Here is a 115,343-nt window from a genome sequence, read left to right on the forward strand (position 1 = left end):
GGTGGAGTAATATTTGGTCTAGTGAAAGTGGTGAGCTACCTCTTGACGAAGACGAATATAGAATTAAAGTGTTAGATATTGGAAATAAAACATCCATTACGTTTATGGATGAAGAAAGCCAACCATTTGCTGTAAACAAACTGACAGATCTGTTTCAACCTTTCTCTGAAAACATGTCTGATGATAATTTAGATATTTAAAATATCGCCAACCTAATACTTAATTTTTAGGTGTTGGGTTGGCAACTATCAACTAGTGCTCTCTAGTTGCTTCTTTTGTTTTTGACCTTGTGGAGTTGACCTTAAATGTCGATTGCAGACTCAATTTTATCAGTAAACGATGACCTACCAATACGTACTCATTTGCCCGTTCATAGCGGAAAAGTTCGCTCGGTTTATTGGTTAACCGAACAAGACAGCTGCCGTTTAATAAAAGAACATAACTATCCTGTTCCAAGTGATACACCACTGGCAATTATGGTTATCAGTGACCGTATTTCTGCGTTCGATTGTATTTGGCATGGTGAACAAGGAATGCAAGGTGTGCCTGGCAAAGGAGCAGCCTTGAATGCTATCTCAAATCATTGGTTTAGGTTATTTAAAGAGCAAGGTTTAGCAGATAGTCATATATTAGATATTCCCCATCCTTTTGTGTGGATAGTACAAAAAGCTAAACCTGTGATGATAGAAGCAATATGTCGCCAGTATATAACGGGTTCTATGTGGCGTGCTTATGAAAAGGGCGAAAGAGATTTTTGTGGTATTAAATTAGAAGAAGGCTTAACCCAAGATAGTAAGCTATCAAAGTTATTAATGACCCCTTCTACAAAAGGAGTATTAAAAGGGGTTGATGGAGTACCAGAAGCCGATGATGTGAATATCACTCGTCAGAATATTCAAGATAATTACGCTGCCTTCCACTTTGTACAAGAGCAAGACATTACATTATATGAGAAGCTGCTAACCGAAGGTTTTAATGTAATTAGTGATGCTTTAGAGAATATTGGTCAAATATTTGTCGATACTAAATTTGAATTTGGATATGTAAAAGACTTAGAAGGTAACGACAAGCTGATTTATATGGATGAAGTAGGGACTCCCGACTCATCACGTATTTGGGATGCAGATAAGTATCAACAAGGAAAAGTAGAGGAGAACTCTAAAGAAGGCTTTAGACAGTTACTACTTAACTATTTCCCAGATCCTGATATTTTGTTAAACAAAAATAGAATGCCTGAACGTGAAGCTTTAGCTCGTGATAACGCGCTTCCTGTAGAAGTACTCATGCAAGTATCAAACACCTATATGGATATTGCTGAAAAGATTACTGGAGAAACTTTAGCATTAAGTTCAGACCCTCGAGCAGAAATTATTAAGATATTAAAAGAGCAATATCAACTGATTTAATTAAACGGTATTGTATTTGTATAAAGTAACTAGCGCACTAGCAGCGTAAATTTACGCAGCTAGTATATGACTTCTTAGATGTTCTGTATTTTCTGTTGTCGATGAGTGACTGAGGCTACTGATTACAAATCATAACTGCGATTAATTAGTGTTTTTTTTGAATTAAATTTTATTCACCAAAGACCAATTGTTCCTAATTCTGTTTAACTATTTTACGTTTAGAGTTTAATAAGTTTTTAAGTTTTAAACCGAATATATTTGTTAAAAGCCCCAGCAGTACTAACGTTATCCCAAGCCATTGAGGAGTGGTTATTTCTTCGCTAAGGAGTACAGAAGCAGCTGTTAAGCCAACGAGTGGCACACCAAGTGTGAGAGGGGCAATTTGTGCTGCTGGATAACGCCCTAACAAATACCCCCAAAGCCCATATCCCATAATGGTTGCAACAGCGGCCAAATAAACTAATGCCCACCAAGATTGCATACTAAAATTAGTTAATGTTTGATAAATAACTTCTGGACCTTCAAAAAAGTAACTAAAAATAAAGAAAGGAATAGGGGGGATCCACGCGCTCCAGATAACCAAGTTTACATTTGATGTGTAACCTTTTTGGCTAATTTTTCTGGCACTAATATTACCTAAAGCCCAACCTGCAGCACCTGCTAAGGTGAGAGCAAAACCTATGGCTGTCATGTTTTGGTTATCTTGGCTAATGGCGATCAATGATAAGCCTAAAGCCGCAATAATCAGTGCTAGGATTTGATGTGATTTAATGTTTTCGTGTAATAGAAAACTGGCAAAAATTAAGGTAAATAATGCTTGAGATTGAAGTACTAAAGACGCTAAGCCTGCTGGCATGCCAAAAGCAAGCGCTGAAAATAAAAATGCAAACTGTAAAAAGCTGATGGGGATAGCATAAGCAAACCACCAACGAATAGGTGTGTTAGGGCGTTTGAAAAATAATGAGCCAACAGCAGCCACAAGTAAAAAACGTAACCCCCCCATTAATAGTGGTGGCATGCCTTCTAGTCCCCAAGCGATGACAACAAAGTTTACGCCCCAAACTACTATTATAAAGACGGCAAGAAGTAAGTCTTTAGGTGTCATTGTGTGTCCTTAAATATTAGGCTTGCGACATTATGTATGTCTTGTAAGCCGCTACTGTGAATTTTAGGACTTAGTCGATTTCAATTTCAATTGAGCTTAAAGGAAAACAACAGCAGGGTAGAATTTCGTTGTCATCAATAAAAGCTAGCGGATCTGTTTTATATTCAACTTCACCTTTAAGTAATTTAGTTCTACAAGCCCCACAGTACCCTTCACGACAATGATATTGAATCTCAATGTTATGCACTTCTATGGTTTCTAACAAGCTCTTGTTTGGCTGATGTTGAACGGTTTTATGGTGTTTAATATCCACCATAAAACTGCTTGTATTTTTACTCATTTATAAATCAAAATCACCAAAATCATCTGCACTTACTTCAGAGTCAATTTGACCCACTAAGTAAGAGCTGATCTCAGATTCTTGTGGAGCAACTTGTACATTATCTGAACTTAAGTAATTGTTCATCCAAGGTAACGGGTTACTTTTTACATCAAATGGTTGCCCTAGGCCTATAGCCGACATTCTATGGTTGGCAATAAACTCAACGTATTGACATAAAATTTCTTTGTTCAAGCCAATCATAGAGCCATGTTGAAACAAAAATGCAGCCCATTCTTTTTCTTGCTCAACAGCGTTAAGGAATATTTCCGTGGCTTCTTCTTTACACTCTTCTGCTATTTCAGCCATTTCTGGATCATCTTTGCCTTTTGCCCATAAATTTATAACGTGCTGGGTAGAGGTAAGGTGTAAGTTTTCATCTCTTGCAATTAAGCGAATGATTTTAGAGTTGCCTTCCATTAGCTCTCTTTCTGCAAACGCAAAAGTACAAGCAAAAGAAACATAAAAGCGAATAGCTTCTAGGGCATTAACTGAGTTCATGCACAGGTATAACTTTTTCTTTAATTCACGCATGGTAATCGTATGCGTAACACCTTTGACTGTATGAACTCCTTCACCTAGAGTTTGCCAAAGCTGGGTAGCAAAAATTAGGTCGTCATAATACTTTGAAATATCTGCAGCCCGCTTTTTAATCTCTTCGTTCTCGACTATATCGTTGAATATACTACTTGGGTCACCAAAAAGGTTACGCAAAATATGAGTATAAGAACGTGAGTGAATCGTTTCAAAAAACGACCAGGTTTCTACCCAAGTTTCTAATTCAGGGATAGAAATAATCGGTAAAAAGGCAATGTTTGGGCTTCTACCTTGTATGGAATCAAGTAGCGTTTGATATTTTAAATTAGAAATAAAAATGTGCTTTTCTGAGTCACTTAACTTTTGGAAATCAACTCTATCTTTACTCACGTCAACTTCTTCAGGGCGCCAAAAGAAGCTTATTTGCTTTTCTATCAACTTTTCAAAAATTTGATGTTTTTGTTGATCATAACGGGCCACGTTGACTGGGTTACCGAAAAACATTGGCTCTGTTAGTGGATTATTATTAATTTGATTAAAAGTTGTATATTTCATTAAGTCTTGTTGCCATTTATTATTCAAACTACTCAGAAAAAAGCTGCCGAGGCAGCTAATCGAATTTAGATCTTACATGCGCCGCCAGCACAGTCGTCATCTTCTTCTACCACAACCTCTTGAGGTACAAACTTTTGACCAGCCAGTTCTTGCTGTGTTGCATCATCTGCACCGTCACGGGTGTTGTGATAATAAAGGGTTTTAACGCCTAGCTTGTAGCTGGTTAATAAGTCTTTAAGCAGTAATTTCATAGGAACTTTGCCGCCTTCATACTTATTAGGGTCGTAGCTAGTGTTAGCAGAAATCGTCTGATCAACAAACTTTTGCATAATACCAGTTAGTTCTAAGTAACCGTCGTTTGATGGCAAATCCCATAACAGCTCGTATTTATCTTTAAGTCTTTCATATTCAGGTACAACCTGCTTTAGTACACCGTCTTTACTCGATTTAACACTAATGTGGCCTCGTGGTGGTTCAATTCCGTTAGTGGCGTTAGATATCTGTGAAGAGGTTTCTGAAGGCATCAAGGCAGAAAGCGTACTATTTCGCAGGCCATACTTTTTGATGTCTGCTCTTAGGGCATCCCAATCACAATGTAATGGCTCGTCACAAATCTTATCTAAATCTTTCTTATAGGTATCCGTTGGCATTAACCCTTGGAAGTAAGTCGTTTCGTCAAACTTAGGACATGCACCTTTTTCTTTGGCCAGATTACATGAGGCTTTCATCAGGTTATATTGCATCGCTTCAAAGGTTTTATGTACTAAACCATTAGCGCTGCCGTCTGAATATTTAACGCCATTCTTCGCCAGGTAATAAGCAAAGTTAATCACGCCTATTCCTAATGTACGTCTACCCATAGTTGCGTTATAGGCTGCTGGTACAGGGTAGTCTTGGTAATCTAATAAATTATCTAGTGCACGTACTGCTAAGTCAGACAGTTCTGCAAACTCATCTAAGCTTTCAATTGCACCTAAGTTGAATGCTGATAATGTACATAGTGCAATTTCGCCATTTTCATCATTTACATGCTGTAAAGGCTTAGTGGGTAAAGCAATTTCTAAACATAAGTTACTTTGACGTACAGGCGCTAACTTAGGGTTAAATGGGCTATGGGTATTACAGTGATCTACATTTTGTAGATAAATACGCCCAGTACTGGCTCGCTCTTGCATAAATAAGCTGAATAATTCAATGGCTTTGACTTGCTCTTTACGAATGCTATCGTCTTGTTCGTATTGCACGTATAGCCGTTCAAATTCATCTTGGTCAGCAAAGAACGCATCATATAAGCCTGGAGTATCAGAGGGGCTAAACAAGGTAATGTGCTGATCTTTAATCAAACGTGTATACATTAACTTATTGAACTGCACGCCGTAATCTAAATGGCGTACGCGGTTTTCTTCTACACCTCTGTTATTTTTTAATACCAGTAGTGATTCAATTTCTAAATGCCATAAGGGGTAAAACAAGGTAGCGGCGCCACCACGAACTCCACCTTGAGAACAGCTTTTAACAGCCGTTTGAAAGTGTTTGTAAAAAGGAATACAGCCGGTGTGAAAGGCTTCGCCGCCTCTAATTGGGCTACCTAGTGCACGGATACGACCGGCGTTCACACCAATACCCGCACGCTGACTCACGTATTTAACAATAGCACTTGAGGTCGCGTTAATTGAATCAAGGCTGTCACCCGCTTCAATTAATACGCAAGAACTAAATTGCCGTGTAGGGGTTCTTACACCTGCCATAATAGGCGTGGGTAACGAGATCTTGAACTTAGACGTGGCATCATAAAAACGTTTGATGTAGTCCATGCGAGTGTCTTTTTCGTAGTTAGCGAATAAACATGCGGCTACTAATATATATAAGAACTGAGCACTTTCGTATATCTCACCGGTTACCCGGTTTTGAACTAAGTATTTACCTTCAAGCTGTTTTACTGCCGCATAACTGAAGTTCATATCTCGCCAATGGTCGAGGTATTCATTCATCTCTGAAAATTCAGCTTCGCTGTAATCTTCTAATAAATGTTCATCATATTTGCCTTTAGCAACCATAGTCTTTATATGGTCGTACAATTTAGGTGGCTCAAAACAGCCGTAGGCTTTTTTACGTAAATGAAATATGGCTAACCGTGCGGCAAGGTATTGGTAATCAGGGCAATCTGTCGAAATAAGATCGGCGGCTGAACGAATTAAGGTTTCATGAATATCGGCGGTTTTAATTCCGTCGTAAAATTGAATATGCGCTTTTATTTCAACTTGTGAGACAGAGACATTATTTAATCCTTTGGCTGCCCATTCAATCACTTTATGGATTTTTTCCAAGTCAATGATTTCACGTTCGCCAGTACGCTTAGTGACGTATAAATTGTTATTCATATTTATGTTTAGCCGTAACTTATAATTGTAAGTAGTAGAGATGACAGTGTCTTGCCCGAGGTAACAGCTTTTTGTGCTAACTCGTATGTTTATTCTCTATGTTTTGATGTGTTCATACTTTGTAAAGTAAATGAGTCAATACCGTAAATTTCATACATAGGTATTGAGTAATGAACAGACCACAAGATAGTGAGGTTTTATGATGATTGCAACCCAATATATGGTGGTTTTATGGTCACTGATGGTGCATTAAAAAAAAGGTTAGTAGTGACTCACCTAAAACCACCTTTTGAGTTGCGTGTAAAAGGAATGCAAGGAATAATTTGGTAATATTTTTTTATTAAAACTTTTTTGATTTAAAAAACACGATTTTATTATTTATCGATATATAGGGGGTGCTTGCAACATCCACCACTATATGTCGTGTTTTGTAAAGTTAGACTAAGGTCGTGTTTTTATAAAAAAGCAAGTAAATCCAATGGTTGACGAATATGAATATCAGCTGACCAGTTGTGGCTTTCTTGAATGCTTGGCAGGTAACCATATTCTGCGACGACACTAGTCATGTTAGCAGCATTTGCGGCTTCAATATCACGTTGCGCATCTCCGATATACCAAGTGTTTGGAGATTGAATTTCTAATTGTTCTTGAGCATAAAGTAAAGGTTTTGGATGCGGCTTTCTTTCAGGCAAACTATCGCCACTTATTACTACTTTGCACGCTTGCAATAATGGAAAAGACTGGATTAATTTTTGAGTTAAAAATTCAGGTTTGTTGGTGACTATACCCCAAGGAATAGATTGTTGATTAAGTTCATTAAGTAAGGTTTCTATACCTTCAAAAAATATTGTATCGACACAGATGTTATTTTCGTAATGGGTTAAAAATTGTTGACGTAAATCTTCAAAGTCTAAAAATTCTAACTCTTCACCAAACCCCAGTTCTAACATGCCTTTTGCGCCGTCGGATGCAATATTTCTATATTGCTCGTATGTGACTAAAGGACGTTCCTTTGTTAGTAAAACATGGTTTAGGGCATTACCTAGGTCTTTGGCAGTTTCTAACAAGGTACCGTCTAAATCAAATAACATGGCATTGGGTTTTGTCTGCATTTAGCTAGGCTCGTTTTGGCAATGAATGATGTAGTTGACGTCAACATTCTGTTGAGACAGGTAATATTCTTGAGTGAAAGGGTTAATATGCAAACCAATCATTCGTTGTACTTGTAGTTGGGTGTCATCAATCCATGACATTAATTCAGAGGGTTTTATGAATTTATCATGCTGATGAGTGCCCTTAGGCACAAGCCCTAAAATATATTCGGCTCCAACAATGGCCATAAGGTAAGATTTTAGATTTCTATTTAAAGTAGAAAAAAATACATGGCCGCCAGGCTTGACCATTTTATAACAGGCTTTTACTACAGAGCAGGGGTCGGGTACGTGTTCTAACATTTCCATACAGGTCACTACGTCAAAGCTTGAAGCGTACTTATCTGCAAACTCTTCTGCTGTGATTTGTTGATAATCAACATTTAACCCTGACTCTAAACCATGTAGCCTGGCAACTTCTAAAGGGGCTTCTCCCATATCAATACCAGTGACGTGGGCACCATGCTTAGCCATGCTCTCAGCTAAAATACCGCCACCACATCCTACATCTACTACCTTTTTTTCCTTTAAACCTAAACTGTGTTGATTGATGTAATCAGTTCTTAAAGGGTTAATTTGATGTAAGGGTTTGAACTCTCCAGAGAGGTCCCACCATCTCGATGCTAAATCTGAGAATTTTTGGATTTCAACTGGGTCAACATTTTGCTTTTGGGTCATGTATGGCGTTTGTGTTTATTATTTGGTGTTTAGCTTATACCAGTATCTTATCAAATAAAATCGTCTATATGAGGTTTTGAGGTCCAATTGCACACTATATGAACTACATCTGGCTATTTATTTTCATCTGTAGGTGGTAGGATAACTTGTTCAATATGAAAAACGATTCAGTGTTAAAAAGCATGGTAAAGGTAGTAACAATGTTAAGTCCTAGCCTAACAAAAGTTATCAGAAATATGCTTCTTACACATTCTAATAATAACGACTAGGGACAAGGCTGTATATGACTGATCACGCCCAAGAAATTCTTCCTATTAATATTGAAGAAGAACTTAAAAACTCTTATCTCGATTATGCGATGAGCGTTATTGTTGGCAGGGCGCTGCCTGATGTTCGAGATGGCTTAAAACCGGTACATCGCCGGGTTTTATTTGCTATGAACGAATTAAAAAATGATTTCAATAAACCTTATAAAAAGTCTGCTCGTGTAGTAGGGGATGTAATTGGTAAGTATCACCCACACGGTGATTCTGCGGTATATGACACTATAGTTCGTATGGCGCAGCCTTTTTCTCTTAGATATATGTTGGTCGACGGTCAAGGTAACTTTGGTTCTGTTGATGGTGATTCTGCGGCAGCAATGCGTTATACAGAAATTCGTATGGCAAAAATTGCTCATGAATTACTAGCCGATCTCGAAAAAGAGACCGTTGATTTTGTTGCTAACTACGACGGTACAGAATTTATCCCAGAAGTGCTACCAACCAGAGTACCTAATTTATTAGTAAATGGTTCTTCAGGTATTGCTGTGGGCATGGCGACAAATATACCCCCTCACAACTTAACCGAAGTGGTAAATGGTTGTATTGCTTTAATAGACAATCCTCAGCTTACTATTGAAGAGCTAATAGAGTATATACCTGGCCCTGATTTCCCAACTGCTGCATTTATAAGTGGTAGAAAAGGTATAGAAGAAGCTTATCGTACTGGTCGTGGCAAAATATATATGCGTGCCCGTGCAGAAATAGAAACAGAAGATAATGGTAAAGAAACCATTATTGTTCATGAAATACCTTATCAAGTTAACAAAGCTCGCTTAATTGAAAAAATTGCGGATTTAGTTAAAGAGAAAAAAATTGAAGGTATTTCTGCTTTACGTGACGAGTCTGATAAAGATGGTATGCGTATTGTGGTTGAAGTTAAGCGTAACGAATCTGCTGAAGTGCTGTTGAATCACCTTTATTCTCAAACTCAAATGCAAACTGTGTTTGGTATCAATATGGTGGCGCTGGATAAAACTCAGCCAAGAATTTTCAATCTATTAGATATCCTAAAAGCATTTGTTTTACATAGACGTGAAGTTGTTACCAGACGTACGGTATTTGAACTTAAAAAGGCCCGTGAGCGCGCTCATATTCTTGAAGGTTTAGCGATTGCATTGGTCAACATTGATCCAATTATTGCGTTAATCAAGGCATCTAAAAGCCCTGCAGATGCAAAAGTTTCGTTAACTGCCCAAGGTTGGTCGTTAGGTGATGTAGCAGAAATGCTAGAGCGTGCCGGAAATGACGCCGCTAGACCTGATTGGTTAGAACCTCAGTATGGTATTCGTGACGGACAATATTATTTAACCGAGCAACAAGCTCAAGCAATATTAGATTTGCGCCTGAACAAATTAACTGGTTTAGAGCACGACAAGATATTGTCAGAATACAAAGAGTTGCTAGAGATTATTGCTGAGTTATTACACATTTTGAGTAGCCCTGAGCGATTAATGGAAGTTATTCGTGAAGAACTAGAGAAAGTGCGTGATGAATATGGCGATGCTCGCCGTACAGAAATTACAGCTGCGTCTCATGATATAGACATCGAAGATTTAATTGAACGTGAAGAAGTGGTCGTTACTTTGTCTCGTGAAGGTTATGTTAAGTACCAAAAACTAAATGACTATGAATCTCAACGTCGTGGTGGCCGTGGTAAATCAGCCACTAAGATGAAAGATGAAGATTTCATTGAAAAGTTATTAGTGGCTAATACCCATGATCATATTTTGTGCTTCTCTACCCGTGGTCGCTTATATTGGTTAAAAGTGTATCAACTACCTTTAGCTAGCCGAAATGCCCGTGGTCGTCCTATTGTCAATATCTTACCTCTTGAAGAAGGTGAGCGTATTACTGCTATTTTACCTATTCAAGAATTTGAAGAAGGTAAATATGTATTGATGGCAACCGCTAACGGAACCGTCAAGAAAACTGCATTGACCTCCTACTCACGTCCAAGAGCTAACGGTATTATTGCTGTTAACCTAAATGATGGAGATGAATTGATTGGGGTTGATATTACCCATGGTGAAGACGACATCATGTTGTTCTCTGACGCGGGTAAAGTGGTTCGCTTTAACGAGAAACAACGTGACTCAGAAACCGGTGCAGTGAAGCTTGACCCAGAGTCTGGCGAAGAGTTACTTGCATTACGTCCAATGGGTAGAACGGCCACAGGTGTTCGTGGTATTCGTTTACAAGAAGGTCAGAAAGTTGTGTCCTTGATTGTACCAAAGGGTGATGGTGCAATTTTAACTGCAACTGAAAACGGCTTCGGTAAACGTACCCCTGTTGCAGATTACCCTGCTAAAAGTCGTGCGACTCAAGGCGTGGTTTCAATAAAAGTCTCTGAGCGAAACGGTAAAGTAGTGGGGGCTGTACAGGTTAATGAATCTGATGAAATTATGCTGATTAGTGACCAAGGCACTCTAGTTCGAACTCGTGTTGAAGAAGTTTCAACAGTTGGTCGTAACACTCAAGGTGTCAGATTAATTCGTACTATTGAAGGTGAACACGTTGTTGGCTTACAGCGTATTGACGAAATCGAAGAGCTAGAAGTTGAATTAGTTGAAGGTGCCGACGCAGAAGTCACCGAAGCTAGTCCAACAGATGCTGTTGATGATTCATCAGCACCTAACGAAGACGAATAATAGAGTCTAATTTTTTATATTGAAAAATATGGAAAATTACTAATTAATGAGTATTAATACCCATTAATTGAAAACACAAAACGAGTGGCCAATGCCGCTCGTTTTTTTTGACTCCCTTTATATTGGAAGGTTATGACGATTTATAATTTTTGTGCTGGCCCCGCAATGTTGCCAGTAGACGTAATGCAACAAGCTCAGAATGAGCTATTAGATTGGCAAGGCTTAGGTCGCTCTGTGATGGAGATCAGTCACAGAAGTAAAGAATATATAGCCCTAGCAGAACAAGCAGAACAAGACTTACGAGATTTGCTCGCTATACCAGACAACTATAAAGTGTTGTTTGCACATGGTGGCGGGCGTGGGCAATTTGCTGCTGTTCCAATGAACTTGCAAGGTAGGGGCAAAACAGCTGACTTTTTAACCACAGGATCATGGTCCCAAGACGCATTTGATGAAGCGAATAAGTATTTATCTAGCAATCTAGTAGCAAAAACAGAACATAAAGACGGTTTGTCTGTTGTTCCTAGTATTACGGCTGAAATGATTAACAAATACGCTGCTTATTTCCATTACTGCTCTAATGAAACTGTTGATGGCATAGAAGTTAATACCATTCCTGAAACAGGAGATGTCCCCATAGTCGTTGATATGTCTTCAAATATATTATCTAAGCCACTAGATGTATCGAAATTCGGTGTCATCTATGCAGGCGCACAGAAAAATATAGGACCATCGGGGTTGGCTGTCGTAATTGTTCGAGATGATTTACTTGATAGTGCTATGGCCGAAACTCCTTCGTTTATGAAGTATCAAACCATAGCTAAATTTAATTCCATGTATAACACGCCACCTACATACTCATGGTATTTAGCAGGGTTAGTCTTTAAGTGGTTAAAAGCCCAAGGTGGATTAGAAAAAATAGCTGCTGTTAATAGCCAAAAAGCTGAGCTTTTATATCAATGTATTGATGAAAGTGATTTTTATATCAATAAGGTTCACCCTGACTTTCGCTCTAAGATGAATGTGACTTTTCATTTACCTAGTACTGACTTAGATAGTGTTTTTCTAGAACAAGCTGAGGCAATGGGTTTAGTGGCGTTGAAAGGGCACCGTAAAGTTGGGGGGATGCGCGCTAGTATTTATAATGCTATGCCTTTAGAAGGCGTGATAACCTTAACTAATTTTATGCAAGAGTTTGCTAGGAGACATAAATAATGCAGCAATTGTTGTTACCCCCAATTAAAAAAGTACAAGGTACAGTGAATGTACCTGGCTCTAAAAGTTTATCTAACCGTGCTTTACTACTTGCGGCCCTTGCTCAAGGTGAAACTCATTTAACGAATTTATTAGACAGTGAAGATATTCATCATATGTTGAATGCCTTAACTAAGTTAGGTGTTCATTATCGTTTATCAGACTGTAAGACTGAATGTTGGGTGGCAGGTAATCAAGGTGCATTTAAAGTAGATAACCCTATCACTTTGTTCTTAGGAAACGCTGGTACGGCTATGCGACCCCTATGTGCAGCATTGGCTGCAAGTCAGGGCGAGTTCGAACTCACTGGTGAGCCAAGAATGGAAGAAAGGCCAATAGGGGCTTTAGTGGACTCTCTCCGTCAGGCCGGTGCTGATATCAGTTATCAGAAAAATCCTGACTACCCGCCATTATTGATAAAAGGAAAAACCTTGAATGGTGGTGATGTTACTGTAGATGGCAGTGTCTCTAGTCAATTTTTAACTGCCTTGTTAATGAGTGCACCTTTATTTGAAAACGACACAACTATCAGCATTAGTGGTGAGCTAGTTTCTAAGCCTTACATTGATATTACCTTAGACACTATGGCTAAGTTTGGAATTGAAGTAGAGAATCAAGACTACCAAGCTTTTGTAGTAAAAGGCTCACAACAGTATCAGTCTCCTGGCAAGTTTATGGTGGAAGGTGATGCCTCTTCGGCGTCGTACTTTTTAGCAGCTGGCGCAATCAAAGGCGGCACAGTTCGTGTGACAGGTATAGGTAAAAACAGTATTCAAGGCGATATTAAGTTTGCAGAAGTTTTAGAGAAAATGGGTGCGAAAGTTAATTGGCAAGAAGAATATTTAGAAGTCACGGGTGCACCTCTAAATGGTGTGGATTTAGATATGAATCATATACCAGATGCAGCAATGACAATTGCAACCACAGCCTTATTTGCGAAGGGTGATACCAGCATTCGTAATATTTATAACTGGAGAGTGAAAGAGACTGATCGCTTAGCAGCCATGAGCACTGAGCTTCGTAAGGTTGGAGCAACGGTCATCGAAGGTGAAGACTTCATAACGATTACGCCTCCATCACAACTGGTCCATGCAGACATAGATACCTACAATGATCACCGTGTAGCTATGTGTTTCTCACTGGTTGCATTAAGTGATACTCCCGTAACGATCAATGATCCAAAATGTACAGCTAAAACCTTCCCTGATTATTTCCAGCGCTTTTCTACTATTTGTCAATAGCAAAAGCCGTTAGGGGCCATGTGCCCCTGCTATTGTCTGAAGCCTGTAAACTAGTTTTAAATTAATTGTCACTTTAGTGTCATTGCTTATCTGTTGACTATCCGTATAATTGCGCCCGATTTTATTGGCTCAGGAGAGCACATGTACATAGAACCGGTCATCACAATTGATGGGCCAAGTGGTGCAGGCAAAGGAACCGCAAGTACTTTGTTGGCAAAGAAACTAGGTTGGCACTTTCTTGATAGTGGAGCAATTTATCGGGTTTTAGCGGTTGCTTCCATTCATCATAAAATTCCTAGCGAAGATGAAGCAGGGTTATTACCTCTCGCGTCAAGTTTGGACGTGCAGTTTGATGCCACAGAAAGTGTAGTAAAGGTAATGCTAGAGGGGGAAGATGTTAGTGACACCATACGCACCGAAGAAGTAGGGGCTGTAGCATCTCAAGTGGCATCATTACCATCAATACGTGAAGCATTATTAAGAAGACAAAGGGCATTTAAACAATCTCCGGGTTTAGTAGCCGACGGCAGAGATATGGGAACGGTAGTGTTTCCAGAGGCTGAAGTTAAAGTGTTTTTAACTGCTAGCGCTGAAGAACGTGCAGATAGACGTTATAAGCAGTTGAAAGCAAAGGGGCATGATGTTAGCATACTGCGCCTTTTAGCCGACATACGTGCCCGTGACGACCGCGATATAAATCGCAGTGTTGCTCCGTTAGTTCCGGCTGAAGATGCACTTGTTTTAGATTCAACTGAGTTGAGTGTAGAGCAAGTGATTGAAAAGATTGAATTATTTGCTAAGCAGAAGTTAACAAACGAAAAGCTATCTACTAGTAAATAAAGTACAAGCCAGCCAAGTTAAGGAGCGATTTGGTTATGAATAACAACCCCACGCCCACTGGATTGATCGTGGATGTCTAAAAAAGAAACGAATTAAACCTATATGGAAAATTTTGCTGATCTATTTGAAGAAAGTTTAAAAGAACTTGAAACCCGCCCTGGCTCTATTGTTAAAGGTACTATCGTATCAATCGATAAAGATATCGTACTTGTAGATGCTGGATTAAAATCTGAAAGTGCAATCCCAGTTGAACAGTTTAGAAATGCAGATGGTGGACTTGATGTTGCTGTTGGTGATTCTATCGATGTTGCTTTGGATGCAGTTGAAGATGGCTTCGGTGAAACTATCCTGTCTCGCGAAAAAGCGAAACGTCACGAAGCTTGGGTAGAATTAGAAAAAGCGTACACTGAAAAAGAAACGATCATTGGTGTAATTAACGGTAAAGTTAAAGGTGGCTTTACAGTTGAAGTTAACACTGTTCGTGCTTTCTTACCTGGTTCATTGGTTGACGTACGTCCAGTTAGAGACACTGCGCACCTTGAAGGTAAAGAATTAGAATTTAAAGTTATCAAGCTAGATGCTAAACGCAACAACGTTGTTGTTTCTCGTCGTGCTGTTATCGAAGCAGAAAGCAGTGCTGAGCGTGATACGCTTCTTGCTAACCTTGAAGAAGGTCATGAAGTTAAAGGTATCGTTAAGAACCTTACTGACTACGGTGCTTTCGTAGACTTAGGTGGCGTAGATGGTCTTCTACACATCACAGATATGGCTTGGAAGCGTGTTAAGCACCCAAGTGAAATCGTTAATGTTGGTGACGAAATCAATGTTAAAGTACTTAAGTTTGATAAAGAGAAGTCACGTGTATCTCTAGGTATGAAGCAAATGGGCAACGATCCATGGCAAGAAATTGCTAACCGTTACCCTGAAGGCGCTAAATTAAGCGGTGCGGTAACTAACCTTACTGACTACGGTTGTTTCGTTGAAATCGAAGACGGTGTTGAAGGTCTAGTTCACGTTTCAGAAATGGATTGGACTAACAAAAACATTCACCCATCTAAAGTTGTTAACTTAGGTGATGTTGTTGAAGTTATGGTTCTTGAAATTGACGAAGAGCGTCGTCGTATTTCTCTTGGTCTTAAGCAATGTATCCCTAACCCTTGGGAAGAGTTCGCTAAAGCACAGAGTAAAGGTGACAAAGTTTCTGGTAAGATCAAATCTATCACTGACTTCGGTATCTTCATTGGTCTTGATGGCGGCATAGATGGACTAGTTCACTTATCTGATATCTCTTGGAACAAAACTGGCGAAGAAGCCGTTCGTGACTTTAAGAAAGGCGACGAAATCTCAGCTGTTGTTTTACAAGTTGATCCAGAGCGTGAGCGTATTTCTCTTGGCGTTAAGCAAATTGAAGAAGACCCGTTCAATCAGTACATCACTGATACTAAGAAAGGCACAATCGTTACTGGTACCGTTACAGCAGTTGATGCTAAAGGCGTAACAGTTAAGTTGGCTGAAGAAGTTGAAGGCTATGTACGTGCCGGCGACTTGTCTCGTGACCGTGTTGAAGATGCATCTGAAGTAGTTAGCGTTGATTCTGAAATCGAAGCTAAGTTCATGGGTGTTGATCGTAAGAACCGTATCGTTAACTTGTCTGTTAAAGCAAAAGACCAAGCTGACGAGAAAGAAGCACTAGATAAAGTAAATCAACAAGAAGAAGTTGGTTTCTCTAATGCATTCGCTGACGCGTTCAAAGCGGCTAAAAACGACTAGAAAGGTCAGCGCGTAGTTTATTTTTAGTCATTAATGTTTTGACAAAAATGCTTACGCGCTTATTATCGGTACTGAAAGTTTTTTTGATTGAGGGAAAGTTTAACAATGACAAAGTCAGAACTTATCGAAAGACTAGCCGATAAAGTCAGCCATGTCCCAGCTAAAGATGTTGAGACGTCGATAAAAGAAATGCTTGAGCAAATGGCGCAAACCTTACAAAAAGGTGAGCGTATCGAAATCAGAGGTTTCGGAAGTTTCTCATTACATTATCGTGCTCCACGTGTTGGCCGTAATCCTAAAACCGGTGAAACAGTAGAATTGGAAGGCAAATATGTCCCCCATTTTAAACCTGGTAAAGAATTACGAGAAAGGGTTAACGAAAGCTTAGCTAACTGATACTTTAGTATTTTTTTAAAAACGGCACTCCAATTAGGGTGCCGTTTTTGTTAGAGTAAGCTACAAATTTTGATATCTGGCCAAAGCTCACCTATTGCACTGTTCAGTTATTCATCTTGTATACGCCAAATTCAACTTCTTCTAGTTAAAATCTCGGAGGCATCAAATGAAAATTAAAGGTTTAGTACTACTCATTTTTATATTGATGATGCTAGTTATTGCTGGGTTTATAGGTACTCAAAATGGTCATATTGTTTTGGTTAACTATTTATTGGCTGAGACACAAGTAAAAATGTCTACAGTATTAGTGTCTGCCTTTTTACTGGGGTTTGGTGCGTGTTTTACTGGGGGGATTTATTTCTATTTTCGTATGAAATGGAAAATAACTGCACTAACTCGTAAAAATAAGAAGCTCAGCCAACAGGTAATTGATAAGTAATGTTAGAGCTTCTATTCCTTCTATTACCTGTTGCAGCTGGTTATGGTTGGATGATGGGCCGCAATAGCGCTAGGCAATCCCAGCGTCGTCAATCAAGTATTCTTGCAAAACATTATTACAAAGGCTTAAACTTTTTACTGTCAGATGAACCTGATAAAGCCGTCGATACCCTAATTAAAATGATAGATTTAGACAGTGATACTGTTGAAACGCATATCGCCATGGGGAAGTTCTTCCGTCACAGAGGGGAGCTTGATAGAGCAATTCGAGTTCACCAAAACTTAGTTAGTAAAGAAGAAATATCTCCCTCTCAAAGAGAGTCTGCTCTATATGAGTTAGGCAGAGATTATATTCTTGCCGGTTTTTTAGAACGTGCCGAAAATGCATTTTTACAATTACTGAATAGCGAACGCCATTTCATTAATGCTCAAACTCAACTGTTTAATATTTATCAAACAACAAAAGAGTGGCAACGTGCCATAGAGCTTGCAGAAAGGATGATAGGAGCGGGTGGTGATAGTAATGAGCTTTATACTAGAGTGGCTCATTTTTATTGTGAACAGGCTAATATAGATTGGAAAAATACTCAGATAGAGGCAGCGTTAGATAGTCTACATAAAGCCAGTTCAGCGGATGAAAACGCAGTTCGACCTTGGTTGATGTTAGGCGAAATAGCCATGGAAGAAAACCAATACGAAAGAGCCTTAGATTACCTATCAGAAGTACCTGTACGTGATATTAATTGGTTAAGTGAAGCGGTACCTCTTATTGAAGAGTGCGCTGAAAAGTTAAATGACGATCAGAAACTAAATCAAGTTTTAGATGAGTATTGGCAACAATGTGCTACTGCTTATCTGGCTAAAGTTAAATTGATGGCAAAAGACGGTGATGTAGACAAAGCCGCAGAGGTGTTGTTAGACCAGCTTAGAAGGCACCCCACAATGAAAGGCTTTAAAACCTTGATGGGGTTATATATAGATTTACAGCACAATGATCAATCAACCAATAGCTTGAGCTTGTTAAAAGATTTAGTAGAAGAACAAATTAAACAAAGACCCAAATTCAGGTGCCACAGCTGTGGATTTTCAGGAAGCCAACTTCATTGGTTATGCCCTTCCTGTAAAAAATGGGGTGTGGTTAGACCGATTAAAGGCTTAGACGGGGAATAGCGTGAAAGATCCAAAAGTAGTGATTGCATTAGATTTTGCAGAATTGAAACAAGCCGAAGCATTTGTTGATAAATTAAACCCAGAGTTATGCCGCCTAAAAGTAGGTAAAGAGATGTTCACTCACTTTGGGCCAGAGTTTGTCAAAACCTTGGTTAATAGAAAGTTTGATGTGTTTCTGGATTTAAAATTTCATGATATTCCTAATACTGTTTCTAAAGCCTGTCAGGCGGCAGCTGATTTAGGTGTATGGATGGTTAACGTCCATGCCTCCGGCGGTCCAAAGATGATGGAGCAAGCACGGTTAGGGCTAGAGAGTTACGGTGCCAAAAAGCCACTCTTGATAGCAGTGACTGTACTTACCAGTATGGATCAAGAGCAACTGAATGCAATTGGTATTAGTTTATCTCCCCAGCAACAAGTGTTGAACCTAGCAAAGCTTACCCACAAGTGTGGTTTAGATGGTGTGGTATGTTCAGCGCAGGAGTCTAGTTTGCTGAAAACTGAAGTGGCGCAAGATTTTACCTTAGTTACTCCAGGTATCAGGCCCGTTGGTGCTGATAAAGGTGATCAAATAAGAATTATGACACCGAAAAATGCTATTGATGCTGGATCTGATTATCTCGTAATAGGCCGGCCAATTACCCAAGCAGCCGACCCATTACAAGCATTGATTGATATAAACCAATCAATTTACTAAATCACTTAAAGTGTTTCTAACGCAGTTTTAGGCTCTACGTATTCAAGGTTGAGCTCTTCACCTAATGCGTCTACTACAGCTTTATATGTTACTTTACCTTGGTGAACATTTAGTCCATTCAATAAATGTGCGTCATCTAACATCGCTTGTTTTGCCCCCTTATTTGCTAGGGCCAAACCATAATGTAAAGTGGCGTTGTTTAATGCCATAGTAGAAGTACGGGCCACACCACCAGGCATGTTTGCTACACAATAATGTACAACATCATCGATGACATAAACTGGATCTTGATGAGTCGTCGCTTTAGAGGTTTCAAAGCAGCCACCTTGGTCAATGGCAACATCTACAACCACAGAGCCTGTTTTCATATTCTTGATATGTTCACGATTGAGTAATTTAGGCGCTGCAGCGCCAGGTACTAATACTGCACCCACAACAAGATCTGCTCTTGATGAGTAGTACTCAATTGCTTCAGCGGTTGAGTATACAGTCGCCAAGCGACCTTCAAAAATATCATCTAATTCACGCAAGCGGTTTAAGGATCTGTCTAGAATTGTGACGTTTGCGCCTAGACCCATTGCCATTTTCGCAGCGTTAAGACCTACAACACCACCGCCTATAACTAAAACTTTACCAGGGGCTACACCAGGAACGCCACCTAATAGGGTGCCACTGCCGCCTTGGGCTTTTTCTAAATAATGTGCGCCAGCTTGTACAGCCATTCTACCGGCAACTTCACTCATAGGTGCAAGTAGTGGTAGGGCTCCTTTGGCATCTGTAACTGTTTCATATGCGATACAAGTTGCGCCTGACTCTACTAACAATTTGGTTTGAGTAGGATCGGGTGCAAGGTGTAAATAAGTATATAAAATCTGACCTGGACGCAACATTTTACATTCATTAGGCTGAGGCTCTTTAACCTTGACAATCATTTCAGCTTTAGCAAATATTTCTTCAGCCGCTGCGATAATTTCAGCGCCAGCCGTTATATACTGCTCGTCAGTAAAGCCTATGCCGGTACCGGCATCTTTCTCTACCCACACTTGATGGTTATTATTTACAAACTCTTTAACAGCGGCAGGAGTGAGTCCTACACGATATTCGTGATTTTTTATTTCTTTTGGTACACCAATCAGCATTTTATTACTCCCATATGGTTAAAGGTTTTAGTTGTTAGTCGCTGGGATTAGTATAAAGGAACTTGTTCAGTAAGAAGTTTTGAATAAAATTTAGTTAAAGTATAAAATTCTGTAAAACTATTAAATAGCAAAATTAAATATGTTGATCAAAACCCCAAAACACTTAGACAGAATAGATAGAAACATACTAATAGAGCTACAACAAAATGGCAGAATCACCAATTCTGAACTTGCAAATAAAGTAGGGTTAAGCGCAAGTCCTTGTTTAGAAAGAGTTAAGCGGTTAGAAGGGGAGGGCTACATTACTGGTTACCACGCTAGGGTTAACCCAGATAAGCTAGGCGCAGCTATGTTGGTTTTTGTCGAAATTACTTTAGTGAAAACATCTGTCGATATATTTGAAGAATTTTCTACTGCGGTTAAGGCCCATGACGACATTCAAGAGTGTCACCTTGTATCAGGCAACTTTGATTATTTACTCAAAGCAAGAGTGGCTGATATGTCTAGTTACCGAAAATTGTTAGGGGATACTCTATTACGTCTACCGGGCGTGAGTGAATCACGAACCTACGTTGTGATGGAAGAGGTTAAAGAGTCTACTCAAGTAAAAATTAGCCTACGTTAATTTTTATCGTTTAATTACTAAGCGAAGAAACCTTCTAAACTAGGATTTTTACAACGACACTGGTATCTTATACAGCATTAATTTCTTCATAAAAGTAACGAAATAAAACCTATGGCAAGACTGAGTGGCATTCAAAGAGTTATGGAAGTGGGCATGATTGTAAGCTGTGTCTTTGCATTTTTTCTATTACTAGCCATGGCCTCGTTTCATCCTGCTGATCCCAGTTGGAGTCAGGCGGGTTTACAAAACGACGTTAACAATTGGGTTGGGCCTATAGGCGCTTGGTTTGCTGATATCTTGTTTTTTACTTTAGGCTCTTTTGCTTATTGTCTACCTTTTTGTTGTGCATTTTTAGGTTGGTTTTTGTTTCAGCAAACTAAAACTCTATTTGAAATAGATTATCTCACCATCGCATTGCGATTAATCGGTGCCATTTTATTGGTTTTAGGTGTAACTGGCCTGCTTAGTATGAATGCAGCAGACATTCATACCTATACCTCTGGTGGCATGGTGGGAGATATTCTTAGCTCGTCTTTAATCCCGTACTTCAGTGTAGTGGGTACAACTCTTTTACTTCTATGTTTTTTTTGCACAGGCTTTACTTTGTTGAGCGGTATTTCATGGTTGTTTATCGTAGATAAATTGGGTGAGATAACGCTTTTTATTAGCCGCTATATTTATCGCACTCCTGCTAAATTGAAGCAATCTTCTATACCATTATTGACCTTTAAGCGCCCTGAGAAAAAACATCCTGCTTTAGAAAATACAGAAAACGATTTTTGGGGAGAAGAGCCTTCAACTGCACACGAAAATCCTTTTGCTACAGTTTCTGAAGATCCAAGCCCTGAGCCAGAAGTTCCGCAAAGTATTTTGGAAGAGCCAGAAGAGAAATCTAAGTCACCTGTATCTTTTAGTGAGTTAAAGAAAAAAATCACTAAATCTCGCAGTGAACCCAAAGCGCTTAAAGAACCAAAATTCGAACCCGCAGCGGGTTCTGGTGGCATAGTAACAGCCACGGCTGTTCATGTACCTGAGCCTGATGAAAATGGTGAAGCCCAAGGGCCTATGCCGTCTTTTGACCTGCTTGAACGGGCAGATAAAGTTAAAAATCCTATTACACCAGAAGAGCTTGAAATCGTTTCTCGCCTATTAGAAAGCAAGTTAGCTGATTTCAATATCGAAGCTCGAGTAGTCGGAGTTTACCCCGGCCCTGTCATTACCCGCTTCGAAATGGAGCTCGCACCCGGCGTGAAAGTCAGTAAAATTACCACTTTATCTAAAGATTTAGCCCGCTCTATGTCGGCTATATCAGTGCGAGTTGTTGAGGTTATCCCCGGTAAGTCAGTAATTGGCCTAGAACTCCCCAATAAAAAGCGTGATATGGTGCGCTTAAGTGAAGTGATTACCGATGATGTATTCCAGTCGTCAGAATCAGCCTTAACTATGGTGTTAGGTGCCGATATTTCTGGCAAACCTGTATTTGTTGATTTGGCTAAAATGCCGCACTTGTTAGTAGCAGGTACCACGGGCTCTGGTAAGTCTGTGGGCGTAAACGTGATGATCTTAAGTTTGCTGTATAAGTCGACGCCAGAAGATGTACGCTTAATTATGATTGATCCTAAGATGCTTGAGTTATCAGTGTATGAAGGGATTCCACACCTGTTAGCTGAAGTAGTTACCGACATGAAAGAAGCGGCTAATGCGCTGCGTTGGTGTGTGGGTGAGATGGAACGCAGATACAAGTTGATGTCTGCTTTAGGGGTCAGAAACCTAAAAGGTTGTAACGCTAAAATACTCAAAGCTATCGAAGACGGTGAGCCTATTCGCGACCCACTTTGGAAATCAGAAGAAAGCATGGAAACCGAAGCTCCATTCTTAGAGAAGCTACCAGCGATTGTGGTGGTAGTTGACGAATTTGCCGATATGATGATGATAGTCGGCAAAAAAGTTGAAGAGCTAATTGCACGAATAGCACAAAAGGCAAGGGCTGCTGGCATACACTTGATACTTGCCACACAAAGGCCTTCGGTAGACGTGATTACAGGTTTGATTAAAGCCAACATACCTACTCGTATAGCGTTTCAGGTATCTTCAAAAATTGACTCCAGAACAATATTAGATCAACAAGGTGCCGAAGCCTTATTAGGTGCTGGTGATATGTTGTATTTGCCCCCAGGAACAGGGGTTCCTACCCGTGTCCATGGTGCATTTGTTGATGACCATGAAGTACATGCTGTAGTGGCTGATTGGAAAAGACGTGGCGCCCCCCAATATATTGATGAAATCCTCAATGGAGACGCTAGCGCTGAAATACTCCTGCCTGGAGAACAACCAGAGGGTGAAGACCAAGAGTTTGATGCGTTTTATGACGAAGCCGTGGCGTTTATAACAGAAACCCGCAGAGCTTCAGTGTCTAGTGTGCAGCGCAAATTCAGAATTGGTTACAATCGCGCAGCGCGTTTAGTTGAACAAATGGAACAAAGTGGCGTCGTATCTGCACCCGGTCATAACGGTAATAGGGAAGTGTTAGCTTCACCTGCTCCAAGAGATTAAGAGCTACTTTTAGATATTCGAGAAATATAACTATGAAAAAATCTATAATTTTTACTGGATTATTTATCACCAGTTTATGCTTGGCTAGCCATGTATTTGCTCAAGATAGTGCTAGTAATGTGAAACAACAGTTAAAAGACAAACTGTATAATTTGCGGACTTATCAAGCCAAGTTTACCCAAACAGTTACAGACTCCGAAGGCACGGTACTACAGGAAGCCCAAGGTAAAATTGTGATGAGCCAACCAAATAAGCTTTATTGGGAATTACTAGAGCCTAATGAAAGTATATTGTTAGCAGATGGTGATACTTTGTGGAATATTGACTCTTTTATGGAGCAAGTGGTTGCTTATGACCAAAATTTGGCAATCGAAAATAACCCCCTTATTTTATTAACAGACCCTTATAGCAAAAAGTGGCAAGACTACAATGTAGCAATCGCTGCTGAGGAATTTATTATTGAACCTATTTCTGCAAATGGCAGCATTGAAGTATTACGTTTGTTTTTTAAAGGAGAGAAATTATTAGGGCTAGAAACCCGAGATACTCAGCAACAAACTAGTCGTTTGACTTTTTCAGATATTCAACAAAATAAAGATATTTTGCAATCCATGTTTTCTTTTAGCTTGCCTATAGGATACGAATTAGATGACCAACGTAATCCATGACAGGTGAGTTCGATTTTTCAGACAGCCAAGCAGATACTGAGAACTTTGCCCCCTTAGCTGCCCGTATGCGCCCAAGTTCAATTGAAGAATACTTCGGGCAACAGCATATCATTGGGCCAGACAAACCTTTACGTGCAGCGCTCCTCCGCGGCCAGTGTCATTCCATGATCCTATGGGGGCCTCCAGGCACAGGTAAAACGACATTGGCTGAATTAGTCGCGTCCCACTGTAACGCCCATATTGAGCGTTTATCGGCAGTAAGTAGTGGTGTTAAAGACATACGTCAAGCTATCGAAAACGCTAAGCTGTTCGCTTTACAACACAAACAAAGAACCATTTTATTTGTAGATGAAGTGCATCGTTTTAATAAAAGCCAACAAGATGCTTTTTTACCTTTTATTGAGGATGGTACCGTTACCTTTGTTGGTGCGACTACCGAAAATCCATCATTTGAATTGAACAATGCTTTGCTTTCTAGGGCTAGGGTATATGTTTTAAAAAGCCTTAACGAAACAGACCTAGAAGAAGTATTAAATCGGGCATTAACAGATACAGACTGTGGCTTAGGTAAGTTAGGTATTAAAGTTGAACATAACGCCAAATCTGTATTAATTGATTTATCTGGCGGTGATGCCCGCAGGTTATTAAATTACCTTGAACTAACAGCTGATTTTTTACCGGCCAACAGTCATGAATTAACGGTAGAAATGGTAAAGCTGGCAGTAGGCGAGCGAGTCGCCCAATATGACAAAAATGGTGACCAGTTTTACGACTTAATCTCCGCTTTTCATAAATCAGTACGAGGTTCAGCACCAGATGCGGCTTTGTACTGGTATGCTCGAATGTTAACAGCAGGATGCGACCCTTTGTATGTTGCAAGGCGACTATTAGCTATAGCCACAGAAGATATAGGCAATGCAGACCCAAGAGCCATGCAAATATGCTTAAATGCTTGGGATATTTTTCATCGAGTGGGGCCAGCCGAAGGCGAAAGGGCGATAGCTCAAGCCACTATTTATTGTGCCAGTGCTGCTAAAAGCAATGCAGTTTACGTGGCTTTTAAAGCTGCAGTTCGAGATGCCAAAGAGGCCCCTGATTATCCAGTACCAGAGCACCTTAGAAATGCACCAACATCACTCATGAAAGATTTAGGGTATGGTCAAGAGTACCGGTATGCCCACGATGAGCCCAATGGTTATGCTGCAGGAGAGAATTACTTCCCAGAAGAAAAACAACATACCCAATACTATCAGCCAACGAATCGTGGCTTAGAGAAAAAACTACAAGAAAAACTAGCATTCTTGAAACAATTAGACGCTTCAAGCTCTCAACATAGGTACAAATAATATGCAATCTACCACCATTTACATTTTTATTGCCCTAGGTGGCGCCACAGGTGCGTGTTTACGTTATTTTCTATCGCAACTTATGCTTCAATGGTTTGGTAAAGGCTTTCCTTTTGGTACACTTCTGGTCAATGTTGTAGGCTCTTTTCTACTCGGTTTTTTATATTCATTATTTGAACATGGTCACTTAGAAACCACGCTGTTACGAACAACAATAGGAATAGGTTTTTTGGGAGCGTTAACCACGTTTTCAACTTTTTCCGTAGACACACTGGTACTTTTTCAACAGGGCTTATGGTTGAAAGCTGTACTCAACATAATATTAAATATTCTGTGCTGTTTATTTGCAGCATGGGTAGGTACTCAAATAGTTAAAGGTTAAATAAAACAAGATGTTAGATCCCAAATATTTACGTGGTGATATTCAATTTGCAGCAGCAAAATTACAAAGAAGAGGGTACACATTAGATACTGCTACCTTTACAGCTTTAGAAGAGAAACGTAAGTCGTTACAGATTAAAACCCAAGAGTTGCAAAATGAGCGTAATGTACGTTCAAAATCAATTGGTAAAGCCAAAGCATCTGGTGAAGACATTCAGCCGTTATTAGCTGAAGTAGGTAAATTGGGTGCCGAGCTAGACTCTGCAAAAGTAGAGCTAGCTGAGTTACTAGAAGAAATTCAAACCTTAGCGGCTGGTATTCCAAATATGCCAGATGATTCTGTACCAGAAGGTAAAGACGAAGACGATAACGTTGAAATCAGCAAATGGGGTACGCCCCGTGAATTCGACTTTGAAATTAAAGATCATGTTGATGTAGGTGCAGGGTTAAGTAAAGGCGTTGATTTTGACGCTGGCTCTAAACTCGCAGGATCACGTTTTGTGGTAATGCGCGGCCAAGTAGCTCGCCTAAACCGAGCCATAGCGCAATTTATGCTAGACCTTCACACCCAAGAGCACGGCTACGAAGAAACCAATGTCCCTCTTTTGGTTAATGCAGAAAGCATGACAGGCACAGGCCAGTTCCCTAAATTTATGGGCGATGCATTTCACACCAAGCCAGCTACAGAAGAAGGGCAGGGCTTATCTCTGATACCGACCTCTGAAGTGCCGCTGGCAAATATCGCTCGTGATGAAATATACACGGCAAAAGAATTACCTATAAAAATGACAGCGTTCACGCCTTGTTTTCGAAGCGAGGCAGGGTCTTACGGTCGAGACACCCGTGGTTTAATTCGTTTACATCAATTTGAAAAAGTTGAGCTAGTACAATTGGTAGAGCCTTCGACTTCATTTGATGCCTTAGAAGAGCTAACAAGCCAAGCTGAAAAAGTACTGCAATTACTTGAATTGCCTTATCGTAAAGTGCTGTTATGTACCGGAGATATGGGGTTCGGTGCATGTAAAACTTACGATTTAGAAGTATGGTTACCCGCGCAAGACACCTACCGTGAAATTTCATCATGTTCTAACATGCTTGATTTCCAAGCTCGCAGAATGCAAGCAAGATTCCGCGGAGCACAAGGCAACAAACCTGAGCTATTACATACATTAAATGGTTCTGGCTTAGCAGTAGGCCGTACTTTAGTGGCTATTTTAGAGAATTACCAACAAGCTGATGGTTCGGTAACTGTGCCTAAAGTATTGCAACCTTATATGGGCGGTTTGCAAAAAATAGGGTAATAAGTATTTTAGGTTTAACCTAATGATAAAGGCGAGCTTAGGCTCGCCTTTTGTTTTTATTCACATTGTTTACTCATTCGCTGCGTTTACATTTATTTACTTGGTACACTGAGAAAATCTCTTTTGCATAAACTTCCCTAGAAATAATCAGCATATTTGTGCACTAGTAGTGTCGGTCCCATGTATATGCAATATCTTGTGTAATCGCCGTATTTCTAAATCACTAAATCTCAGATTTAGAAAAACTGATTTCGTTGTAATAACTTAGAGCATATGTCTAAAATGGCCTTAAGGATATATACGGCAACCTCCCGTGTTTAAATACGGGGGGCTATTAATATTGTTGGTCTTAATCAAGGATAGAGAAAAGTATGAAACTTATAGTTCCTCCAGTTTCAATTTCAACTAATGATGGATTCAAACCAGATATTGACATCTTTAGAAGAAAGCCTTTTGGCGAGAACCTATTAAATTTAATTCAAAATACAGATGACGAACTTGTGTTGGCACTTGACGCCCCTTGGGGTGAAGGAAAAAGCACATTTATAAGAATGTGGCGCGGCCTTTTAAATCAAAATAATATTCCAAATGTATATTTTGATGCTTTTGAAAGTGACTACCAATCGGACCCATTTTTGGCAATTTCTAGCCACATCTACCAGTTAATTGATAAGGGTGATGAGAAGACCCATAAAGAATTCAAGGAAAAAGCCACATCTGCTCTCAAGGTTGTTGGTAAAGCAAGCTTAAGAATCGGTATCAAAGCAATAACAGCGGGAGTTCTAGATGAAACGATTCTAGATAATACCGGAAATGTCAAAGATGCTTCGAAAGAGGCGTCAGATTTAGTTGATGGATTTATTTCCAATCAATTAGATAAAGCCGAAGATGATCGAAAAAATCTAGCCACCTTCAAAGAGTACCTTGCTGAACTTGGAGAAAAGCTCAGCTCCGAAAAGAAGGTAATATTCATTATCGACGAGCTTGACAGATGTAAACCAAAATTTGCACTCGATTTAATCGAAAGTATTAAGCACTTGTTCTCGGTACCAAATATTACTTTTGTTCTAGTTATGAATAGGACTCAACTTGAGGAGGCTGTCCGCAGTGAATATGGCTCTGGAGTAGATGCCGCCAGATACCTTCAAAAATTCGTGTCAATTTGGAGCTCGCTTCCAAAGCCGAGAGAGAACTACCAGTCAGTCCCAAAGATATATCTAAAAAACTGTTTGTCTCGCATGGGGTACCAAGTCCAAAACAGGAACCAACAATCAGCTGTAGAGGTCTTTGAGGAAATCATAACCTATTATGATCTATCATTGCGTGAAATCGAACAATGTCTAACTAACTTTGCAATAATTCAAAATGCTACCGACAGTAACCTTAATACTGAATATTCTTGGATTTCAGTATTTGTTTCTGTCATAAAAGTTACGAAACCAGCTATATATAGAAAACTGTCCAAAAACAGTATTAGCTACGAAGAATTGGTTGCAGAGGCATCACTGGAAAAATTAAGTGTAGGTTCATGGGGACACATCCCAGAAGGACACCCGCTTAAGTGGTATCTTAAATATTTCATGAGTAGCGAAGAGGAGGCAAGTAAAATGGCATCTGAAACTAAAATGCTATCTGGCTTTCTAGAATCACGTGACGCCGTACAATCAGTTTGCGCGTGGCTCGAAGCCTTTCAGCGTGACTAACAGACATAGACCTAACAAGAAAAATAACAACATAACAACATAACAACAAAGACAGCCATTTTAGAACAACAAAGACACTCACTTTTAAAAAAGTAAAAAACACCCTTTTTCATTAATTCATTTCCTTGGTTGTTTTCGGATTTTGGTGGGTGTTTTGATGTTTTAAAGGTTGGCTTTTCGATATTGAAGAGTTTTCTTTGTCATTGAGTGTGAAAACTCAAATTTCAGGCGAGTTTTAACTCTCCAGCTTATGCTGAGTGTTGTGTTTAGTGTTTAGAGACTTTAGGCGCTTTTAAGTAAGGCTCTGGCCTTTGCCATGCCTCGTATTCTTTGGTGGTGTGAAAAAAACAAAGTGAAAAAACAAAGACACCCACTTTTAAAAAGTAAAAAACAGCGTTTTACATTAAGTTATTTTTCTGATTGTTTTTAGGATTTTGAGTGGGTGTTTTGATGTTTTAAAGATTGGTTTTTCGTTATTGAAGAGTTTTCTTTGTCATTGGGTGAAAAAACTCAAATTTCAGGCGAGTTTTAACTCTCCAGCTTATGCTGAGTGTTGTGTATAGGACTAATAACTAAGACACCCACTTTTAAAAAGACTAATAACTAAGACACCCACTTTTAAAAAAGTAAAAAACAGCGTTTCTCATTAAGTTATTCTCCTGATTGTTTGTCGGTATTTGGGTGGGTGTTTTGATGTTTTAAAGGTTGGTTTTCGATATTGAAGAGTTTACTTTGTTATTGGGTGTGAAAACTAAAATTTCAGGCGAGTTTTAACTCTCCAGCTTATGCTGAGTGTTGTGTTTAGTGCTTAGAGACTTTAGGCGATTTTAAATAAGGTTTTAGCCTTTGCCATCCCTCGTATTCTTTGGTGGTGGGTGTGGTGTTTAAACTGTTGCATCATCTGCTCGCTGCCAACTGCGGTAGCAAAGTGTTGTTCAAACTCTGTAGTGAGGGTGAGCCATTGTTCACTGTCTAACCCCAATCTTTTTAGAATAGGATTTTGATGGTTATCTATGTGGCCTGCTTTATCTTCTCTGATACATCTGCCTGTTGTGTCTACTAGTTCACAGTAATCTATTAAGCTGTAAGCAATGCCTTTAGGCATGTCTTGCCTGTGGTTACCGACAAAGGGCATAAGTGCTTTAGCTTGCTCACCTTTAATAAGTGATTGAATTCTATTACGAATACTTGTGTGTTTGGATGTTTCAGGTGTTTTTTCCATCTTGGCTCGAATGGGGTTTAAGTCAACATAAGCCATGCAAGCTAATACGGCAGATTCATCTAATAGGGCTTGTGATTTAAATCTGCCTTCCCAGAAGCGTCCAGTACATCCATCTTCTTTGTTGGCCTCACGGGCAATGTATTCATTGAGATTACGCATTAGCCAGCTAATGTCGTATAAGCGTTTTCTATAAACGGTTACTGTGTCTTCAAAGCTTAAACGCTCGCTTGTAGATAACGCCTCTCCTTTTACATACTTTGCCGTTAAGAGTGTGCCTTTATAGAGCTTATGCCAACGGTCAATCACCTCATCCAAAGACCAGCTATCTGCTAAGTCTTTATCAACACACAGCACCACATGGGTATGGTTACTCATCACAGCATAGGCGCAAACATCAATGGCAAACACAGCGCCTAAAAACAATAACCTATCTTCTACCCAGCCACGCCTATGTTCGTAACTTTGGCCACTTACGCTATCAACCCCACATAAAAACGAACGGCGAACACAACGAGACACACAATGATAATAAGGGGTATCAATTAAACTGATTTGAGACTTACGAGGTTGAGGCATAACAGACCATCCTTGGTTGTAATAAGTCCTTAAAGTTTAGAAGAAAGTGAGTGTTTTGCCATTTTTTAGAATGGGTGTCATGATTAGCTATGGCCATTTTTTAGAATGGGTGTCATGATTAGCTATTATGGTGCACAAGGTAATAAGCCTGAATTATTACATACTTTAAATGGTTCTGGCTTAGCGGTAGGGCGTACCTTAGTGGCTATTTTAGAAAACTATCAACAAGCTGATGGCTCGGTGACTGTGCCTACAGTATTGCAACCTTATATGGGTGGATTGCAAAGAATAGGATAAGAGCCTAATAGTTCGTATAAAATAAAAGGACGAATAAATGCCTAACCCTAAATGGTATAAAAAACCCGAAATGATAGTGGCGTTTTCAGCACTATTTATTAGTTTGGTGACTACTGTTGTAGGCATTTATTCGGCCTATATTGATAGGGAATATGCCCGCGCTTCGGTTTGGCCTAGGTTGGTTATGTATAGTAGTTCTTTTCCAACACCCAGTTTCCATGTTTCTAATAGAGGTACTGGCCCAGCATTGATCAAGTACGCTAAAATCAATGACGGGGAAAAGTATGTTAAATATTGGATAGATATCCGCAACTTTCCAACTACAACGGTTCAGTCACATGTAGGTGGTATGACACTGCCCAGCAACGAAAGTATTCCAGCAATAGCAGTGCACGAAACCAGTAGCCAAGAGCAGCAACAGATGTTCACAACGTCTATGAGCTCTGTGACAGTTGAACTTTGCTATTGTTCTATCTATGAGGAGTGCTGGCTTCTCGATAAAGGTAATAAGACTACTTCAGTAGATAATTGTGAAATCAACGATGAAGAGCGCTTTTTACAATAAAAATGTTGTCGAAAACCTGAGCTACTACATCTGAGTTTAGTTTTCACTATGCTAACCGAAATCTATTGTGAGTTTAAACAGCGTCCTTGCTGCTCGATTTACTTTTTGAGCTCATAAAATTACATTTACTCTAAATACTCAGATAAAAATATTTCCATTTCTTCGAATACTTTGCGTCTTGTTTCTTTGTCATTAAAGGGGTTGTGGCCTGTGTCTTCTAATCTGATTATTTGCACCGGTTTTTTCATCTTAGTGAGTGCTTTATACATTTGTTTGGATTGAGAGTAGGGCACAACTTTATCTTCATCACCATAAATCAATAATATTGGTACTTTGATTTTGTCTGTTAATAGTTCTGGTGAGTTGTTTTTTAATAAGTCTTTATCAAGTTTGGGATCGCCAATTGATGTTTTAACAAAATCTTTTCTGACGTTTGTGTTTTTTCTGTCAAGTTCGTACTCCACAAGGTCTGGTAAGTTAGATAATCCATTTATACTTATTGCACATTTATATAGGTCTGGTGTTTTTGCCGTTGCCATTAATGCTACATAGCCACCATATGACGCTCCTGCAATGCACACTTGCTGTTTATTGATAATGTTTTTATCAACTAAATAGTGAACTGCGTCTTCAACGTCATCTTGCATTAGTTTGCCCCATTGTTTATATCCTGCTTCTTGAAATGCCATTCCATAGCCTGATGAGCCTCTGAAGTTTGGTTTAATGACAACGTAACCTCTTGTGGCAATAAACTGAGTAAAGGCATCATAATCTAGTTTATCCCTATATTGCGGGCCACCATGGGGCATCACTACTGCTGGATAAGGTTTGCTACCGTCAAAATCAGCGGGGAGGTAAAGGTAGGCCGTTATTCTCTGCCCGTCTCGGGTGTTATAATGGATAGCTTGGCCACTTGCTAATTTAGCTTTAGGTAAGGTTTTATAGGGGTAGCTAAAGTGAGATGTCTTATTGGTTTTTAAGTCGTGTAGCGAGTAGGTAAGTGGATTATTAGCTCCCCATGAAACAAGTAAAGCTCTTGTTCCATTTTTAGCTAAGCTAGTAAAAAGAAAGTTTTCTGACGTGTAATTTGTAGAAATTTTATCGTAGGCTTTTTGGCTATCTGCATCAAAATAATGTGAACGGTATACATCCTTGACGGTATTATAACCGATTACATTGTTGCTAAATCCTTCAGTGATGACGCCCACTATATCTGTGTCTGGAACGCTTACTAATACTTTTGTTTCCGTTTCATTAACGGACATTAGCTCGTGATAACCGGTTTCTTTATTCAACCTTCTATAGATAAGATGCTGATCTCTCACACCCACTAGATCTTTAAATTCGATGTTATTTTTACTTTGGTCGTCTTCATCAAAGTATATGGTGTCTACTAATGCCCAATCATCTTCCTTTGCATTAAATCGAAATATCTCGATAGTTTTAGCGACTCTTTTGTAATCATATCTATAGGTTATATTCGCCTCTGAGTCATTGATAAAGCCTATAGTGAAACGCCCTCCTTTGACTATTTTTGTGGATTTGCCAGTATTAATATTGAGTTTGAAAAGGGTTAGCCTAGTTTTTATATTCGCAGACATTAATACATGCGCATCATCGTTAAGTAAGTAATCTGTAATTGAAACTAGGTTCTTGTTATCTTTTGCTGCCCTTTGATCGTTAAATAACCCAACGCTTTCAGTACCATCAATATTTGTGGAAACTAATCTTGAGTACATATAGTACTGGTTTAAATCAAAATTTTGTTCTGTTTTAGCTTTTTTCCTTAGTCTATCCGCTCCATGTGGTACCAAATAATTCACCAGTAGTCTCTGATTATTGGCCCAACTTACGTGATATGGCCTAATGATATGATCGCCAAAAGACCCGACTACTTTCTCCTGGTCTATGTCGTAAACAACGATTAGACGAGCGTCACCCTTATTTAATGTACTTGCTACATATTTGCCATTTGGAGAAATACTGGCGTTAAGAATAGTAGGAGGAGTAACAAAGTCTTCAATAGATAATGAGGTACTGAAACTTGAGCCAGAATAGAAGAATAGAGTAGCTATTAATAAAAATAGAGATGAATGCCTTTTTTTCATAATTGTTTCGTTCTCCTTGAAAAAACATGATGAGGTTGAGTGGGTTTATATTACATTTAAAAATCAGAAACTAAATAGGCGATTAACAGAGATTAACAAAGTACCCATTGTTATATTGGCACCATAATCGTTTGTTTAGCTGACAAACTTGTTGGATTTATCTTCGATTACATGGGTTAACGGAGGGGGAGTAATTACAAGAGTTAGATCGTTATTATGGTTGTCTACATAAATTTTGAGCATGAATTTCTGTTTGAGGGAGATTGAGCAACCCCTCATTTACATCGACTATACTTTTTCTAAAGGAACCTATATAAAGTTGTGACCTGTTCCTTATTGGTTCAAACCTAATTGTTTCATGGAATTATTATAACTTCCTGTTCTTGGCTTTTTTATTATGTTTAGTTGAGTTCAATTTTGTTATTATCGCGCACGAATTTTGCCCCAGACTGTCAATCAAATAGTGCAATTTGTGAATGGTATTTGAGTGTGTTTTTACACTCAATAATGAGTCCCTTAACTAGAGAAGTACATACTCATGCTCATTTTTCTTATCTGTATCACCCTACTGATCCTAGGTTATAAGTTTTATAGCCCATTTGTTGAAAAACAAGCCGGCCTAGATCAAAAGATCTCTACGCCACAAGCACGTTTCAGAGAAGGGGTAGACTATGTGCCGGTTCACCCAGTGAGAGCATTTTTAATTCAGTTCTTAAATATTGCTGGCGTTGGCCCTATTTTTGGACCGATATTGGGTGCGCTTTATGGCCCAGTGGCCTTGGTTTGGATAGTGATTGGTAACGTTTTGGGTGGCGCAGTTCACGATTTTTTCTCGGGTGTAATGAGCATTAAAGAAGATGGTAAGAGCTTACCCGAAATAGCTGGCCACTATTACAATATTGTTTTTAAAGGCTTTATGTTGTTGTTTACTGCCATGCTGTTGTTCTTTGTTGGCGTGGTCTTCATTATGAGCCCAGCTGGCTTGTTAAGTAATCTTGACGTGTTTCAAGATACCTTTTTAGCTGATAATACCTTCTGGGTATTGGTGATTTTAGGCTACTACTTTTTAGCGACCTTGTTGCCTATTGATAAAATCATCACTCGGTTTTATCCTATTTTTGGCTTAATGATGATAGTGATGACCACTATGATCGCTATTGCTTTATTAATCGATGCCCCTCATTTACCCATGGCAGGCGACTTTCTCGCTTATTTCAAAGATAGTCATAGTCACGATATTTTAGAACCTAATCCAGATGGGTTACCCACTTGGCCGTTATTGTTTATAACTATTACTTGCGGTGCAATCAGTGGCTTTCATTCAACTCAGGCGCCTATCATGGCGCGCTGTTTAACTAATGAAAAATACGTTAGGCCTGTCTACTACGGAGCCATGGTCTGTGAAGGCGTGGTGGCTTGTGTTTGGGCTTTAGCGGGGATTGCTGCGTTTCCAGATGGTTATGCTGGCCTCAAGGCAATGCTTGATACTGGCGGTCCAGGTTTAGTGGTTAATCATATTGCTAGTAGTTATTTAGGTGCACTGGGTGGCATTATGGCCATTATTGCTGTGGCTGTATTTCCTATTACCTCAGGAGATACTGCATTTAGGTCACTACGATTAACCTTAGTTGATGCTTTTCGTATCCCACAAAGTGTGCGTAATCGTTTATTACTTGCTGTGCCTATTTTGGCTATTGCCTACTTTATGACTAAGCTGGATTTTACGGTTATATGGCGCTATTTTGCATTTTCAAATATGTTGTTATCAACCAGTGTTTTATGGCTAGCCACTAAATATCTATTTGATCGGGGGGCATTTCATTGGATCGCCAGCATTCCTGCAGTTATCACTACCAGTGTGACTATTTCATATATTATGACAGCCGCGATTGGGTTTAATCTACCCGCCGATTATGGCTGGCCAATTGGTACTGTTGTGGTGATTGTTAGCTTGCTACTTTTGATATTGATGCATAACAAATATAAATCTGCTAAAGCATAGTTTTTATTTTTTACACATGTGCTCTAAATGCTGTTCTATATGTTGTCAGTTCATTTTATGCCCATGTCTGTCATTCTAATGTTTCTTTTAGCGTAAACTTTACAGGATTAAATAAGAGTATTTTGGGATTTTACTATCGTCTATACGCTGGTAATGGCGCTATTGGGGGTTATTGAATTTATCCATTAATATCATAGGTATCTGCGTAAACCACTTTTCATTGATTTAGTGTGTGCGAAATAAGATTCAAGAATTTGACATACATAGCGTATAAAAAATGCAGATAATATGATGACTATCAATTAAATACTCAGACTCTCAGATTAAAATACTTGTAATTACAAGGTATGTTAAATGGGTAGTGTAAATGTCTGAATGCAGCTTTTTCGATCAAGCTTTGTTAAAAAAATATAATACCAGTGGGCCACGTTATACGTCTTACCCAACTGCGTTAGAGTTCAGTGATACCTTTACAAATCAAGATTTTGTTGCAGCGATACAAAACTCTATTAGCCCTGATTTGTCTCTGTATTTACATATCCCGTTTTGTCATAGCCTTTGTTATTACTGCGGCTGTAATAAGATTGTCACCAGACAAAAACATAAAGCGGATATTTATCTCGATTATTTATCAAAAGATATAATTAACCGCGCAAGATTGTGCACAAATAAAATCATCCGCCAGTTGCATTTTGGTGGTGGTACGCCTAGTTATTTATCTCAGCAACAGCTCACACGTATTATTGGTTTATTAAAAAAGCAATTTAAGTTTGCTGATGATATTGAGATGAGTATTGAGATTGACCCCAGAGAAATTGAACTTGAACTAATAGAACACTTATATTCGTTAGGTTTTAACCGTATTAGTGTCGGCGTACAAGATACTAATGTTAAGGTGCAACAGGCCATCAACCGAACTCAGTCATTTGAGTTTATCAAGCAAATTATAAGTCGGGCGAAGTCTATTGGTTTTGACTCAGTTAACATTGATTTGATTTATGGACTGCCTTATCAAACTGAACAGTCATTTAAACAAACCTTACTAGATGCACAAGCCTTAGAAGCAGATCGTATCTCGCTTTTCAGCTATGCCCATTTACCAAGTCGCTTTGCTGCTCAACGAAAAATAAAAGATGAATGGCTGCCTAAAGCAGCTGAGAAATTTAGTTTGATGAAACAGGCCATTAATACATTAAGGCAACAAGGTTATGAATTAATTGGTATGGACCATTTTGCTAAAGCTAATGATGAACTGGCAATCGCACAAAAGAAAGGGGTGTTACATCGAAACTTTCAAGGTTATACCACCTTTAAAAATTGTAATTTATTGGGATTTGGCGTGTCGGCTATTAGTGCGGTAGACAACACTTACAGCCAAAACTGTAAAGTGCTAAAAGAATATTACCAAAGCATCGATGAAGGCCAACAGGCCATAGAAAAAGGTCTAATTCTAAGCCAAGATGATTTGATTAGGCAAAGGGTGATTAGCGAATTAATGTGTAATTTGTATGTGAATAAAAAACAAGTTTCAGCACAGTTCGAAATTGATTTCGACCAATATTTTGCTGAAGAAATTGATAGCCTAAAAATCTTCGAACGCGACAACCTCCTGATTAACCGTGGCTCCAATATTCAAATATCGCCGAGTGCCCGATTATTAGTCAGAAATATTTGTATGTCTTTTGATGCCTATATGAAAAAGCACCTTAACCAACAACGCTTTTCTAGAGTCATTTAACCCAATAGAATTAATTGCGGCCATAGCAATTATATTTTAATGGTTAACAACACTTCCAAGAGATTCATTTTTACAAAATATTGAGCACTCAAATTAGTGTGTCCAAAACTTAATTAGACTTATATTTGTGTAGTGTTTTTTTAGGTATATGACAATAATCGTTTGGAAAGCGAGTGAGCCTTTCTTGATGTTCTTCATCGCTTTTTACGTAGTTTGTAAGGCCTTGTGTCTCCACAACAATTTTATCTGCGTCGTCGCGGCATTTTATAAAGTGAGTCGCTATTTTTAGGTGTTCGTCTTGGGTGCTGTATATGCCTGTTCGATATTTCTTTCCTACATCTTCACCTTGTTTATTGATGCTGTAGGGGTCAATGATTTCAAAAAAGTAGCTTATCAAGTCCGTTAAATTAACTTGGCTGGTACTGAAGGTGACTTTTACACATTCAGCATAACCGTCATATTCGCATTGCGTTGTATTGCTAGTCCCATTTGCTCGGCCTGCTTCGGTTACTATAACACCGGGTAGGTGCTTCATATATTCTTGTACCCCCCACAAGCAACCTCCAGCAAAATATATGGTTTCTTGTTCGATATTTATATTGCTGATTTTCTGTTGAGTATTCATATTCTGGGTTGGCAAGTATAAACAGCCTTATCTAATTACTAATGGTTATCATCTAAAATATTTAATCCGTTAATATACGCCCAAAATTGATGTAGAGACGATTCTATTTCAACTGTCCTTCGTGCCTATCTTACGATATTTGTGTTTGGTTATTACTACTTTTTAAAGCAAATCCATAGTAGTGGTTACATAAAAACTGTTTCGCTAGGCCTAGTTCAAATTAACTTTGCTTTTTCGTAAAGCAAACTGTGAATATTGAGACCATTTAGATGATTCGAGTTGTACCAATTATATTGCCTGTTTTGTTATTTAGCGTATCCACTTTTGCGTTGGCAGCTAGTGATGTCAATGAAGTAAAGAATGAAGATAATCGCGATCTAGAAAAAATCATTGTTGAGGGTGAAGTAACGGCTAATACCCAAACTGTGGGGACCTTCAATTCTCCTGTTTCAAACTTAGAATATGACCCTCGCGTTGACTTGCAATCACGCAATATGGCTGAGGCTCAAGCTGATGTAACTATACGTGGCGGTATTTTTGAAAATACGGGGTTTAGAGTAGGCAGTGCCACTTTACTCGACCCGCAAACCGGACATTACTTCGCAGAGATCCCCATTGCTCAAGAAATGCTAACAGGCGCGAATATACTAACTGGGGTTGATAATGCTCTATTTGGTTTTAACAGTTCAGTGGGTACGGTTTCTCGGAGTTGGAAACCCATTAAAACCATGGGCAGTGTGTCGATTGGCACAGGTAATAACGGCTTTAATTTACAAAGAATACACAGTAGCTTTAGTATTCCTTTAGATGATCCTGGTGATTGGAATATAGGGGTTGAAGGTGAACATTCTCTTTCAGAAAGTGATGGCACTATCGAAAATGGCGACCATGATTTCAGGCGTACTTCTGCTCGAATTCAATTAGCAGGGCCAGAGTCGCAGACGGATTTGTTTTTTGGTTATCAAGAAAAGTTTTTTGGTTGGCCAAATTTGTACACACCATTTAATGTCAATGAGACTGAAGACCTTAGAACACGGCTTATAGTACTTAATCACAAACAGAGTTATGGTGCTCTTAGTAAGAATGACAGCACATTTGAAGTGTCTGCCTATTATCGTCGTCATAATGATCATTATGTTTATTCCCGTGAAAACCCTTCACTATTCGAAGCCTTTCACGAAACAGATGTTAAATCAGTGGCCATCTCTGGTCGTCATGCACAAACTGAATTATTTGCCTTGAATTACTCGGCACAGTTTATTGAAGACTCAATCGAATCAACGACCCTTGAAAACAACTTTACGTCACGTAGTTACTATAAGATTAGCCTGTTACCTGAATATCAAATGGCGTTAACTGCTGATCAAGATTTAACATTCCGCTTAGGCGGTACCTTTGACGATACAAATCGAGATGATTCTGAAGTTTCGCTGATAGCTGATGTAACATGGGACAAGATTAACTCAGATAACACTTCGCAAACTGTTTACGTATCTTATGCACAAGCTAGTCAGGTGGCGGGTTATACTGCCATTGGTGGAAGTGATACCGGTGGCTTATTCAGAAGTAATTACAATCTTGAACGAGAAACGACCCAAAATTTTGAAGTAGGTTTGGCATTAGATAAACACTCTTGGTCCCTCGATTCTGCTATTTTTTATCGTCTTGATGATGGTCTAACCGATTGGACCTATAACTTAGACTCCACTTCTGCTCGTTCCGCAAACCCAGTGGACATAGAGACTTTAGGATTAGAGTTATTGGTAACCAAGCATTTAGACAACGCAAAAATCATCACGAGTTATACGTTTCTCGATAAGTCAGAAGATTATGGCTCTACTGAGATTGACGCTAGTTTTTATGCGCTGAACTATCCCGATCACCGCTTAACCTTAGGGGCTGTGTGGAGCCCTACCGATATTGTTGAAGTACGCGTTGATAACGAGTGGCGTAAACATGAAGAAAACATTCTACGAAATGGTGACAATCAAGCTTTTTTTATGCACCTAACATTGAATATTGCTCCTTCGCAGTTTAAAGGGTTAAACATTACACTTGCTGCCGATAACCCTTGGGGTGAATCCTTCGAAGAAGTCCCAGGTACACCTGGAAGGGGAGAGCAATACTCTATTACTGTTAGTTACCACTGGTAAAATGCGCTTAACTGCATAGCCATACTTAAATGAATTAGAGGTTTTTATAAATGCTGTATTTAGTTATCACGACCTTGATTTGGGCGTTTTCCTTTGGGTTGATTGGTAATACCCTTAAAGGGTTAGATTTGTTGCAAGTGGCTGACACGCGGCTCTTACTCGCATTACTTGCTTTTATTCCTTTTTTAAAGCTCCGTGATACTAATTGGCTAGAAAAGTGGCAGCTTACCCTTATTGGAGCCATTCAATATGGTGTGATGTACACCTGTTACCTTTCGGCTTTTCGTTTCCTGCCATCTCATTTAGTGGCCCTTTTTAGTGTGCTTACGCCACTTTATATTGTGGTTATTAACGACCTACGTCAACGTAGTTTTTCGCCTAGGTACATACTGGCTGCAGGACTCTCTATTTTTGGTGCAGCAGTTATAAAATTTAACGAGATAGGTTCAAATGAAATTTGGATAGGTTTTGGTTTAATGCAAATAGCCAATCTGGCCTTTGCTTTTGGGCAAGTTTATTATCGCGATTGGAAGTTATCTCGACCACATATTAATAACAGCGCTGTGTTTGGCTTTTTATATTTTGGCGGAGCCGTATTCACTATATTAGCTACCTTGCTCCTTTCACAGCAAGCGCCAATCCCTAGTAGTGCAACAGCCACTCAGTGGTTGGTGTTAGTGTATTTAGGAGTAGTCGCATCGGGGCTGAGCTTCTTCTTTTGGAATAAAGGCGCAACCCTAACCAGTGTGGGGGTGTTAGCCACCTTCAATAATGCATTAGTACCACTGGCCATGTTTACCTCTTTGTTTGTTTTTGGTGAAGCAAGTGGCGGCACACCAGAGCAGCTAGTGCGACTCATAATTGGTTCAATACTCATCATATTGGCTTTGGTTATCGCAAAGAATAGGGCAAACCCCCAGGCTAATTAACGGTATGCTTATTATTAAAGGAAAGGGGGGAGTATAAATAGGTTAGACTATTCAATTACAAACATTTAGCTGGTTTAGGTAAACCGGCTATTTTTGTGGCTTGTTTAGCCGGGCCTTTTGGGAATAATTTGAACAAGTAACGACTATTGCCTTTCTCTTCACCAAATTCATTTTTCATAGCTTTTACTAAGGCGCGCATAGCTGGGCTGGTATTAAACTTTAGATAAAAACTCCTAACAAAATTCACGACTTCCCAGTGATTTTCTGTCAACTCAATACTTTCTGTTGCCGCTAGTACTGGCCCTAACTCAGCTTGCCAGTCATCTACATTTAGTAAATATCCTGCTTTATCTGTAGCAATGTTTTTACCTGCATACTCAATATAATATTCCATAATAGTTACCAGCTGACGACTTTATTAAACTTGAGGGTCAATTCAACAAAGCCTCCATAATTAATAGTTTGAATGTACTCGTTTACTAGAACTCCACGGGCTTCAGCATCTTCTTTTAGCATAAATACTTTGCCACTAAGCTGGCTTAGTTTATGACTGATGTCTTGATGCATAACCGCATAAACAGCATCTTGAGAAAGTAAAATTCCATCATTGTCAGCTAAACGTTGCAAACAATTTTGCAAGTTTAGGTCTTTAAAAGGGCTAGTTGTAAGCTTATGTAAGATCATTAAAAGCTCATTACATGTTGTTGGCAAGTCAGTAGAGTAGGTAACTCATGTAGTTCAATTAGGGTTATGTCTACGCAAAGCTCTGACACTTTAATTCCTCTGCTTTCAAGGCTTTGTTTACAGACATAAATATTATCAATATCGTAAAACTCTAACGCTGGAAACGTCTTATGGTATGCCTTAGCATCTATGTTTGCAGGGGTTTGTTTTGACAAAAGCTGTAACACGCCATCTTCAATAAAAAACAGACTTACGTCTTGAGCAAAGTTACTCATGGCCATAGCCATGTCTAGACTTTCTTGCCCATTTGAATTGCCATATGGGGCTGACTGATTGATGATGGCAAGGGTGTTTGAATCGCTCAAAACTGTACCAATCTATCACTGTTTTTCATTAAAATTGCCAGCTCACCTAAGCCTACTGATTCAAAAGGTGCTGTAAGGCTAAAGTGCGGATTATCTGAATCTTGTGCATCTTCGGTTGTGATAATACCCCGTTTACTCGCTGCACTTACGCACACCATTAAAGGCACCTTGTGATCATTAGCTAAGCTTTTCCAAGCAGCATACAAATCAAACTCGTCAGACGGTGTTAGCTGCAAACTAGAACCATTTAACGTACCACTTTGATAGAAAAAGATACCGTTAACTGTGTGTTTAGCTTGTACAGCCGCAAGGGCAAAACGGTATGCACTATAAGCGTTTTGTTCGGAACAGGGGGCTGAGGTAACTAATAAGGTAAAAGATGACATAAGGGTGCAATGTACCACAAAAAAAAACGCCCCAGCAAGCTGAGGCGTTTTAAAAATGTAATTCTTTTTAAGAATTAATCGTCGCTACTAAAGGCACCAAGAAGGTGTAGGATAGACGTAAATAAGTTGTATATATTCAAATACATAGAAACAGTTGCGCGAATATAGTTTGTTTCGCCACCGTTAATAATACGGCTAGTGTCATATAAGATGAAACCAGACATGATGAAAACAATCGCAGCACTTACAGCTAAGCTCAATGCTGGAATGCCTAAGAAAATATTAGCGATTGAAGCTACAACAGCCACAATTAAACCAACAATTAAAAACCCGCCCATGAATGAGAAGTCTTTCTTAGTCGTTAGTACATATCCAGATAAACCAAAAAATACTAATGCTGTCGCGCCAAAAGCTTGCATGATTAACTCACTGCCACCTTGGAAACCTGCATAGTAATTCAAGGTATAACCTAGAGAACCGCCTAGCAAACCAGTAAAAGCAAAAACAAACAAAATGCCCATGGAACTTTGTGATGCTTTATTTAAGAAAAATATCATTACTAAAGCAGCAAGGTTCATCCCCAAGGCAATACCAGGAGAAATATTCATAGCTGCTGTTATACCAGCACAAACTGCACTGAATGTTAGTGTCATCGCCAACAACATGTAGGTGTTACGAAGTACTTTGTTCGTTTGCAATACAGAAGCTTGACCTGTATTGCTATAGGAAGATCTGTGTTCCATTGTATTCTCCAGAGAGGTAAATTAAAAAACTTTGTTCAGGATGTATTTGTATGGTGTTTACGTTACTTTTTCAAGTGTTAATGGTGATAATTCTTATTGTTAATTGGTAACACGGTGTAAATATGCTCAATCCGGCCAAACAATAATCAATCAAAACATTTTATTAAATTAACCCTTTACAAGCCCTTAAAACGTCACTAATATTCGCATCCTCAATTCGGGGACGTCGCAATAACTAGTTTAAAGCGCCTGACACGGGTTAAGAAAAATGGATAGCTGGCAGAGCTCGGTTTAATGCACCTGACTTGAAATCAGACGTACGGTCAAACGTACCGGGGGTTCGAATCCCTCGCTATCCGCCACATTAAAAGTGAAAAGGCCCAACGTTGTTCGTTGGGCCTTTTTTCGTTTAACGGGGTTAGCGTCGGGATGAGACCCCTCGTAGTTTGACAAAAACTTCCGGAAAGCTTTTATTCACTACATCCCTGTCGTTCACTCACTATGTGAGCTAGCTTAAAAGTTATTCTAATGTGTTCCGACAAATATTAGGGCGCTGCCTTTGGCTTGCGAACGAGCAGGCACATGAATGTGCCAGAGTGAATCCCTCGCAGTCACTTCTTTCAATTGTTTTTTCTCATCGGTTAATGTCTAGAATTTTTTTTAAAGTTCTCTATTGTAGTAATAAAAAAGCATCCCTTTTTTATAGCCAAATACTCACTAATCCTTCGTTAATATTCTATAAAATTTTCTTAGAGTAAATTAATGCCAAATATATTGATTTTTAAGTATAAATAGTGAATTTAATCCTACTTCAACCGCATAGTTTTTATTATAATAATTGGCAATTTATAGGGCTTAAAAAAACATTAAAATGAATCAATTTTTTCGGCCAGTAGTTTTATATTCTAGGAGCATTAAATGAAGGTTATATGTGTAGGCGAAATGTTGATTGATTTTGTTTGTACTGATACCAATATGGGATTAGTAAACGGTGTTAACTACGTAAAAAAATCCGGTGGAGCACCTGCGAATGTAGCTGCCAGTATTGGTAAGTTAGGCGGAGAAGCATTACTAGTGGCATCTGTTGGTAGTGATCCATATGGAGAGTTTTTGGTTCAAGAGGTTCAAAAATATCACGTTAATACTGATTATGTTAATACCCTTCCAATGTCTACTACCTTTGCTTTTGTCTCTTTAGCTGACAATGGTGAGCGTGAGTTTGCTTTTAATCGCGGAGCAGATGAGCAACTTGAACTGACTGCAACTGAAGTGAGTGAATTAACGGATAATTCCATTTTACACTTAGGCTCGGCAACCGCATTACTCGGTGGCAGCTTAAGTGAAAGCTATTTAGCACTAGCAAAAGCAGCTAAAAATAAAGGCAATACTATATGTTTTGACCCCAACTACAGAATTGATTTGTGGCGTGGTAGAGATCAAGAATTCAAAGATGCCTGCAATACTTATTTTAAAATGGCCGACATGGTTAAAGTCAGTGACGAAGAGTTAACCTTGCTATCTGGCCAAGATGATATGAAGGCAGGCTGTCAGTTTTTTCATGATCAAGGCGTAAAAATGATATTGGTTACCCTAGGCCCAGAAGGATGTTTGGTTTCACTAAATGGTCAACAAACTATAGTGCCAGCCTATGAAATTAATGCGGTTGATACCACAGGTGCCGGTGATTCATTCATTGGTGCTTTGTTATATAAAATGGCTCAAGCTGCACCCGGCGATAATTTTTATCAAGATGACATCGAAGAATTTGTGGCTTTCGCCGGAAAAGTCAGTGGCTTGGTATGTTCAAGTATAGGTGCTATGTCGGCTTTACCCACCTTAAGTGAAGTTGAATCTATGGATTTTACCATCAAACAATAGATATGAAAAAGGGACGCTAGCGTCCCTTTTTTACTTGCAATAAAATCAACTAACATCGGTTTAATCAATACTTAATAATCGCTCAGCTGTGTATTCATTAGTTATTAAGCCATTGATCATTTTCGACCTAAGCGCCCCTAAAATTGCAAACACTTTTTCTTCACCTGCAGCAATTGCGTATACAGGGTTATCAGAGCCTACTTTTAGTGGTGTACTGGCTACCCGCTGATTAACGGCGCAGTCGATTAATTGGCCATTTCTATCAAATACCCAACTGATCATTTCACCTACAGCACCCTTGGAGTCTAATTCATCTAACTCTTCGCTAGTGATAAAGCCATCTAAATGCAGGGGAGAATGAGCTCCTAAATCACCAACGCCCACAAAGGTTACGTCAGCGTTCGCAGCTAATTTTAGGTTATTCGCTACATAAAATTGGGCGTGTAATTGTTCTTTTTCAGCTTGGCTACGGGGTAGCACAGGTAAAGGCATAGGGTAATGTTTAGCATTAACATGTTCTGCCATGCGAACAACAACATCATAAGGGGAGGCTGAACCATCCGAAGCCATATTACCAAGCAAGGCAACAATTTTGTGTTGATCGCAATCCAATGAAGAAAGCTCATCTACGCAGGCTCGTAATACTCTACCAGTACCCATGGCTAAAACCTTGGGGTGGGTGGATTTTAAATGCCTTTCAATTTCGCTGGCGCCCGCTTGGGCTAAACCTAAGGTTGAATAAGGATCGGCAGCATCACTGGGTACCACTTCACATGATTGCAAACCAAAGCGACTTTTTATTTTAACTGCCAAGTCCATACATTTGGCAACAGGGTGGTCGAGCCTCACTTTTATGAGTCCTTCACTAACCGACAAAGCAACCATTCGCTGTGCGGATTGACGAGAAATATTGAGTTTTTTTGCGATTTCATCTTGGGTTTTACCAGCCACATAGTAAAGCCAGCCAGCTCGTGCTGCATCGTCTAACTTTCTGGTTTCCGTATTTGATAGCTTAGCCACTATTACTCCTTAATTAATCTTTTGAAATTAGCGATGGTGCTAAGTCAAATAATTGTTTCCATTCATGTATTGTAACTGCATCATCCTTAACGTTGCTAATTTCTGTTCTTAGATTTTTTAAATGACTTGCCCCTGCATATTTAATAACCGGCATATTAGCTGCTTTCGCGGCGGTTATACCAGCCGTAGAATCTTCTATCACTAAGCAGTCTTTAGGGTGGACTCCCATTTTTTGGGCCACATGTAAAAATATATCTGGCGCAGGCTTGCCTCTTTTGACTTCTGAGCTGGTAAACACACAATTTGTAAAATAGTCTGTGAGTTCAGTAACACTTAAAGCGTGCTTAACTCTTTCTGGGCTGCTACTTGTGGCAACACAAATCGGTAACTTAAGTTGCGACAATAGTACTTTTAAGCCTGGAGTAGGGACTAGCTCCTTACTAAAGGTTTGCATGAGTGATTGATGATAATCATTTTTGAATTTTTTGGGTAAAACAACTCCATAATCTTCTAGTATTTTAGCACTTACATGATCATAACTATGTCCTAAAAAGTGCCTGTCAAAATAGTCGCCAGAGGCCTTAGCGCCTAAATCATTGAGCATTTTTAATAATACTCTTTTACTAAGAATTTCGCTGTCAATCAGAACCCCATCACAGTCAAAAATTATTAGTTTGATATGATTAAGTGTTAAAGACTTGCCAAAATTCGTCATACTACCACCGCCTGAGTTATTTCCAATTGCACACCTAATCCATATATTGCGTAATGGTTTTAGTAGTACCTTGGGTCCAAAGCATGGTTAGCCAGGTTCCAAAGTGCTTTGCAAAAATTTTGTTATCACACAGTGTTCCAAATATGTCACGCATTTGCAAAAAAGCATTTGCATCATGTTTCGCTAGAAGCGCTTGCTTCATTAATCTTGAAGCTTGCTGATCGTCTAAGGTTATTCCATTTTCAAGTTCGGCTGCCGCAGCACACAGACGGCACCATAGCGCAACGACTAAAGCTAAGCCTTTACAGTCTTGCTGCATCTCAAGGTTGGCGGCAATTATGGGTAAAATAAATTTAGGTAAGCGGTTGGATGCATCCTGACAAAGCCGAGGCACAGTATCACGAACTTCTGGGTTACTAAAACGTGAATCAATTAAACTAAAGTACTCTTGAAAATCCACCCCGGGTACTGGCGCTAAGGTGGGGATAATTTCTTCAAGCACTAATTTCTGCAAATATTTGCTGATGAGTGGAGTGGCCATAACTTCATGCACTAACTCTATGCCTAAAAGTGCTGCGGGGTAGGCTATAGCCGCGTGACCACCATTTAAAATTCGTAGTTTCATTAGCTCATAGGGAGCGACATCAGGCACAAACTCAACCCCGACTTTTTCTAGGGGAGGGCGACCATTCTTAAAGTTATCTTCTAGCACCCATTGTCTAAAAGGTTCACAAAACACTGGAGCTTGGTCTTCAATGTTAAATAAACTGCTAAGCCTTTCTCGCTCAGTATCAGAGGTTGCTGGGGTAATACAATCAACCATCGAATTAGGAAAGGTTACGTGAGTTTCAATCCACTGTGCCAATTGTTTATCTATGGCAGCGGCCATTTTTATCACAGCACGTTTTGCCACATTGCCATTGTGTGGAATATTGTCACAAGACATGATCGTAAAGGCCTTTATACCTTGGTCACGACGAAGTTTAAGGGCAGCGATCAAGATACCAAATACCGTAGTGGGCTGAGTGAAATTATTGATATCGGCTTGGATTTCAGGATGATCTAAGTCAAAGCCGCCCGTTTTATCGTCCATATAATAACCACCTTCTGTGATGGTTAACGACACTATTTTAATGTCACTGTTGCTTAGGGCCTTAATTAAACTGCCTTCATCGTTTTCGATAAAGTCAATCATCGCGCCGCACACCTCAGCAGTGAGGCCCTGTGCATCCAATTCAACCACAGTTGTCAGCCAGTCCTGGGGTTTTAATTTATTGCGCATGGCCAAATCGTAAGACTTAGTACCTGCGCCACGTATTGCCCAATCGTGAGCCTCACCCGTGTTAAACAACTTGTGCAGATACATGGCTTGATGGGCACGATGAAAATTACCCACGCCTATATGGATAATACCTGCGGTTAATTGCTCCCTAGTGTACTTAGGCTTATTCACTTCTGAGGACAAGGTATCTAGGGTGTGACTATTTAATTTAACGGACATTAGCGACCACTCATTATTAAATCACTGTGTCATAGTTAATGACACAGTGTGGCTTTGTTACAAGAATCGGGTTTAACCTAAATTTCAGTTAATGACGGTAAGGTAAGGCCTGTTTTGTCAAACCGTAAAATTTTGTTTTGAGCTGCGCTCAAGAAAACCTTGTCACCATAGGTAAAGGGGCAATCACCGTCACTTTTAACGGTTAAAGTGCCAATTTTTTCTACATGGACATGCAAAAATGTTTCAGAACCTAAATGCTCAACCACACCTACATTACCCGCCCACATGCCTTCATCATTTGATATTTTGATGTGCTCAGGTCGAACGCCAATAGAATGTGCACCGTCATTAGCCGTAGGTATGTCGATGAAGTTCATTTTTGGTGAGCCAATAAAGCCGGCTACAAAACGATTAACTGGATTTTGATACAATTCTAATGGCGTACCAACTTGTTCAATTACACCTGCATTGAAAACAGCGATTCGGTCAGCCATAGTCATAGCTTCTACCTGATCGTGGGTTACGTAAATCATGGTTGTCGCTAGGCTTTTATGCAGCTCAGAAATCTCTAAGCGCATGTTGACCCTAAGCGATGCATCTAGGTTTGAAAGCGGTTCATCGAATAAGAATGCAGAAGGTTGACGTACAATAGCGCGGCCGATAGCAACACGTTGCCTTTGACCACCAGATAACTGCCCTGGCTTACGATCTAAGTAATCACCTAGGTTTAATATTTTTGCTGCTGATGCAATCTTTTGCTCAATTTCAGCAGGGGCAACCTTTGCTCGCTTCAATGGGAACGCAATATTATTACGCACCGTCATGTGCGGGTACAAAGCATAAGATTGGAATACCATAGCCAAGCCTCTTTTGGCTGGCGGGGTGTCAGTGGCATCTTGTCCGTCAATTTCAATGTTACCACTGGTGGTATCTTCTAATCCGGCAATCATGCGTAGCAAAGTCGATTTACCACAACCTGATGGCCCTACAAAAACGATAAACTCACCGTCTTTAATATCTAAGTCTAATGGTTTGATAACGTTCACATCACCAAAGCTTTTTGTTACTTGTTTTAATGTAATACTACCCATTTTCAATTCTCCTACTTAACTGCGCCGAAGCTTAATCCACGCACTAATTGTTTTTGACTAAACCAACCCAAAATTAAAATGGGAACTATTGCCATAGCAGATGCCGCTGATAGCTTGGCGTAAAATAGCCCCTCTGGGCTTGAGTAACTGGCAATAAATGCCGTGAGTGGGGCTGCGTTGGCGGCCGTTAAAATTAAGGTCCAAAATGCTTCGTTCCATGCCAATATCACGTTCAATAATAAGGTTGACGCAATACCTGGTAAGGCAATAGGTAAAAGCACATGAAATACTTCTTCAATTATGGTTGCGCCATCCATCCGTGACGCTTCAAGAATTTCACTGGGGATTTCTCGAAAATAGGTGTAAAGCATCCACACCATGATAGGTAAGTTGATTAAGGTCATAACAATCACTAAGCCAAGTTTGGTGTCTAGTAATCCAAAATCACGAAATAACAAATAAATGGGGATCAACACGCCAACTGGAGGCAACATTTTGGTTGATAACATCCACATTAAGAGGTTTTTAGTACGTTTAGTTTGTACAAAGGCCATTGACCAAGCCGCAGGGATGGCAATCAGTAACCCCAACAAACTTGACCCAATAGATATCACTACCGAATTCCAAAAATGCGTGAAATAAGGTGAGCGCTCTAATACGTCTCTGTAGTTTTCTAAGGTCCAATCAAACATAAATAAGCTTGGGCTAGCGGATATTGCTTCGGCTTCTGTTTTAAAGCTGGTAAGCAAAGTCCACAAAATAGGGAAGAATATCAAGCCACTAATGGTCCAAGCTAAAACTGTATAAATTAATTTTGATTTATGACTACTGGTAATTGCCATGATTTAGCCCTCCAAGTTTTTGCCAATAAGGCGCATTAAGAAAATGGCTACAATGTTAGCTATGATCACCGCTACTATGCCTCCAGCAGACCCACCACCTACATCAAATTGCAGTAAAGATTGGGTATAGATTAAATAAGTAATATTGGTTGACGCATATCCAGGTCCGCCGCTCGTTGTCACAAGAATTTCAGCGAAGATAGACAATAGAAATATGGTTTCGATTAGGATCACAGCGGTAACAGCACGAGATAAGTGCGGTAACACTATGTAGAAAAACTTACTAAAAGGGCCTGCACCATCTAAATCGGCGGCTTCTAATTGCTCACGGTCAAGAGACTGAATAGCCGTTAATAAAATTAGGGCTGCAAAAGGTAGCCACTGCCAAGACACAATAATGATGATGGACAACAAAGGCACTTGTGCAAAAAAGTCAATTGGGTTCATCCCTAACCAAGATGAAAAGTGCGCAAACAAACCGTTAACTGGGTTCATCAACATATTTTTCCACACTAAGGCAGACACAGTCGGCATCACAAAAAACGGTGCTAACACCATAATACGTACGTAATTTCGGCCCCAAATAGCTTGGTCAAGCAAAATGGCTAAACCTATGCCACCACAGATGGTAATGGTTAACACACCGCCAACTAGTAATAATGTGTTGAAGAAAGACTCAGTGAAGGCTGGATCTGTAATAAAGAATTCGTAGTTTAGAAAACCAATGAACTCATGTTCACCCGGTATGAGTAGATTGTAATCTAAGAAAGAAAAATACAATGTCATACACAGCGGTACAATCATCCACCCCAATAATAATAATACTGAGGGCATCAACATAAACTTTGCCAATGTACGGGATTGGGTAGTCGCCATAATTAAGACCTTTTTAAAAATATAAATAATGGGTAAGTTGCTAAGGGGGATGACCTTTAGAACTTACCCGTTAAATAAGCCAGCTACTACTTAGGGTAGCGGGCTTTACGCATGGCTCGTTCTGTCAAACGTTGTGAACTAGCTAAAGCTTGTTTCACTGTCATTCTGCCGGTAAGTGCAGCGCTAAATTGCTGACCTACTGCAGTTCCAATGCCTTGAAACTCAGGAATGGCAACAAATTGCACGCCAACATAAGGCACTGGGTCAACTGTAGGGTTAACAGGGTCGGCTGATTGGATAGAATCTAGTGTGATTTGCGCAAAAGGTGCGGCTTTTAGGTACTCTGGGTTTTCATATAAAGATTTACGAGTACCTGGAGGCACTTTTGCCCAGCCTTTTTTAGACGCTACTAAGGCTGTGTACTCTTTAGAGGTAGCCCAGCTAACAAACTTCATGGCTGCATCTGATTTTTTGCTACTTGCAGGGATGGCTAAGTTCCAGGCCCATAACCAGTTACCACGTTTGCCTAAACCATTATCCGGAGCTAATGCAAAACCTACTTTGTCAGCTACTTCAGAGTCTGTTTTGTTGGTAACGAATGCACCTGCCACTGTCGCATCAATCCACATGCCGCATTTACCAGTTTGGAATAAGGCTAGGTTTTCGTTAAAGCCGTTAGCAGAAGCTCCAGGAGGGCCTGACTCTTCCATTACATCAACATAGAACTGCAAGGTATCTTGCCATGGCTGAGTGTTAAACTGAGGCTTCCAGTTTTCATCAAACCAGCGAGCTCCAAATGAGTTAGACATAGAGGTGATTAAAGCGATGTTTTCACCCCAACCAGCTTTACCTCGTAAACAGATGCCGTAAATTCCGGCGTCTTTGTCTGTCATTGCTTTAGCCGCTTTACGAATAAAGGTCCAAGTAGGGGCCTTAGGCATCTCTAATCCAGCTTTTTCCATAAGGTCTGTGCGATACATAACCATTGAGCTTTCACCATAAAATGGGGCAGCTACTAGCTTATCGTTAATTGACAGGCCGCTTCTGATTGCTGGTAGTAAATCATCTTTATCATAGTCAGCGTCAAGGTTATCCAAAGGCTTTAACCAACCTTGCTTACCCCAAATTGGCACTTCATAAGTTCCTATTGTCATGACATCGTACTGGCCACCTTTAGTGGCAACGTCTGTTGTCACTCGTTGGCGTAAAATGTTTTCTTCTAGGGTGACCCATTTAAGGTTAATGTCAGGGTTTTTAGCTTCAAAGTCAGAGCTTAATTCCTTCATGGTAATCATGTCACCATTGTTCACTGTGGCGATGGTAATTGTTTCTGCGGTAACGGCTGCGCTCATGGTTAATGCGCCGCAGGCTAGCATGGTTAATTTATTTAACATCGGGTAATCCCCTTATATTCAAAATTAAAGTCTCACCTAACTAGGCTAAATGAGACGGTTTTGTGTTTATAATTTGGCTTAGTCGTCTATAGCCTAGTGAAATATTAGAATTTCACTGATATTTCGGAAGTAAAGCCATCAAAGCCAGCGCCAATTTGGCCTCCAGAGTTAATGCCTTCGTCTTGGTCAACGTATTCAACTTTCAACAATGTTTTATCATTAAACCAGTAACCTGCAGCCACTTGTAAACGTTTAACCTTGTTGTCTGTTTGTTCGATAAGTTCAGAGGTGTTTTTGGCGTCGGCATAACGTGCAGCCACATAGAATTTGTCAGGAATGATGTAGTGCTGCGCTTCAACTACGTAATATTCAACAGAAGATTCGCCTTTAATGACATTAACTGAGTCAAAGGTAGTACCGTCTGCATCTGCTACTCCATCTGTCCCAAAGTAGGTAATTCCGGCTAGCGCATTACCATCTGTGTCAGCAAAGGTGTAATCATCAGATGACTTACCAAGCATTAATATCACATTGGTATTAGCGCTAAATTGATAGGCTAAGTCCAATTCAACAATTGATTGGTTAAGGCCAGGCATAGCGCCCACATGGGTGTCACGTTCGCTTGAAGCAGACGCCGAGAAGTTATAGTTTTCACCATCACCGAAGCGATAGTTAGTCGTGGTTAAACCGTCAAGACTAGCGATGCCGTTTTCAAAGCGTAGTTGATCACCTTGGTTCGCTTGAAAAAAACTTAAACCGGCTTTAAATCCGTTGGTAAATTCTACTGCACCCTGGAGGCGATAGTTATAACCCCTGTCTTCTTGGAAAGCTTCACCAAAGCTTGATGTAGTCATATGGCCAGCCACTGTGTAACTGCGGATAGGGCCATCTTCAAATGATTTTTTATAAGCTAATTGGGCGCCGTTTTCTGCTGTGGCGTAATCGGTAATACCATTACCAATAAGTGCATTGCCTTGGTTGTCGGCGCCGTCTTGAAAACCTTTAAACTGGAAAGGAGATGCACCAATGTTACCTAAACGAAGAGTTAAGTTTGAATCTTCGCTGGCATGGCCAGAAAGACCAAGTAACTCAAACTCTATTCCTGCAAAGTCTTGGTGAAATGAAAAGTCTCTGTCGCCGTTGTTACCAAAGTCATTAGGCTCTTCGGCAATATCTACATCGGCAGTGATGTAGTCGGTAATATGAAATTTAAACATCAGGTTAACTCTTAAGCGACCAAAACCGTCTGATTGCTCTTCGTCAACTGGGCGAAATGCACCTTCTTTAGCCTGAATGGCTTGGTAGTTTTGTAATGCTAAAAAATTAACTTCTGCTAAACCATCTAAAAACTCTTTAGCGAATGCCTCCGAACTATGTATTTGTGCTCCTGTACTCACAGCTAATATCGCTGCTGGCAGGCCTAGCCTTCTTTTCATTTTATTTAACATGTTAGTGTCCTGTGTTTTATTCATTTTTTAAATAAAAACTGGCAAATTTTTTAATGGTTTTACTTCAAGTATTGCCAATTTAACGGGTGAGCAATTAATCTTTCATTTAAACTAAAATACCTAATGGTGCATATGCTCAGCTGGTGAGCATATTCTCAGAATGATTTGTGAAGTTCAACCTTTTTCGTTACAAATTATTTACATTTTTAATTAAATTTAATAATTCACATAAAAAACAAAGAGTTATTTATATGAATTATGTTAATGAAATAACTGTTTATTCTTGGGGGGAGATAGGATTTAAATTTTTTGAGAGTTAATAAGGTGAGTACAGAAACGAGTAAGCCACAAAAAGGCTATTCATTGCGCGAATAGAGAACTTCTACAAATAGATTCTTTCAAAAAGAACAAGTTTCCAAACAGGAATTGGATGGGAAGCTTATAGGGGGGTAAAAATCCTTTGTTTTTTAGAATGTTGCTTAATTGTTACTAATGATAGTCAGTGTGAGGTGGCTTGAAAGTGAGTTTTTAAACCTTAGGAAAATAGGGAAGTGATGCAGGGTTAGACAAAGCGCGTACATAAAATAAAATGTAGAAAAGCATAAAATAGTTAAGGTTAATGATCGGTAGAACACCTTGTTGTACCGATAAATTAGTCGGATATTATTCGTGAGAAACCTTGGCATAAGTACCAGAGTGGAACACTAGGGGGTTATTGCAACCAGCGGTTTCATAATCGAGTACTCTACCTACTAGAATAACGTGATCACCACCATCATATTCATGCTGGCAAATACACTGAAACCTAGCACTGAACTCAGGTAACAAAGGTACTTCACCTATGCCATAAGACACATCGATTCCTGTAAACTTATCATCACTTTTTGTGGCAAAGGTGTTAGACAAATCTTGTTGATGCTCACTTAAAACATGCACTGCAAAGTGATGTCCTTCACCAAATGATGGTAAAGAGCGAGCGCCTTTATCTATGCTCCACAAAACCAAAGGTGGGTTTAAAGACACAGTATTAAAACTACTGGCAGTCATTCCAATTAATTCGCCCGATTCATTTTTAGTGGTAATAATTGTTACACCTGTAGGAAACTTACCCAAAGCATTTCGGAAATCACGGGGATCGAACTCGGGTTGGGTCATGGGTATTCTCCTAATTATTGACGTTATTTGTGTCCCAAAAAATTCTTAAAATTATATTGAAACCATAAAGCAGCAAGCTTAAAGGTTCTTGATAAGTTTTAAAACAGTAATTATAGGGATAGTAGATATAAAAATTATGAAGAAACATAGTCACTTAGCTATGAAAATACATACGTTTTAATTCTAACTTGTTCTGAATGAACTTAATCTAGATCTGTTTTTTTAGATTTATGTTTTGGGTTTTAACCTTGAATGATTTATCCTAAATACACTCGAATAAAATGGCTAGATACCATCATGTTCTCTTCTAAAACTAAGAAACTCTCTACAATTTCAGCTCCACACCTTGCTCACATTCCAAGCAAGTGTCGATGTGGGGGACAGCCCACTAAACCACTGAAAGTTGCAGAAGTCTCTGATAGATGGGTGATAAAATGTAGAGTTGATGCTTGTTATGCGTATAATATCGGACAAGGACTGAATGACACGATTGCTGGTTGGAACCACTTAAGTACTCACTTTTATCGTTAATAGGTAATTGTTTTTTAATACATAATAATAAGTATGGAGTTGTTCCTTGATTAAACTGCTATTAGTTGATGACCACGAGTTAGTGCGCACCGGTATCAGACGCATATTAGAAGATGTAAAAGATTTTGATGTCGTAGGTGAAGCCACTAACGGCGAAGACGCTGTAAAATTCTGCCGTCACAGTGCACCAGATTTAGTCTTAATGGACATGAGCATGCCCGGAATAGGCGGTCTGGAAGCCACCAAGCAAATTCTTCGTTTTTCAGAAAACACCCGAGTTATCGTTTTGTCCGTTCATAAAGAAAACCCTATTCCCGGAAAAGTCATGCAAATAGGGGCGTTTGGTTATCTAACCAAAGACTCTGAGCCTGATGAAATGATCAAAGCAATATATAAAGTATCGGCAGGGCAAAAGTATGTGTCTCCAGACATTGCACAACAAATAGCCCTTGGACAGCTTAACTTAAATGACGATAACCCATTCGAGCAACTTTCTGAGCGTGAACTAGAAATTGCCATGATGCTGACAAAAGGTGATAAAGTGCCCGATATTGCGGTTTATTTGAATATCAGTGCAAAAACCGTGAATACCTATCGATACCGTATGTTTGACAAGTTAAGTGTCAGCACAGATGTAGAACTTACCCACTTAGCCTTGCGCCATAAGTTAATAGCATCACAACACCTCTAGTTTTAAGCTACCATGAGTGAAAACCAAACCTTTGACTATCAAGGCTTTCTTAAAATCCTGACTAATCAGCCGGGCGTGTACCGAATGTATAATCAGAAAGAAGAAGTCATCTATGTGGGTAAAGCCAAAAACCTTAAAAAACGGGTATCCAGCTATTTTCGTAAAAATGTAGACAGCATTAAAACCCGTTCTCTGGTGAAGCAAATTTGTGAAATGGATGTCACAGTTGTTCATAGTGAAGCCGAAGCCTTTATTCTTGAAAATAATTACATAAAAAAATACAAACCAAGATACAACGTACTTTTACGTGACGATAAGTCTTATCCTTTTATCTTTTTGTCTGATCATACTCACCCAAGACTCAGTAACCACCGTGGCCCTAAAAAGTTAAAAGGTGAATACTTTGGGCCGTACCCCAGTGCATGGGCTGTCCGAGAAAGCCTACGCACCATGCAGCGCTTATTTCCAATTCGCCAATGTGAAGACAGCTACTACCGCGCTCGAACCCGCCCTTGTTTACAATACCAATTACAACGTTGCGCTGGCCCATGTGTTGAAGGACTCGTGTCTGACGAAGATTATTCTCAACAAGTACAACTGGCCCGCTTGTTTTTAAAAGGTAAAAACAAGCAGGTTATAGAGTCTTTGGTGCAACAAATGGAAAAGGCCAGTAACGAACTTAGGTTTGAAGTGGCGGCCCGTTACCGTGACCAAATTGGCGCGTTAACTAAAGTACAAGAACAACAAGGGGTAAGTGGCGACCAACAAGAAATGGACGTATTTGGGTTTGCCTATCGTAATGGTATTGCCAGTATTCAAGGCATGTTTATCCGCGACAATAAACTACTTGGCAGCAAAAGCTTTTACCCAAAGGTACCGGCAGACTCATCGGCCGAAGAAGTATTCGAATCTTTTGTTTTACAATTTTATTTAGCTGGTAACAAAGTGATACCTCAGCAAATTGTGATCCCCATTGAACTGAACGAACAAGTTGCTATAGAGAGTGTATTAAGTACAGAAGCAGGTCGAAAAATACAATTTTACAAAGGGGTACGAGACGAAAAACGCCGTTACTTAGACTTGGCCAATACCAACGCAGAAAACGCTCTAATATCGAAACAGAGTCATCAAAAATCTGTATTTGCCCGTTATGTTGAACTAGAAAAAATCCTAGAGTTTGAACAACCAATTCAAAGAATGGAATGTTTTGATATCAGTCACACATCAGGTCAACAAACTGTGGCATCTTGTGTGGTGTTTAATAGGGAAGGGCCCTATAAAACGGACTACCGAAAATTTAATATTGAAGGTATAACCCCAGGCGATGATTACGCTGCTATGGCTCAAGCGTTAGCAAGGCGCTATCGTGATGTAAAAGACCCTAATAAAATCCCCGATATTTTATTTATAGACGGCGGTAAAGGTCAACTAGCCCAAGCTGAATCATTTTTTGAAACTTGGACCCAAGAAAAAAAGCCAATGTTAATTGGTGTTGCCAAAGGCAGTAGCCGCAAAGCTGGCTTAGAAACGCTCATATTAGCAGGAAGTCATGCCACCATCCCCATGCCCGGTGACAGCATCGCCTTACATTTAATTCAACATATTCGCGATGAATCACACCGATTTGCCATTACTGGGCACAGAGCAAGACGTCAAAAAGACAAAACCACCTCTAAATTGCAATCTATCCCAGGAGTAGGGGCTAAAAGGCGTCAAAGTCTATTAAAGTACATGGGCGGCCTACACGGTGTATTACAAGCCAGCAAAGATGAAATATCTAAAGTACCCGGTATCAGTGCAGACCTAGCCGATATTATTTATGACCATATTCATAATTGAGCTTTGAAATATTGCCCGCATATGGGTTAATAGACCTTTCTTTAATCTAATAACTATAAACATAGGAAATACAGAGACGTTTCATGTGGACTATTCCTAATATCATCACCATTATCAGAGTACTGCTAATACCTGTTTTTGTTCTAGTGTACTTTCTAGATTGGAAGTGGGCTCATCAAGCAGGGGCATTTATATTCTGGTTTGCAGCCATCACAGATTGGTTTGACGGCTATCTAGCCCGTAAACTAAACCAAACCACTGCCTTTGGCGCATTTTTAGACCCAGTTGCAGATAAACTCATAGTCGCCGTCGCTTTACTACTTATTACTCATAGTTACGCCAATGTATGGATAACCATTCCTGCGGTGCTTTTAATGTCTAGAGAAATTTATATATCTGCACTGCGTGAATGGATGGGCCAAAAAGGTAAACGGGACTTAGTAAAAGTATCTTTTGCAGGCAAAGCCAAAACCATGGCACAAATGTTAGCCCTAATTGGATTACTCTCAGAAATGGAATATTTTATGGGAGTTCAAATTTATTGGGTTTCCCTTGGATATATTTTGTTGTATTTTTCGGCAGTGCTGTCTTTTTGGTCAATGCTGGTGTACACCAAAGCAGCATGGGACGATCAAAAAAACTCATGAATTTAGGGAAAATCCATAGGCTTTTGTGCAAAATTAGCGCGTTCAAGTCAAAAATTAGCCAGTCAGTTCAAAAAGTTACTTTTTGTTGTTGACTCCCTTGTCTTTGAATGTAGAATGCAGCCTCAGTTTTAGGGAGCCAAACGATTTAACAATCAGGCAACTGAAAAACAGAATAAAATGTAAAGTAAATTATGCGGGAATAGCTCAGTGGTAGAGCACAACCTTGCCAAGGTTGGGGTCGCGAGTTCGAATCTCGTTTCCCGCTCCAATTTCTTTCATTTTGAAGGTTTTACTTAAAGTAGAAGTTTTATTTTAAGATAAGATTCGGCGGAATGGCAGAATGGCTATGCAGCGGATTGCAAATCCGTGGATCTCGGTTCGACTCCGGGTTCCGCCTCCATAAACGCTTAAGCAATACCAGCTTACTTTTTCGAGTAAGTACCCCCGATGCCCGGGTGGTGAAATTGGTAGACACAAGGGATTTAAAATCCCTCGTTCGTAAGGACGTGCCGGTTCAAGTCCGGCCCCGGGCACCATTTAAAGTTATTGATTACTATTAGTAACTCAAGAAACTCCAAATAAAAAACACAAAATAAACTAAACAATTAGATCAATTGCTTTTCTATTTTCATCGTAACTTTTAAAGCACGATTAAGATCTTGCATGTCGCCCTTTAGAGCGTCACACCTCACATTAGGCCATTGTAATGTAGGTCGACATTTATGCCGTCAAATTTGCTTGAGGGGTCTTTATGACTTAGGGGGAGGGGGAAATGATTTCAAAATGCTCTCTACTAACTCATTAATCTTTGATTGCAGTTCTACGCTATTACCCGAGTCTATTTCAATCTCGTCTATACCACTCCAGATAACCCTGTCACCTTGCTGTATATCGATTCTTAGGCTTTGATAAATTGTCTCTTGTTTACCCAATGGTAGGCTTAAAATACTGCCTAATGAAATCCCACCTGAGCGGTTTCCAAAACCAGTCCCTAGTCCAATAGAGAAGCTAGTATTACTTGGCTCTGTAGAGGTAACTGCAAAATAACTCACAGCTATATCGCTTTGCGATGCCTCAGTCTTGTTTAGCCCTTTCGCGGTTAGGTTTTGCTCTATGCTCTTACTAAGTATAGTTGACCGCACTCGGTCTGGTGAGTCTACGGGCAAGTCTAGAGAAAAACTTTGTATATCCGAGAAACTAACAGCCTTATCGTAATCAATCTGCCTAGTAGTACTGCAGCCCCAACAAATTACAGATACCATTAACAATAAAAATGTGCGTTTCATCAAAGTTGAGTCCTGAGTAAATTGAGAATTTAATATAATGCGTACGCTTCAGTTACAAATAAAGAGTTCTAAATCCTTCATTAAGTTCACTCTTGTTTTTAAGCCTATCTACTAACTTATGCTAACGGGTCTAACCTTATGGTTTTCTGGTGATTGTTTAGCATCACATAGAACAGCCGGTTACTAATGCCGTAAATTTTACCTGTGAGCAGCTTTAGATAGATTTTGCTTTAAAGGCTTACAAAGCAGAACCAAAGTGACTAGTGCTAAGTAGACTATTGGTTTTGTTTCAATTGAGACTAGCTAGCTCACCGAGTGGCAAGTTTAAAATAACTGTGGTCATTAAGGGCTTTGCTTATCATCATAGCACCTTCAAGCAAACTCACGGTGGTGATGGCAGCTTGCTCTGGGTCTGACTCGCCATTAGCGATATGCGCTGCTGTTAACCAAGCCAAATTTTTACTAAAAAAGCGTTTAACTTCTGTTTGTACTTTTTCGGGTAAGCTTTCGTTTTGAGCCCCTAAAAGGCCACATAAACACATTTTATTGTCATTCAATAAGGCGTGTTTGAAAATCTGCGTATAGGTATCAATTGGGTTTTTATCTTGTGCTTTAATTTGGTCCACATCACCCAATGCAGCCATAAATGCATCTGTATATTGATGAGCTAATTCGGCACCTAAATCTGCTTTAGTAGGAAAGTGGTAATGAACACTGGCACTCTTAATACCTACTTCGTTTGCTAATTCTCTAAAGCTAAAGTTGCTGTATCCACCAGCTCGTACTTTATCTTCTGCAATTTTTAACAGTTCTTCCTTCTTGCTCATGATTACCCCTTACATCTGTGAATGTAATTATCTATTAGCGAATACTGCAATACAAGGGCTTTCATTGTCAGGCTATTCAGCCCTGTTTGGGTGTTAACATGAGATAAAACCACATTATTTTCACCTATAATCACATTGACTCGCACTAGACAGTTTGATCGTTTAGTTCGCTATTGGTCATCAAAAAAAGCATAGGTTCTGGTTTCTATACTCTGGCGCGGCGTACCATGGTCGTCTTGGCCTGATAATGGAAAAGCCGTATGCATAGCAAAGCCCGCTTTAGATTTATCTGTATCAAACCCTTTAATTAGCATGGCTTCGCTTGAGTCCATATGAGAGTAAAAATACCATTTTTGGTTAGGGTTTTGTTTCACTGCAAAAATCTCACCTCGGTGCTTTTCACCTGTATTCATGTCGTTAAAGGCAATATGAGCGGTGACAAGATCGTCTTCATCTAACGTCTTGTTGTCCATAAACGCTAATGGATCTTTTTGAACAACCCCCGCGATAGAGCGCCACACGTTAATTTGCACCATTCTTTTGCCTGCATACTTGCTCATTATGTCTGCGTCTAGTTCTGACTCAGCTCGAATAAACCCGGTTTCATAGGTGTAATCATTATGAATGTGGTACGCGGGGTGGCGGTTAGAGCCTTCAATACCGCGGCGTACAGTATGGTCAAATGCCACCACATGGCTTGCGCCAAGTTGCTTTTTAACTAAAGCTTCTACCTCTGCATAATATGAGGCCTTTACCGCTGCTGAGTCTAAATAATCTACTTTTCTCGGTGTAAAGCTTACTAACTCAAAGCCCTGTTTGTCGACACTAAATGACACATCAGGCAATGACCGAGCATCAATAATATCGGCATCTTCAAAGCCGTAATCATCGCTATATTCTTGTAGTTCGTTAAACCCCGAATAATTGATAACAGGCGTATTCGTCGATTCTTTTTTAATGAAGTTAAGGGTTGTTTTTTCTGTCTTGTATTGCATGACGATCTCTTACCTTTTTTAATTTTGAATTAGACTACCTATTGATAGGTATATTATTGTAGTGTGTAGGTTGCTGTCAATTATATTTTGTTTGAAAAATACTCATTAAATTTTTTCTGATGATTTTTGTATTTAAAATTCACTTTAAATCAATGACTTATGTTTTGATTTTAGTTGTGTTGTTAAAAATAAATTGACTACCAATTGGTAGGTAGGTATTGTTTGCTGCGTTCAAAACATGATGTGTTTGCAAGGTGATAAACGAACTACTTGCAAATATGCAGTCACAATCAAGCTTAAAATAAGAGGGTTTCAACATGATCGGATACACTACAATTGGTTCAAAAGACCTAGACAAAGCAGTAGCATTTTACGATGGGCTATTAGGGTTAGTTGACGGAAAAAGAGTAATGGAAATGGACCGTATTAAGTTTTACGGGACAGAAGCGGGTGGTGCCATGTTGGCAGTATGTACGCCGTACGACAACAATCCACAAACGGCGGGTAATGGTCAACAAGTTGCTATTCCGGGAGGCTCTATTGAAGGTGCTCAAGCACTTTATAATAAGGCGATTGAATTAGGTGCAACTGATGCCGGTGAGCCAGGGCAGCGTTTCGATTTCTTTTATGGTGGCTACGTTTATGATCTAGATGGAAACAAACTATGCTTTTTTCATATGACCTAATGTTATTAAGTCATACTGGTCAGGTCGGCTACATGCCGGCCTTCTTTGGATATGACTTTTATTTTCACCCATAGTCAGTGACATGACTTTGTTTCACATTATTAATGGCACAGTAGCCCTTAGCTTAATATAAATTGATAATACATAGCAGGATGAATTAAGAGGTAAATGATGAAAATAGCAGCAGATTTTAAACAAAGAGAGTTAGTACATTCTGAATCTTTACCTTGGCTTAAATCTCCTATGCAAGGAGTCGAAAGACGTTTGCTAGAGCGAGTGGGCGACGAGGTGGCCCGTGCCACAAGTATTGTAAAATATGCCCCTAAAAGTAGTTTTTCACCCCATGTACACACAGGTGGAGAAGAATTTATTGTACTAGAAGGCGTATTTCAAGATGAGCATGGTGACTTTCCTGCAGGCTCTTATGTACGTAACCCGCCGCAATCTAACCACCAACCCGGCTCAGATGAAGGCTGTATTATATTTGTAAAACTGTGGCAGTTTCAGCCTAACGACAGAACCCATATTAATATTCAGATGGATAATGCCGTGTCTCAGGCTGATGTAAACATGCCCGGTATATCGGTAGCACCATTATTTAAAGACGACTATGAAGAAGTCAGTGTGTTACACCTTGCTCCCAATACTGCTTATCAACAAAATGTGGTACATGGGGCAGAATTATTTGTACTCCAAGGAAGTGTGGTAGAAAATAACGACCTACTTAGAAAGCACAGTTGGTTACGTTTACCGGTAGCTTCAACTATCAATGCACAAGCAGGCTCAGAAGGTGCAAAAATTTGGATAAAAACAGGGCACCTGTCAGATGTAAATAATCAAATCGAGAGGCTGCAAACTGCTTAGCGTTTTATGATTAAAACTAATCAAAGCCCACCCAGTTTAAAGCCCTAAATGTACGTCACTTTTAATCCGAAAGTTGCATTATCTAAACAAAACCGCCACTAATATTTAGCGGCGGTTTTATGCTTTTTTAAAGGGCAAATAAGAAGGTTTTTGCTTACTTTGATTCAATAGGATAGGGGGGCTAGCTTATTGAATCTCTAATAGCTCTACTTCAAAAATTAATAAAGAGCCTGCTGTAATTTTACCTGTGGATCTATCGCCATAGCCCAAGTTTGCAGGAATAAAAAATTTGAATTTATCACCTACCACCATTAACTGAACGCCTTCAGTCCAACCAGTAATCACCTGATTTAACGCAAAGCTGATAGGCGAATCACGCTCTACCGAGCTATCGAATACTGTGCCATTTAACAAAGTACCGTGGTAATGCACTTTAACTTTAGAACGGGCGCTTGGATGAATCTTGCCATCCCCTTTGTTTAGTATTTCATACTGCAAGCCAGACGCGGTTTCTTGCACCCCAACAACGGTTTTGTTAATGCCTAAAAACTCTTTAGCCGCCGCTTTGTTTTCAATGGCTAATTTTTTATTAGCAGCGGTTCGGTTGAAGTAAATCACCGCAACGGCAATTACAATAATGATTAAGATAAATTTCATGAAAATTCCTATTAAAAATATGGTGACTAACTAAGTTTTTAAGTCTCAGATTTAACAAATTTGGTTTGGGCGTTAAAACGGATTGAGTTAGATATGACTCATGTGAAGATTATACACTATTTACTTATGATGCTTAAGCTTGCCTAAACTTAAGCTGGTTCTTTTCTTTATTAATGACAGGCTGTTGTTGGTTGTCTTCTTTACTTTAAGACGTTGATTTAAATTATGGTTTTTAAATTTTTTACAATGGATTTTGATAAGCGTTGATGCTTGGCAACAGATTTAGACCACTTATCCCCTAAGATAAGCGCCACACCAGTGGTAAGCCAAATACCGCTAGCTACAAAATTAGCGGTATTTGGTTGTCTAATAAACTCGATATTATCTGAGCTAATATTATCAGTGATGGAAAGCGTCAAGTAGTGAGTAGTCAAGATCTCCATCAATGTTTAGCCTGAGCCATTGTGACGCATCCTGTGTACTTTTAAATATTCCTCCAGGAACACCGAATACCTTCTCTACACTCATGCCTTTCATTCTATTAAAAGATGATTCTGGTGTGATATTAAGCATGGCCGTCACCCATTCTTTTATCGAATCACGAGCGCCACTATCGAGCCATTCTAAACTAAGTTTACCTATATCTGATGTATGCCTAATAGCGATATCATCATGAAATATACGCACGGCAATAAATTTTCTACGTTGTGTAAATAGCTCATTCCAAACATTTAATGCTTGTTTGTGTTCTTCAATATTGGGCTCTCCACTAAATTCGAAAACAATCAGTGGCCAATTGTCCATATTTATCGTGAACATAGATTGCTCCTAATACTTAAGCTCTACACCAAGTTGAAATGTTCGAGGTTGGAGTAATACTGCCGTATCAAAATCGCTATCGGTCAGTTCGCTATCGGCAGAGGCTGTGCCAGAATATTTAGCCACGGCTTTATCGGTATCAAATAGGTTTTTAACTACAGCAAAAACACGATATTTATCAGCTTGGTAGGATAACTGAGCATCTAAAACCACATAAGCGTCAGTTTCACCACCGGGGCGGTTATTGACATCTGTATAGTAACTATTTGAATAGCGCGTATTTAAGCTCGTTTGCCAATTGTTTTTTTGCCATGAAAAACCTAGTCTGGCGGTAAAGTTTGGAGCAGTGAGGAGTTCATTTCCTTCAACACCAGAGTCTGGGTAGTCGGTAATTTCACTATCGAGTAACGCGATATTCCCCCACAGATTGAAGCTATTTGTAATTAGTGCGGTTATGCCTAATTCTAATCCCGAGGTGTTAACTTTATCGGCATTGCGTACCACAAAGGCCTCATCACTAGAATCATCTGGGGTGAGATCAAATGGTAATTGCATGTCTGTATATTGGGAGAAAAATAGGTTTTGGGTAGTCTGAATATGTCCGTCTAAATATTCTTGGCGGCCATAAAAATCGAATGTCCAAACAGATTCATCATCAAAAGAATAATTAACAATAGGGAACGCAAAGGTCACTCCTCCGCCACCTGCATTGTAACCTTTTGAAATTTGTAGCCCCCAGTTAATGTTTTCACTTGCTTGCCAGTTTACCCCTAACTTAGGTAGCAGTGCATAGTAGGTTTCATCTGAGTATATATCCACTAATGATCCGGTGACATCGCCGCCTTCGCGCTTTCTATCTTCCTGTTCGTAACGCAGCCCCAAAGACAACTCAATTGTAGGTGACAGTGAAACAACACTTTCGGCATAGGCGGCTAAGGTATCGGTTTCATCATCAAAGTTTTGCGCATCAATAAATTCAATGAACTCGTCTTGCCTAGCTTGGTAGTAATAAAGCCCCATAACGCTTGCCATACCTTCATTTTCATAATGCAACTGAGGTTCAATGACGTACTCAGTGGTGTCTATGGTGGCATTGCTTGTGTCTGGCGCGGCAGTGCGGGTAAACTCAAAATCAGTTACTGAAGTATTAATAGCGAAGTTCCACTTGTCATTTAGTGCCAAGTCATATTCAAGGGCGAAACTTGTCGTTTCGGGCTTGTGCTGTGGCTGTTCAGGGAAATTTGAACGGCGTTCATTAAAAGGTCGCACAATTATTTCACTATTCGGCCCTTGATATGATGTGTGGGCGAGGCTGAACATTAGTTTAGAGTCACGCTCTGTATCAGGTAAATACAGCAATTTTCCCCGTAAAGACTTGCCTTTAATTTCGCCCGGGTTCTCAACACCAACATAGGAGTCATAACTAATAGAAGACTCTTTTTCAAACCAGTCTGCGGATACACGTAAAGCAAGGCGATCCTCACTAATGGGGATATTAATCATGCCTGATAGCTGTTTAGCGTTAAAGTTACCCAAAGCTACACGAGCTTTACCTGCAGACTCAAAAACTGGGTCATGGGTATTTATAACAACAGTACCTGCTATTGCATTGCGTCCTACTAAGGTACTTTGAGGCCCACGTAATACTTCGACTTGTTCAACGTCAAATAAGCCTAAGTCACCGAACACCACCTCATTGTAACTAGCGGGTCTGCCATCCACCTGCCAACTCAACCTTGGTCGGCTACCAGCAAAAAATGCGTTGGCGTTCTCGGCTGGCCCTGTACCATCCACGCCGCGAACAGTTGGGCCTTTACCCGTTCCTGTCACCAGAGATATATTACCGACTGAATCAAGCACATCCCGTAACGTAAGCAAACCCGCGTTATTTTTTAAGGCGTTTTGGTCAAACAGCTCAACACTGCTACCGCTTTTTAACACAGAACGTTCGATTAGCTCTGCGGTGATGACGATTGTTTCAATTGGCTCTTTATCTATATTCGGGGTTTCTTGAGCCGACAAGTATGGCGTCATTAACATGGGGATTGCACATAATGCGGCCTGACGTTTTTTTACATAAAACATTGAGTGTTTCCATTGATTGCTATTGATAACTATTCGCATTAAGATAATGTATCGAAACCCTTCGTGCCACTCCGCTTAGGCATAATTGCTCCAATTGCGGGAAAACTTAAGATCATGACGTATTAGGTATGTAACTTGAAAACAAAGAACTGGCAGCAAGAGTTACAGAGTTTTAATTCACGCTTACAAGCCATTGGTGTAATACCTTCTATCGCCATTTCTGCACCCAAAGGACTGGGTTTGTTGGCCCATGCCGATTTTGCAGCGACAGAAGGCGTGTATGAACCGGCTAATTTCTTAATGATAAACCTGTGTACTGCACATGTTGGAAGAATGAAACGCTCGGGAGAAGGGCCTAGCTTGGAAGGGGTGATACGACCTGGTACGACTTTTATCGCACTCCCCAATACTGCGGCTCATGGTTATTGGTCACGGACACAACAACTGGGGATTGCCATCAATCTCGACTCCTTGACAGAGCCATATAGTGAACGATTCACTTCGGATACATTATTACCAGCAGCTTCACAACTACACAATGATCCATTGTTAACTTCGGTTATGACAGCAATGTTACGCGATGCAGAAGTGAACGGGGTATCTCAAGCCTTTTTTGAGCAAGGTATATATTTGTTACTCAATCACTTAGCTGAGCCTTGTCAACCTAACCTTAAGAAAAACCTTACTTATCCATTGAAAGGGCCGCGTTTACAGCAAGTACTCGACTTGATAGAAAGCCGCCTTAGCGATGATATTAGCGTGTCAGAGCTTGCAGAATTAGCAAGACAGGACGTCCGCAGTTTCACTCGTTCATTTAGCGCTGCTACGGGGTTCGCACCTTATGCTTATTTCACTTACAGACGAATGGAATTTGCCAAGGGTTTATTATCTCATTCGCCTTTTTCTATCACTGATATAGCCCAAACAGTGGGGTACGCTAACCCGAGTAAATTTTCAGCTGCATTTCGTCGAACCTATAACCTTACACCCAGCCAGTGGCGCAAGGATCAAAGAGGATAAACTAGGAAGGGGGAAAAAGAACTACGAGTAAAAGTGGTCGTAGTTAATTTAAGTGAATTCAAGAGTTGAATGACCAAAATACGTTTTAGAGTTAGGGTCATCGAAGCCTAGATTACATGGTTCAAATCTAATTATCCCTTCACCTCTATCACTTCAAGTTGGATATTACAAAGCAGCGCTTATCCGATAGCAATGCATTAACAGCTCAGCCAAGCTGGTTGTTTTAAGTCAATACTCAACCGAGTAAACCATTACATACCATAAACAAAGGGTTGGCCTTTTTCAGCCATTGCTTTGTGAATGGGTTTTAGTGCATGTGTGTAGGATGCGAGTAATTCCATGGTGTATGTTGTGCGGTGGTGCATGGCTTCATCCATGCAATTATGGTCGTCACTCAAAATTGAGCCTATATTGCGAAAAATCAAGTGATCGGGTAACAAGCATACATGATTGTTTTTACTGGCTGTCATGCGTAATTCACTTATTGGGTAAACGCCATTCACGCTTGCAGATACGCTAACTAACAATGCAGGTTTATGTGCCAGCTCATTTGCGGTGGTTAACAGTAAAAAGTTTTTAAGTATTGGCGTGGCCATACCGTGCCATTCGGGTGTAATAAAAATAAAGGCATCTGAATTTACAAGTTGTTCAGCGACTTGCCTCCAAGGTTGCCACTCATCTGTAGCATTCCATACCCCTTCATTCCAAAAGGGCAGGTTAAGCTCACATAAATCCATTATATTTATGTGTTCATAGTTCGCGTTTCCTACTTTTTTTAAGTAGTGCGCGACGTTTAAGCTTTGTGATTTTGGACGTTGACTGCCAGATATTATTGTAAGTTTCATAGACGCCTCCTAGGGCGGTAAATTGATATTGATAACTCGGATGGGGTTAACATTTTTGTTTAGAAGACGGTTGGATTGGCGTTACCATAATGATTGCTATGAATAGTCCAAGCACACCTAGCCATTGGGTAAGAGTTAAGGTTTCACCTAAGAATAGGTACCCAAGTAATACGGCTGATAGGCTACTTAAAAAGCCTAAAATTGAAACTGTTAGGGTTGGGAGCTTAGCTATTCCATTAAACCAAATTGCATAAGCAAACATTGCTCCCACTATAGATAAATAGCTATAGCCTATAACATTATTCAGGCTTAATTGTTTAGGCATGTCTTCAAGTAATAGGGCGACAGGTAATAACATTAACCCCCCTAACAGTAATTGCCATCCGGTGAAATTTAACAATGTCATGTTTTTAGGTCGCCCCCATTGTTTGGTTTTAACCACCCCGAGTGACATACTTATTGCGCCGAGTATTCCCATTACTACACCATCAACACTCAATGTAACGTGATAATTAAATAGCAATAACAACATGCTCCCCATTGCAAATACGCTGGCGATTAACTGCTGTATGTGTAATTTTTCCTTCAGTAATAAATAACTGAGCCCCATTACAATAATTGGGGCAATAGACATGACTAAAGCTGCCATTCCCCCTGGTAGGTGTGTTGCGGCATAAAATAAACAGTAAAAGAAAAACCCGATATTAAGGAAGGCGAGTATGAACATTCGGCCCCACCAATCTTTAGGTGGTGAGGCTTTTGTGATTAACAATAACGCTATTCCTGCGGGTAACGCTCTTAAAGTAGATGCGGTAAGCGGTGTGTCTAGTGGCAGCAGTTCACTTGTCACAATGTAGGTACTACCCCAAACAATGGGGGCTATTGCGGTTAATCCTATTGTTACGACTGCATGTGATTTTTTCACAATATTTACCTTTAGAATACGTTTTTGTATTTTATCTTTTTGAAAAGATACTTTTTGTAGAGTATTGTCAATTTACTTTTAAATCAAGTATCTTTTGTAAAAGTTACTTTTGGGGTGTGTATGAACGACTCGGTAGATTTGATTTTACAACAATGGAAAAACACTAAGCCTGAACTGAATTGCTCTGCTATGGGAATAGTTGGGCGTTTATTCAGAATTGAATCGAGTTGGAAAAAACAACTCGAAACGGTATTTAAACAACACAAGCTAAGTGGTATTGAGTTCGACATACTCGCTACCTTGTACCGTAGTCAAATACCTCTTACACCTACTGAGCTTTATCAAACATTGATGTTATCTTCTGGTGCTATGAGTACGCGCATAGAGGCATTGGTTCAACGCCAGTTGATAGAAAGAATTTCAAGTGTTAAAGACCGCCGTAGTTGTAAAATCACCCTGACTGAAGAAGGTAAAACCATTATTGATACAGCCGTAACCGCACATGTGGCCAACATGGAAGTGCTGCTTAAGCCCCTTAAGCAAATGGAAAGAATTCAACTCACCTCATTGTTAAAAAAGATAGTGCTTGCAGATAAACTATAATTAAACATGTAGAGGCGAACGTTTTTAATGACAATATAAAAGTTGTCGAAACTAAAAGTAGTATTTGGTAGGGGTAACATCCCACATAACTCGCTTCTATTAGTTCTCTATTATCAACGACTTTATTCGTATGCCTTCCCCGATTACCGTATGATTGCCCCATAACGAGTAGATTCATTTTGTAAGGTAAATTCCGTGAAAATTAACACCAAAATATACAGGGCCGTTTATGGTCTGTCTGAAAAAATTATGGCCGCGGCTGATAGAGATAATCAGAAAGAGTTTGATAGGTATTTTGCTGAGCTTAAGGCCATTTGTGTAGATAACGAGAATACCCCTACAGATCATCCCGAGCAGTGGGAAACATTGGCAGATTTTACCGATGACCTAGCCGAGGCTGTAATCGGATATCAAAAAGCGTTAGCAAAGGCTGAGGCGATTAATTCGAAAGATCATATGTCGTCTATTGGGTATTCAATGGCTAGGTTGCAAGTTGAGTTGGGTGATACCAGCGCGGCCATTCAAAGCCTTGAAGCTGCAAAAGTCAGCGCTAATAAAATAGAAGATAACGAGCTCAAAACCGAAATACAGCAACTGCTTGAATCATTGGGTTAAGTGTAATCTTAAGCATTACTGTCAACTTTACCCAAACGCAACCGCTAGCCAATCATCTAACATCTCATAGGGTACACACAGGCATTATGGCCAGAAAAATATTATCGTTAAACTTGAAAAGAAAAAAAGTCAGTGAGTCTACTGACAGCCAAGTTAACAAAGCTGAAGTTAAACCATCGCCTGCAAAGAAACCTGTTGAAGACTCCCAATATCGATTTTTAAATGGCACGGCGGTTAATCCTTATGAATGTATTCAACTGGCATTAGCCTCAGATGAGCCGACTATACGGGCCATGGATATGTTCACGCCAATTGGCAAGGGGCAACGTGGCTTGATTGTTGCGCCGCCTGGGTGTGGCAAAACCACCCTGTTAAAACATATATGCCAAGCTGTAGGGGCGGGTCACCCCGAGATAAAGCTATATGCGTTACTGATTGATGAGCGCCCAGAAGAGGTAACTGATTTTACGCGCAGTGTGCCTGCTACGGTACATGCCTCATCTACCGATGAAAGTTATGCCCACCACTTACAAGTTGCTAATAACTTACTGAATATCGCCCGTAAAGAGGCCGGAGAGGGTCATGATGTGATGATAGTGATTGACTCATTAACCAGACTCACCCGGGTACATAATGCCAAGCAAAAAAGCAGTGGTCGTACTATGTCGGGTGGCCTAGACGCAAAAGCGATGGAAATGCCACGCAAATTATTTGGCTCAGCCAGAAAAGTAGAAGACAGCGGCTCGCTTACTATTTTAGCTACGGTACTTGCCGATACCGGTAGCCGTATGGACCAAGTAATATTTGAAGAGTTTAAAGGCACAGGCAACATGGAGGTTGTATTATCCCGCGAGGCGTCACAGCAGCGAGTTTTCCCCGCACTAGATATCGCAAAAAGCAGTACACGCCGAGAAGAGCTGCTGTTAGACCATAAAACTCTGCCCAACATAAGAGCGCTACGTAGAGGATTAACTAGCCTTAAACCTGTTGATGGAGCCAGAAAACTGGTTGAATTACTTGATAGTTATCCAACCAATACCGAGCTGTTAAACCGCTAACCTGAAAAGCGCCTTGCTGGAGTGGTTTTTATAGATAGACAAGTGCACTTTTGTAAGTGCACTGCCAAAGCCATTCGTTATTACGTGCCATTACGTTTTAATCTTGCTAATTCGCTTATTTTATTTTTTCTTTACATGTTTAAAACACCTAATGATTCCCCATTTCTTTTAATATTTGTAACCCGCAAACCAAACTAGGTTAATATTGCCTTAGCAAGTTTTATTGAGATTATATAGTGCATTTATTAGAAGTAGAGTGTTTAGGTAAACCCCTTAAGTTAGAGGGTTCGATGGCGGGTTGGCAACAGCTTTTTTGGGGTGAACAGTGCGTGTCGCAAATTGATACGAGTGCCGCTACAAGTAATAATGACGACCTAGAGGGAACACCTTTTTCCCATCAATTTACATTACAAAGCGAGCAGGGTGATATCCAGGTTGAGTTGAGTGGTGTACTTAACTGGCAGCCTTTTAAGTTGCAATTTACCTTGGTGGTAAATGACCAGCAAATAGAAGAAGGAACCCTTACCGAAAAAGACATAGAGCAAAGGCAGGTTACCCAAGGTAAAAAACAGCCAATGAAGTTTAGCTTTATTGGGATGGCGAGCTTGGGGTTAAAGCTGCTAAAAAGTGCCAAGGTGATTAAGGTGTTATTCGCTGCTGGTAGCTTAGCGGCTTATAGTTGGTTGTTTTCTATTGAGTTTGCCATTGCCCTTATCCTTTGTTTGGTGTTTCACGAATACGGACATATCAAGGCAATGAAATACTTTGGCTTAAAAACCAAAGGCATTTACCTCATCCCTTTTGTGGGTGGCTTGGCCTTAAGCGACAGCAAAATAAATACCCGTTGGCAAGATATCGTGATTTCAATCATGGGGCCGTTTTTTGGCCTGATATTGTCTATGGCATGTTTATTGGCATATTGGATCACCGATATAGAAATACTTGCGGGCTTAGCGGTATTTAACGCCTTACTCAATTTATTCAATATGTTGCCTGTATTGCCCCTAGACGGTGGCCATGTATTAAAAAGCATCGCGTTTTCGGTCAACTCATGGGTGGGCATTATTGCCTGTATATTGGGCGCGGTATTAGGTGTGTTTGTTAGTTACTATTTTGGTTTGGCTTTACTAGGTTTTTTGCTCGCCATAGGTAGCCTAGAGATATTTTTTGAATATAAACGCAGGCATTTAAGTGAACTGTTGCCATTAAATCGTTATGCACAGTTTGTTTCTGTAGCTTGGTACGTGGTTACAATAGGTGGCCTAAGCGCGATTATTTGGTTAGTTGGGCAAACCGGTAATGACGCCTTGTCTTTACCTTTGAAAATATTGGGTAGTTAGGTTTATTAGCCTTAACTAGTCAGTTAAACGCTAATAATTTACCGGTTAGTTCTAAACCAAAATCTGGTTTTAAACGTATTACTAAAAGCAGCCTAGTGCTGCTTTTTTATTTTCTAACGTTTAAACACCACACCGGATACCAAGATACAAGCATGAGCACAGCCGCCCAAACACCAACAAACGTGGCCATTTGGTGGGTTAAAAGAGACCTTAGACTTTTCGATAACGAAGCGTTAACTCAAGCCTTGGCCCATAGCAAGATTGTTATTCCGGTATTTTTACAAGAGCCATTACTACTAAACGGGCCAGACTGGGGAGCGTTTCATGCCCATGCCTTACAAACTGGGGCTAATGCTCTAAGCCAAAACCTCAATCACTTTGGAAGTGGCCTGTTAGTCTTTAAGCTGTCGCCAATAGAAGCAGTGCAATATATTAACGCCGCCATCAGCGAGCTTGGTTTTGTAGTAAACCAAGTTTACTCCCATGAAGAAACGGGATTAACCCATACGTTTGAGCGTGATAAAGCCTTTAAGCTTTGGTGCGATAACAATCATATAAAATGGCATGAATACACCAACAATGGTGTGGTTCGTGGCCCTATGAACCGAGATTACTGGGACAAACACTTTAAAGGCCACATATTCAAACCTCTACTTAAAATACCCAAAGACACCTTACTTGCTAGTTTCCCTGATGTGCTTAAACACGCTTTTTTCAAGCATTTACACCCCAACCACCCAGCCTTAAAACTTAACTCCTTTGCCGCCGAATACTCATCTGTAAGCGAAAGGTATGCTAGGTCTACACTCAAAGACTTTTTATGGGTACGCGGTAAAAAATATCGGGGCGGAATAAGCAGTATGAACAAAGCCCCCAGCGCCTGTTCAAGGGTGTCGACTCAGCTAGCGTGGGGCGCGTTATCGCTAAGGGCCGTATTTCAAGAATGCGATATTAGGTTACAACATTTAATTGAAGCCCAGCGCGCTACACCAGAACTTAATCATAAACAATGGATATCGAGCTTAAGAAATTTCACCTCGCGGCTTTTTTGGCATGCTCACTTTGTACAAAAGCTAGAGAACGAAGTCGAAATGGAAGTGCAAGCGGTTAACCCAGCCTTCAGAACCGGTTTGCCCTATACCACCAAACAAGATGACGAAACCGAGTACACCAAACGGCTTCAAGCATGGTTATATGGCGAAACTGGGTTTCCGGCCATTGACGCTGCTATGCGCTATTACCAAAAATATGGATGGTTGAATTTTAGATCCAGAGCCATGATCACCAGCTTTGCATGTAATGCCCTAAGGCTACCATGGCAAACAGTTATGTATGAGTTGTCTAAACTAATGGTTGACTACGTGCCCGGTATACATGTGTCGCAAATTCAAATGCAGGCGGGTATTACAGGCATTAATTCAATTAGAATATATTCCCCGCAAAAACAGCTAACCGATCATGACCCTCAATGCCACTTTGTGCGCAGCATGATACCCGAGCTACGCCCTCTGAAAACTGCACAAATCATGGCTCTCAATCACGAAAACGTGGCACCTCAATATACAAAGCCAATAATTGATTTTAAGCAAGAGTCGAAAATAATGAAAGACGCTCTTTATGGAATATCTAAATCTGTAAGGGGGAGAGAAAACGCCAAACAAGTATTTAAAAAACACGGTTCTCGTAAACGCACCGGTACCAAGAGCAAACCTAAGCAAAAAGCCGGCGAACCAAACACACCGCAGTTAAAATTGTTTTGAAGGGCTTACTCTTTACTCACCCAAGATTTCGATTATTTCTGTAAGTTTCTTTTTCTTGGCGATTTCTATTGGGGTGAGTCGTGGTGGCACATAGTCTTTGGTTTTGAAGTTTGCCTCGTAACGCCATTTCAGTTTTGAGGGCTCGCTAATGGTTGTGCGGTCAGCGCCCAGTGCTAGTAATTGCGATACCAGCTGTGGTTGATTAGCTTCAACGGCAGCATGGAGTAGTTGCTGGCCATTTCGGTCAAAGGCTGTAAGAGTTTGTTTGACTCTGTCTGCTGCCATTAATAAATTCAACTCACTGGCAAACCAATTCAAGTATTCGTAATTGGATGTGTACAGGGCAAGTTGTGGCGCGCTGGTGCCATCTTTAGCCTTGGCGTGTAAATCAGCGCCAAGAGTAATAGCGGCTTTTACCGTGTCTAAATTATGGCTTTTTATGGCAAAAAACAGTGGACTATAACCTTGTTGGGTTTGCTGATTAATCTTGGCACCTTGGTTAACAAGGTATTTTAGGTTTTCGGTGTTACCGATATTAGCGGCAAACATTAAGGGGGTTTGTCCGTGCTTATTTTGGGCGCTGATGTTAGCACCTAGGTTAGCCATTGTTGCAAGGTCGATACTTGAGGCTGAGCCTGCGCACAATTGAAAGGCACTGGTGCCGTCCTCTATGGTTGAATTTGGATTAGCGCCTTTGTTTAACAGGGCGTTGATGATGGCAGAGTTGCCGTATCTGCACGCTTGGATGATGGGGGTAAAGCGATTGCTATTTGTAACCTCTACCGCTGCGCCTTTTTGTAATAGCAGTTCTACTAATTGTGGCTCTTGGGTTTCTACGGCCCAGGCTAGTAGGCTTGAGTTGTCTGGCAATAATCGATTGATATCTATCTGAGTGCTTAAGGTGTCTACCTTGGCGATATCTAAATTTAAGATGGCCTGTTTGGTATCAAGCAATAGCTGGTTATGTTCTTTATTGCTCAGTTTTGCCACAGTAATGCTTTGGTTTGATTCACTATTACAGCTCATTAGTTGGCTAAGCGCTAAGGTAATAACACACACTTTTAGCGTGGCATATAGAAGGCTGCTCTTGTTGTTTTTGTATGGCAATGGTTTGAATGTCATAGGTTAACTCTTAGGTTATTAGGCCGGCAAGGGGTTCGGAACTATCACCAAAGCTTTGAGCCGGTACGCCCATTTGCTGTAAAACCGAAAGTAGTAGGTTGCACATAGGCGTATGTTTTTTGTTCGCTATGTGGCGGTTACCTTCTAATCCGCCTCCTGCAAGAATAATGGGTAAATCCATGTGGTCATGGTAGTTAGACTCTCCGATACAGGCACCGCGGATCACAAAGGTATTTTCGAGTAAATTGGAATCGCCGTCGGGAATACTGGCCATTTTTTCAAGGTAATCAGCAAACAATTGCATGTGATAGGTATTTACCCTAACTAGCTTGTCTATGTTGTCGGGGATATTTGCGTGATGACTTAAAGCGTGGTGGCCGTCTGGGATACCAAGGTTATTGTAAGCATGATTACTTAGCTCTCGCCCTAACATAAAGGTACTCACTCGGGTCATATCGGTTTGTAGCGCTAGCATTTGCAGGTCTAACATGATTTTGACATGTTCTTCGTAGTCACTAGGGATGTTTGCGGGCACGGTAAAACCTTCTAGATTCATTTCTATTGTGGTTTCTCGGGCTTTGGTGATGCGTCGCTCTACGTCACGGATAGATTCAAGATATTGCGCCATTTTGTGACGGTCATTCATGCCAAGGTTTTGGTTTAAACGTTTAGCTTCTCCGTTTATAAAATCAAGAATACTACTTTTTTGTGCCAATCTTTTTTGACGGGTGGCTTCGTCAATTTGATTGCCATCTCCGAATAGGTGTTCAAACACGTCGCTTGGGGTAACCATTGCAGGTAAGGCTTGGGTTGGGCTGCGCCAAGAGATGGTATTGGTGTAGGTGCAGCTGTAGTTGATATCACAACTGCCTAGTAAGCTGGGTGGCTCTATGCCCAATTCAAGTGAGGCTAATTGGGTATCTTTAGCAAAATATTGTGCCGCGACTTGATCAGCTGATATACCACAGTATATGTCTGCGCCTTCGGTGGCTTTAGCATGGGCACCCGTTAAAAACGCTGGGCAACTGCGCCCATGGCCAGCTGATGGATCGCCAAAGGCACTGGCTTGATAATGCCCTAACCCTGACACTAGCGTGTATTTTTCTCGCATTTTTTCAAGGGGTTGTAGGATAGGCGTGGCTTGGTAGTTTTTACCCGCTGTGGTTGGTGTGTAACGCTGCATCCGCATACCGTTGGGTGAGTAAAATACCGTCATTCGCTTGGGGCGTTGTTCAAAGGATTTAGCCATAGCCGTTGGCAAGAGTGACTCCATTACTGGAAGGGCAACTGCGGCACCTAGGCCTTTTAACAACACGCGCCGAGATGGCCCACTGTGTTCGCTGCTATTGGTACTGCTACTAAAGTGCTTTAGCGATCTGTTGGTTTTCATTGTTAGCCTCTGGAGCTTTTTTATAGTTAAACGGAGTACTGCTAACAACCGCTTCGATAATAGAGTGGATTCGGTAATCTTTGGTGCTTGCTTGTGTGGCAATGTTTCTAATGATTGGCTGGTCGTAGGGTTCTAAGCCTCTGCCAAGTGCATAGGTGAGTAGTCGGTCGGTAAAGGCTTGGGTAAAACGTTCTCTGCGGTCCCACAACACAGACTGTAAGCCATCTAAGCCTTCAAACTTGCTGCCATCTGGCATTTGTGCGGTAACATCAATCTCTTGGTCAGCGTAGCGTGTTCTAAAGGCACCAACCGCATCGTATTTTTCTAGGGCTAAGCCTAGGGGGTCCATACGTACATGGCATGACGCACATACTGGGTCAGCCCTGTGTTTAGCAAGTTGCTCTCTTGCAGACAAGGCGATGCCATCATGCTCAGCGATTAATGCAGGTACGTCTGGCGGCGGGGGAGGAGGGCTGGCAGCGAGCAGGTTATCTAAGATCCATTTACCCCGTTTCACAGGAGAGGTGTGATTTGGGTTTGAGGTTAAGGTTAAAATACTGGCATGTCCTAATAAACCACCGCGGTTAGGATAGTGATTGAGCGATACTTTTCTAAATGCTGTGCCTTTAACGCCAGTAATTCCGTAATGCTTGGCTAGCTGCTCATTTAGGTAGCTGTAGTCTGCATTTAAAAAATCAAAAATGGGCTGGTTGTCTTTTAATATACGGGTGAAAAACAATTCGGTTTCCCGCTGTACAGATTGCCTTAATGGCACATTAAATTGCGGAAATTCAAATACATCAGGAAAGTGGTGGGGCAGGTTACGTAAGTACAGCCATTGTCCTGCGAAATTATCAGTAAGTGCCTGGGCTTTACTAGACTGCACCATGCGCTTGATTTGTTGGCTTAAAACCTCTGGCTCTCGCAGTGTCCCCTTTGCGGCTAAAATACTTAATTCTTTATCGGGTAGGCTGCTCCATAAAAACAAAGCCAGTCGGCTAGCAAATTCATAGTCGTTGATCTTATAAACAGTGCCCGGTGTCGTATTGGTTGGAGTGGGTTCTTGAACATATAAAAAGCTGGGAGCAACGAGTAAGGCTTGTATTGTATTGGCTATGCTTGCTTTAAAGTTTAAGTCTGCTCTGGCTTGTTTAAAAACCTGAAGCAAAGGCTGAATATCTGCGTTTGTGGAGGGGCGGCGGTATGCTTGGGTGGCTAGGTTTTCAATAATGTTGGTTGCGCAGTCTAGCTCTTGTTCAGATATTGGCTCTGGGTTTGTAGTAACAGTGTTGGGGGTGCAGATAAATATCTTACGGGTGCTTGCTGTCTCGCTATTTTTACTGGTTTTATTGTTTGCTTGGTGTTTTAGGACTGTTTCGAGGGGGCCAATCACTTCTATTTCGAGTACATCTCGCAAAAAAGCAGCTTGAGAAAAGCGCGGGAACATATAATAAGAGGGCACCTTTTTAGAATACACAGGTGCGCCATCAAGGATAAAGTCTAGGTCGAGAAGGCTTGGGTCTCTGTCTGGCAGCACTACGTAACTTGTGCCTTCACGCACAGTTGGGACATGTTCGCTCAAAGCTAATCGTTTCCTAAAACTCAATCCTATAGTGTGATTACCGGCTACTAAATTGAGTTTGTAGCTATGACGGTGAATATCCATGCGGTCTACTTCATTGGTAGTATTGGCATTAATAAATCCTGCAATTTCATAAACACCTGTTATTGGGGCATAAAACTCAAAACTGCCTCCTCCACGGGAGTCCAACGGCAATTGATCGCTCATTCGCAGGTCAAATGAAGGGATACCGCTATTCTTTTTAGAGCCATCTTTGGGTACTAGATAATTTTGTTTACTAGGGGTTGTGCCTGCTAGGCCAGTGGCAAGCTTGCTGAGTTTACCGGCTACGGATAAATACCGTTCTAGTAGTGTGGTTGATACGCCTAATACATCAGCATTATTGTCAAAGCCATAGCCCGAGTTGTCACCGGGAAGAGATTGGCTAATATCAATATCTAGTGCCAGCAAATCTCTTACTGAATTAGCGTATTCGCTGCGGTTTAAGCGGCGAATGGTGGCACGGCCAGGATTAGGATTAAGTTCACTGTAGTTATCTAAAGAAGTCTGTAGCCAAGTTAAAAATGAGGATTTTTGCTCAGGGGTAAGAGGCTCTTTGTCAGCTGGTGGCATGTCACCCATGGTTACAGATTTAAGCATGGCCTCCCATAGTCTTTGGTTGTTGCCAAGTGATACATCGCTAACGTCAACATCTTCTACAGACCAGTTACCATCAAAAATATAGTCATTGTGGCAATTTTCGCAGCGGTCATTAATTAATTCGGCTGCTTGATGCTTTAAAAAATCTAAATCTATTGTTTTTGAAAAAGAACTAGGGGTATATCCCAATAGGATCGAGCAAATCAACATAAACGAACCGGCACCTTTATTTAAGGTGAGGCTTTTTGGGAGCATATCAAAGGCCATTTGCACTCTCTTTGAGCAATTGCGGGTATTTAAAACACGACTAATGTACAAGTGCTGTAATTCAGCAACTACTGTGCCATAAGTAGTCTAAGTGGTCAGGAAAATAATTTACCGTAACTTATTGCTATAGTTGGCTTTTTATAGATTTGGAGTGATTACTTTTGGTGTGTCTTGCTTGTTTGACTTAGGTGAACGGGGCCTAGTAAATATGTTTTTGGATGCTTTACCTGACCTAGATCAATAGTGTCTTGGTTTGCTTACATATAATTAACATAATGATTAAAGGTTACTTAAAAAGGAGTACCACTATGCAAGTAGATAAACATACATTACTTAAAGATTTTCCAGACCATCACCATACTATTCGTCACCTTAAAATGAATGATGCCCATTTTGCTAAGCTGTTTGATGAGTACCATGAACTTGAAAATGAAGTACACCACATTGAGAAAAACGATGAAGCAGTATCTGATGATTATTTAGATGCAGCTAAAAGCCGTCGAGTGCATTTGAAAGATGTACTGTTTAAATATGTACAAAGGGCAGAAAGCGAACTCTAGCCGTTACAAATAACTATTGTTATGAAGGCTTAAACTTTTGATAGAGTTTAAGCCTTATTATATTTAGGTTAACCGACAGATATTAAATATCTCTCCTTACTTATCTTTAAAAATTATTTTGTAAGCAATTGCATTGTTCAGTAAAGGTTCATTATTGAGCTGATAATATAAAGTAACTTGATGTTTAGTTTAAGTCGGTTAACGTATTGGTTTATCAATGTTTTGAAACTTATCTGCGCTAGTTTGGAGAATGTATGAATATGTTAAAGGTTACTTTCGTTTTGGTCGGGGTATTAATTTTAACGTCATGCTCAAGCTTGGGTGTAGATTTGCCGAGCCATGATGAATTATTACGGATAGAAACAGAACAAGATGGCAGAGCTTGTGTTCGCCAGCGCAGTATACGAGGGTATGGCTCGTTGGATGATGACGTGATTAGCATTAGTAGTAGTGGTAAAAAACGTTATTATTTAGCCACGACTTTTATGAACTGTAATTCTTTATTGACTAGTTTTAAGGCTGGTTTTAAAGGGGATTTTTTTGAAGTGTGTGGTGGTCGTAATGATAAGATTATTACTTCTGATGAAGCTTGCCCCATAAAAAGTATTTTTGAATTTGAAAACCGAGAGGCCGCATTTGCTGCTTACGAAAAAGTTGAAAAAACTCGTGATGATCTAAGAGCTGATGCTAAGAAAGAGCAAGAAGAAAAAGAAAATGCGCTAAAAATTTCCGCAGATTAACTTTTAATCTTTTGGGGATTGGGGTTGTCTAACAGCCCCCTAATGTTTTTACTTTATTTCGATTTATTCTGACCTACCTTAAATAAAACTATTATTCTTCTATACAATCGTAATTGCTTCACTATGATCTCTTTCTCATATTACATATAAGTGTTTTCTATTTTGCCCCAGTCTGCTGCCGAAAAATCTGTTTTAGCTAAATTTGCCCTGATCATTGTGTGTTTGGGATCCATTATTGGCCCTTTGGGTATGGCGTCTGTGAATATTGCCATTCCTGATATGGCAGCTGATTTACAAGCTAATGCGAAAATGGTGTCTTGGTTACCTACCTTGTTTATTTTAAGCAGTGTGGTGTTTATGTTACCGGCAGGTAAGTTGGCTGATAACTATGGTCGCAAGCGTATTTATAGTTATGGGTTAGCATTAAATGCTTTTTCGTCTCTAATGTGCGGTGTGAGTGGCAGTATGGAGTGGGTATTGTTTTGGCGCTTTGTGCAGGGGCTTGCGTCTTCAATGATTTTTGCCACGGGCATTGCCATCATTACTTCGGTTACACCATCTCATAAGCGCGGTGCAGCGTTGGGTTTGGCATCAGCGTGTATCTATATTGGCTTAACTATCGCACCAGCAGTAGGAGGCTGGTTAACTGAGTTGTGGGGGTGGCGAGCGGTGTTTTTGTTTCAGGTACCCATAGTTATTGCCTTGTTGATTTTAATAAAAATGCGCCTTGAAGGTGAGTGGAAGAACGACGATAGAACCAAGTTTGACTGGTGGGGAACCGGCATTTTTGCTTTGTTTGCAAGTTCGCTCGTATATGGTCTAAGTATACTGCCGCAAATATTAGGCGTAGGCATGCTTGTGTTGTCTGCTGCAAGCTTAGGTATGTTTGTGCTACATCAAAGCCGTAGCCGCAAGCCTCTTATACGGGTACAAATGTTTCGCGATAGTCGGGTGTTTTCTATGTCTTTGTCTACCTCACTATTGATGTATGCCAGTAACTTCCCCTTGGTGTTTTTAATCAGTTTATATTTGCAGTATGTGAAAGGTTTTACACCTTCTCATGCTGGTCAGATAATATTGCTGCAAGCGTTATCAATGGCGATATTGGCACCAATTTCTGGAAAGCTAGCAGATAAGTTCGAAGCTAGGCTTATCTCGACATTAGGTTGTGTCATAGTGGGGATAGGGTTAGCTGTACTGAGTACGATTAGCACTGAAACTAGTATTATGTATATTGCTATTTCGTTATTATTGATAGGAATTGGCTTTGGGTTGTTTTCTACTCCTAATAATAATGCCATTATGGGGGTTGTTAAGCCTGATGAAGTTGGGGTGGCGTCTGCTTCTTTAAACTTGTCACGGACTATTGGTAATCTGTTTGGTATGAGTTTGGTTAACTTGATGGTGCATTTTTATATTGGAGATGCACAGTTTAGTGCTGAGCAAAATCCAGCTTTGATTCAAACTTTTGATATGGCTTTGATGATGTCTCTTAGCTTTGTCTTGGTAGCGAGTGCCTTGTCAGCTCTACGAGGTAAATCAGGGGCTTAAAACATAATTTTAAATAGTTTTAGTTTTTCTTATGTTGTTAGCTGATTGATGTATGAGAGTGAGTGTTGATATGAAAATTTTGGTTTTTTTGGGAACGGTTCGTGATAGTACCCCACCTAAACCTGCTCGGTTGGGTGTCCGTGTTGCGAATGTGTGTATGGAATGTTTTCGTATTGGTTATTCTCAGTTAGACGTCGAGTTAATTGATGCCCTTGATTACCCCTTAGAGACTGTTTTTAAGCCTCACTTTACTTATTCAGAAGAGGGCGCCTGAACAACTAGACGAGCTGGCTAAAAAGATTGCTAAGGCAGATGGCTTTATGATGATTAGCCCTGAGTACAACCATTCAATGAGTCCTGTATTGGCGAATCTTTTGAATCATTTTGGTAGTTCACTGTTTTCATATAACCCTAGTGCCCTAGTGACATACTCGGTTGGGCAGTGGGGGGAATGCGTACTTTTTTGGCTGAGCTGGGGTGTTTATCTGTGTCTGCTATGATCCATGTGCCTAATGCACAACAGGTTTTTACTGAAGACGGAGCGATGCAGATTGATGAAAGCCAAACAGATTGGTTTACGTATTTTGGTCGTACTTTTAAGCAGCTTATTTGGTGGGCAGCCGCTACTCAAAAACATAGAGAAGCAGCAGACCCTCATAATATGCTTAACGGTTTTAAGATGGATCCAAAACAAAGGAATGCCCCCTAACTTAAAATTACCATAGAATCTGATTTTGTATCGATTTTAAAGGTTATTTTGTAAGTTAATGAAATGTTGTTAACATGTGTCGCTTTTTACATTTTGGCGGTAAATGCCGGAAAACGAATGAGAGTTGGAAATTGAAACATGCTGCATGACTGCAATTTGTACCAATGGGTTGTTGGCTTATCTATATTTACAAGAAGGTTAGCTAGCAAACACTTGGTGTCTTTTAGTCGCAAACCCTTATTGGGTTTGTTGTTTTGTACTTTTTTATTGAATTCTGTTGAGGTTTTATCTCAACAGAATAATGGGCAAACCAGTATTGTTGGGATTGAATATGAGCGCCTTTCTGATGCTGAGCTACTTGATATGGCTGAGTATTTTGAAGATAGTGATTTGCATTTAAGCCAGCAATTGGCAATTAAAGCTCTGAACAAATCCATAGAAAATAACGATTCGATTTTGAGTGCTAAAACACATAGGTTTTTGGGCAATTTTGCTGAAAACGCAAAAGACTTTGAGTTAGCCGCCAGCCATTTTTTAAAAGGGGCGCTCATATATAAAGAAGAGGAGCATCAAGAAAATTTTATTAAAATGTCTCTTTATTACACTAAGGCTTTGTTAAAGCAAAAGCTTTATGAGAAAGCCGTAGATGTCATCACTGAGCTTTTACCCATAACACTAGAATATGGTGATGAACCACTTATTGGACGCTCTTTGATACTGCAGGGGGATGGATTATACAAGAGCAAACGTTATGAGGATGCAATTGCAGCATACTCAGAAGCTACAGCCTATCTCACTGGTCATGATGAGGTTATACAGAAGTTTCTTGGAAATACTTATAAACAACTTGCTCAGTCTTACAAGCGTTTAAAAAATAGAGAAAATACTGCCCTTTATTATAAAAAAACTTTGGACGTTTACACTGCTTTACGTGACCAAAGATTAATTGCACGAACTTTAAATACATTGGCTGAAGCAGAGCGTCATTTAGGTAATTATGTTATTGCTTTGGATTACTCAATTCGAGGCATAGAGCTTCATAAATTACTTGATGATCCTGAGGGGCGAGCAAAGGCTTTAACTGGAGCTGGAATAATATACAGATATATTGGACGTTATAAAAAGTCTTTAAAACATATTCACGAAGCTCACCTTTATTATAAAAAAGTGGGTGATAATAGCGGTCTTGCTAAGACTTCTAATCAAATGGGGCTTATATATACTAGGCTAAAACAATTTGCTCAAGCGCGTTCGTTTTATCAACTAACAGTTGATCTGCCCAGAGCTGAAATAGATGCTAATACGTTAGCAACAGCCCTAAGAGAACTTGCTGTAATTGACTTAAATAATGGAGATTTTGAAACTGCGTTAACTATGGCAAAAAAAGCTCTTAACACCTATCAAGCTGAAAATGACAGAAATAAACAAGCCTTAGCTTTACGTATTATTGGGAATATTTATCGAGATGCGGGTGACCAGGCCAGTTCGATTCATTTTTATAGGAAGTCCTTAACTATGGCATCTGATATAGGTAATAAAATATATGAAGCTAAAGCGAAAACAGCTTTAGCTGGGGTCTTAATTGGTGAAAATGCAGATGAGGCCATAAGCTTACTCATAGAAGCGGTTGCGACCTCAGAAGAGATAAATAATAAACTTCAGATGTTATACGCCTATCGTTTGCTAATTGAAGCTGAAAAGGTAAAGGGAGATATTGCATCGGCATTAGACTACGCAGAGAAAGAAATTGCTTTAAGCCGCCTTATTCAAGAAGAAAATGAAAGTAATGAGCTGGTGTTGCAAAAAGCAAGTTTGTATTCCCATAAAATGGAGATTGAGTTGGAATCTCTAAGAGAGAAAGCAAAGTTAGATAAATTAGAGTTAGAAAGAAAAAACAATGAAATAGAAATAGCTGGGCAAGCTCAGAAAATTTCAGAGTTAGAACTCGTAAAGAATCAATATGCCAGTATCGCTCTAGTGGCATTATTAATTGTTTGTTTATTTATAGTTTTAGCTGTTTATAGGCGCTTTAATGATTCCAAAAAACGTAACAGGGAGTTAGATTATTTAGCCGCACGTGACCCTCTTACCAACTGTTACAATCGACGGGTTTTATTTGAGCTTATGAGTCGTGACTTCGCGAGTTTAGAGCCTTTAAATGAGTATTGTGTGATTATGATAGATATCGATCATTTTAAGAGAGTAAATGATACTTATGGGCACAGTATTGGAGATGAAGTGATTCGTGGTGTCGGCGACTTATTACAAAATGCTGTAAGGCAAAATGATATTGTTGCTCGATATGGCGGTGAAGAATTTTGTGTTGTACTTCCAAGCGCTTCACAGCACCAAGCTATGCGTATCTCTGACACTATTCGTTCACAAATTGAAAGCAGAACGTTTGAAAATGTAGCTATCACAGCTAGTTTAGGGGTTTCATCCATTAAATTTAAAGCAAAGAGCCCTTCTGAGTTAATTAATCAGGCAGATGTTGCCTTGTTTCGATCTAAATCTTTAGGCCGTAATCAAGTAACATTTTGGGATGAGACTTTAGCATAATGATGCTGGTGAAGTGGCGTTATTCTTGTCAGTCTAAGTGTAAGGGTGTGGTATATGACTGATGCTAATACTGTTATTGTTCTAGATTTTGAAACCACGGGTTTGTCACCAGACTACGGTGATAGGGCCATAGAAATAGGTGCTGTGAAGATTGAGTCTGGGGTGATCGTTGAGCGCTTTCAAGGGTTAATGAACCCAGGTAAACCTATTAGTTCTTTTATTGAAAATTATACGGGTATCAATAATTTTATGCTCAAGGACGCGCCACCTTGTGAGGATGTTATGGCGCAGTTTGCAGATTTTATTGCCGGTTATAATTTAGTTGCTCACAACGCATCCTTTGATAAACGCTTTTTGGATTCTGAGTTTGCAGCTATTTCTGAGTCTTATTCTGGGCAGTTTTCATGCTCTATGTTGATGGCTAGGCGTATATATCAAGACGCGCCCAATCATAAGTTGTCATCTTTAATCAGTTATACGGGTATTGAGTCACAGGGTGGGTTTCACCGGGCTTTATATGATGCTGAAATGACAGCCAAATTCTGGTTGGTGATGCTGGCAGATATGGAGCAGCAATATGGTATGTCGTCGATCCCTTTTTCATTAACTCAAAAGCTTACTAAAACTCCCAAGCAACAGGTTGCTAGGCTAATGCACAATGAAAAGGCTATGTATGGCTGAAAACAAAACTCAGGCCAATGCCAGCAATGTTATAGATTTTATTGCTTCTATTGAGCACAAGCAAAGAGCAGCAGATGCTTTAGTGTTACTTGATATGTTTGCTGAGATTACGCAACAAAGAGGCGTGATGTGGGGCAACAGTATTATCGGGTTTGGGACTTATTCCTATCAGAATGCAGATAAGAAACAACATCGGTCTTTACGTACTGGCTTTTCTCCTCGTAAACAAAACTTAGCTTTGTATATTATGATGGGATTTAGTGAGCTGAAACCTAAGTTACTGCAATTAGGAAAACACAAAATAGGTAAGTCTTGTTTATATATCAACAAATTAAGTGATGTTGATACAGACGTTTTACAAAACATTATTAAGTCATCCTTAGATGAAATGGATAGAAAATATCCTCACTAGTAGTGTCAATCTGAATAATATTTAGTTTTAAATATTAGCCTTTCATTCGCCACAAAACTGCAATTTTACCGTTATAAATATGTCATACAGGGCCTTTATGATACCTGCAAATTATATTTCTATTTACAGGTATTATGTTGCAACCTTTATCACGACGTCACTTTTTATCCTTATCTGCTACCTCAATCGGTAGCATGGTTTTATCTACTAGTTTAACAGGGTGCGCTATTTCAAGTGCCAAAGAGGATGACTTAAGTGATGTAGAGTTTAGCCACGGTATTGCCAGTGGTGATCCTTTGCAAGGCTCGGTGATTTTATGGACTCGGGCATTACCCCAAGACGGTGCAGTTTCTGCTCGCTTGGTTTGGGAACTAGCAACAGATAATAACTTTACAAATATTGTGCGCTCTGGGCTGGTGGATTCTTCTGAGTCTAGAGATTATACGGTTAAAGTAGACGTACAAGAGTTAAACCCTGCCACTGAGTATTTCTATCGCTTTAAAGGTCGTCAGCAAGTCAGTATGACAGGCCGCACAAAAACCTTACCATCAACTAACCCAGAGCAGATCAAGTTTGTTGTGGTGTCATGTTCTAATTACCCTGCAGGGTACTTTAATGCTTATCAAGAAGCTGCCAAAACCCCTGGTTTAGACGCGGTATTGCACTTAGGTGATTACATTTATGAGTATGATGCTAAAGGCTATGCTACACAGCGAGCAGCCGAAATAGGGCGAGAGTTTGCATCTGATAATCTTGGTGAGCTGCTCACCCTTGAGGATTATCGTAACCGATATGCCATTTATCGCACGGACAAAGGCTTAACTGCGCTGCATGCTGCGGCTCCATTTATTGCTGTGTGGGATGACCACGAAATCATGAATGATACTTGGTCGGGTGGGGGAGAAAACCATAACCCTGGCGAAGGTGACTTTTATGAGCGCCGCGCTGCGGCAATTCAGGCTTATTACGAATGGTTACCTATCAGGCCGCCTAAAGGGGATTTACAACCTCATATTTATCGTACCTTTGATTTTGCTAACTTGTTGTCATTGCACATGTTAGATACGCGAGTCATAGGTCGAGATGAACAGCTTGAGTACAGTCATTACATCAACAAAGATACCCAACAGATGGATAGTGAAGGGTTCATTGCTGATTTACAGAATAAAAATAGAAGTTTACTAGGTAAAGCGCAGTTTGATTGGTTGGTTAATTCGTTGAAAACCTCTGAGGCCAAATGGCAGCTATTAGGACAGCAGGTGTTAATGGGTAAAATGCTTATTCCTGGGGCAATGTTAAGTCAGCTTGGTAAGAAGGACGCAGCAGCGTTAATGACAAAGTTAACGAGTATAAAAGTTAGATTACTCAAAGGTGATGCATTAACGGCACAGGAGCAAAGTTTAATTGATACTGTTTTACCCTATAACTTAGATGCGTGGGACGGTTACCCGGTTGAAAGAGAAAAGCTATATACCGCTGCTGCTAATTTAGGTAAAAAACTGGTTGTGGTGGCCGGTGATACCCACAATGCGTGGACTAGCCAGTTAACCAATAACAGAGGAGATACTGTGGGGATTGAATTTGCAACACCTGCGGTAACCTCACCGGGAATTGAAACTTACCTTAAATTAGATGAGCAAGGTGCCAAACAAACCGCACAGGCACTAACCTTATTGATTGATGATTTGCAGTATTGTGATTTGCATCAAAGAGGGTATTTGCAGCTTACTGTTACGGAGCAAAATATTGATGCGACTTGGCGTTTTGTTGATAACATTTTGTCTACGGATTATACAATATCAAACGAACATCAAGTAAGTTACCCAGAATAAGTGGGACTACGAGCAATAAAAAAGGGAGTCAATTGACTCCCTTTTATGTCAGGTTTTTAAATTCTACTGAAGGGCAATGGATGCCATCTTCATGGTGCTTTCAAAGGACTCAGCTCCGGCAATAAATAAACCATTATGACAAAACATAGCATCAGCAATACCAGTGGCTTGCTGCAATGCTTCATCTGATAAGCCTGCCCATTTTTTTGGTAGAGACTTTCTGTTTTCAAAAGAACCTGGTTCGACAGGCACAGTTTGAATTCTCCATTGGCCCGTATCTGAAGGATAAATAACGTACAACGCTTGTTCTGATAAGGCATGGACTGTTTTTTTCCAAGGGGTGTATTTCTCTAACACAATTACCCGTGGGTCTGTTGCGTTTGCAATGGCTTCGGCCACGATAGACTTGGCATTAATCCCGCCACTTGCTGCTGCAATAAAGCGCTTTAAGATGCGAGATGCAAAGGTTACGGCTTCATTAAAGCAGTCGTCATACTGACTGTCTTCTTGCCATGTTGGGTTGAACATTGAAATGGTTTGGCTAAGGCTAATACCTTCTGACACACCTTCTGCGTATCCACAGTCTATTGCATCAATAGTTGATACTAGCCCTGCATCAATGGCATCGGCGACTTCTTGGTTTCCTTCGCAAAGTGCTAAGCCATATTTTTGCCAAATTAAACCAAAGGACGAAAAGGGGATGCCATTTTCACGGGCGCCGGCCCCACCTCGTTGATGGTGGTCAAAACGTCCTGCATCTGGATCATATTCTCCGCCTACATCTATTACGATATCAGCCTTGGCTATGACGTCTTTTTTACGGGTTCGTACTAGGGTAAAGCTCGGGTAAATGTTTTTAAGTGTGGCAACGCTAAATACGTCATCAGCATGAAAATTACCACTGTGGGTAACTATGGTTTTATCTGTCATTGTTGTATAGCCAAGTAAAAAGGAATAGGACGGTATAGAGGGACCGTTTCATTTAGGATGTTATTTACTAATATAAATCACAGAGGCGATTTTATACGAAAAGCACTGTTAAAAGCAGTGAGTCATAGTGAATTTATAAAAAACAATTGTTTTAGGTAAGTATACCACTCGACGCTCTAGTTCAGATTAAATGATACAAGATACTTCATAAACATGCAGTGTTGTTTTTACAACCTGATTAGGATCAGCCGCTGAACTTGATAGCATGATTCCTTCTGCTAATAGTTCTATGTTTGTGGCTAGTGTTTCGCAGTCTAAGCCTATTTTTTTGAGGCTAAGTTGGCCGTTGTCGGTAGCTCGCTGTAAACGTATTTGAATGGCACGCCTTGTTTTTATGCGACTTTGTTCTAGTAAATCTTGGCAATAAGAATGGCCTGCGAGGATCAAGTCTGACTTGATCATCGCATTAGGAATGTTGTCAAATACTTCGGTGCAGCGTCTTGCCAAAAACTCGTAGGTGTCATTCCAAAATAACCCAGTTTTATTGGTATATTCTTGAATCTCCGTATCTTTATCTAATAGATAATTTTCTAAAGTGGCTCTAAATAACACCTCCTTTGAAGAAAATTGCTTATGAATTGTCACTCTCGATACGCCAGAGTAACGGCTGATCATGGCAATACTCGTTGCGCTGTATCCATGTAGAAAGAAGCATTCTTTGGCGGTATCAAATATTTTTTGGGTACTTTTTAGCATTTATCTCTGCCTTAATTTCAGGACGCTAGTTTACCTGAATCAGTTTATTTTTCAATTGGGTTTACACTTAGTGTTAATGTGTTAATATCGCGGCAAGTTAGTTGATGTGCAATTGGCGTAATTTTTTGGAGAATAGGATGAAACAGTGGATCTTTATAGGTCTGATAATATTGTGTCAGAGTTGTAGTGAGTCAGAGGTTGTTGAAGTAAAAGAAGAGCCGGTTGTGGTGCAAACTTTTACTGTGGTTGAGAAACCAAGTAATGATGCCTATGAATTTCCTGCTGTTGTTTCTGCTGTTAAAAATGTGGAGCTCAGATTTGAAGTGGCAGGACGCTTGATTGCTACGGATTTAGTGAAAGGTCGAAAAGTCGAAAAAGGTCAGGTATTAGCTCAAATTGATCCTGCTCCTTATGAGCGCAAAGTGAAAGATAGAGAAGCTAGACATGAGCTTGCCACTAATGACTTGAAACGTATTGAGACACTCTACAAAACTGGTGGCGTATCACCTAGTGCTTACGATAATGCCAAAACTCAATTCGAAACTACCCTTTTAGACCTTAATAATGCCAAACAAGATCTGAGTTATACCGAAGTTACCGCACCATTTGATGGTTTTGTATCTGACAGATATGTTGAAAACGACAGTTATGTGCAAGTGGGCCTGTCTATAGCCACTATACAAGATCGTTCAAGTTTGTACTTTTCGTTTGATGTGCCAGAACGAGTAATGACCTTGAATCATGGCAATAAAGACGTTTTAGCAACGGCTCGTATCATAGGTGTCGAAGATCAAATCTATACTATTCATTACGTAGAGCACGAAGCTACACCTGATCCTATTACTCAGACTTACAATGTTACCTTTGCTATCGATAACGCCAAAGAGACGTTATTTATTCCAGGATCTAGGGCAATGGTCACAATTGAAACTAAGGTTAGCAAAGCTAATGTTATTGCAGTGCCTGTATCGGCTGTATTTGGTGATAGTGAGTCGGGGTTTGCTGTGTGGTGGTTTGACGAAGCGCAGAGCAGAGTGACTAAAAAGACAGTTACTGTTAATGGAATTTTCGACAAATACGTTCTCATCGGTACTGGTTTAGCGGCAGGTGATAAAATTGTATCTGCGGGTGTGACTAATTTGCGAGATAACTTACTCGTTCGTGAGTATAAGGTAGCGCCATAATGGATATCGCTCGTTATTCACTTACTAGGCCCGTCAATATATGGTTGCTGGCCATAGTGTGTATTATCGGCGGCTTGATCGCCCTTGGAAGTATCGGTCGATTAGAAGATCCCGCTTTTACTATTAAACAATCAATGATAATGACCTATTATCCTGGGGCGAATGCAGAGAAAGTTGAAAAAGAATTAACTGAACAAATTGAGATTGCGCTACAGAAAATGCCGCAGTTGAAACGTTTGGTTTCAACTAGTAAACCCGGTGTGTCGCAAATTAGAGTTGAAGTACTTTCAACATACGATACAGAAGAGTTACCCCAAATTTGGGATGAGCTGAGAAAGCGGCTACGAGACCTGCACTCCTCTTTACCAATTGGTACGTCTACGCCTTTGGTTATTGATGATTTTGGTGATGTGTATGGATTGTATTATGCGCTGACTGCACCAGACTTTTCTCCCTATCAAATTAGAGAGTTTTCTCGGGTTATTCGCAGAGAGTTACTGACTATTGATGGTGTAGCAAAAGTTGATGTTAATGGTATTTTAGAAGAAGAAATTGTTGCTACTTTTGATACTTACCAAATAGCTGGGTTAGGTTTGTCGTTTCCTGATATTACGCAACTTTTAAACAATAATTTGCAACCTTTTACCGGTGGTAGGTTATTGGTGGAAGGTAAGCAAGTTAGGATTTCCTTAGCTGATTCTAAAAATAAAATAGATGAAATAGGAAATCTATCCATTGTTTTACCTGGAAATAATGCGTCTATAAAGCTTCGAGATATTGCCGAAATTAGCATCCAGCCTCTAGAAATCCCTCAAAGTATCATGCGTTACAACGGCAAAGATGCTACTACATTTGCAGTGTCAGCTAAGTTTGACGTAAATATTGTGGATGTTGGGAAAAAAGTAAATCAAAAGGTTGAAGAGCTAATGAAGTCTCTTCCTGCTGGCATAGTTGTTGAGCCTTTATATGACCAAGCGGGAATTGTAGAAGAGGCCGTAGATGGTTTCATTCTCAATCTAGAAGTGTCCGTGTTAGTCGTAACCTTAGCTTTATGTATTTTTATGGGGTGGCGCTCCGGTGTAGTAGTTGGGGTAACCTTACTTATTACTGTACTTGGAACAGTATTATTGATGTGGCTTAGTGAGCTACGTTTACAACGTATATCCTTAGGGGCAATGGTTATTGCCATGGGGATGTTAGTGGATAATGCCATAGTGGTAGCCGAAGGTATGATGATGCGTATGGCCAAAGGTAAATCGGCTATGGAAGCGGCTAGTTTTATTGTGAAGCGAACCCAGTGGCCTTTATTGGGTGCTACCGTAATCGGCATTATGGCGTTTTCTGGAATTGGATTATCAAATGATGCTACCGGCGAGTTTTTGTATTCACTTTATGCAGTGGTATTGATTTCCTTGTTACTTAGTTGGGTATTCGCGGTGACATTGACCCCATTATTAGGCAAATATTTCTATAAAGTTGGCGAAGAAGTTACCACGGAGCCTAAGTTATCAGCTTTATCTAAGGGATATTTGAGCTTTTTAAAATTAGCCTTACGTTTTAGATGGGTGAGCTTGGCAGTATTGATTATTATTACCATAACCGCTTACGCTAGTTTTGGAATGATAAAACAAGGTTTCTTCCCGCCTTCAAATGCTCCGGTGTTTTTTATTAACTATTGGAGCCCACAAGACAGAGATATTCGGGAAACAGAAATTAATATGATAGAAGGTGAAAAAATCATATTAGCTGATGACAGTGTTTCTTCGGTTGCTACTTTTGTGGGGCGCGGTGCTGAGCGATTTACCTTGTTGTATAGCCCTGAATTACCAAATGAAAGTTATGGCCTGTTTTTGGTAAGGGTTGAAAACGCAGAAGATATTCCAGCAACCGCCGAGGCGTTAACTAAAGAGCTACAGGCTGTAGATCCAGAGGGGCGTTATTATGTGAAGGTGATTCAGTTTGGTCCTTCAGCAGAAGCTAAGTTGCAGGTTAGATTTTCGGGCCCTGATCCAGAAGTTTTACGAGACCTCGCAGCCCAAGCTAAGGATGTTTACATTGATGATCCTTCTATTGGTAATGTTAGGGATAATTGGAGAGAGAAGGGCTTTATTCTAACCCCACAGTACGATGAAATTACTGCTGGTTTAGCCGGTGTATCAAGGTTAGATTTCTCAGAGGCAATTCAATTTGCTAGTAGTGGCTTACAAATTGGGCAATTGCAGTTTGGAGACTATTTGTATCCAATTATTGCTAAGATTCGCATGCAAACTGAACCTGAATTATCAGACATACAAAATAGTATGGTGTGGAGTAGCAGTCAAAGGCGATATATTCCGTTTCAACAGGTATCTAGTGGTATTAAGTATGAAAGCGAAGAGCTGTTAATTCAAAGAAGGGATCGGGTACGTACTATTAGTATATCCGCTGAGCCTGGTGCAAATGAAACTGCTGGTGCTGCATTTGCTAGAGTGAAACAGCAATTAGAAGACATTCCTTTGCCCGTTGGTTATTCATTAGAATATGGCGGCGAGTTTGAAACAGCAAACGAAGCACAACAAGCTTTAGGTGCTGGTTTACCATTAGGGTTTTTGGTGATGTTCTTGATAAGTGTGGTCTTGTTTGGTCGGGTTAGGCAGCCTTTAATTATTTGGTTAATTGTACCCATGGCTATTGTGGGTGTGGTTGCTGGCTTATTAACTGCTGATATGCCCTTTGGCTTTATGTCTTTGTTAGGGTTTTTAAGTCTGTTTGGTATGTTGATCAAAAATGCGATTGTATTACTAGAAGAAATAGACCTGCAAATTGGAGAGGGCAAAGAGCCATTACATGGCTTGATTGAAGCCAGCGTGAGTCGTTTACGCCCAGTTGCTTTAGCCGCTATTACAACCATTTTAGGGGTGATGCCGTTGTTGTTTGACCCCTTCTTTGCTGATATGTCTGTGACGATAATGGGAGGCCTAGCCTTCGCAACACTATTAACTTTGGTTGCTGTGCCGGTATTTTATAGTTTGTTTTACCGGATACCTTTTAGGAAAGATTATTAACAGCTAAAGATTATAATTGTTTTAAGATCCTTGGGCCGGAGTAAACTTTTCGATTTACTCTGGCCTGAGTTGTTTTATAACCTTGTGTTTTAATGGTTATTCTGAATGTTGAAATACACAATTTCGGACAGAGTTTTGGCCTGATTTAGCGCTGGAACGGCTCGTTTAAATAAGCTGTCAAAGTTGTCATCTAGTTCCATTTTTGCATATTGGTACACCATAACAAAGTCCATTAAATATAAATAATCTTCTAAAAATACCACTAATACACTGCGTAGAGCTAAACTGAAAATGTTGTAAAAAGCATTTTCGGTACAAGCAATCCACATGTGAGGTAACACTAAAAAGAATATTGCAAATGAACTATCAATAGACTGAGTAAGTTTCACTAACAACATTTCAAATCTTCTTTTTGGGTAGATATGCCTGAGCCCACTAAAAATAGTGGGCTAAGTATAATGAGGCCAGCCAATTCACCAATCCAAAAGGGTAACCAGATTTCAGATACTTCTTGGATGGACATCATATCCGACACAATTAGTGCGCTTAAAACTAAGGTTGTGGCAATGAGTGCAGACACCGCTGCGATTAATAAGAAGCTAAGAATAGACTGGGGTAAAGTAAGCTGTTTTGTTTCAGTTAGCCAAAGTAGTAGTCGACTGCCTAAATAGGTAGGGAATGATATGGGCAAGCAACCTTGGATAACATATAAATTAGCTCAGTTAATCTGATAATTACTATTGGTAAGTGCAGAACATTAACATTTAATTGGTCAGGCATTGATATGTTAAGAATAAATGACTCTGGTAATCATTTTGTTATGGATAACATGGTAATAAATGCTGGCGTTGAAGAAGTTCCTGAGCCAGCATCTATAGCAATTCTTGCATTAGGCTTATGTGGATTAGCATCACGACGTTTTAAAAAATAACCAGTATTAAAGGTTAATAGTTTAAACGTTAATAACGTAATTAAACCGTTATTTTAAAGGGGTATCAATGTGATTTGATACCCCTTTTCTATGTAGTGCTTAAATTAAGTTTATGTTTTAGTTGTTAATTTCCAAAAGACATTGAGAAGTCTATACCTACAAACCTTGGCGGTCCTGCTACAAAGGTTGGGTTACCAAAACTGCCGCCTGTATTACCCGCGTCAACTAAATACTCTTTGTCGAACAAATTGCTAGCGTACAAACTCAGGTTCCAGCCACTCTCTTGGTTAGCAATACCAATTCTAGCGTTAACTAAACTGATTGCGTCTTCACTGATATCTAAACCTGAAATAGGTGCATTATCTGGTTCAAAGTATATGTCTGAGCGATAACTGTATATCAAAGAGCCCGTCAAACTATAGTTGTCTGACAACTCTTGGTTATAAGACACTCCGGTACTTGCAGTCCATTCTGGTTGTAACCTAAAACGATTGCCGGCCAGTTCGCCATTGGCGCTATCGTCATCGATTGTGGCGTCTATGTAGGCTAAGTTTGCAAATACGTCAAAGTTATCACCCACTAGTGCTCTTACTTCAGACTCGAATCCAAAGTTTGTTGCAGAGCCAGCATTGGCAGTAAAGAAGTTACCTGCATCGTCTTGTTGAGTTACTTGGAAATCAGAGTAGTCTTGATAATAGACAGATGCAGAGTAAGTAACAGTACGGTTTAGTGCTTGGCCTTTCACGCCTGTTTCTGCATTCCAGATAATCTCTGCAGGTACTAAGGTGACATCTGCTACAACATTGCCATCTTCATCTGTGGTAGAGCTTACATCTAAAACTTCTGAGCGACGGCCTTTTGAGATAGTTGCGTAGATATTGGTGTTGTCGCTTAGTTTATAAAGCATATTAAAGCGCGGTAACCAGTCGTTAAATTTATCTGTTGCTTCAAGTACTACACCATCGGTATTAACCACAGGTAGAAGCGGCCCAGGTGCGCCAATACTTGTTAGTATGAAGGAGTCTGGCGCAACTGAGCTATATCCACTGGTTTTATCTTCACTGATATAGCGAATACCGGCTGTAAGCTCTAAATCTTGACTAACTGCATAAGTAAAATCTGCAAATACTGATAATGAATATGTCTCACCAAAATTACTGAATACCGCGGCATAAGGTATTTCAGTTAACGCGCCTTCTGTAAGTGCCGGTGTTAATTGATTTACAGAGCCATCTGCATTAATACAAGGTAGGCCAGTGCCTAATGCACCTAAACAGTTTAAATAAATCGACTCTTCTGTGCTAAAAGGTACGGCCTGACTTCCATCTTCGGTAAAGTAACTAATTCCAGCGATGGTGGTCAGCTTTTCACCTGAATGTAGTAATCTAAATTCTTGGCTAAATTGGTCGCCTTGTGCATCTTCTGCAAATTCTAAAAACCATGCTTGGGTTCCGTCACCATCAAAAATCTCTAACGAGTCGAAACTACGAGTGGCTGATACTGATGTAAACGTGAGACTGTCAGATATTAACCATTCAACTGTTAGGTTAAGATCCTCTGTTGTGCGGTCTACGCCTAGTTTTTCAGCACCTAATACTTCAGCAGAGTAGGGGCTACCTGATAATTCAACGAAACTATAAGGACTAGTATCGCCACCTGTTGGTGCGTAAAGCCCATTTTTAAAAGAGGTGCCAGAGTCTTGGTTTTCTTCATGGGTATAGGTTAAATCTGCAGTGATTGCTTCGTTAGGAGTGAATCTTAATGAAGCACGATAAGCTGTGCGCTCAATTGCATGCATGTCATCTTGCTGAGTACCATCAACAGATTGTGAACCTTCTTCACCTGCTATATTTTTAATGTAACCGTCACGTTCGCGGTAGCTAAATGCAAACCTGCCTTGAAGTGTATCGTTACCACCAGTTACGTAGCCTTTAACTTGCTTCGCTGCAAAGTTTCCTGCGCCTATGGTTACCGCTGCTGAAAAGTCTTCTTCTGGCTTGTTCGTAATGACGCTTAACGCACCCACTGAAGCCGCCGTGCCAAATAAAGTAGCTTGAGGGCCTTTAACTACTTCAACCCTTTGTATGTCGAACATTTCAAAGTATGAACCACGTGAGCGAGAAATATCTGCACCATTGTAATAGATTGATACACGGGGAGAGGCTTGTGATGAGCCGCTATCTGAGGTGATACCGCGTATTACAAAGCCAGGGTTGTTTGGGCTTTGTTCTTGAATCACTAAGCCAGGAGTAATTTCAGATAATGTATCTAATTCACCCACACCGATAGAGTCCAAAAAGTCACCATTGTAAGCACTAATACTGGCTGGAACATCTTGGATGGATTGCACTCGTTTTTGAGTTGTAACGGTTATTTGTTCTATTTGTTGGTCGCTGGCTTGTTGTGCATTTACTTGAACGCTCAGTGCTGCACTTATGAGTATGGACAATTTACTTAGTCTAGGTATGAGTGATTTTGTGTGTTTCATTATTGTATTTCTCTATTTTTATAAAAGCGGTTTCCCCGAAGCAGGCCAAACTAAGAGTTTTATAAGACGATTCCATGACACTAAAATGACATTATTGTGAATTCAATTGCTTTGTTAAGTGTTTGTTAATTAATAGGATTTCTTAATGAGTGGTTGACCAGCTGAGTTGCTAAACTAACTTCAACTGCTGTAGTGAGCAATTAATACTGAGATATATAAATGAAAAGACCCTAATATCAGTGTTTGAAATTAGGGTCTGAAGTGATGTTTTCTATTTAAAGGAAGTTACTACTTTGCGAAGTAATAAGCACCTTTCCAACGATAAGACTTACCATCAATTTTAAGTTTATGACTTTTAGACATGGATGGATTTTTGTTAGATAAAATGAAAATACTGGATTGTCCATTTACGTCATCAATAGATACGGCTGTGTACTTAGCGTCATCATGAATGACCTTAAGTTCCGCAACACTACTAGTAGAGTTTACAGATAACTCTGATACTGGGCTGTAACTGCCGTGCGGCTCAATAATCGAGGCAAAAGTAGTGTTGTGACTACCTTTTCTACGGATCATGAAAGCGGCTTCTCGGCGCAGGTTAAAGTCAGGATCGTTGGCACCCATTCGGGTAAGTAACAATTCATCATTCTTATCTGTAGCAGCAGTTAGGGTGTAGTATTTGCCATTACCTAACCATGAAAACTGCGTGCTATCAGATGCTGGTTTACCTTTACCCTCAAGATATAAATGCTGATAACCATTTTTTTCACCTAAAGGTTTCAAAACTTTAGGTGAGTCATACTTAAAGTTATCACTAAGTACTTGTCCCATGTAATAGAAAGGAAGGTCGTATTGATTTATCTCATCAGATTCTATTTTCATAATATCTAACAAATATGGCTTCTCAAAACCGTCAGTTTTAATAATTGCCATAGTTCTATGCATGTCTGTGCCGGGGTAAGCGTTGCTTTCAGTAGCACTGACAACTTGTACATTTTTGTTGGAGTCATCATAAAAATATAAGTCTGAATGATGTTGGCTAGCGATTTCATATTTGCCACCAAAATGCATCTCTTCATTTTGTGAGATAGTGTTGTGGGCTATGGTAGTTTTAGCCCAAGTTTTATTCTCTTTTAAGTAATTACCGCCACCTTTTTGACCTATATTAACAAAACGAGCTAAGCCGTAGTCTTGTAACACTTCATCGCCTTTTTCATACAAAGAAAAAGATAGTTTGTCGTAATGTCCGTGACTTAAGCCTTGGGCTGCATATTTAAATACTAAGGTTAAGTCTTCATTGCCGTATCTTAAGACACCCACACCACCTTGATCACCGTTTTGGCCATCAGTTAGGTTAAGGGAGTTTTTAACGAAAGGTTGAGCTTTGCCATCACGAATACCCATAGCTACAGCGAGGCCTGATTGGTCTAGTAGTACTTTATTTTGTTTTTCAGCAATACTTAGTAACTGTGGGTTTTTATCACCGTACTGGTAGGCTATATCAACCGCTGTCACTAAAGCAGGGGTGAAGTACGACATACCTTTCTGACCGTCGTTTAATGGGAAGAATTCACCATCAGAATCTGTCAAATTTAAAAGTGCATCCACCCCTTTTAATAACACATTATCTTTATGTGAGAATACCTTCATTTCTGGTTTTACATTGTTCATGGCTAAACCAAAAATTAAGAATGGATACATAGCATAACGTTGGTAATAAGGGCCTTCGGTGTAATATCCATCAGGTGAGAAGGGGTCTTCTAAGTTAGCAATAAAGCCTTTCTTTTGCCCTTCAACTTTAATTGTACCGCCGTCATTGTCTACGCCGCCAATTGGTAGGCCGTCATCTTCGATGCCGTATAAAGCTCTGTCTAGTAACTCTTTGTCATCCATTACTAGGGCAATCATTCCAACTGCGGCATTACCCCAAGTACTATGATTATGGACACGATTGTAAAATTTAGGATTCTCTAAAGAAATGTAATCTGCAAAGGGTCTAAATAAGTTGTTTTCTAGCTTGTCTCGCTCGTGCTCTGAAAGCGTGTCGTAAATTGCGTCATACGCTTGAGCCATATAAACCAACCAATTACTGTCGTTCAGACATTGCCAGAATAACTTACCTCTAGCATAAGAACGCTCTTGCGGATGTACTGGTAAATTTTTGTACATGGCTTCGTATTGAAACAACATGTCGCGAACATATTTGGCGTATTTGTCATCTTCTAATATTTGGTAAAGTGCGCCAGCTTTTTGAGCGATAAAAAAGTTTAATTTGTGTCTTTGGTGGGTATAACCTCCTGAAAAGTCTTTTGGAATTGGGGTGTCGATGCCCGATGCAATTTCAGCGTCAACCTCTTCTTTTACGCTTTGTACTGACGCGTCAAATAAAGGTACGTTACCTAGGTTTTGTCTGACCTTTTCCATCCCGGCTTTGGTCATAATCAAGTTAGGATGTTCCTGCGACTGAACGGTAAGGGGGGTAGTCAGTGTCGCTGCCATTAACAATAGGGCAGAGATTTTCATTTTGCTCATCAGCAGTAGCTCCGATTTTATTTAATGTAAGGTATTTTTCATTTTTTGGTTAGCCGATAATGCATGGTTATCGTCTTAATGATTTTTATTAGTGATCCACCTATTAGATATTAAGTTGTTTAGGTTGGCAATGTAAGTGCTCGACTATACATGTTGAAACACCTCATAATCCTTATCCAAATAAAAACTTAACCTTGTATAAATGCTAACCCCAGCAATAGCTGGGGTTAGTTTAATACTTTTATGTTTTCACGTATGTGTGAAAGTCATTATTACATCTTAGAAGCGGTAGCTTGCACCGAATGTAATACGACGGTCTGCTAAACCTTGGAAACAAAGGATAGCACCTTCGTTAACACAAGACTGGCTTACTCCTTCTTTATTTAAGTTAACTGCTTCCACACCTAGATTTAGGTTTTCATTCACGTCATAACTAACACTGGCATTAAGTTGGCCACGGTCATGAGTAACAACTGGGAAACCTAATGTAGAGTTACGTGATGCGCCACCCGCAGTATCATCAGTACGGAACGCTTCACGCCATGTGTAACGTAGACGTGCTGATAATCCATATTTTTCGTAGTATGCAGTAATGTTATATGCATTCTCAGAAAAGTCTAATAGGCCTTGAACAGCTGTATATGTCACAAAATCAGCATCGTCATAAATACCGTTAATTGCATTGAAAATATCTGTACCACGGGTAGCTGATTCGTTAACTACAGAGCCACCTTTGTACTCTTGGATAGTGTAGTTTGCTAAGAAACCAAAACCAGACGCCCAACCTAACTCGTCTTCAAAGCTTGATAAGTCATACTGAACAGCCATTTCAATACCCGTTTGAGTAGTTTTTGCACTGTCGTTAACGTCAGTTTGTAAATCAACACATGCACCAGTTACACCTAAAGGAGCCAAGAAGTCATCACCTGCTGCAATAGGGTTAAAGAATCCGCCACCAGGACATGAAGTGTCAGTGTATTCAAAATAACCATTTGCATCTGTTGGAGATGAATCTAAGGTGCTAACAAATAAGTTACTGATTTCTTTGTCAAAGTAGCCAATACTTATTACAGCGGCCTCAGCGAAATACCATTCTGCAGATATATCTAGAGTCGTGATTTCTTGTGGCTCTAAACCTGGGTTTCCAACATTTACAGATTGGTTAATGTTTGGATCAAAAGACACTGAGGTGTTTAATTGATCAAAGTCAGGACGACGAATATCTTGCCCCCAACCTAAACGTAGAACCACGTCATCATGTGGTGTAACTACTAAATTCAGTTTGGGTAATGTAAAGCTATAGTCACCAGAAATAGTGGTCAATGTATTGCCAGCATCGGTGACGGTGTTACCCGTTGAATCAACTGATGTCTCTATGTGTCTAACACCAAAGTTACCAACAACATAGTCAAATTCAAAATTAGCTTGGGCATATATTGCCAAAGTTTCTTCAGAAATATTAAAGAAAGCAGTAGAGTCCGGCTCTAAGTTTGACAAATCAGGTGTGTCGTCATGGGCAATCAAAGCAGCTTCTAAGGTTTCAATAACATAATCTGGGTTTTTAAACGCTAGATCTGGATCAATGATTACGAAGTTACGAATGGCCAATTCACGACCATCAGCATCACCAAAGTTGCTTGGCCCTTGAACAAGTAACTCAGAGAACAATGAGCCACTTGGACTATCTGCCATTTGACTAAATCCGCCGATATTATCAGATATATCGTTGAATGTACTTTCACGTTCGCTAAAGCGGAAACCAAAATCAATTGACGTCACTGGTGAATCATCTAAGTAATAGGAGAAATCAGCACGTAATGCATCCAATGAGTTTTCTGTTTCATTACGACCAATTTGAACTTGGTCTAAAACAACATGTTCACCTGATGTGTCTGATAATTGGTCAACTGTTGGTGCATAGTCTGAATCAAAGTTGATACCAAATGTTAATGCACCACCCGTTAAATCATATTTAAATGGTACACAATTATCGTTGCTTGTTGCGTCTAATGGGCAGTTTGGATTAATAAAGTTTAACGTAGAACTAAGGTTGGGATTAACAGTATCAGAATTAGCTGAAGATATTTCAAAGCTAGCGAATATGTTCTCACCTTGCCATTCACCTCCGATACGGAAAAGGGAAGTATCAGTTACACGTGCGCCAGTATCACTACTAAAACGCAGGTTTGGGTCATCATCATCTTTATCTAAATCTGGTTCAATTACGCCGACAACTGCAGCTTGGATACTACCTAATTGAACGCCGTCTAAAGAACCATAGTTAACTGTTTCAAATTCAGTTGGTAAGTTTTGGTTAAGTACCGCGCTCACGCCAGAACCTTGGACACGGGTACTATCTTGACGACGCTCTTGATCTGTTATAACTAGGTCTACGAAAAATTTCATGTCATCATTTGGGGCATATTCAAATGTGGTAGAAATGTTAGTGGTGTCATACTCATAGTTTTCATATTCTTGGTTTAAGAATTGTATACCCAAGAAATCGAAGTCTTGACATACTGGACGGTCCTCTATGGGTTCAAGGTTGCCACTACGTACAACGTCCGCGTCACAGTTTTCAACCAAGCTACCGTCACGGTCAACACGGGGACGGAAAGAGGAAGATTCTTGTTTAGTTAAACTACCACTAAATACAAAACCAAATTTACCGCTGTCGGTATCCCAGTTATCACCATAAACTGCAGAAAAACGAGGCTGAATACCATCAGTAGTTAGACTACTGTCTTCACCTTGAATTCGGACGTTAATTAACTGTTCACTAAGCTCTAAAGGGCGAATTGTACGCAAATTAACCGTGCCGCCAACAGAACCTTCAATTGTTTTTGCATCTGAAGCTTTAGTAACTTCAACTCCTGCGATGATGGATGCTGAAACATCTTCAAAACTAATACCACCACGGCCAGTACCTGAACTGACTGTCTGAACGCCGTTAATCAATACATTGTTTGAGTTTGAGCCACGAATTTGAACACCGGTACCAACACCGGCTGTTCTTGTAATTTGAATACCTGTTATATTTTCTAGCACTTCTGCCAAGTTTTGGTCAGGTAGCTTACCTATATCTTCGGCTTCTATTACTTCAATAAGGTTAGTGGATTCACGTTTTTCTAGAAGAGCGCTGGTAAGAGAGCTACGTATTCCTGAAACCTGAATAACTTCATAATCATCAGCTGCTTCTACTTCTGCGGTAGTTTCTTGAGCATGAACCAATGATGGCATGTACAACGCGGTCGCTGATAACATAGCCAAGGTAATTTTCGATAACTTATGTGTCATGTGTGTGTCTCCTGGTGCAGAGTTTAGGTAAATGTAGGAGACCTTACTCTGCATAGTTGGTTTTTAAATTCTAGTGCCTTACAACATTAATAATTAACCTATGTGGCGCATATTGATTACAGGTGAATTACAAATCTATTACAAATTATCCATGAAAATAAATATTGGTCAACCTCTAATCCTGATTGAAACATGTTTTTTAACAAATTCTGTATTACCAATATGGTATTTTTGGACATACCAATCCTTAATTTTTTAAGATTAATATTGCAAATTTCATTAAAAAACAGTGCTTTAATAATTTTATGTTGTTTTTTTTGAACTTATTTGAAATGGTTTTTGTAAATAAAAGGTTAATTTGGTGTTTTATCTTATAACTTTTAGATTGGGTGATTATTAAACGGTTTTACAAACAAATATTTTACATTGCTTGGTTTTTAGTTTTGCTTTTGTTCGATAATCGTTCGATTTAGGTTGGGTGGATTAAAAAATAGACATGTTTTTTAGTGCTAACTGCATGGTTTGTTAAATTTTATTTTCTTGGTTAATGTAAAAGAGATTATTGAATTGGTTTTATTTATAGCTTGGCGAATGAAGATTATGCTGAATGTGGCATAAATAGTATCTGTTATAACTTGATGCCAGCCATCTTAATAGTGCATTGATATGATAGCTTTGGTTCAAAAGCTGCTAAACAATGAATCTAGAAGAGCGACCTAAGACAGATAAATGTTAACCATTTATGTTTGCCCTGATTATAGTCATCAAAAACTGTAAATCCTGGTTATTCAGCACTAGTTCTTATAAGAAGGTTAGTTGAAGTCCGTAGAGGTATTCGTGCTTTGTCTGCACTGCAGTATATTTGCGTTATGAGTCTAAAGCTTTAGTTTTATTACTTAGAGCTTATGAGCCAATATTAAAATCCTTTGTTTATTAGGTAGTTATTGACAATTATTAATAACACTAGATACAATTAATTAACAAATATGTCATGATTTTCCCTTGGCACTAAACCGTTTTAGTCTAGTTGGTTTTGAGCCGGCAAATGATTGCTTCAATTATTCAAACTAGCGGTACTTATAATAATGACAAATATCAAAACATTTTTTAAATCACTTTTACCGGGCATCTTTTTATTTGGCTTTACTGTTGGAACTGGCAGCGTTACTTCTATGGCTAAAGCTGGGGCAGACTATGGCATGTCATTGCTTTGGACCATCTTCTTATCCTGCGCCATTACTTATTTTCTGATTTCCTTGTTTGGAAAGTTCACATTAGTGACAGGGTTAACCGCGCTACAGTCCTTCAAAAAACATATTCACCCCAGTGTAGCACTGTTTTTCATTGTCGCATTAACCGCACAAATTTGTGGCAGTGTGATTGGAGTAATGGGGATTTTGGCAGATGTTTGCTATGAATGGTCAAAGACCTTTATTGATGGTGGTATTTCGCCACTGTATTTTGCGTTATTTTTTATTGGGTTTGTGTACATCATATTCTTGATTGGTAAAACAGAAGTATTCGAAAAGGTGTTGGCGCTTTTTGTTGCCATTATGGCCTTATGTTTTTTGATTAACTTCTTTATTTTGATGCCTCCTGCAATGGATATCCTAAAAGGCATGCTGCCAAATGTGCCAGATGCGACCGCCAATAAAAGCTCATTTTTGGTGATAGCTTCTATGGTAGGAACTACAGTTTTCTCTGGCTTATTTATATTAAGAACCATATTAGTAAAAGAAGCGGGTTGGACATTGGCAGATTTAAAATCTCAAAATAGAGACGCTTTGTTTTCTGCATTTTTGATGTTTATTGTGAGCACCTCAATTATGGCTGCCGCCGCTGGTTCATTATATGTAAAGGGGATTAGCTTACAAAATGTAACTCAGATGATAAACCTATTGGAGCCTTTGGCTGGTGCCTCTGCTGTTGCTATTTTCACAATAGGCTTGATAGCTGCAGGCGTGTCTTCACAATTTCCTAATGTAGCCTTGTTACCTTGGCTTTTAGATGATTACCATGAACGTAAACCTAACTTAAAACGCCCAAGCTACCGAGTGATGGCCCTTGTTATCTCATGCTTAGGATTAGTTGTGCCAATATTCAATGCTAAGCCAATTGCCGTTATGGTTGGCTCTCAAGCGTTTGGGGCATTGGTTTTACCCGCTACCGTTGCTTGCATTTTTTACATAGGGAATAAAAAAGCATTAATGGGGGGGCACAAGTTTTCGACTCTAGTAAACGTTTTATTATCTTTGATATTTGTGTTTGCTTTGGTAATGAGCTACATGAGTTACAATGGCATTGTTTCTACATTACAAGCGTTGTAATACTTACTTTTAACATAGCTCTCAAAATGTCATGAGAGTGTTAGTGATTGCAGTAAACGGGTCCTGACTAAAAAAGTAAAACCGTAAAATAAATTGGAGCCGTACCCATGAGTAAAGTTATAAAGTTTGGTGCCAATCGAGTTTGGCGTACCTATCAAGGTGGAAAACTGTTAGATTCCATCGAAGGAAAGGAAGTGCCGGTGGATTCGAGCTTTCCTGAAGATTGGATTGGCTCAACTGTTGAAGCTCGTAATGTTGGCCGAGAGCATATCTCTGAAGGGCTCGCCATTGTTAAGGATGAAAAAGGTGAGTCTGTTCCTTTTCGAGATCTCCTTAAAAATAATCAAGAATACTTTTTAGGGAAAAATGGCTCTGAGGTCCGTCCATTGGATGACATACCTTTGGTGAAATACCTAGACAGTTCTACTCGTTTACATTTTCAAGCCCATCCTACTAGAGAGTTTGCTCAAGAACGTTTAGGTCTACCTAGAGGTAAAACTGAAGCTTATGTTATTTTGGAAACCCGCGAAGATATAAGCGAACCTTATATTTATGCTGGCTTTCAACGTCCGCCTAGTCGTGAACAGCTTAAAGAGTGGATTGAGACTCAAGATATAGATGCTATCGAAAGGTGTTTTGACCGTATCCCCGTTAAACCCGGAGATGTATTTCTGTTACCTGGTGGCAGACCTCATGCACTAGGGGAGGGGATATTGATGTTAGAAATAATGGAGCCTTCTGATCTTGCTGTGCGATTTGAATTTGAACGTTGTGGTTACGAAATACCAGAGAAAGCAAGGTTTATGGATAGAGGTATTGAAACAGCATTAGATGTATTTAACTTTGACCCTGTTACTCCAGAAAAAACTGATGCTGAATTTCGTTGTGAGCCAACAGAGTTAAGCTCAGATGGGCAGGGTAACCGTTTAGAAGAATTAATTGGCTCAGATCAAACCCCTTGTTTTACTGTTAGAAGAGCATCGGTAACGGGGCGTTTTGAACGAAAAGAAGAAACTTTCTTTTACGGTATTGTTACCGACGGTTCTGGTAAACTAAAGATTGGAAACGAAGTGGTCCAATTGGAACGTTGGGAGCGCTTTTTTTGCCCTGCTGGTGTCACCGAATTTGAATATCAATCTGACTCAGGTATGTCTATCTTAGAATGTTATCCCGGTAATACTTAAAATTAGTGCGTTAAGCATTTAAGATTAATTTAGATACGAAAAAGGGAAATGGTTTTATCCATTTCCCTTTTGCTTGTTGGGGAGTTAATTTTTTAACTATTCTTTAGGCGCTGTCGCCGGACCAACTTTTAATTCCATAAAGGTGACCTGTGCATAATCGCCATTTGCTTTATCAGTTTCCCAGTCGCCCGTACCTAAACATGCTGGGTACCAAAACCCTGGATCGTCTTTGATACTGCATTGGTCATAGGCTCCGGCTTTGAAGAAGTTGCCATCTCCTGTGTAACCATTCGGGTTATCAAGCTCGTCAATTTTTCCATAGGCATCAACATTGTCAGCCAAATTTATAGAATACTTAACTGTACCAAGACGCTCGCTTATAAAGGTCAAATACATGGTGTTTTCATATACGTTGACTTCATAGCTGAAGGTTTCATTGAGGGCGATACCTGCTTCACCGGGCGCTGCATTATCTATCCAGGAATTACCCCAAACCGGGTAGCTGATGTCTTTTCTATCTGGGTTTTCTTTTTCAAGATTACGTTCGTAGTTCCAAAACACAGAGCCGTAGTCGTGATCCGGCCATTTTTTAAAATAGATTTTTAATGGCTCATTGCCGTAGCCATATCCTTCTCCTTCTGCAACAAATTCTTTGTCTTTAGTGGCGTGTATTTGCCCTACGACAACAGAATAAGCTGGAGCTTTTTCTGTGTATTTAGCCCGCTTGGCTACATGGTTTACTTGGAGTGTTGCTTGTAAGTTACCGCCAATTTGTCCGTATTTCTCAGCGTCTTCATTGGCTTGAATGGTAAAGTTATTATCGTATTTATCGCCTTTGTCTTCTAGTCCTGCTACTACTTGATGTAACTCACTACGAGTATTAGAAGAGTTAGGGGTAGTGAAGGCTTTATTAGGCGTTGTAAATACCAAATTGTCATCGGCGTCTAAATAAAAGTAGTCTGGGTGTTGGTAGGTCTGGATAGCTTGGGTACTGATAGAATCTACTTTGCCATCATTGTTTATGTCAGTTGGAATGGTAATTTTCCAGTGAGTTAGATCAAATTTTTCAGCCGGTAAATTGGTATGCTTGGTTACATCATCTGTCGTGTTACAACTAACAAGTACAAATGTACTTAAGGCTGTAGTTGTCAATGTAACTAGTTTTTTATTGAAATTCATTTTTAGTACTCTGTTAATCTCTATTGCTGTTTTGTTGTAGGGGGGATACGTTAACGATTTTATGTTGGCCGTCAATTGTTCCGTGTTTTATTCGGTAATTTTAATTCTTGTAACCGTATTGAAATTGTATCAACTATCGTAGCTGGAGTATCTTTGATATCCACTAACCATCCGTAGTCAGGTAATTCCAAGGTATTTAGCTGCGAGTCTAAAAGGGTTGAGTCAAAGAAGTGGCCGCTCCTTGAGTCCAAACGTTTGATTAATAGGTCCCGTGTCCCATCGAGCATAACCCAGGTTATGTTGGAGTTTGCTTGTGAAGCTAAAATGGTCCGGTAAGTTTCTTTTAATGCAGAGCAAGCCAATACAGCGCCGCCGTCAATTTCCCAAGAAGCAATGTGCTTGGCTAGAGACTCCAGCCAAGGTTGCCTATCTAGATCATTTAATGGACTGCCATTTTGCATTTTTTGCATGTTGCTTTCTGAATGAAAATCATCACCATCATAAAAAGGTAGTTCAAGTTTCTTTGCAAGTTGACTACCTATAGTTGATTTTCCCGTACCAGAAACGCCACAAATGATCAGGATCATTTAATTTCCTTTTATTGTCCAATTAAGGCTAAAACACCATTGTATGAAATGATGATAGAGAAAAGAAACGCTAGTCCCAATACAAAGTTGAGTACATAACCCGCTGTATGTTTAGCCATAATCTCTTTTTTGTTTATTAGTAAAATAATACCCAAGATAACCAGAGGCAGTACAAACACGTTAAACACTTGAGTCAATATTTGGCCCTTTACAGGGTTAAAACCAACCACAGGAATAGTAAGTGCCACAATGGCTGCAATACCAGTAATAATTCGAAATTGTTTAGATTGAGTATCGAGTCTTCCAGAGCGGTAATCTTCTATTAATAATGGGGCAATTAGCATACAAGGGAATACAGAAGATAACCCTGCGGCAAGGGTTCCAAAAAAGAATACGGTCAGCGCGCCTTTACCAGCTATAGGCTCTAGGGCATTTACCATATCAAGTACGTCGGTTACTTTGTTTCCGTCATGATACAAAGCGCCTGCAGCTACAGCCATGACTGAACCACTGATTATAAATACTAAAACAGCCGCAACTATGGCATCTTTCTTTTGCTGTGCTCTGTCTGCCATGCCCCAGCCTTTACCTTGAATGAAAAGGGGGCGTGATAGAAATGTAGCTGCAGCCATAGTGGTGCCTACAAATGCAGCCACCATCATTTTTCCACCATCTACATCTGGAATAACAGGGATCATACCTTGAATAACTTCTGACGGTAGTGGGCTAACAACAAATAAAGAGAGTATGAAAGACAACCCCATACAAGATACAAAAATCACTAAAATCTTCTCAAATAGCGAAAATCTACCAATCAGTAAAATTGTATACATAGTACCAATAACAATCACGGCTATGGCGATCACCATTTCATACTTGTATTCAATTACCGCTGGGAAATAAAGTGCAATCATTTCAAAGATGATATTAGCTGATATCCCTAAAATACCGACTAAGGAATTCCACTGACCAAAGCTCACACCAATGATGATAAGTATCGCCATAGGTTTACCGAATTTGAGATGCTTTTTAAAGCTATATAAAGCGGTTTCACCTGTGACTAACGCAAAATTACCGTATGCATAGATCAGTACCCCTGAAAACAAACAGCTTAACAATAGTACCCAAAGTAACTGCATTCCAAATGTACTGCCGGCTACTATCATTGCCGTCACACTGCCAGTACCTATGGTATAACCTATGGCTAAAAACGCTGGACCAAAACTTAAAATTGCTCTTATTAATGTTGACACATTTTTTCTCCACGAACATATTGTCTATTGCAGGTTTAAGGCGTTAGCCAGCCCGCTATTATATTTTTCGGTATTACTTTAAGGCCAATTACCATGGCTTTAGATATTTAAATAAGCGACTAAAAGCCGCTTTCTTCTGCCATTTTTACTACACCAACCGTTAGTATTAAGTTGGCGAAACGACGCTGTTCACCGGTTTGAATAATTAAAACCGTAGCTGGCTCACGAATTTTATCGTAAAAAGCCCAGCGCTCCATTTCATCCCAAGCAACGTCACCTAACAACACCTTATAGGATTGATGAATTTCAGCATTGGCTTCTGGTGGTTTCTCCATGACAATTGCGCCCTGGATAGGACACACTTCTAGAATTCCTTCGAGAACCGTTAGTGCATCTAATAAACCAGGGCGAAAATTTAAATGCACAGTTGAAGAGTTTGGACCGTTCATAGCTCCAACAGGTAAATTGCCATCAGCGATAACAACCTGCGAGAAGTGACCCGAACGTCCAAGGGCTTCCATTATAGTTGGGTGTATTACTGGTGTTTTGAGCATTTATTCAATCCTTAAAGCAAGAGTTTATGATGGTTAGGTTAATCCCATGCAGATAACTGCATGGGCTTATTCCTTTACATGTTATAAACGCCACCATTGATATCTAACGTGGCTCCAGTAATAAAGCCATCATATTCAGAAGCGAGATAAACCACAGCTCTTGCTACGTCATCTACATTACCGGCTCGGTTTATTGGAATACCAGAAATAGTCTCGTCTGCAGACTCTTTAGTCGTGTGGGTATTGTGGAAAGACGTGCCTAAAATAAGGCCAGGAGCTACTGCATTGACTCTGGTGCCTTGCGCGCCTAATTCTGATGCTAAGGCTCTTGTAAAAGTAAGGATAGCGCCTTTGCTCGTAGAATAAACAAGAGAACCAGCGTGTCCTCCTTTACGTCCTGCCAGTGACGCTAGATTAACTATGCTACTGTTGTCATTCTTAGCCAAATAAGGAGAGGCAGCGCGGGTAACGAACATCATAGAGGTAAGGTTAATATCCATAACCTTGTGCCAGAATTCGGCGTCCATATCGTTTAGTGAACGTCGCCCTACTAAAGAGCCCGCATTGTTGATTAAAATGTCTAAACCACCAAGGGCTGATACTGCTTCAGAGACCATAGCGTTAGCGTCTGCCTCTGTGGTTAAATCTCCACTTACTGCAATGGCTTTTTGTCCCTTGCTGGTTGCGTATGATACTAGTGAATTTGCTGTTTCTGCACTAGAAAAGTAGTGAATTACGATATTAGCGCCGTTATCAATTAATAGCTTACTGGTGGCTTCTCCAATTCCTTGGGCGCCAGCTGTGATAAGGATATTTTTACCTTTTAATTTGTTATTCATGTTAATCCTGAGTCAATTGAGACTATAAATTTAAAGAAAAATTAAGTAGTTAATTTATTGGCCTTACACTCCTAAATAGGAGGTAAGGCCAAATAAAAATCGAATTAAAACAACAACAGGTTATTCGTAAGTTACGTTCTCTGCTGTGTATTCATCACTGTTGGCACTAATTTCAGCTGTCTCCTTCATTACTACATCTTTAATCTCGGTGATTGGGCCACCATTGGTAAGGAATAATTCAAGTGGTGCACTTTTATTCCAAGTGGTGTTTGAGATATTTAACTTTTGTACTCCATGAAAATACATAGAAGCGCCAGACCTATGGGTAGGGCCTTTTCCTACATTGTTTAAAGTATTGTTTGTGACTGTCACGATTGGGCCAAAGGTGCTTTCGTCTGTACCACCTCTGTAAACCGTAGCTACTTCTTCTTTTACATCTGTAAATGTGTTGCCAGAAATAACTAGGTTTTCAACGCTGTAAACACCTAGGTCATCAACTTCACGGTTTAACTGCAAAATCGCGCCAGTGATATTGGTGAACTCTGAGTCTAGGATTTCAATGGTGTCGGCGAAAGTGCCGGCATTAGCTTTGAAAAAGTAGAAATATCCATTTACGTCAAGATCTGTCACTTTGATGTTACGTACAAACAGGGTGTAGTTAATGTTCATTGAAGTACTGCTAGTACTGATAACGTTGTTACCTTTGTAATCTGGTGATTCAGCTCCATCAAACCAAAGGTTTTCAAGTTCTAAAGCACCACCATTTTCGATGTTAATGAAGTTTGGTTTTTGCGAACGAATAATAGGTTTATCGCCAGCTGCGGCCATAATAGTAATAGGATGGTGTACTTCAGCGAACTTAGTTAACAGGTATTCGCCGCCATTTTCTAGAACTAATGTATCGCCAGGTTTACTTAGATTTAAAGCTGCAAGTATGGTGTCGGTTCCTGATTTTACACTAATAGTTTTGCCACTTTGAAAGGCTATAATAGCTTCAGTTTTTGGATAAAAGCTTGCCCCCACTTCATCTTTAGTCACTGGTAATTTCACTTCACCGAAACCAATCTCATCAAGTAGCGCTTGAACAGGACTTTTTAAGCCGTATTGGTTGGTAGAAACTGAGTAAGGGGTGTTTGCAAAGCCAGATGTTATTGGGGTACTTGCTTCTTCATTTAGGTAGTTACCTGCAAAGTTAATCCCTGACATATCGTCATACAGGGTAAATGGGGTTAAGTTTGACTTACCCAAAATGATGTTGCCTTTAAACTCTGAGGTAGTTGGTGGAGCAGAACGCTCTTCGTCTGAGCCAGCGCCCAATTCAATGTGGTCACTATCGATAACAATATTGTTATTCATCGCAGAGTCGATAACCGGATCGTAACGGTTAGGTGGTGAATTAGGTACACCATTCATAATAACTAAAGCGCCACGTAATCGTTTACCCGTTAAACCATACATATAGTTGTTGCTCACTGATTGGCTTTCATTAATGATGCGAATACCACCAGTATTTGGCTTACGATTTCCTAAAAAGTAATTCCCTTCAACTTTAGTGAAATGGCCGTGGCGCATGGTTAGTGTGCCTTGGGTTTCAAAAAACACGTTGTTGATTAACGAGTTACCACTAGATTTATTAGAAATGATTTCGTGTTCACCATTAGTGCGGTCAAAGTAGTTAAATTGGGCAGTGGTGTTTGAATATTCACGAGAGAAATGGCTAGTACCAATACGTAAGGTTTCGCCACCATTAGAGCCAAGTACTTGTCTTGGTCCAAAGTAATTGTATTCAATTAGATGATGGTTTTTGCGGCTACCTTCTGAGTTCATACGAACTGCAACGGTTACTCCACGGTTTCGCTTATTAACTAGAGAGTTGTGGTCAAGGCGGTTGTTTTTACCGTACATGGCAACCCAAAGGTCTGACATAGGTCTGTCTTCGGTACTAAAGTTATCGATAACAACATTAGTTACTCTGGAATTGTTCGCTAGATCATCATTAGAAGTTCTAAAAGAAATAACTTCTCCAGTGGGGGTTGAACCGTTTTTAAATACCAGCCCAGAAATCACAATATATTCACCTGAGAATGCCAAGTTAGACTGACCTGTGATAATCACTTTACCTGGTGTTTGTGCTTTTAATTCAATGGGTTTATCTGCAGTTCCCATAGCTTTAAATACAAACTCAACATCGGTCCAGGTGCCGTCTGCAAGTACTACTTGGTCACCTGGCTCTAGTGTCTCCACTACTTCATCGAATTGTTCGATGGTTTCAACCAGATTGATTGGGCTGTCTTCTGTTTGTGTTTCCGAGCAAGAGAAAAGTGCAATACTTAGCGCAAGCAATAAAAAGTGTAATCTAGACACTTTTGACATGTTGTTATACTCCTAGTTAAAAAATTACTCACTGAAAAGCTAATGCTTCTCAGCTCCATATACAATCTCACACCTAATATGAAGTTGACGATATCCAATATAAGATAACTTATATTCAATACCGCCCTTAAGTTTATTTACATAGGTACAGATGGGCTTACTACTAAATTAGAAAAAGTGACCTTGGTATAATCACCATTTTCTAAATCGGTTTCCCAATTTCCAGTTCCTGCACATGCAGGATAGCGAAAGCTGAGTTTTACATCTTTGGTACTACATTGGTTATAGGCTCCCGCTTTGAAATATAATATTTCTTGCGCGTAGGACGTTGGGTAATCTTTCGAATCTATCTCACCATTTGCATCGATGTTATCTGCAAGGTTAATTTGGTGATGCACGGTTTTATGATTTGGGCTTGTAAATACAAGGTGCATGACATTTTTGTATATGTTCACCGTATAACTGAAATCCTCTCCTAAAGCTATACCGCTTTCTCCTGGGTCTGTGGCGTCATCCCAATTACGACCCCACACTGGATATGAGATATCGGTTCTATTTGGATCATCGGTAGCTAGGTTTCTTTCATAGGTCCAATACACAGAGCCCTTCTCATGGTTAGGCCATTTTTTATAGGATATTTTTAAGGGTTCGTTACCCCATCCAAATCCTGGGATTTGTTCTTCATCTTTAACTTGATGAGCATGTACTTGACCAATTACCACTGAGTAGGCAGGGGGTTTATTGGGGTAA

The 115,343-nt window shown here is 39.9% G+C and carries 96 protein-coding genes, 4 tRNA genes and 2 pseudogenes (2 of these 102 running past the window's edge); 53 read left to right on the forward strand and 49 right to left on the reverse strand.

The window, feature by feature from the left end:
- Together bamC and EOK74_RS08395 are read left to right on the forward strand one after the other, a co-directional pair.
- Positions 1-200 carry the end of an outer membrane protein assembly factor BamC gene (gene bamC / locus EOK74_RS08390; RefSeq protein WP_133469527.1) on the forward strand. 907 nt of this gene lie to the left of the window's left edge, so the window shows 200 of its 1,107 coding nt (coding positions 908-1,107); its start codon lies beyond the left edge, outside the window; the stop codon is at positions 198-200.
- Positions 201-305: 105 nt separating this feature from the next.
- Positions 306-1,406 (forward strand): phosphoribosylaminoimidazolesuccinocarboxamide synthase, encoded by a 1,101-nt coding sequence (locus tag EOK74_RS08395; protein WP_133469528.1) that lies wholly within the window; start codon positions 306-308, stop codon positions 1,404-1,406.
- 193 nt (positions 1,407-1,599) lie between these two features.
- Here EOK74_RS08395 and EOK74_RS08400 read toward each other — a convergent pair whose 3' ends face one another.
- The 6 genes from EOK74_RS08400 to ubiG all read right to left on the reverse strand — a co-directional run bounded on the left by EOK74_RS08400 (position 1,600) and on the right by ubiG (position 8,192).
- A complete protein-coding gene (locus tag EOK74_RS08400; RefSeq protein WP_133469529.1) occupies positions 1,600-2,511 on the reverse strand; it encodes an EamA family transporter in 912 nt (303 codons plus the stop codon).
- A gap of 70 nt (positions 2,512-2,581) precedes the next feature.
- Positions 2,582-2,851: a class I ribonucleotide reductase maintenance protein YfaE gene (gene yfaE / locus EOK74_RS08405; protein ID WP_133469530.1), complete on the reverse strand. Its 270-nt coding sequence runs from the start codon at positions 2,849-2,851 to the stop codon at positions 2,582-2,584.
- Entirely contained in the window at positions 2,852-3,982 is a 1,131-nt protein-coding gene (gene nrdB / locus EOK74_RS08410; protein ID WP_133469531.1) for a class Ia ribonucleoside-diphosphate reductase subunit beta, read from the reverse strand.
- Between the two features lie 65 nt (positions 3,983-4,047).
- Positions 4,048-6,363 carry a class 1a ribonucleoside-diphosphate reductase subunit alpha gene (gene nrdA / locus EOK74_RS08415; protein ID WP_133469532.1) on the reverse strand — a complete coding sequence of 772 codons (2,316 nt, stop codon included), beginning with the start codon at positions 6,361-6,363 and terminating at the stop codon, positions 4,048-4,050.
- A 455-nt stretch (positions 6,364-6,818) separates the two neighbouring features.
- Entirely contained in the window at positions 6,819-7,475 is a 657-nt protein-coding gene (locus EOK74_RS08420) for an HAD family hydrolase (protein ID WP_133469533.1), read from the reverse strand.
- Positions 7,476-8,192 (reverse strand): bifunctional 2-polyprenyl-6-hydroxyphenol methylase/3-demethylubiquinol 3-O-methyltransferase UbiG, encoded by a 717-nt coding sequence (gene ubiG, locus EOK74_RS08425; RefSeq protein WP_133469534.1) that lies wholly within the window; start codon positions 8,190-8,192, stop codon positions 7,476-7,478.
- A 283-nt stretch (positions 8,193-8,475) separates the two neighbouring features.
- Here ubiG and gyrA point away from each other — a divergent pair, with 283 nt between their 5' ends.
- From gyrA to pyrF, 9 genes are all read left to right on the forward strand, one after another.
- The gene (gene gyrA / locus EOK74_RS08430; RefSeq protein WP_133469535.1) at positions 8,476-11,163 is read left to right on the forward strand and encodes a DNA topoisomerase (ATP-hydrolyzing) subunit A; all 2,688 of its coding nucleotides are present in this window, start codon (positions 8,476-8,478) and stop codon (positions 11,161-11,163) included.
- Between the two features lie 132 nt (positions 11,164-11,295).
- A complete protein-coding gene (serC, locus tag EOK74_RS08435; protein WP_133469536.1) occupies positions 11,296-12,378 on the forward strand; it encodes a 3-phosphoserine/phosphohydroxythreonine transaminase in 1,083 nt (360 codons plus the stop codon).
- The gene (gene aroA / locus EOK74_RS08440) at positions 12,378-13,658 is read left to right on the forward strand and encodes a 3-phosphoshikimate 1-carboxyvinyltransferase (RefSeq protein ID WP_133469537.1); all 1,281 of its coding nucleotides are present in this window, start codon (positions 12,378-12,380) and stop codon (positions 13,656-13,658) included. The genes serC and aroA overlap by 1 nt, the downstream gene beginning before the upstream one ends.
- A 141-nt stretch (positions 13,659-13,799) precedes the next feature.
- The gene (gene cmk / locus EOK74_RS08445; protein WP_133469538.1) at positions 13,800-14,498 is read left to right on the forward strand and encodes a (d)CMP kinase; all 699 of its coding nucleotides are present in this window, start codon (positions 13,800-13,802) and stop codon (positions 14,496-14,498) included.
- Between the two features lie 102 nt (positions 14,499-14,600).
- The gene (gene rpsA, locus EOK74_RS08450) at positions 14,601-16,268 is read left to right on the forward strand and encodes a 30S ribosomal protein S1 (RefSeq protein ID WP_133469539.1); all 1,668 of its coding nucleotides are present in this window, start codon (positions 14,601-14,603) and stop codon (positions 16,266-16,268) included.
- Positions 16,269-16,373: 105 nt separating this feature from the next.
- Positions 16,374-16,664 (forward strand): integration host factor subunit beta, encoded by a 291-nt coding sequence (gene ihfB / locus EOK74_RS08455; protein ID WP_133469540.1) that lies wholly within the window; start codon positions 16,374-16,376, stop codon positions 16,662-16,664.
- Between the two features lie 166 nt (positions 16,665-16,830).
- The gene (locus EOK74_RS08460; RefSeq protein ID WP_133469541.1) at positions 16,831-17,103 is read left to right on the forward strand and encodes a LapA family protein; all 273 of its coding nucleotides are present in this window, start codon (positions 16,831-16,833) and stop codon (positions 17,101-17,103) included.
- On the forward strand, positions 17,103-18,272 hold the full coding sequence (lapB, locus tag EOK74_RS08465) for a lipopolysaccharide assembly protein LapB (RefSeq protein WP_133469542.1): 1,170 nt from the start codon (positions 17,103-17,105) through the stop codon (positions 18,270-18,272). Before EOK74_RS08460 ends, lapB begins: the two co-directional genes overlap by 1 nt.
- A gap of 1 nt (position 18,273) precedes the next feature.
- Positions 18,274-18,969 carry an orotidine-5'-phosphate decarboxylase gene (gene pyrF, locus EOK74_RS08470; RefSeq protein WP_133469543.1) on the forward strand — a complete coding sequence of 232 codons (696 nt, stop codon included), beginning with the start codon at positions 18,274-18,276 and terminating at the stop codon, positions 18,967-18,969.
- Positions 18,970-18,974: 5 nt separating this feature from the next.
- On the opposite strand, the gene ald is transcribed toward pyrF, so the two are convergent.
- Complete coding sequence (gene ald, locus EOK74_RS08475) at positions 18,975-20,108, reverse strand: alanine dehydrogenase (protein WP_133469544.1); 1,134 nt, start codon at positions 20,106-20,108, stop codon at positions 18,975-18,977.
- Between the two features lie 139 nt (positions 20,109-20,247).
- On the opposite strand from ald, the gene lrp reads away from it, so the two are divergent.
- The 7 genes from lrp to EOK74_RS08510 all read left to right on the forward strand — a co-directional run bounded on the left by lrp (position 20,248) and on the right by EOK74_RS08510 (position 28,685).
- Complete coding sequence (gene lrp, locus EOK74_RS08480; RefSeq protein WP_133469545.1) at positions 20,248-20,733, forward strand: leucine-responsive transcriptional regulator Lrp; 486 nt, start codon at positions 20,248-20,250, stop codon at positions 20,731-20,733.
- Positions 20,734-20,844: 111 nt separating this feature from the next.
- On the forward strand, positions 20,845-23,286 hold the full coding sequence (locus EOK74_RS08485; RefSeq protein ID WP_133469546.1) for a DNA translocase FtsK: 2,442 nt from the start codon (positions 20,845-20,847) through the stop codon (positions 23,284-23,286).
- Positions 23,287-23,318: 32 nt separating this feature from the next.
- The gene (gene lolA / locus EOK74_RS08490; protein ID WP_133469547.1) at positions 23,319-23,954 is read left to right on the forward strand and encodes an outer membrane lipoprotein periplasmic chaperone LolA; all 636 of its coding nucleotides are present in this window, start codon (positions 23,319-23,321) and stop codon (positions 23,952-23,954) included.
- The gene (locus EOK74_RS08495; protein WP_133469548.1) at positions 23,951-25,300 is read left to right on the forward strand and encodes a replication-associated recombination protein A; all 1,350 of its coding nucleotides are present in this window, start codon (positions 23,951-23,953) and stop codon (positions 25,298-25,300) included. Before lolA ends, EOK74_RS08495 begins: the two co-directional genes overlap by 4 nt.
- A gap of 1 nt (position 25,301) precedes the next feature.
- A complete protein-coding gene (gene crcB / locus EOK74_RS08500) occupies positions 25,302-25,682 on the forward strand; it encodes a fluoride efflux transporter CrcB (RefSeq protein WP_133469549.1) in 381 nt (126 codons plus the stop codon).
- 10 nt (positions 25,683-25,692) lie between these two features.
- Entirely contained in the window at positions 25,693-26,982 is a 1,290-nt protein-coding gene (serS, locus tag EOK74_RS08505; protein ID WP_133469550.1) for a serine--tRNA ligase, read from the forward strand.
- A gap of 371 nt (positions 26,983-27,353) precedes the next feature.
- Entirely contained in the window at positions 27,354-28,685 is a 1,332-nt protein-coding gene (locus EOK74_RS08510; protein WP_133469551.1) for a KAP family P-loop NTPase fold protein, read from the forward strand.
- An 817-nt stretch (positions 28,686-29,502) separates the two neighbouring features.
- Here EOK74_RS08510 and EOK74_RS08515 read toward each other — a convergent pair.
- Entirely contained in the window at positions 29,503-30,483 is a 981-nt protein-coding gene (locus tag EOK74_RS08515; RefSeq protein ID WP_133469552.1) for a transposase, read from the reverse strand.
- Positions 30,484-30,624: 141 nt separating this feature from the next.
- On the opposite strand from EOK74_RS08515, the pseudogene EOK74_RS08520 reads away from it, so the two are divergent.
- A pseudogene (locus EOK74_RS08520) lies at positions 30,625-30,780 on the forward strand (serine--tRNA ligase); the annotation flags it as partial.
- A gap of 37 nt (positions 30,781-30,817) precedes the next feature.
- The gene (locus EOK74_RS08525; RefSeq protein WP_133469553.1) at positions 30,818-31,345 is read left to right on the forward strand and encodes a hypothetical protein; all 528 of its coding nucleotides are present in this window, start codon (positions 30,818-30,820) and stop codon (positions 31,343-31,345) included.
- A gap of 125 nt (positions 31,346-31,470) precedes the next feature.
- Here the strand turns inward: EOK74_RS08525 and EOK74_RS08530 are convergent, their stop codons facing one another.
- The gene (locus tag EOK74_RS08530) at positions 31,471-33,453 is read right to left on the reverse strand and encodes an alpha/beta hydrolase family protein (protein WP_133469554.1); all 1,983 of its coding nucleotides are present in this window, start codon (positions 33,451-33,453) and stop codon (positions 31,471-31,473) included.
- A gap of 538 nt (positions 33,454-33,991) precedes the next feature.
- Between EOK74_RS08530 and EOK74_RS08535 the strand changes: the two genes are divergently transcribed.
- Both EOK74_RS08535 and hemN read left to right on the forward strand, forming a co-directional pair.
- The gene (locus tag EOK74_RS08535; RefSeq protein WP_133469555.1) at positions 33,992-35,455 is read left to right on the forward strand and encodes a carbon starvation CstA family protein; all 1,464 of its coding nucleotides are present in this window, start codon (positions 33,992-33,994) and stop codon (positions 35,453-35,455) included.
- 367 nt (positions 35,456-35,822) lie between these two features.
- On the forward strand, positions 35,823-37,193 hold the full coding sequence (hemN, locus tag EOK74_RS08540; RefSeq protein ID WP_133469556.1) for an oxygen-independent coproporphyrinogen III oxidase: 1,371 nt from the start codon (positions 35,823-35,825) through the stop codon (positions 37,191-37,193).
- A gap of 109 nt (positions 37,194-37,302) precedes the next feature.
- Here hemN and EOK74_RS08545 read toward each other — a convergent pair whose 3' ends face one another.
- Complete coding sequence (locus EOK74_RS08545; RefSeq protein ID WP_133469730.1) at positions 37,303-37,818, reverse strand: peptide-methionine (S)-S-oxide reductase; 516 nt, start codon at positions 37,816-37,818, stop codon at positions 37,303-37,305.
- Between the two features lie 269 nt (positions 37,819-38,087).
- Between EOK74_RS08545 and EOK74_RS08550 the strand changes: the two genes are divergently transcribed.
- Positions 38,088-39,971 carry a TonB-dependent receptor plug domain-containing protein gene (locus EOK74_RS08550; protein ID WP_133469557.1) on the forward strand — a complete coding sequence of 628 codons (1,884 nt, stop codon included), beginning with the start codon at positions 38,088-38,090 and terminating at the stop codon, positions 39,969-39,971.
- Between the two features lie 50 nt (positions 39,972-40,021).
- Complete coding sequence (locus EOK74_RS08555; RefSeq protein ID WP_133469558.1) at positions 40,022-40,900, forward strand: EamA family transporter; 879 nt, start codon at positions 40,022-40,024, stop codon at positions 40,898-40,900.
- A 55-nt stretch (positions 40,901-40,955) separates the two neighbouring features.
- On the opposite strand, the gene EOK74_RS08560 is transcribed toward EOK74_RS08555, so the two are convergent.
- From EOK74_RS08560 to EOK74_RS08580, 5 genes are all read right to left on the reverse strand, one after another.
- Positions 40,956-41,294, reverse strand: a complete 339-nt coding sequence (locus tag EOK74_RS08560) for a TusE/DsrC/DsvC family sulfur relay protein (protein WP_133469559.1) — start codon at positions 41,292-41,294, stop codon at positions 40,956-40,958.
- 5 nt (positions 41,295-41,299) lie between these two features.
- Positions 41,300-41,584 (reverse strand): sulfurtransferase complex subunit TusB, encoded by a 285-nt coding sequence (gene tusB, locus EOK74_RS08565; protein ID WP_133469560.1) that lies wholly within the window; start codon positions 41,582-41,584, stop codon positions 41,300-41,302.
- Positions 41,584-41,949, reverse strand: a complete 366-nt coding sequence (gene tusC / locus EOK74_RS08570; protein WP_133469561.1) for a sulfurtransferase complex subunit TusC — start codon at positions 41,947-41,949, stop codon at positions 41,584-41,586. The genes tusB and tusC overlap by 1 nt, the downstream gene beginning before the upstream one ends.
- A complete protein-coding gene (gene tusD / locus EOK74_RS08575; protein WP_133469562.1) occupies positions 41,946-42,335 on the reverse strand; it encodes a sulfurtransferase complex subunit TusD in 390 nt (129 codons plus the stop codon). The genes tusC and tusD overlap by 4 nt, the downstream gene beginning before the upstream one ends.
- A gap of 74 nt (positions 42,336-42,409) precedes the next feature.
- Entirely contained in the window at positions 42,410-43,078 is a 669-nt protein-coding gene (locus tag EOK74_RS08580) for a Bax inhibitor-1/YccA family protein (RefSeq protein WP_133469563.1), read from the reverse strand.
- Positions 43,079-43,348: 270 nt separating this feature from the next.
- Between EOK74_RS08580 and EOK74_RS08585 the strand changes: the two genes are divergently transcribed.
- Together EOK74_RS08585 and EOK74_RS08590 are read left to right on the forward strand one after the other, a co-directional pair.
- A tRNA-Ser gene (locus EOK74_RS08585) sits at positions 43,349-43,440 on the forward strand.
- Between the two features lie 556 nt (positions 43,441-43,996).
- A complete protein-coding gene (locus tag EOK74_RS08590; protein ID WP_133469564.1) occupies positions 43,997-44,956 on the forward strand; it encodes a carbohydrate kinase family protein in 960 nt (319 codons plus the stop codon).
- A 60-nt stretch (positions 44,957-45,016) separates the two neighbouring features.
- Here EOK74_RS08590 and EOK74_RS08595 read toward each other — a convergent pair whose 3' ends face one another.
- The 9 genes from EOK74_RS08595 to EOK74_RS08635 all read right to left on the reverse strand — a co-directional run bounded on the left by EOK74_RS08595 (position 45,017) and on the right by EOK74_RS08635 (position 54,998).
- Positions 45,017-45,976, reverse strand: a complete 960-nt coding sequence (locus tag EOK74_RS08595) for a sugar-binding transcriptional regulator (RefSeq protein ID WP_133469565.1) — start codon at positions 45,974-45,976, stop codon at positions 45,017-45,019.
- 13 nt (positions 45,977-45,989) lie between these two features.
- The gene (locus tag EOK74_RS08600; RefSeq protein ID WP_133469566.1) at positions 45,990-46,691 is read right to left on the reverse strand and encodes an HAD family hydrolase; all 702 of its coding nucleotides are present in this window, start codon (positions 46,689-46,691) and stop codon (positions 45,990-45,992) included.
- Between the two features lie 34 nt (positions 46,692-46,725).
- On the reverse strand, positions 46,726-48,192 hold the full coding sequence (locus EOK74_RS08605) for a mannitol dehydrogenase family protein (RefSeq protein WP_133469567.1): 1,467 nt from the start codon (positions 48,190-48,192) through the stop codon (positions 46,726-46,728).
- A gap of 77 nt (positions 48,193-48,269) precedes the next feature.
- On the reverse strand, positions 48,270-49,283 hold the full coding sequence (locus tag EOK74_RS08610) for an ABC transporter ATP-binding protein (RefSeq protein WP_133469568.1): 1,014 nt from the start codon (positions 49,281-49,283) through the stop codon (positions 48,270-48,272).
- A gap of 11 nt (positions 49,284-49,294) precedes the next feature.
- Positions 49,295-50,125, reverse strand: a complete 831-nt coding sequence (locus EOK74_RS08615) for a carbohydrate ABC transporter permease (protein WP_133469569.1) — start codon at positions 50,123-50,125, stop codon at positions 49,295-49,297.
- 3 nt (positions 50,126-50,128) lie between these two features.
- On the reverse strand, positions 50,129-51,001 hold the full coding sequence (locus EOK74_RS08620) for a carbohydrate ABC transporter permease (protein ID WP_133469570.1): 873 nt from the start codon (positions 50,999-51,001) through the stop codon (positions 50,129-50,131).
- Between the two features lie 86 nt (positions 51,002-51,087).
- Positions 51,088-52,395 (reverse strand): ABC transporter substrate-binding protein, encoded by a 1,308-nt coding sequence (locus EOK74_RS08625; protein ID WP_133469571.1) that lies wholly within the window; start codon positions 52,393-52,395, stop codon positions 51,088-51,090.
- Positions 52,396-52,499: 104 nt separating this feature from the next.
- A complete protein-coding gene (locus tag EOK74_RS08630) occupies positions 52,500-53,843 on the reverse strand; it encodes a hypothetical protein (protein WP_133469572.1) in 1,344 nt (447 codons plus the stop codon).
- Positions 53,844-54,506: 663 nt separating this feature from the next.
- On the reverse strand, positions 54,507-54,998 hold the full coding sequence (locus EOK74_RS08635; RefSeq protein ID WP_133469573.1) for a flavin reductase family protein: 492 nt from the start codon (positions 54,996-54,998) through the stop codon (positions 54,507-54,509).
- Between the two features lie 577 nt (positions 54,999-55,575).
- Here EOK74_RS08635 and uvrY point away from each other — a divergent pair.
- The 6 genes from uvrY to EOK74_RS08670 all read left to right on the forward strand — a co-directional run bounded on the left by uvrY (position 55,576) and on the right by EOK74_RS08670 (position 59,242).
- Entirely contained in the window at positions 55,576-56,220 is a 645-nt protein-coding gene (gene uvrY, locus EOK74_RS08645; RefSeq protein ID WP_133469574.1) for a UvrY/SirA/GacA family response regulator transcription factor, read from the forward strand.
- A gap of 12 nt (positions 56,221-56,232) precedes the next feature.
- A complete protein-coding gene (uvrC, locus tag EOK74_RS08650; RefSeq protein WP_133469575.1) occupies positions 56,233-58,059 on the forward strand; it encodes an excinuclease ABC subunit UvrC in 1,827 nt (608 codons plus the stop codon).
- 83 nt (positions 58,060-58,142) lie between these two features.
- Positions 58,143-58,706 carry a CDP-diacylglycerol--glycerol-3-phosphate 3-phosphatidyltransferase gene (gene pgsA, locus EOK74_RS08655; protein WP_133469576.1) on the forward strand — a complete coding sequence of 188 codons (564 nt, stop codon included), beginning with the start codon at positions 58,143-58,145 and terminating at the stop codon, positions 58,704-58,706.
- 193 nt (positions 58,707-58,899) lie between these two features.
- Positions 58,900-58,974 (forward strand) — tRNA-Gly (locus tag EOK74_RS08660).
- Between the two features lie 58 nt (positions 58,975-59,032).
- Positions 59,033-59,106 (forward strand) — tRNA-Cys (locus tag EOK74_RS08665).
- 49 nt (positions 59,107-59,155) lie between these two features.
- A tRNA-Leu gene (locus EOK74_RS08670) sits at positions 59,156-59,242 on the forward strand.
- A 213-nt stretch (positions 59,243-59,455) separates the two neighbouring features.
- On the opposite strand, the gene EOK74_RS08675 is transcribed toward EOK74_RS08670, so the two are convergent.
- The 3 genes from EOK74_RS08675 to EOK74_RS08685 all read right to left on the reverse strand — a co-directional run bounded on the left by EOK74_RS08675 (position 59,456) and on the right by EOK74_RS08685 (position 61,814).
- Positions 59,456-59,992 carry a DUF4136 domain-containing protein gene (locus EOK74_RS08675; protein ID WP_133469577.1) on the reverse strand — a complete coding sequence of 179 codons (537 nt, stop codon included), beginning with the start codon at positions 59,990-59,992 and terminating at the stop codon, positions 59,456-59,458.
- Positions 59,993-60,300: 308 nt separating this feature from the next.
- Positions 60,301-60,819, reverse strand: coding sequence for a TetR/AcrR family transcriptional regulator (locus EOK74_RS08680; RefSeq protein WP_133469578.1), 519 nt, complete (start codon positions 60,817-60,819; stop codon positions 60,301-60,303).
- 170 nt (positions 60,820-60,989) lie between these two features.
- A complete protein-coding gene (locus EOK74_RS08685) occupies positions 60,990-61,814 on the reverse strand; it encodes a CmcJ/NvfI family oxidoreductase (RefSeq protein WP_133469579.1) in 825 nt (274 codons plus the stop codon).
- 317 nt (positions 61,815-62,131) lie between these two features.
- On the opposite strand from EOK74_RS08685, the gene EOK74_RS08690 reads away from it, so the two are divergent.
- On the forward strand, positions 62,132-62,500 hold the full coding sequence (locus EOK74_RS08690; RefSeq protein WP_133469580.1) for a VOC family protein: 369 nt from the start codon (positions 62,132-62,134) through the stop codon (positions 62,498-62,500).
- 171 nt (positions 62,501-62,671) lie between these two features.
- Positions 62,672-63,364 carry a cupin domain-containing protein gene (locus EOK74_RS08695; RefSeq protein WP_133469732.1) on the forward strand — a complete coding sequence of 231 codons (693 nt, stop codon included), beginning with the start codon at positions 62,672-62,674 and terminating at the stop codon, positions 63,362-63,364.
- A gap of 186 nt (positions 63,365-63,550) precedes the next feature.
- Here EOK74_RS08695 and EOK74_RS08700 read toward each other — a convergent pair whose 3' ends face one another.
- The 3 genes from EOK74_RS08700 to EOK74_RS08715 all read right to left on the reverse strand — a co-directional run bounded on the left by EOK74_RS08700 (position 63,551) and on the right by EOK74_RS08715 (position 66,925).
- Positions 63,551-64,021, reverse strand: coding sequence for a BamJ family beta-barrel-assembly machinery protein (locus tag EOK74_RS08700; RefSeq protein WP_133469581.1), 471 nt, complete (start codon positions 64,019-64,021; stop codon positions 63,551-63,553).
- A gap of 399 nt (positions 64,022-64,420) precedes the next feature.
- Positions 64,421-64,840 (reverse strand): hypothetical protein, encoded by a 420-nt coding sequence (locus EOK74_RS08710; RefSeq protein WP_133469583.1) that lies wholly within the window; start codon positions 64,838-64,840, stop codon positions 64,421-64,423.
- Between the two features lie 9 nt (positions 64,841-64,849).
- Positions 64,850-66,925 carry a TonB-dependent receptor gene (locus EOK74_RS08715; RefSeq protein WP_239024054.1) on the reverse strand — a complete coding sequence of 692 codons (2,076 nt, stop codon included), beginning with the start codon at positions 66,923-66,925 and terminating at the stop codon, positions 64,850-64,852.
- A gap of 135 nt (positions 66,926-67,060) precedes the next feature.
- On the opposite strand from EOK74_RS08715, the gene EOK74_RS08720 reads away from it, so the two are divergent.
- Positions 67,061-67,945: a helix-turn-helix domain-containing protein gene (locus tag EOK74_RS08720; RefSeq protein ID WP_133469584.1), complete on the forward strand. Its 885-nt coding sequence runs from the start codon at positions 67,061-67,063 to the stop codon at positions 67,943-67,945.
- Between the two features lie 251 nt (positions 67,946-68,196).
- Here the strand turns inward: EOK74_RS08720 and EOK74_RS08725 are convergent, their stop codons facing one another.
- Positions 68,197-68,790: an NADPH-dependent FMN reductase gene (locus EOK74_RS08725; RefSeq protein WP_133469585.1), complete on the reverse strand. Its 594-nt coding sequence runs from the start codon at positions 68,788-68,790 to the stop codon at positions 68,197-68,199.
- A gap of 46 nt (positions 68,791-68,836) precedes the next feature.
- Positions 68,837-69,715 (reverse strand): EamA family transporter, encoded by an 879-nt coding sequence (locus EOK74_RS08730; protein ID WP_133469586.1) that lies wholly within the window; start codon positions 69,713-69,715, stop codon positions 68,837-68,839.
- A gap of 120 nt (positions 69,716-69,835) precedes the next feature.
- On the opposite strand from EOK74_RS08730, the gene EOK74_RS08735 reads away from it, so the two are divergent.
- The 5 genes from EOK74_RS08735 to EOK74_RS08755 all read left to right on the forward strand — a co-directional run bounded on the left by EOK74_RS08735 (position 69,836) and on the right by EOK74_RS08755 (position 75,091).
- Positions 69,836-70,318, forward strand: coding sequence for a MarR family winged helix-turn-helix transcriptional regulator (locus EOK74_RS08735; protein ID WP_133469587.1), 483 nt, complete (start codon positions 69,836-69,838; stop codon positions 70,316-70,318).
- Positions 70,319-70,567: 249 nt separating this feature from the next.
- Positions 70,568-70,933: a tetratricopeptide repeat protein gene (locus EOK74_RS08740; RefSeq protein WP_133469734.1), complete on the forward strand. Its 366-nt coding sequence runs from the start codon at positions 70,568-70,570 to the stop codon at positions 70,931-70,933.
- An 86-nt stretch (positions 70,934-71,019) separates the two neighbouring features.
- Complete coding sequence (gene rho, locus EOK74_RS08745; RefSeq protein ID WP_133469588.1) at positions 71,020-71,991, forward strand: transcription termination factor Rho; 972 nt, start codon at positions 71,020-71,022, stop codon at positions 71,989-71,991.
- 236 nt (positions 71,992-72,227) lie between these two features.
- Entirely contained in the window at positions 72,228-73,331 is a 1,104-nt protein-coding gene (locus EOK74_RS08750) for a metalloprotease (RefSeq protein ID WP_133469589.1), read from the forward strand.
- A 152-nt stretch (positions 73,332-73,483) separates the two neighbouring features.
- The gene (locus EOK74_RS08755) at positions 73,484-75,091 is read left to right on the forward strand and encodes an FAD-binding domain-containing protein (protein WP_133469590.1); all 1,608 of its coding nucleotides are present in this window, start codon (positions 73,484-73,486) and stop codon (positions 75,089-75,091) included.
- A 12-nt stretch (positions 75,092-75,103) separates the two neighbouring features.
- Here EOK74_RS08755 and EOK74_RS08760 read toward each other — a convergent pair whose 3' ends face one another.
- Genes EOK74_RS08760 through EOK74_RS08770 form a run of 3 tightly spaced genes read right to left on the reverse strand, consistent with a single transcriptional unit; the run spans position 75,104 to position 80,091 of the window.
- Complete coding sequence (locus tag EOK74_RS08760) at positions 75,104-76,213, reverse strand: ankyrin repeat domain-containing protein (RefSeq protein ID WP_133469591.1); 1,110 nt, start codon at positions 76,211-76,213, stop codon at positions 75,104-75,106.
- 10 nt (positions 76,214-76,223) lie between these two features.
- Positions 76,224-77,603: a DUF1552 domain-containing protein gene (locus EOK74_RS08765; protein ID WP_133469592.1), complete on the reverse strand. Its 1,380-nt coding sequence runs from the start codon at positions 77,601-77,603 to the stop codon at positions 76,224-76,226.
- Positions 77,572-80,091 (reverse strand): DUF1592 domain-containing protein, encoded by a 2,520-nt coding sequence (locus EOK74_RS08770; protein WP_133469593.1) that lies wholly within the window; start codon positions 80,089-80,091, stop codon positions 77,572-77,574. Before EOK74_RS08770 ends, EOK74_RS08765 begins: the two co-directional genes overlap by 32 nt.
- A gap of 308 nt (positions 80,092-80,399) precedes the next feature.
- Here EOK74_RS08770 and EOK74_RS08775 point away from each other — a divergent pair, with 308 nt between their 5' ends.
- The 8 genes and pseudogenes from EOK74_RS08775 (at position 80,400) to EOK74_RS08810 (ending at position 89,135) form a co-directional block, all read left to right on the forward strand.
- Complete coding sequence (locus EOK74_RS08775; protein WP_133469594.1) at positions 80,400-80,651, forward strand: HP1242/YdcH family protein; 252 nt, start codon at positions 80,400-80,402, stop codon at positions 80,649-80,651.
- 254 nt (positions 80,652-80,905) lie between these two features.
- Positions 80,906-81,391, forward strand: coding sequence for a DUF6491 family protein (locus EOK74_RS08780; RefSeq protein WP_133469595.1), 486 nt, complete (start codon positions 80,906-80,908; stop codon positions 81,389-81,391).
- 162 nt (positions 81,392-81,553) lie between these two features.
- The gene (locus EOK74_RS08785; protein WP_133469596.1) at positions 81,554-82,942 is read left to right on the forward strand and encodes an MFS transporter; all 1,389 of its coding nucleotides are present in this window, start codon (positions 81,554-81,556) and stop codon (positions 82,940-82,942) included.
- A gap of 70 nt (positions 82,943-83,012) precedes the next feature.
- Positions 83,013-83,651, forward strand: a pseudogene (locus tag EOK74_RS08790) (NADPH-dependent FMN reductase).
- A gap of 138 nt (positions 83,652-83,789) precedes the next feature.
- Entirely contained in the window at positions 83,790-86,210 is a 2,421-nt protein-coding gene (locus tag EOK74_RS08795) for a diguanylate cyclase (protein WP_239024055.1), read from the forward strand.
- 54 nt (positions 86,211-86,264) lie between these two features.
- Positions 86,265-86,891: a 3'-5' exonuclease gene (locus EOK74_RS08800; RefSeq protein WP_133469597.1), complete on the forward strand. Its 627-nt coding sequence runs from the start codon at positions 86,265-86,267 to the stop codon at positions 86,889-86,891.
- On the forward strand, positions 86,884-87,303 hold the full coding sequence (locus tag EOK74_RS08805) for a DUF1801 domain-containing protein (protein WP_133469598.1): 420 nt from the start codon (positions 86,884-86,886) through the stop codon (positions 87,301-87,303). Before EOK74_RS08800 ends, EOK74_RS08805 begins: the two co-directional genes overlap by 8 nt.
- A gap of 134 nt (positions 87,304-87,437) precedes the next feature.
- Positions 87,438-89,135 (forward strand): alkaline phosphatase D family protein, encoded by a 1,698-nt coding sequence (locus tag EOK74_RS08810; RefSeq protein ID WP_239024056.1) that lies wholly within the window; start codon positions 87,438-87,440, stop codon positions 89,133-89,135.
- A 63-nt stretch (positions 89,136-89,198) separates the two neighbouring features.
- Here EOK74_RS08810 and EOK74_RS08815 read toward each other — a convergent pair whose 3' ends face one another.
- Both EOK74_RS08815 and EOK74_RS08820 read right to left on the reverse strand, forming a co-directional pair.
- Entirely contained in the window at positions 89,199-90,065 is an 867-nt protein-coding gene (locus EOK74_RS08815; protein WP_133469599.1) for an MYG1 family protein, read from the reverse strand.
- 186 nt (positions 90,066-90,251) lie between these two features.
- Positions 90,252-90,821, reverse strand: a complete 570-nt coding sequence (locus EOK74_RS08820) for a TetR/AcrR family transcriptional regulator (protein WP_133469600.1) — start codon at positions 90,819-90,821, stop codon at positions 90,252-90,254.
- Positions 90,822-90,958: 137 nt separating this feature from the next.
- Here EOK74_RS08820 and EOK74_RS08825 point away from each other — a divergent pair, with 137 nt between their 5' ends.
- The gene (locus tag EOK74_RS08825; protein ID WP_166638737.1) at positions 90,959-92,005 is read left to right on the forward strand and encodes an efflux RND transporter periplasmic adaptor subunit; all 1,047 of its coding nucleotides are present in this window, start codon (positions 90,959-90,961) and stop codon (positions 92,003-92,005) included.
- On the forward strand, positions 92,005-95,049 hold the full coding sequence (locus EOK74_RS08830; protein ID WP_133469602.1) for an efflux RND transporter permease subunit: 3,045 nt from the start codon (positions 92,005-92,007) through the stop codon (positions 95,047-95,049). The genes EOK74_RS08825 and EOK74_RS08830 overlap by 1 nt, the downstream gene beginning before the upstream one ends.
- A gap of 89 nt (positions 95,050-95,138) precedes the next feature.
- On the opposite strand, the gene EOK74_RS08835 is transcribed toward EOK74_RS08830, so the two are convergent.
- Both EOK74_RS08835 and EOK74_RS08840 read right to left on the reverse strand, forming a co-directional pair.
- The gene (locus tag EOK74_RS08835; protein ID WP_133469603.1) at positions 95,139-95,447 is read right to left on the reverse strand and encodes a hypothetical protein; all 309 of its coding nucleotides are present in this window, start codon (positions 95,445-95,447) and stop codon (positions 95,139-95,141) included.
- Positions 95,438-95,740, reverse strand: coding sequence for a hypothetical protein (locus EOK74_RS08840; RefSeq protein WP_133469604.1), 303 nt, complete (start codon positions 95,738-95,740; stop codon positions 95,438-95,440). The genes EOK74_RS08835 and EOK74_RS08840 overlap by 10 nt, the downstream gene beginning before the upstream one ends.
- Positions 95,741-95,833: 93 nt before the next feature.
- On the opposite strand from EOK74_RS08840, the gene EOK74_RS08845 reads away from it, so the two are divergent.
- Positions 95,834-95,980, forward strand: a complete 147-nt coding sequence (locus EOK74_RS08845) for a PEP-CTERM sorting domain-containing protein (protein WP_133469605.1) — start codon at positions 95,834-95,836, stop codon at positions 95,978-95,980.
- Positions 95,981-96,104: 124 nt separating this feature from the next.
- Here EOK74_RS08845 and EOK74_RS08850 read toward each other — a convergent pair whose 3' ends face one another.
- The 3 genes from EOK74_RS08850 to EOK74_RS08860 all read right to left on the reverse strand — a co-directional run bounded on the left by EOK74_RS08850 (position 96,105) and on the right by EOK74_RS08860 (position 104,297).
- The gene (locus EOK74_RS08850) at positions 96,105-98,468 is read right to left on the reverse strand and encodes a TonB-dependent receptor (protein WP_133469606.1); all 2,364 of its coding nucleotides are present in this window, start codon (positions 98,466-98,468) and stop codon (positions 96,105-96,107) included.
- Between the two features lie 288 nt (positions 98,469-98,756).
- Entirely contained in the window at positions 98,757-101,000 is a 2,244-nt protein-coding gene (locus EOK74_RS08855; protein ID WP_133469607.1) for a heparinase II/III domain-containing protein, read from the reverse strand.
- A 279-nt stretch (positions 101,001-101,279) separates the two neighbouring features.
- On the reverse strand, positions 101,280-104,297 hold the full coding sequence (locus EOK74_RS08860; RefSeq protein ID WP_133469608.1) for a TonB-dependent receptor: 3,018 nt from the start codon (positions 104,295-104,297) through the stop codon (positions 101,280-101,282).
- Between the two features lie 1,085 nt (positions 104,298-105,382).
- Here EOK74_RS08860 and EOK74_RS08865 point away from each other — a divergent pair.
- Positions 105,383-106,624: an Nramp family divalent metal transporter gene (locus EOK74_RS08865; RefSeq protein WP_133469609.1), complete on the forward strand. Its 1,242-nt coding sequence runs from the start codon at positions 105,383-105,385 to the stop codon at positions 106,622-106,624.
- A 107-nt stretch (positions 106,625-106,731) separates the two neighbouring features.
- Positions 106,732-107,808, forward strand: a complete 1,077-nt coding sequence (locus EOK74_RS08870; protein WP_133469610.1) for a class I mannose-6-phosphate isomerase — start codon at positions 106,732-106,734, stop codon at positions 107,806-107,808.
- A gap of 96 nt (positions 107,809-107,904) precedes the next feature.
- On the opposite strand, the gene EOK74_RS08875 is transcribed toward EOK74_RS08870, so the two are convergent.
- The 7 genes from EOK74_RS08875 to EOK74_RS08905 all read right to left on the reverse strand — a co-directional run.
- Complete coding sequence (locus tag EOK74_RS08875) at positions 107,905-108,987, reverse strand: polysaccharide lyase family 7 protein (protein ID WP_133469611.1); 1,083 nt, start codon at positions 108,985-108,987, stop codon at positions 107,905-107,907.
- A 71-nt stretch (positions 108,988-109,058) separates the two neighbouring features.
- Entirely contained in the window at positions 109,059-109,574 is a 516-nt protein-coding gene (locus tag EOK74_RS08880; RefSeq protein ID WP_133469612.1) for a gluconokinase, read from the reverse strand.
- A gap of 11 nt (positions 109,575-109,585) precedes the next feature.
- Positions 109,586-110,827: an Nramp family divalent metal transporter gene (locus EOK74_RS08885; RefSeq protein ID WP_133469613.1), complete on the reverse strand. Its 1,242-nt coding sequence runs from the start codon at positions 110,825-110,827 to the stop codon at positions 109,586-109,588.
- 119 nt (positions 110,828-110,946) lie between these two features.
- On the reverse strand, positions 110,947-111,381 hold the full coding sequence (locus tag EOK74_RS08890) for an RbsD/FucU domain-containing protein (protein WP_133469614.1): 435 nt from the start codon (positions 111,379-111,381) through the stop codon (positions 110,947-110,949).
- A gap of 74 nt (positions 111,382-111,455) precedes the next feature.
- Complete coding sequence (locus tag EOK74_RS08895) at positions 111,456-112,220, reverse strand: SDR family NAD(P)-dependent oxidoreductase (protein ID WP_133469615.1); 765 nt, start codon at positions 112,218-112,220, stop codon at positions 111,456-111,458.
- Between the two features lie 120 nt (positions 112,221-112,340).
- On the reverse strand, positions 112,341-114,593 hold the full coding sequence (locus EOK74_RS08900) for a polysaccharide lyase 6 family protein (RefSeq protein WP_133469616.1): 2,253 nt from the start codon (positions 114,591-114,593) through the stop codon (positions 112,341-112,343).
- A 137-nt stretch (positions 114,594-114,730) separates the two neighbouring features.
- Positions 114,731-115,343, reverse strand: partial view of a polysaccharide lyase family 7 protein gene (locus EOK74_RS08905; protein ID WP_133469617.1) — the 3' portion only. Its footprint extends 482 nt past the window's final position; 613 of the gene's 1,095 nt are visible here — the last part of the coding sequence; its start codon lies beyond the right edge, outside the window; its stop codon occupies positions 114,731-114,733.

The organism is Paraglaciecola marina, from assembly GCF_004360155.1.
GTDB lineage: Bacteria > Pseudomonadota > Gammaproteobacteria > Enterobacterales > Alteromonadaceae > Paraglaciecola > Paraglaciecola marina.

Bases quoted from the DNA above. Each gene is read 5' to 3' on its own strand.
- EOK74_RS08605 (WP_133469567.1), bottom strand. From the start codon at position 48,192: ATGTCCGTTAAATTAAATAGTCACACCCTAGATACCTTGTCCTCAGAA.
- EOK74_RS08810 (WP_239024056.1), top strand. From the start codon at position 87,438: ATGTTGCAACCTTTATCACGACGTCACTTTTTATCCTTATCTGCTACC.
- EOK74_RS08675 (WP_133469577.1), bottom strand. From the start codon at position 59,992: ATGAAACGCACATTTTTATTGTTAATGGTATCTGTAATTTGTTGGGGC.
- EOK74_RS08610 (WP_133469568.1), bottom strand. From the start codon at position 49,283: ATGGGTAGTATTACATTAAAACAAGTAACAAAAAGCTTTGGTGATGTG.
- EOK74_RS08685 (WP_133469579.1), bottom strand. From the start codon at position 61,814: ATGCAATACAAGACAGAAAAAACAACCCTTAACTTCATTAAAAAAGAA.
- EOK74_RS08735 (WP_133469587.1), top strand. From the start codon at position 69,836: ATGAACGACTCGGTAGATTTGATTTTACAACAATGGAAAAACACTAAG.
- EOK74_RS08630 (WP_133469572.1), bottom strand. From the start codon at position 53,843: ATGTTAAATAAAATGAAAAGAAGGCTAGGCCTGCCAGCAGCGATATTA.
- EOK74_RS08855 (WP_133469607.1), bottom strand. From the start codon at position 101,000: ATGAGCAAAATGAAAATCTCTGCCCTATTGTTAATGGCAGCGACACTG.
- ihfB (WP_133469540.1), top strand. From the start codon at position 16,374: ATGACAAAGTCAGAACTTATCGAAAGACTAGCCGATAAAGTCAGCCAT.
- EOK74_RS08795 (WP_239024055.1), top strand. From the start codon at position 83,790: ATGCTGCATGACTGCAATTTGTACCAATGGGTTGTTGGCTTATCTATA.
- EOK74_RS08545 (WP_133469730.1), bottom strand. From the start codon at position 37,818: ATGAATACTCAACAGAAAATCAGCAATATAAATATCGAACAAGAAACC.
- EOK74_RS08635 (WP_133469573.1), bottom strand. From the start codon at position 54,998: ATGACCCAACCCGAGTTCGATCCCCGTGATTTCCGAAATGCTTTGGGT.
- EOK74_RS08395 (WP_133469528.1), top strand. From the start codon at position 306: ATGTCGATTGCAGACTCAATTTTATCAGTAAACGATGACCTACCAATA.
- EOK74_RS08880 (WP_133469612.1), bottom strand. From the start codon at position 109,574: ATGATCCTGATCATTTGTGGCGTTTCTGGTACGGGAAAATCAACTATA.
- EOK74_RS08615 (WP_133469569.1), bottom strand. From the start codon at position 50,125: ATGGCAATTACCAGTAGTCATAAATCAAAATTAATTTATACAGTTTTA.
- ubiG (WP_133469534.1), bottom strand. From the start codon at position 8,192: ATGACCCAAAAGCAAAATGTTGACCCAGTTGAAATCCAAAAATTCTCA.
- gyrA (WP_133469535.1), top strand. From the start codon at position 8,476: ATGACTGATCACGCCCAAGAAATTCTTCCTATTAATATTGAAGAAGAA.
- EOK74_RS08850 (WP_133469606.1), bottom strand. From the start codon at position 98,468: ATGAAACACACAAAATCACTCATACCTAGACTAAGTAAATTGTCCATA.
- EOK74_RS08530 (WP_133469554.1), bottom strand. From the start codon at position 33,453: ATGAAAAAAAGGCATTCATCTCTATTTTTATTAATAGCTACTCTATTC.
- EOK74_RS08805 (WP_133469598.1), top strand. From the start codon at position 86,884: ATGGCTGAAAACAAAACTCAGGCCAATGCCAGCAATGTTATAGATTTT.
- EOK74_RS08700 (WP_133469581.1), bottom strand. From the start codon at position 64,021: ATGAAATTTATCTTAATCATTATTGTAATTGCCGTTGCGGTGATTTAC.
- hemN (WP_133469556.1), top strand. From the start codon at position 35,823: ATGTCTGAATGCAGCTTTTTCGATCAAGCTTTGTTAAAAAAATATAAT.
- EOK74_RS08510 (WP_133469551.1), top strand. From the start codon at position 27,354: ATGAAACTTATAGTTCCTCCAGTTTCAATTTCAACTAATGATGGATTC.
- nrdB (WP_133469531.1), bottom strand. From the start codon at position 3,982: ATGAAATATACAACTTTTAATCAAATTAATAATAATCCACTAACAGAG.
- EOK74_RS08535 (WP_133469555.1), top strand. From the start codon at position 33,992: ATGCTCATTTTTCTTATCTGTATCACCCTACTGATCCTAGGTTATAAG.
- EOK74_RS08580 (WP_133469563.1), bottom strand. From the start codon at position 43,078: ATGGAACACAGATCTTCCTATAGCAATACAGGTCAAGCTTCTGTATTG.
- lapB (WP_133469542.1), top strand. From the start codon at position 17,103: ATGTTAGAGCTTCTATTCCTTCTATTACCTGTTGCAGCTGGTTATGGT.
- EOK74_RS08400 (WP_133469529.1), bottom strand. From the start codon at position 2,511: ATGACACCTAAAGACTTACTTCTTGCCGTCTTTATAATAGTAGTTTGG.
- serS (WP_133469550.1), top strand. From the start codon at position 25,693: ATGTTAGATCCCAAATATTTACGTGGTGATATTCAATTTGCAGCAGCA.
- EOK74_RS08525 (WP_133469553.1), top strand. From the start codon at position 30,818: ATGCCTAACCCTAAATGGTATAAAAAACCCGAAATGATAGTGGCGTTT.
- tusD (WP_133469562.1), bottom strand. From the start codon at position 42,335: ATGTCATCTTTTACCTTATTAGTTACCTCAGCCCCCTGTTCCGAACAA.
- EOK74_RS08760 (WP_133469591.1), bottom strand. From the start codon at position 76,213: ATGACATTCAAACCATTGCCATACAAAAACAACAAGAGCAGCCTTCTA.
- EOK74_RS08495 (WP_133469548.1), top strand. From the start codon at position 23,951: ATGACAGGTGAGTTCGATTTTTCAGACAGCCAAGCAGATACTGAGAAC.
- EOK74_RS08625 (WP_133469571.1), bottom strand. From the start codon at position 52,395: ATGTTAAATAAATTAACCATGCTAGCCTGCGGCGCATTAACCATGAGC.
- EOK74_RS08740 (WP_133469734.1), top strand. From the start codon at position 70,568: ATGGCCGCGGCTGATAGAGATAATCAGAAAGAGTTTGATAGGTATTTT.
- EOK74_RS08765 (WP_133469592.1), bottom strand. From the start codon at position 77,603: ATGAAAACCAACAGATCGCTAAAGCACTTTAGTAGCAGTACCAATAGC.
- EOK74_RS08830 (WP_133469602.1), top strand. From the start codon at position 92,005: ATGGATATCGCTCGTTATTCACTTACTAGGCCCGTCAATATATGGTTG.
- EOK74_RS08860 (WP_133469608.1), bottom strand. From the start codon at position 104,297: ATGACACATAAGTTATCGAAAATTACCTTGGCTATGTTATCAGCGACC.
- EOK74_RS08895 (WP_133469615.1), bottom strand. From the start codon at position 112,220: ATGAATAACAAATTAAAAGGTAAAAATATCCTTATCACAGCTGGCGCC.
- EOK74_RS08690 (WP_133469580.1), top strand. From the start codon at position 62,132: ATGATCGGATACACTACAATTGGTTCAAAAGACCTAGACAAAGCAGTA.
- EOK74_RS08485 (WP_133469546.1), top strand. From the start codon at position 20,845: ATGGCAAGACTGAGTGGCATTCAAAGAGTTATGGAAGTGGGCATGATT.
- EOK74_RS08870 (WP_133469610.1), top strand. From the start codon at position 106,732: ATGAGTAAAGTTATAAAGTTTGGTGCCAATCGAGTTTGGCGTACCTAT.
- EOK74_RS08555 (WP_133469558.1), top strand. From the start codon at position 40,022: ATGCTGTATTTAGTTATCACGACCTTGATTTGGGCGTTTTCCTTTGGG.
- EOK74_RS08460 (WP_133469541.1), top strand. From the start codon at position 16,831: ATGAAAATTAAAGGTTTAGTACTACTCATTTTTATATTGATGATGCTA.
- EOK74_RS08695 (WP_133469732.1), top strand. From the start codon at position 62,672: ATGAAAATAGCAGCAGATTTTAAACAAAGAGAGTTAGTACATTCTGAA.
- EOK74_RS08755 (WP_133469590.1), top strand. From the start codon at position 73,484: ATGAGCACAGCCGCCCAAACACCAACAAACGTGGCCATTTGGTGGGTT.
- EOK74_RS08825 (WP_166638737.1), top strand. From the start codon at position 90,959: ATGAAACAGTGGATCTTTATAGGTCTGATAATATTGTGTCAGAGTTGT.
- EOK74_RS08420 (WP_133469533.1), bottom strand. From the start codon at position 7,475: ATGCAGACAAAACCCAATGCCATGTTATTTGATTTAGACGGTACCTTG.
- EOK74_RS08845 (WP_133469605.1), top strand. From the start codon at position 95,834: ATGTTAAGAATAAATGACTCTGGTAATCATTTTGTTATGGATAACATG.
- ald (WP_133469544.1), bottom strand. From the start codon at position 20,108: ATGCTGATTGGTGTACCAAAAGAAATAAAAAATCACGAATATCGTGTA.
- EOK74_RS08725 (WP_133469585.1), bottom strand. From the start codon at position 68,790: ATGAAACTTACAATAATATCTGGCAGTCAACGTCCAAAATCACAAAGC.
- lrp (WP_133469545.1), top strand. From the start codon at position 20,248: ATGTTGATCAAAACCCCAAAACACTTAGACAGAATAGATAGAAACATA.
- EOK74_RS08800 (WP_133469597.1), top strand. From the start codon at position 86,265: ATGACTGATGCTAATACTGTTATTGTTCTAGATTTTGAAACCACGGGT.
- EOK74_RS08680 (WP_133469578.1), bottom strand. From the start codon at position 60,819: ATGAGCAAGAAGGAAGAACTGTTAAAAATTGCAGAAGATAAAGTACGA.
- EOK74_RS08715 (WP_239024054.1), bottom strand. From the start codon at position 66,925: ATGTTTTATGTAAAAAAACGTCAGGCCGCATTATGTGCAATCCCCATG.
- EOK74_RS08835 (WP_133469603.1), bottom strand. From the start codon at position 95,447: ATGTTGTTAGTGAAACTTACTCAGTCTATTGATAGTTCATTTGCAATA.
- EOK74_RS08770 (WP_133469593.1), bottom strand. From the start codon at position 80,091: ATGGCCTTTGATATGCTCCCAAAAAGCCTCACCTTAAATAAAGGTGCC.
- EOK74_RS08560 (WP_133469559.1), bottom strand. From the start codon at position 41,294: ATGGAATATTATATTGAGTATGCAGGTAAAAACATTGCTACAGATAAA.
- EOK74_RS08815 (WP_133469599.1), bottom strand. From the start codon at position 90,065: ATGACAGATAAAACCATAGTTACCCACAGTGGTAATTTTCATGCTGAT.
- serC (WP_133469536.1), top strand. From the start codon at position 11,296: ATGACGATTTATAATTTTTGTGCTGGCCCCGCAATGTTGCCAGTAGAC.
- rho (WP_133469588.1), top strand. From the start codon at position 71,020: ATGGCCAGAAAAATATTATCGTTAAACTTGAAAAGAAAAAAAGTCAGT.
- tusB (WP_133469560.1), bottom strand. From the start codon at position 41,584: ATGATCTTACATAAGCTTACAACTAGCCCTTTTAAAGACCTAAACTTG.
- EOK74_RS08710 (WP_133469583.1), bottom strand. From the start codon at position 64,840: ATGTTCACGATAAATATGGACAATTGGCCACTGATTGTTTTCGAATTT.
- nrdA (WP_133469532.1), bottom strand. From the start codon at position 6,363: ATGAATAACAATTTATACGTCACTAAGCGTACTGGCGAACGTGAAATC.
- yfaE (WP_133469530.1), bottom strand. From the start codon at position 2,851: ATGAGTAAAAATACAAGCAGTTTTATGGTGGATATTAAACACCATAAA.
- EOK74_RS08780 (WP_133469595.1), top strand. From the start codon at position 80,906: ATGAATATGTTAAAGGTTACTTTCGTTTTGGTCGGGGTATTAATTTTA.
- EOK74_RS08515 (WP_133469552.1), bottom strand. From the start codon at position 30,483: ATGCCTCAACCTCGTAAGTCTCAAATCAGTTTAATTGATACCCCTTAT.
- lolA (WP_133469547.1), top strand. From the start codon at position 23,319: ATGAAAAAATCTATAATTTTTACTGGATTATTTATCACCAGTTTATGC.
- cmk (WP_133469538.1), top strand. From the start codon at position 13,800: ATGTACATAGAACCGGTCATCACAATTGATGGGCCAAGTGGTGCAGGC.
- EOK74_RS08590 (WP_133469564.1), top strand. From the start codon at position 43,997: ATGAAGGTTATATGTGTAGGCGAAATGTTGATTGATTTTGTTTGTACT.
- EOK74_RS08890 (WP_133469614.1), bottom strand. From the start codon at position 111,381: ATGCTCAAAACACCAGTAATACACCCAACTATAATGGAAGCCCTTGGA.
- rpsA (WP_133469539.1), top strand. From the start codon at position 14,601: ATGGAAAATTTTGCTGATCTATTTGAAGAAAGTTTAAAAGAACTTGAA.
- aroA (WP_133469537.1), top strand. From the start codon at position 12,378: ATGCAGCAATTGTTGTTACCCCCAATTAAAAAAGTACAAGGTACAGTG.
- uvrC (WP_133469575.1), top strand. From the start codon at position 56,233: ATGAGTGAAAACCAAACCTTTGACTATCAAGGCTTTCTTAAAATCCTG.
- EOK74_RS08620 (WP_133469570.1), bottom strand. From the start codon at position 51,001: ATGGCGACTACCCAATCCCGTACATTGGCAAAGTTTATGTTGATGCCC.
- EOK74_RS08875 (WP_133469611.1), bottom strand. From the start codon at position 108,987: ATGAATTTCAATAAAAAACTAGTTACATTGACAACTACAGCCTTAAGT.
- crcB (WP_133469549.1), top strand. From the start codon at position 25,302: ATGCAATCTACCACCATTTACATTTTTATTGCCCTAGGTGGCGCCACA.
- EOK74_RS08820 (WP_133469600.1), bottom strand. From the start codon at position 90,821: ATGCTAAAAAGTACCCAAAAAATATTTGATACCGCCAAAGAATGCTTC.
- EOK74_RS08865 (WP_133469609.1), top strand. From the start codon at position 105,383: ATGACAAATATCAAAACATTTTTTAAATCACTTTTACCGGGCATCTTT.
- EOK74_RS08550 (WP_133469557.1), top strand. From the start codon at position 38,088: ATGATTCGAGTTGTACCAATTATATTGCCTGTTTTGTTATTTAGCGTA.
- pgsA (WP_133469576.1), top strand. From the start codon at position 58,143: ATGTGGACTATTCCTAATATCATCACCATTATCAGAGTACTGCTAATA.
- EOK74_RS08600 (WP_133469566.1), bottom strand. From the start codon at position 46,691: ATGACGAATTTTGGCAAGTCTTTAACACTTAATCATATCAAACTAATA.
- EOK74_RS08775 (WP_133469594.1), top strand. From the start codon at position 80,400: ATGCAAGTAGATAAACATACATTACTTAAAGATTTTCCAGACCATCAC.
- EOK74_RS08900 (WP_133469616.1), bottom strand. From the start codon at position 114,593: ATGTCAAAAGTGTCTAGATTACACTTTTTATTGCTTGCGCTAAGTATT.